The organism is Anaerococcus sp. Marseille-P3915, assembly GCF_900258475.1.
Taxonomy (GTDB): Bacteria; Bacillota; Clostridia; order Tissierellales; family Peptoniphilaceae; genus Anaerococcus; species Anaerococcus kampingae.
The window spans coordinates 1,421,287-1,536,629 of record NZ_LT984887.1; the positions used below are offsets into that span (position 1 = coordinate 1,421,287).

Here is a 115,343-nt window from a genome sequence, read left to right on the forward strand (position 1 = left end):
TCTCCTACAGTTACTTTTGCATCTGCTGGTAGATCTGGATTTGATTTCTTAACTGCATCTTCAACAGCTTTCTTTTCTTCGTCTGTTAACTTAGATGGGTCTTTTACTTCAGTCTTTTCTGGAGCGTTTAGTGAATCATCTTTTTCGATTGTATCTTCAGGTCCTAATTTAGCTGTCTTTGTAGTTTCGCCTTCTTTTACAGTTACTGTTACGTTACCCTTGTCATCAACTGTGATTTGGTCATCTGTTAAGCTTGGGTTAACAGCTTTTACAGCGTCTTTTACTGCTTTTTGTTCTTCAGGTGTAAGATTTTCTAAGTTTCTAACCTTAACTTTGCTTGGTTTGTTTAATGTTAATTTTGTAGCGTCATCTACTACTGTATCATTTTGAGATAGGGCTCCAGTTTTACCTCCGTCAGTAACTATTACAGAACCATCATCAGCAACATTGATTTTTGCAGTATCAGGTAGATCTGGATTTGCTTTTTTAACAGCTTCCTTAACTTTTTCTTTTTCTGCTTCTGTTAATTCATTAATGTTTTGTACTGGTGTTTTTTCTGGTGCCTTTAATGCGATTTTATTGTCGCTAGCTTCGTCTTTTTTAACCGTTTTAGCTGGTGCGATAGTTTTATCCCCAGCTGTTCCCATAGGTACTGTTACTGTACCATCATCTGCAACTTTGATTTCTTCGTCTTTGAAGTCTAAGTCTGGGTTAGCTGCTTTAACTGCGTCTCTTACTTTAGTTTTTTCGTAATCAGTAAGTTTATTAAGATCTGATACTGGTGTTATTTTTGGATCGTTTAATGTTTTACCAGCTCTGTCAAATGGTTTTACTGTATCTTTTCCTTCTAATGTTCCAGTCTTCTTACCATCTGCAGTTGTTACTGTTACATTACCCTTGCTATCAACTTCAATCTTATCATCATCAGCAAGATTATTCTTTGCTTTTACTGCTGCAGCTACCTTATCTCTTTCTTCTTTTGTTAAGTTAGTTACGTCTTTTACTTCAGTTTTTTCTGGAGCTTCAAGCTTAAGAATACTATCTTTTTGTACTACTGTCTGATCAGGTGTGAATGAACCTACCTTACCACCTTGTTCGATTGATACGCTACCATCGTCATTAACTGTGATTTCATCGTCTTTGAAGTTTCTACCTGGATTAGCTTCCTTAATAGCATCTTTAACAGCTTGTTTTTCTTCAGGTGTTAACTTGCTCTTATTTTCAACCTTAACTGGTTCTTTTGGTGGATTAAAATTGTTTTGAACTTTTTCTTGTTCAACAGTCTTATCAGCTGTTATTGTTCCAGTCTTACCATCTTTTGTAACTGTTACTGCACCATCATCATCAACTACAACATCTGCTGGTGTTAAGTTTAAGTCTGGGTTTGCTTTGATAACAGCAGCTTCAACTTTTTCTTGTTCTTTTTCTGTTAACGATGTTTTATCTTTTACTACTGTTTTTTCTGGATCATTTAACTTCAAAGGAGTTTTATCAGTTTGTTCCCAAACTGCATAATAAGTTTTTGGTGATGTGATTCCTGTAAAGTCTGTAACATTTGGTGTTGTTGCATCTTTTGTATCTGCCCAGCCCTTAAAAGTATATCCATCTCTTGTTGGGTCTGGTGTAGGTGCTGTTACTTTTTCATCTTCTACTTTAACATTAGTTGTATCCTTGCTGTCAGCAAATTTACCACCGTCTGCATCAAAGGTAACTGTTACTTGATCAGAATACATAGCATAAACAACCAATTGTTTTGTTATTGGTGTTTCATTAGTAAAGATTTGATCTTTACTTAATTTATTAAATTCATCAGCTGTAACGACTGCCTTATCTCCTAAGGCTTTCTTACCTTCTTCAGTAACCCAACCTAGGAAGTGCTTTCCATCTAGTGTTGGTGTCTTTGCGAATTTATCACCAGTACCTTCTTTAACATTTGCACCTTCAAAGCCGTTGGCTACATAACCTTCTTGGTCGTAGAAATTAACATTGTCTGGTGCTATTCTTACTTCTCTATCTTTACCATCAGCAAGTTTACCAGTATTTGCATCGAACAATACTCTTGCCCTAACTCTTGTTTCGTATAAGTCAGATGGTAGTGATGAGCCGTCTGAAGCAGTGGATAAGATCTTCATATCCTTTAATAAAGTAAGAGGTTTTTCAGTCTTATCATCTGAATGATAAGGAAGCATCTTTGTTAAATCTACCCTATATTCATAAGCCTCGTATTCTTTTTCATCTCCTTCAAATTGAGCATCAAAGATATTAGCTTTTGGAATAAGGATTTTCTTCCTCAAATCTTCACCCTTGAGGTTACCCTTATCATCATATTCATTTGCATCAGCTTCTACTTTGGCATAAACTTTGTTGTCTTTTCCATCGTAAAGTAATCTTACCTTACCACCGTCATACTTTGTATAACCAACGATTTTTGTTGTATCAGTGTTAAACTTAGCATTATCAGCTGGTAATACTCTTGGATCCTTATAGAAGTCATCTGTTCCATCGGCATAATCATTTGTAAATATCAATTGATATGGAGTGTAAAGTGACTTATTTATAGAAAGGATGGATGATTTATCAGAGTGGTCAGTCCATGTAAGTTCCTTAACAGTATCTTGAGCTTTTTCTAAAGGTCTATACTTGAACCAAGATGTTTGGTTTTCTAATTTATTACCATTTTCATCATAAGATTCTACATAAATATCTTCGCCTGGTTTTAATTTAGATGTATTGATAAAGAAGTTACCACCAGTTGATACTGTTGCACCATTTGGAACACCGGTCATAACTCTGTCTTTGTTATCATATGACCATGTAACCTTTGGTTCAAATTTCTTTTCAGCTTTAGTTCCGTCTGCAAGTGTGTATTTAAGGATATAGTAACCTTTTTTGCCTTCCTTATAAAGGTGCATATTTATATTTCTATTTTTTTGTAATGTTAGAGTTGCTCCACCTTTATTAAGTTCAGTACCGTTGTTAATTTCAAGGAAGTTTACAGGGGCATCATGGTCTTTTGCATATGGCATGAAAATTTTTATCTTATCTCCAGGCTTTATAGTAGCTCCTTCTCTAAGGTCAAACTTAAAGATACCATCTGCATATCTTTCAATTTTTTCAATACCCTTATCACTTGTTACATAATAAGTGTAGTAACCTTGCTCTTTTCTTATAACCGCATCTTCATTACCAACTTGAAGCATAATTTGCTTATCTGCTGGGTCCTTTGTGGTGTCGATTATAAAAGATTCACCTGCATGAGCTACATAACCATCTTTGTATTCTTTTTCAAAGATAGTCCAGCCGTCTGTATTTGGATTAGTCCAGCCGGAGATCATTGAGTAGTTAAGTTTTCTTGATTTATTACCACCACTTAATTCATCTCTACCTGCAAAAGTATCTTCAAATTTGCCCTTATCTACAACATAGTCGATAGCTGTAATGTAGATACCTTTTAGCATAGTGTATTGGTCGTGTTGTGGTATCTCAACCTTCTTAATTCCTTCTTTTTGGAAGTCGTGAGGAGCAATAACTAGGTAAGCAAGTTTACCATCAGCGGATTTATTAAAGTCTGTTAGTTTAATACCAAAATTGTGTGAAAATTTTGATTTGAGTCTTGTATCTTCAAGAACATTTACATAGGCTACATTGCCCTTGTCATCAGGCTTCAAGTAGTTAAGAAGGTTAGCATCAAAGGCTTGGGTAAAGGCGATTGGTTGTCCACCAGTTGTAGGTGAAGCAGCGTTTCCATCTCTTTGACCCGTGTATTGGGTTCTTATTATACCAAGATTTTTTTCATCCTTATATTGTTCTGGGTTGGCAATAAATTCGGACATAACGAATTCTTGATTTGTTGCGTTATTTCCATCTGATTGGTATCCACCCTTGATAAATAGTCTATTTACCTTATCTTCAAGAGAAACTGATGTTGTCTTGGTATAAGTTGAATAGTCCATGGATGTTCCCTTAGGTGCATAGGCATAGATTCTTTCACCCTTTTTATCAGCAAGTCTCATTTGAACGATGTAGTTCTTTTGACCTAAGTCTTTAATTGTAACACCTTCTTTTAAAACAAGGTTAATAGGGAGGTTCTTTCTTTGGTTTGTTAAGTCCCCTCTTAATACACCTAGGTCAACGATTCTTTCCTTACGGTCATTAAATGGTTCTAAATTTCCACTTTTAGCTTCATTACCTAAGGTATTTACACCAACTATATAAGATTTGTCGTAGTCGATGTATTGGTCAAGTTCTCCGAAGTTAAATATACCCCTGTACCATACAGTTGTTACTGCTGCACCCTTTTCCTTATAAACCATTCTTAGAACAGTTCTGCCGTTGGCATCAACAAAGTTACCATCATAATCAATGTCGTTCATTTCGACAGGTTCTGATGTAGTAACCCTTACAAGTCTTTGCTTGTCTCCAACCTTCCAACGAGATTTATCTTTGATTTGATTTTCCCAGTTTGCCTTACTGTAATAAGTCGCAGATGAGAGTGCGTCAGGCTTTTCTGTAGAATCAGAAGCCTTTAATTGGTTATTTACTTTTTTTCCGCTAACTTCAAGCTCAGATTCATTATTATCTGTTTTTTTATCTTCAGTAAGATCGGATTTACCTTCTGCTTGGCCTTCTTTTTTCTCAGCTTCACTGTCCTTAGCACCTGTTTTTGCTTCAGCTTTTGCAGCTTCAACTACTTCATCTACTGCTTTTATGCTTTTAGCTTCTTCTACATCTTTTTTGTATTCATCAAGTGATTTAGAAGGTTTTACATCTTCGCCAAATGCTTCGAAAGCTTTTTCGATATCTTTAATAGCTTTTGCTTTGTAGGCTGCTAATTCATCTTCAGCTTTTGCTTTTTCATCAGCAGTCTCTTCGCCAGCAGGTTTTCCAACAGGTTCACCATCAGGTTTCCCGTTAGAATTTTCTTCTTTTTTAGCTTCAGGTTTTCCTGCTACTGTTTCAGGTTGCGCTTCTTCTGTTGCAGCTGGTGATTTATTTAATTCACCAGCCTCTACAAGTTGAGGGCTTACTACTATAGAGAATCCTAGCATGCATGATACTAAACCGATGGTTAGTTTTCTTGTAGCATACCTAGGTTTTCTATTAGTACCTTTTAGCTTTTTGAAATCAATAAGCTTTTGTAATTCTGCTTTTCTTTCTTTCATGAAATCTCCTTTTGAAATCCTTTTCTTTTTAACAACTAATATCTGCTTATAAAATCTTTAAACTACAACAAGTTGTAACTTAATCTGATTATAAAAAATAAAAGTGTCAAAAAGCTACTTGTAATAATGCATAAATCATACATTATGCCTAAATACAATATACTATTTCTACCGTCTTATTCAAGCCATTTTATTTGAGGATTTTTTATATAAAAAACAATATATAAGAAAGATTGTATAGTTGTGAATACTAGATACAGACATATTTTTGACTATATGTTTTGCTTTACAAAATTTCAAGAATATTTCCTTTAAAATGGCATAATACTGCAGTTTGTGAAAATGTATATTATTCGTAATATATAAATAATTATACTCTTTATTATTATTATTATAGATATATTCAATATAAATTAATATTTAAACATTTAGTTGTTCTATTTATAATTGATTATAAAACTAAATAAAATTATTTTAAACAAGGATTTAATAAAATATTTGAGTTAATAAATGTGATTTAGTTTCAAAAAAAGAGTTGATTGATCTTAATCTCACTATTTTAACAAAATATAATATGATAACCGTATCGCTTATCCCCACACAAAAAGCCAGCACTCGGCTGGCTCATTATAGAGATAAAAGTAGATGGATTTATGTTTTTCCACCTACTTTAGTATATGCTGGCTGTCTTAGGCTTTAATATACTTAGTGGCCCTTCCACTTCCTATTTGTTTGATTAAGCCTTTTTCTCTTAACTCTTTTAAGGCTCTTTCGATGGTTCTCTTTGATATATCTGGACACAGTGTGACTATATCAGATTTGGATAGGGATTCTAGGGAATTTTCAAATACCTTCATCACTCTTTGTGCAGATGTCAAAGATTTCTCTCCTATTAACTTAAATCTCTGATCACACTCGTTATATGCTTTATAAATCACTGATAAGCTATATTTTATAAATGGTAATTCATCATTTTCTCCAGAGTGCCAATTTTCACTAGAAGCTTGTAATTGTTCATAATACGAATCCTTAGTATCTTCTATTATCATTTCTAATGAAATATATTTTCCTACAAAAAAACCATTTTTGTAAAGAAGTAGCAGGGTTAAAAGCCTAGACATTCTTCCATTCCCATCTGCAAAAGGGTGAATGCACAAAAAATCATGGATCACAACTGGAATTAGCAAGAGTGGTGGTATCTTTAATCTTACAGCCTCATCATATGCGCTAATCATCTTATCAATATAAGATTCGGTTTCAAAAGCTGATATAGGCTTAAATCTTATTCTTTTCTCTCCAAATTCATTTGTTTCAACTATAGAGTTATCCATTATCTTAAATTTGCCCTTATGACTGACTCCAGAATAAGCGTAGAGTCTATTGTGTAAGGTTAGAATATTATTTTTTGTAAATTCGATATTCTCATAGTTTTCATGAATGATATCTAGAACCTGTCTATAGCCATATATTTCTTCTTCATCCCTATTTCTTGGCCTACTTTTTTTATTCATCAATGATTCCAGCCTAGTATCATTTGTAGATATTCCCTCAATCGCATTTGATGATTTTGTTGACTGAATTTTAGCAACTTCTACCATTTTTTCGAGTACGTCCGGAAAGTTTATCACATAGAGTTCTTGCTTTCCCTTATACTCATATATTTTTGCAATCAAATCATACATATTTGCTGGTATGTTTAAATTAAGTAAGTTTGAATAATTAAATTTTCTCATAAATCCCACCTCTTTTCTCGCCATTATACTCCAATTGGCGTAGATAAATCAAGATTGGCGAGATTATTCTCGCCATTTTGGTTGTTTTGGCTATTATAAATTTATATTATAAAGCCTTCGAATATAGTGGCATATCGTGCTTGGTTTTTTCTTGGAATTTGAGTTTTCGTAATAGGTCTCTCGACTTACGCTCGAGACAAGGGGTAATGATGAAAGCTTATGTAAGCTTCCTACTACTTCCCTTACTTCGACCGTAGTGGACAAGCCTAAAGGAATTGTTCGATGTTATTATTTACTATGAACCAAGTGCAGCTTTATTTTTAAAGCCTTCGAATATAGTGACATGTCGTGCTTAGTTTTACTTAAACAAATCTGAGTGTGAGCCAGTTCTTACTAGAGATAATACTAAAACTTCTTCTATTTTTTCATATATCAACAAAAAATCTGGCTCTATATGACATTCTCGAGTTCCTTTGTAATTTCCGTTTAATGAATGATCTCTATATCTTTCATCAAGAGTTTCATCTTTTGCTATCTTCTCAATAATATCAAAGAGCTTTTCAATATCTTTTCCTTGTTTTTTAGCTTGTTTTAAATCTTTTTTGAATCTCTTCGTAAACTTTATCTTATACTTCAAGGGCTTTCCTCAAGTCATCTATACTATCATAAGACCTAACATTTTTATCTTCGGCTATTTTTCTTCCTTCTTCTATAGCCTTTATGGTTTCTTCGTTTAGCTGGTTAAGTTTGAGATCAAAAGGAATGCCACTTTCTCTAATACTTGCCCTTAAAAACATATTAATTGCAGTAGTCATATTTAAACCTAAACTGGAGTAGATTTTTTCTGCTGCTTCTTTTATTTCTTTATCTGTTCTTATATTCAAATTCGTTGTTGTCATTTTATCATCTCCTTTAGGATAATTATATGAGCTTATTTGTGCACTGTCAACACAATGTCAATACAATTTCCAGGAGTTATCAATTATTTTTTCAATGCATCCTCATTTTGCTTAAATTATTATGTATAAAAGCTAAAATGTAAAGCTCTCACCTATTGGAACTTGTTTATATTCCCACATAAAAAACCAGCTCATGGCTGGCCTAAATAACATTTCAAAAGCTAACTATTTACTTTTTCAGAAATTATAGCTACAAGGTCGATGACATTCTCATAGGTCAAATCTCCTATATACTTATTTTCACTTAGATATACTTCCCACAAGGATCTTAGGTATGAATCTTCTTTTATGTCCTCGATTATTTCCTCATAATCTTGCATTTCCTCCTGACTTCCTCTTTTGTAGGAAGTTCTTTCTATTGCTTCTTTTAAAATTTTATAATCTATCTCATCTTTTTTTAGTTTGTAAAGGGTGTATAGGTCATAAAAGTCTCTCATTCGTGTTGTTGTTATATTTCTTCTGATTATAGTTTCGTATTTTTCTGCGAGAATTGTTTCTAATGGATATGCCATTATTTTTATATCTTCTTTGCTAAAGATACAGGGATAGGTGTATTCTATTTCTCTTGGTGTTATTGCATCTCCTGTTGTTAGGTCAAGTTTCATTGGGTTTTTAGTTTTCCCAATATTTGCTATTAGTGAAATTCTAAAGTTTTCGTACTCGTCTTCTTCTCTAATATAAGAGATGTCTTTTATTTCAAATTTTATTCCATCGTCTACATTGATATTTATGATTTCTTCTACGATTTCTTTTATTTTTTCTTCTTTTAGGGGTATGCCTTTTATGGTTGTGTCCATGTCCATAGTTGTTCTATTTTCAATACCAATTAGAGATGATATTAGTAATCCTCCCTTTATTACAAAATTGTTTTTGTAATTTGATTTGGATAGCCTTTCTAAAAATCTTTCAAAGAAATATATTTGCAGAACTTCTTGAGACTTTAGATTTTTCTTCTCTGCCATACTTCTTATCTTGCCCTTTATACTCTCGATATTAATCACGATAATACCTCCATATATTTTCTAATTTCGTCTTCTATNTCTTTCAAAGAAATATATTTGCAGAACTTCTTGAGACTTTAGATTTTTCTTCTCTGCCATACTTCTTATCTTGCCCTTTATACTCTCGATATTAATCACGATAATACCTCCATATATTTTCTAATTTCATCTTCTATTTTAAATAGTCTACTGTATTTTATGAGTCGTCTTAGGTTTTTATTTTGTGATTTAAAGTATCTTTTTAAGGCTTCTGTGAAAATCTGCTTATCTATCTTTTCTCTGTCGATCATGATGTCGCAAATTGTTCGATCTATATCATAAACTAGGATAAGGTTACCCTGTGGTGATTTTATTTCTGTCTTACCTAGCTCGTATAAATCTTTTTTTACATAGTGAACTTGTAGGTCTTCATATCTTTTCTTGATATGGCTGGCATTGTAGCCTTGGGGTACAGATATATGAAATACATTTGGAGTCCTATCGGATAGGTCGTGGAGGTAGAGGGCTGTTTGATGGGAAAATATAATTCGATTACTATTAGATGATATTAAAATAAAATCATCTATAACTTTTCCTTTTAATTGATATAGTCCTGGTCTTAATCTTTCTAATTGTCCGATTTTTGTTAATTCTGATAAATTATGCCTAGTATATCCGAGTTCTTCTGCTTCTTTGTTGGTGATTACTAAATTATCTTGTATATATTCTCTAAGTGCGTTCATTCTTCCTCACCTCATTTTCGCTTTAATTATATCATATAAAAGCGAAAATGTAAATAATATCTCTGCAGATAGTGTAAATTCCCACATAAAAAGCCAGCTCACGGCTGGCTTTTTGCTTACTTTAGCTTTATTTCACCTTGTATGGATTTTTTTCTATTTTTTCCATTTCGGCTTTGGATATTTTTGTTACTGGGCCCTTGCTTGTTTTTAGGACGTTTGCTTGGATCATTTGGTCCATGGCGTTTTTGATTTCAGTGTCGGTGTAGCTTGGTTTTACTTGGTCTATTGAGATTGTTCTTTGGGCTGCTGCCTCATCTTTGAAATATAGTTTGAGTTTTGAATTGATTGTTTTTTCCATTTGTTATTCCTTTCTCCTTTTCTTATGCTAGGTTGCCTTCTTCGATTAGTTGGTCATCGGCTTTGTATATTGCGTATTTTAGTTCGTGGCCATTGTCATTTAGTAGGCCTAGGTAGGCTTTGGCGAAGGTCTTGATATTATCAGAGCTTGCCTCTTGGTTTACTTGTGAAAAGGTCTTTGTGTAGGCCTTTCTCTTGTCTCCGTCTACGTTTGCGATTTCGAATTTAATTTTTATTTTCATTTCTTCTCCTTTTTTGTTTTTTTATTGGCGCCTTGTATATATATAACAAAAACTGCCTTTTTGTCCCGATTTATTTTTTAAATCCTTACCCAAGTTGATTTTCCATCACCTATGCTGACATATCTCCTCTTGCCGGATAGGGCTATATAGGATATCCAGCTTAGGCCTTCGTTTTCTATGACCTGGTCATAGTGGATATGCTCACCTGGATAATAGACTGCTAGAACATCTGACCTGGTAGTGGGTAAGGCTCTGACATTGACTGCTGCCCTTACCAGGGCCCTGCCGAGTTTTTCGACCATCTTGTAGCCAGTATTTGTATTGCCTAGGGGCCTAAAGTATCTTTCCTTATAGGACCTCTTGCAGGCTAGAAATATTTTAAGGTCATCCCTAGTTGTGGATATGGATACTCCCCTATGCCTGTAGTTGGCATGAAGGATCTTATCCCTTGCTAAAAATATTCCCGTATGGCCGCCTGCTCCCAGGGATTTGCCTTCGATTCCTCTTATAAAGATATCCCCTCTTTGGACCTGGTCATAAGAATAAATTTCCTTTAGGTAGGTCCCATTCATCTTAAAGAGGGTCTCTGTAGATTCTATTAGGCTTGTCCTTGGGATAAAGCCTCCTGCTATGAGGCAATAGTGGACGAAGGATGAGCAGTCATAAAAGGCTGGGCCAAGTCTTGCAGGATAGGCCATGGAATAGCCCACCCTGCCGACCTTGGTCAAGCCAAAGTCAATCATCTTTTCAATATTTGCCATAAAGTTCCTTTCCCCAAAAGCTATGACTTTTGGATTTCTTCAATGATTTTGTCAAGCTTTCCATTGATTTGTACTATTAGGATGAGATTCATCACTATTGGAAAGCCTAGTTCAGATATGAGTTTAAATATATCCATATCAATTTCGGCTAACTTGGCAAGCTTTCTTTCCTCAGGATCAAGCTAGCGAAGTCTGGCTTGCGATAAAATTTATGGCAAGCCCAGAAAGTACGCCACTCCTTTCTTGTGTGATTTGCACGTGCTAATTATATATAGCAAAAAGTAAGATTTTGTCCCGTTTTTTTTAGAGGTTGGCATACAAAAAAGCTTATTTATGATATAATTAAAGAAGTCAAGGGGTGCTTATATGAATGAGAAAAATAAAATAGATAGGGTCCATGATGATGTTATTAATAGTATAAAAGTATTGATGGAAAGGTCCAGAAACGAAGTTGCAAGGCAAGTCAATAATATTTTGCTAGAGACTTACTGGGAGATTGGACGTATTATCGTAGAAGATGAGCAAGGACATGAGCAAAGAGCAGAGTATGGCAAAGAGCTTATAAACGACTTATCAAGACAACTAACAAAGGAATATGGCAGAGGGTTTTCAAGGTCTAATTTACAGAATATGAGAAACTTATATTTATCATATCCAATTTGCCAGACACTGTCTGGCAAATTGACCTGGTCCCATTATTGCGAACTCTTATCTATCAGCGATGAGAAAAAACGAAGCTTCTATGAGAAAGAAAGTATAAATGCAAATTGGTCAGTAAGGGAACTTAAAAGACAAATTAAAACATCACTTTTTGAAAGATTACTCTTATCAGCAGGAGAGGAAAACAAGGAAAAAGTCCTAGACCTAGCCTTAAAGGGCAATGAAATAAATAAGGCGGCTGACCTTGTAAAAGACCCTTATGTATTTGAATTTTTAGGCTTGCCAGAAGAAAAACCAATGATGGAAAGTGACTTAGAAAAAGCACTCATAGACCATATTGAAAAGTTTTTACTAGAACTTGGCAAGGGTTTTATGTATGTAGGCAGCCAACAAAGGGTAACCCTAGGCAACACCCACTATTATGTGGACATGGTATTTTATAATAAAATATTAAGGTCCTATGTCTTAATCGAACTAAAAACAAGCAAGCTAATGCCAGAAGCAGTAGGTCAAATAAATATGTACCTCAATTATTATAAGGCAGAAGTCAATGACGAGATGGACAATGAGCCTATAGGGATAATCTTATGTACTGATAAAGACGGAGTCCAAGCAGAATACGCCTTAGGAAATTTATCAAATAAAATATTCGCATCAAAATATACCTTGTATATACCAGACAGGGAAGAGCTTGAAGAGCAGGTAGAGAAAGTAATTGAACAATACAAACAGAAGTAGGTAAAAAACTACTTCTTTTTTATTGCAAAAAATCTCCCGTTATTTTAACTAATCAGCTTAAAGACTTTAAAAGTCCAATTCGATTTGTCTAAAAGCGATTAAGGCAAAAAAACCCCGTCTTAAAGGCTTTTAGGCAATTAAACATTTTCACTAATTTGTATTAAGATAGACATTGACAAGGTCAAAAGGCGCCTTTACCAGCCAGGCTGGTAGACTTTGATCTTAAATGAAAGAAGTGAAAAAATGATAAATTTAGAAAATGCACAAAGAATAATAGATGATTATATGCCATTAATACTTGCAACTATAAGACGATTCCCAGCCTTTGAAAGAGAAGAGGCAATCGATGAAGCAAGGATGCTGACAATCGAGGCAATACTAGATTACAAAATCGAAGCAGGAAGCTTCGGCAATTACCTAAAACACAAGCTCAACTACCACTTTTGGAACAAATGCAGAAATCCACTAGAAATCTCCCTAGAAACACCCACCGAAGCCGGCATAATTGGAGATCTGATAGAAAGCGACATCGACATAGGAGCTGAAATTGAAGAAGCAGAAAAATACCTCAAATTAAAAAACAGCCTAAAAAGGCTAAATAACAAAGACAGGGAAATAATAAGGCTAAGATATTTTGAAAAAATGGAATATGAAGAAATAGGCCAAATCCTAGGCCTAAGCCCAAAAACAGTGAGAAATAGAAATAGCATTATAATAAAGAAATTGAGAAAGGTGTGGGGTGTGAGGTAGAAACAGAGAGATATAAAAATGAACCTTCGAATATAGAGGCATGTCGTGCTTAGGCTGTCTTGAGATTGAAGCTTTTTGTAAGAAAGCTACCCTTTCCCTTGCTTCGACCAACGTGGAGAAGTCTATTAGTACTGATATGGCGTTATTATTTACTACGCACAGAGCACGGGTTTATTTTCAAGAGCCTTCGAATATAGTGACATATCGTGCTTAGGCTTTCCTGGAATTTGAGTTTGCGTAATAGGTCTCTCGGCTTCGCTCGAGACAAGGGGCACGCCTCCGGCGCTTATCTATGCTTGTCCCAAATTACGAAGTAATTTGATGGAAAGCTTGATGCCGTAGCTGAGGAGCACCACGTCTATGCCTAACCCCATTCCTGAAAGGAATGGATGGTAGGCTTGATGCGTAGAAGAGTGGTTCGCAGCGAAGCGAGAAAGATTGCTCAATAAAGATACCGTTTCCCTTGCTTCGACCAACGTGGAGAAGCCTAAAAGAATTGTTAGTTGTTGTCATTTACTATGCACGGAGCACAAATTAATTTTCAAAATCATTATGATTAAACGCCCTAAATCAGGGCATAAATATACTAGAATACAATTAAGGAGTTTTTATGGCTGGTTTTTTTTATATAATGGCTTGTGAATCTAATACTACTATATACAAAGGATCTACTGATGATATTATAAGAAGAGCTTACGAGCATAAGTATCATCTCATACCAGGCAGTTTTTCTGATACATATGATACTACAAAATTAGTTTATTATGAATACTATGAAGATATAACTGATGCTCGTGGGCGAGAAGCTCAGGTTGGTAAATGGAGCAGAGCTAAGAAAGATAAGCTAATAAGCAAGATGAACCCTGGTTGGGAAGATTTATATCGGGATTTAGTTTGAAATAATAATGGATGTTTTGTAACAGGTACATAATAGGCTTCGAATGTATAGGCATATCGCTCTTGATTTTGTGCTGTGATTTGAGTTTACGTAATAGGTCTCTCGACTTCGCTCGAGACAAGGGATGGGTTACTCGAGACAAAAGACAATGAAGGAAGCTTAAAAAGCTTCCCACTTCTTCCCTTGCTTCGAGCTAAGTGGCAAGCACGTACGAATATGGCTTTTTCAAAGCTTTCCCGTTAGCATGGGAGGAGGTGAAATCATGCGTATTTTACTTGACATCATTATTGCTGTCATAGCTAAAGACAAGCCCCTCCGGCTAATTGAGAAGTGGTGACTATTTGAGCAAGTGGCTAGATAGTAAAATTAATAAAGATGATAACTAGCACAAAAAGGACGAGCGTGCGGGCTCGTCCTTTTTTGGTAATTCCATGCTTCTTGATTAACTTCATGGTTACTCTTAATATACCTCAAATTAGGGGTCAATTCAATGTTTATAATTAGTTAATTTATGTTTAGCTTCTTATTTTCTCATAAAAAAACCTTCCAATTTAATGGAAGGTTTTTTGAAGTGAGTACCCGGGTATTTTATTTTTTAGATTCGGTCTAAGAGTGCACTCTTTATTGACCGCCTCTTAAGATTCTAATCGATAATTAGTCTCTTTTGCTTGCTGCATAAGCAACTGATGCTGCTGCAAGGATTCCAGCTACGCCAGCTACTCCAGCGATACCTGTTTTAGCGTTTGAGCCAGCTTTTTTAGATGGCATGTTAGCTTTTTTGTCTTCTTTTTTGTCTTCTTTTTTGTCTTCTTTTTTGTTTTCTTCTTTAACTTCTGGTTGAGCTTTTTCGTTTTCTTTGATTGTGTTTTCGATGTCTTCAGCGTTCTTGTTTAGTTCTTTTGTAAGAGCTTCAAGATCAGCGTCAGAAGCTTCATCAGCGTAAGCTGTAGCTATGAAAGCTGATTTAACACCAAGTGCTTTGTTAGCTTTTTCGATTGTAGCTTTAGCGTCTTTGATTTGTTTTTCAAGAACGTCTTTAACCTTAGCAACTGATTTTGGAGCTTGTTTTAGTAGGAATTCTGCAGATGAGATAGCTACTTCTGCTCTTGTTTTAGCTGCTTGAAGTTCTTTAACTAGAGCTGCTCTGTCTTTTGATTCTTCTTTTTTAGCTTCTTTAACAACTATTTTTGATCCTTCAATAGATACAACATCGCCTGCAAGTCTTGCAGCAGTTTGTAAATCTACCATAGTGCTATCAAATTTTTTGCTTAGGGCAACTTCATTATCAATTGCGTCACCATATGCAGCGTAAGCTAATTTTGTTTCTTCTTGTGCTTTTGTAAGGTCAACTAGAGCTTGAGCTTTTGGAGCTAACTTATTTTGATCAAGTTTTGGTGCATTTTCTTTTTCTTTTTTAAGTTGTTCACCAAGTTGAGTTTTTAATTTGTCAAGTTTATCCATTTCTGGTTTAAGAGCTGCTTTAGCTGCTTCAACATCAGAGTCTACTCTTGGATCAGCTTTCATAGCTTTTTCTAATTTTTCAACTAATGGATTTACTACTCCTTTTTGTGTTTCAATAGCAGCTTGTATTGATTTTGAATCACCAGCACCACCATCTTTTGAATCTGCTGGAAGGTTTTTCCATTTTGATTCAGCTTCTTTTTCAGCTTTTTTAGCTGCTTCATATCTAGCTTTTGCTTCAGCTAATTTCTTTCTAGCATCTTCTCTTTTTGTGTAGTATTCTTGAGCTTCTGATAATTTTTCGCTGTAATTTACTTCTACTAGTTTTGTACCATATTTTGATTCAGCTGCTACTGCTGGTGCTACTGCACCAAGACCTAGAGCTAGTGCAAGAGCACCTGCTGCTAATTTGTTTAATTTCATAATTTTGTTCTCCTTTAAATTTCGTTTAAACTTTTGTACAATTTTTTAGTACTCACTTTACAATTATTATCTTACAACACATTCTCCATATTGTCAACACATTTGATTATTTTATCAATATATCTAAAATTTTCCTAAATATAACGACAAATTATCTTCATAATTCAACCATGTTGAATGAGATTAGACTTCTCGACTCCGCTACGCTCCGCTCGAAGAAAGGGAGGGAAGGTGGGAGTTTCTACAATAGGAATTCCATATATTGGCTTTATTACTCACTTTTGCAAGCTTAATGCTTAATTATGGAATTTTGTAGGACCACACAATTGATGTTGAATTTCTACAATAGGATTTTGGGGAATTTCTACAATAGGAATTCCTTATATTTTGTTGTTTGATAATTTCTATTAATATACTAATTTTATTTGGAATTGCAAGATGGTTTCCTTAATTTACAATAATTTAAGATGATTTTTTTATTTAAAACATAATGAAATATTTTTATTTACTTTTGCTCTTCGTAACTAAATAATTTGGTATTTTTCTTTCTTATTTTTTCTTAGTGATACAATATCATTTGCTATTTTTCTTCGTAACTTAATCATTTAGTAATTAATTTCTATTTACTATTGAATCTTCGTAATAAGGGGGAGGTCCAAGGACCCTTTCGCATGGGTCCTCATCGCCCTCCCCCTTACACCCCCTCTACGTTACACCCCACAAGCGACTCTTGCAGAGGGCAAACTAAAGATTGCCTATGGCAATCTTCTTTATTAGACCTGACTGCTATTCATCCTGGTCCAAAATCTATTATTTCAAATCTCGTCAGCTAAAAATTTAGATTCACTTCACTTCGTTTCGTTCAACAAAATTTTCTTAACGCTTCCTTGATTTAAAATAATTTACGATTTTATTTATGTAAGTCTTAGTGATTTTTTTCCTAGTTCCTCTTATTGCAATGTTTGCGAGAGCAAACGAGCCTTAGTCCTAATTAGACGTTAATATTCTCTCAGAATACAGAACAACTCTCCCAAGGTCGGAAGATTTTGTAAATGTAGATGCCGTTAAGAAAATCTCCTGACGCACGAGTACAAATTAATATTATGTAAGTGCTGAGATGTAAAGTGAATGTAAAAGAAACATTTGGGCTAGATTGAGATTTTTAGGCATCGGAATGTCAAAATCAGTTAGGATAGGGATAGCTTTTACGAAGGGTTCTGTCTACATAGAGAGGATTGCCGTTAGGCAATCTTCACTTTCCGCACTCCGCCTTAGGAGCCGGGAGGGGGTGAAATGGGGAGGTTTAAGGAGGGGCATGAGGGGGCATCGGCCGCCCCCTTCGCCCCTCCTTTAGCCGAAGTCATCAGCTTGATGACAACAATTTATTATGTGATAAAATAACGAAGAAAAATAGTAAATAAAAATATAATATTAATTATAAAGTAATAAAAATTGGGATTCTTAAGGGGATAAATCCCCTTAAGCTATCTCGCTTTCGCTCGAGTGCTCCGCACGGGTCCTCTCCGAGCCGGACGGGCTTATTTATGATATGGTTCCCCACTTATTATCCTATGGGCCCTATATATCTGTTCCATTAATATCACCCTCATTAGTTGGTGTGGGTAGGTCATTTTGCCGAAGGAGATTCTGTTGTTGGATCTTTTTAGGATGTTTTCTCCTAGGCCGTTTGATCCTCCTATTACTAGGACTAGGTCTCTGCCGGCTCCTTGGATTTTTTCTTTTTGTATTAGTTTGGCGAAGGCTATGCTGTCTAGGGCTTTGCCTTGTATTTCTAGGGTGATGACGTAGGAGTCTTCTTTGATTTTGGCTAGAATTTTTTCGCCTTCTTTGTTTTTGATTTGGTTTATTTCCTTTTCTGATAGGTTTTCAGGGGCTTTTTCGTCCGGAACTTCTACTATTTCTACTTTGTTGTAGGCTTTCATTCTTTTGAGGTATTCGGCTAGGGCGTCCTGGTAGAATTTCTCTTTTATTTTGCCTACTGCTATGATTTTGATGAGCATTAGTTTTGGTTTTGGGTGTAGGTGTCGAATGAGTCTCTGATTTTGCTGAAGCCTTCTTCTGCTAGGACTTGTAGGACTATGTCTTTGATGTCGCTTGTCCTATGGACTCTTTGGTTGTCTAGGTGTTCATTGCCTGCTAGGAGCTTTTTTCCTATATCTTTTAGGATCATTGCTAGGTCTGATGTGTTTAGTTGCATGCCTGACTGGTCTGCGGCGTTTTTGATGGATCTTGCGATTTTGTCTGGGTCGTATTTTTCAAGATTGCCTGACCTTTTGACTACGTATTCGTCCTTACCATTTATCATGTCCATGATTTGATCTAGGGGTAGGTTTTTTGCAATTTGACCTAGGTCTAGGTCTATGATGTTGTTGTCTTTTAAAAAGTCGCCTAAGAGACTTAATATTTTTTCTGTCATGATTACCTTCCTTTATATATTTGTTCTTGCTTTATTTATACCCAATTTTCCTTTGTTTTATTTGACTGTTTCTTTGTTTAAATATGTCTTTAATAAAAATACTAGACCTAGGGGTAGGCTATAGGTTTTTGTTTGATTTACCATGTTTAGGCCTATATTGTTTTGGGAATATTTGAAGCCTAGTTCATTTTTATATCTTTTTGTGAATACTTGATAAGATTTGGCTTTGGTGTTTATATTTGATTTGACTTCTATTGGTATTACTTTCCCATCATCTTCAATTAAGAAGTCTAGTTCTGCTGAATTTTCAGATTTCCAGAAGTATGTTTTGTAGGATCTATTTATCAATTCATTATTTACATAATTTTCTGTTAATGAGCCTCTAAAGCCACCTGTTTCTTCGGATTTTTCTACTAATGATCTGAGTGTGAAGTTGGCCTTTCTTGATAGGAGTCCTACGTCTGCTAGATATATCTTATAGTAGGAAGAATCGCTGTAGACTGAGAGGGGGATTTGTGGATTTTCTATTTTGGGCACTAAGTATATTAAGCCTGCATCTATGAGCCAGCCTATGGATTTTTCTAGGTCTTTGGCTCTGGCTGATTTTTTAACTCTGGAAAATACGAATTTATTGTTTTCTTGGGCAAGTTGCTCAGGGATTGACCTCCATATGAGCTCTATATTTACTAGCTCGCTTTTTGGGCTATGTCTTGAGAAGTCATTTTCATAGCCTCTTAATATATTATCTTGGATTTGATTGACTTCTAGGAGATTCTCATTGTTTTTCCGTGATTTTACCGCTTCTGGCATGCCTCCTACTAGGAGATAATTAGTATATTGCCTATTTAATTCATCTAAGATGTAGGTTGGAAGTGGTGCTGATAGGTCATAGGATTTTAAGGAGTCTATTAGGCTTGTTTGATTATTGGCCCAGAGAAACTCCTTGAAGCTCATAGGGTACATTTCTAACATGTCTACCTTGCCTACTGGAAATGACGCTCCTTCTGCCCTAATTGATACGCCAAGCAAGGATCCAGCCCCTACTACTGCTAGGTCTGGCATGTCTTCATAAAAATATTTCAAAGCTGTTATAGCTTTGGGATTGAATTGTATTTCATCTATTACTAGGAGTGTTTCTTCTGGTATTATTTCAGGAATTACTAGCATATTCGCTATGTCTCTTATTATCCTCTTGGTGTCATAGTTAAAGGAAAATATTTCAGATATGTGAGGATCTCTTTCTAGGTTTATATAGACAAAATTTTTGAAGTATTCTTCTCCAAATTTCTTTAATATATATGTTTTGCCGCACTGCCTAAGACCTGTTAAAATAAGAGGTTTTCGAGTACTCTTTTCTTTCCAGTTTAGGAGTTTTTCTATTATTTCTCTTTTCATTTTGTCCTCCTAGTATAATAATATATTATTCCTATGGTTTTTGCAAGAATTTCGTTATTATTCCTATTGTTTTTGCAGATATTTTTGAATTATTCATATCCTTTTCGCGATAATTTATGAATTATTCATATCTTTTTTGCAAAAGTCGCTAAAAAAAGAGACCCGCAGGTCTCTTGATTTATAATTGGCTTGGGTCTAGGTTGAAGGTGTCCCATTCTGATAGGTCGCCTGCTTGGAAGCCTTTTTGGTACCATCTTACTCTTTGCTCGCTTGTGCCGTGGGTGTAGGATTCTGGGACTACGTAGCCCTGGCCTTTTTTCTGGATGGCGTCATCTCCTATGACCCAGGCTGTGGATATGGCCTCGTCTATGTCGCCGTCGTCTAGGTAGCCTTTGTCGTGTTGGTATCTGGCTACTACTCCTGCCAGGTAGTCTGCCTGGAGCTCTAGGCGTACTGTGAGGGCGTTTCTTTCTTTTTCTGGTAGCTTTTGCATGAGCTTTTGGTATTGGTCCATGATGCCTGTGACATTTTGGACATGGTGGCCGATTTCGTGGCTTATAACGTAGGATACTATAAAATCTCCATTTTTGGCTCCAAAATCATTGACCAGATTATTGAAGAAGGACAAGTCCATGTAGACTTTATTGTCTACTGAGCAATAAAAGGGGCCGGTGCCTGCTTGGGCAAAGCCACAACCGGTGTTGATGGCATCTTTGAATATATCCATCTTGGCTGGTGTGTAGTTGATTCCTTCCTTGCCGAGGATTTCGCTCCAGGCATCTTCTGTATCGGCTAAGACTACGGCTGAGTATTCGTAGAGGTCTTTTTCCGCCTGGGTCATGACGTATTCTTCTTGCTGGGTCTGTGGGGCTGTCTTTGTTGTAGACTCTAGGGCTGTGAATGGGTCGCCTGTGATTAAAAATATGACAAGGGCAAGGATTATTCCTCCCCCACCTAGGGCCATACCACCACGCCCACCGCCTCGGCCAGCATTATTTATATTTCCACTTTGTCGTCTACCTTTCCATTTCATAAATTTCTCCTTTTTGTGTATATAATATAGATACCCAAATTTGGGATGAATTATTGGAGGAGTTGATATGAATAGGTTGCGATTTGGATTTAATGAGCCTTTGGATATAGTGAATTGTCGTACTTGGGTTGTTTTCCTAGCCTTCGAATATAGTGGCATGTTGTGCTTGGTTTATCTTTAATTTATTAATTTAGTGCCTAGATGGCCCGGTGTAGATACAAATCTCATTACATACTCTACTGATGAGACCTCTCGTCGCTACGCTCTGTCGAGGTGGGGATATTGTGAGTCCGTAGTTTTTCGTTAGTTACTTATAATTATTTAAAGGAAATATTATAATAAGGAATCTTAATAAAGTCAGAAACCGACTCCCCTTCCATTTCGAGCCAGAGCGAGAAATCTCATGGTTCTCTTTATTGAGAGTTCTGTATTTACATCGGTGATTTGTTTCTGCTTAATTCAGTACTTACATGGCCCGATGTAGTTTAATCCCTATATAGAAAGAACCATGAGACCTCTCGTCGCTTACGCTATGTCGAGGTGGGAATGTTTTTTCCTACAGTATGTATAAATTCATAAATGATTTCTTATATAGATATAAATCACATATCCTCGAATAAAAAGTAAATGAAAGCACCCCTCCTTCCATTTCGAGTGTAACGAGAAATCTCATTATCAGGTTTATAAAAGGTTCTGTATTTACATCGGTGATTGGTTTATATAGCCTTCGAATATAGTAAATTGTCGCTCTTAGTCTGGCTTAGAATTTGAGTTTTCGTAATAGGTCTCTCGACCGCGCTCGAGACAAGGGGTAATGAAGGAAGCTTATAAAACTTCCCACTCCTACCTTGCTTCGACTTTCGTGGCAAGCCCGTCCGAATACCGCTTCTTCGAAGCTCTCCGTGCTACCGCACTATTATTCGGCATAAACATGCCAAATCAAGGCATGTTTATGTGGCTCGGAGAGGACAAGTCTATTAGAAATGCTTTAATGTTACTATTTATTATGAACCAAGTACAGGTTTATTTTCACAAGCCTTCGAATATAATGGTATGTCGTGATTGGTTTATCCTTAATTTATTAATTTAGTGCCTAGATGGACCGGTGTAGATACAAATCTCATTACATACTCTACTGATGAGACCTCTCGTCGCTTACGCTCTGTCGAGGTGGGAATGTTTTTTCCTACAGTATGTATAAATTCATAAATGATTTCTTATATAGATATAAATCACATATCCTCGAATAAAAAGTAAATGACAAGCACCCATCCCATTTCGAACTTTGTGAGAAATCTCATGATTCTTTATGTCGAGGGTTTTGTGGGTACATCGATGATCGGTTTGTATAGCCTTTGAATATAGAGGCATATCGTTCTTAGAATATTGCTTTTTTGGCTAATTCATCTGCTAAGTCGTTGTATTTGTCGTTTGAGTGGCCTTTTACTTTTACAAAGCCTATTTGTATTTTTTCTCTGGCTTCTCTTATGAATGCTTGGTAGGACTGGGTTAGGGTGTTGTTTGCTTTCCATTCTCCTTCTGCCCAGCTGGCTATGCCTTGGTAGTCGTGGTGGATTATGATTTTTTTGTAGGATTTTTCTAGGGCTTTTTCTATGGCTAGTTCTGCCGCTTTTACTTCTCCTGCTACGTTTCTGTGGATGTAGTAATTGTCTTGGTAGGCTTTGTTGAAAGTTTCTTCTTTATCGTCTTTGATTAGGACTACTCCTGCTCCGTAGGTTTTTTCTTTGAGGTTGAATGACCCGTCTACGTAGGCTATGACTGTGTCTTGGTCTATTTTTATTTCTTTTTTCTCATTTGACATAAAGGCTTGGGCCTCTTCTTTAGTCTTGAAGGACTTGTAGGAGGCGTTTGGGTAGCCTTTTACTTCTTTTAAACAAGAATCCCAGGATGTGTAGATCCCAGGATTTCTGCCTTTTTTTACTGCGTAATATTTCATATTGTGTCTTTGTTGACCCAGTAGGTTACTGTGCCTGGTCCAACTGTGAATACTCCGTTTCCGTTTTCATCTATGGTTATGTCTTCGTTTTTGCCTGATAGGTCGGTGTAGGTGGCGCCTGCTTCCTCTTCACCTACGAACATTTGCTTTTCTGCCATGTCTTTGATTGAGACTAGGACTGCTAGTGGCTTATGGCTTTCATCTCCTCTTCTTACCCATCCAATTACTGATGGATGGTCGAAGTAGTCGTCTTGTTCGCCGTAGTTGTAGTTTTTCCTTACTTGCATCATATTATCGAGCATGTCTTTTAATGGTTCTGTTTTATGCTCTCCTATTAGGCCGTAGTAGTCTCCTGCAAAGAGGCATGGGTAGCCGTCTTTTCTGAATAGGATTAGGGCGTAGGCTATTTCTTTGAACCACTCTTCTACCCATGAGTCTAGGGATTGGCCTGGTTGGCTGTCGTGGTTGTCGACGAAGGTTACTGCCTGGGCTGGGAAGTCTTTGACTATGGTGTTGTCGAAGATTTTTCTCATGTCGTAGTTGCCCATGGATTTGCTGGCTTCGTTCATATGGAAGTGAAGGGGTACGTCAAAGAGGTCGATCCTGTAGTCTGAATTGTCTAGGTAGGATTCGATGGCTCCTGTGTCATATTGCCAAAATTCTCCAAAGAGGTAGAACTTGTCTGCGCCCTTTTTTTGAATTACATATTTGGATAGGTCATAGATGAAGTCGCCTGATATGTGTTTGAGGGCGTCGTATCTGAAGCCATCGACCTTGGTTTCTTCTGTGAACCAGTCGACCCATTTAAATATTTCTTCTCTTACTTCTGGGTGGGTGTGGTCTATGTCGCAGTTCATGAGGTAGTCGAAGTTGCCTTTTTCTTTGGATACATCTTCGTCCCAATATTTGCCATCACCTAGGATTCTGTAGATGGCTGATGTTTCGGTTTTGGCATCGTAGTCGACTCCTGTGAAGTGGTAGTAGTGCCATACCATGTCTGAGTATTTGCCTTTTCTGCCTTTGAAGTCAAAGCCTGTCCAGGCTTCTATTTCCATTTCTCCTGAGACGTCTTCTTCTCTATTGTTTTGATCTACCATGACCGCCTTGAAGTTTTCCTTGAAGTCTGCATTGCCTTTGTGGTTTAGGACTACATCTGCGTAGGATTTGATTCCTGCCGCGTGGAGGTCTTCGATGGCCTTGATTAGTTCATCTTTTGTGCCGTATTTAGTTCTGATGGTGCCTTTTTGGTCAAATTCGCCCAAGTCCCAGAGGTCGTAGATGCCGTAGCCTACGTCCATGTCTCCACCTCCCTTGCACATTGGTGGAAGCCAAAGGGCGTCTATTCCTGCCTTTTTGAGGTCTTTGGCTGATTTGCTTAGGTTTTTATAAAAGGATCCATCTCCATTTGTATCCCATTCAAAGGATTGCATCATTATTTCGTTTGCCATTTTTACTCCTTGCAGATGTCTATTGACTTGCTTGCGCCTATCCTGTCTGCTCCTGCTTCGATTAGGGCTAGGGCTTCTTCTCTGGTGTGGATGCCGCCGCTTGCCTTTACTTTGATCTTGCCTTCTACTGCTTCTCTCATTAGCTTGATTTCAGCTACAGTCGCTCCTCCTGTTGAAAATCCTGTGGAGGTTTTGACGAAGTCTGCTCCTGCATTTAGGGCTAGCTTGCAAGCTTTGATTTTTTCATCTTCTGTTAGTAGACAGGTTTCTATGATTACCTTGAGAATATTTTCTCCTATAGCTTCTTTGATGGCTCTGATTTCATCTTCTACATAGAAATAATCTTCTGATTTTAGCCTGCCAATATTGATTACCATGTCTATCTCACTTGCCCCATCTCTGATGGCTTCTTTTGCCTCAAAGACTTTTGCATCTTTGGTCATGGCTCCTAGTGGAAAGCCTACTACTGCTGCAATTTTGATGTCTTTGTTATAATCTCTTATAAATTTGACATAGGATGAGTTGACGCAAACTGAGTAGAAGTCATTCTCTACTGCTTCGTCTACTAGTTTTTTAATTTGGTCAAAGGTCGCATCTGCCTTTAGGTTGGTGTGGTCTATATATTGGTTAATTTTCATCATTTCCTCCATATTCTATGAGGGCAAGGGTTAGGTCATCTGCCATTTGCTGCCAATTGAAGTCTCTTATATTTTGATAGAGGGCTTGTATGTCGCCCTTTTTGGAAAATTCTTCTCTGAGCCTTTCTAGGCCATATTCCTTGCCATTTTCATTTTTCGCTTCTATTGTTCCATCTGTGAAGAATAATATCTTGTCATTTTCTTCTAGTTTTAGGGTTTTTTCTTTGTATTTATCAGCCTCTATTATATTTGATATCATCCTGCCACTTACAAGGAGATAATCAGCTATTTTCTCGCTTTGCCTATAGATAAGGGGTGGACAATTGTGGCCAGCATTGGCAAAGACTAGGCTATTGTCCCTAAAATCAAAGATGCCAAGCCAGGCTGTGAAATATTGGCTGGAGTCTATCTCTAATTTGGTAAATTTCTTCCTGAGGTTGAGAAAGACTTGGCTAGGGCTATAGTCTGGGTGCTTGTCAAAGATGGCGGACATAGACACTTTTAAAAACATTGTCATTATCGATGCCTTGACCCCATGGCCCATGACATCTGCTATATAAAATGCTGACCTATTTTCGTCAATCTTGATTAAGTCGTATATATCGCCTGAGACCTTTTCAGAAGGATTGTAGATGCCTGATATTTTAAGCTTGCCATAGGTTTTATTTTTAGGGAGAATAGATGCTTGGATTCTTCTTACAAATCTCAAGTCATCTATCATGTCCTTGTTGGCATTGTAGAGGTCTATTTTAAGGATGGATTCACTTGTGATATCCCTGTAGACTTCGATTGTGCCAGCAAAGTCCCCATCATAGAAGATTGGGGATGTCTTTATGGAATAATACTTGCCATCGATTAACTTTTCTTCAATCATGGTTGTGGTTTTGACCACTTCGTTGCTATTGCTAAGTAATAGGTCGATATTATCATCTAGGTAGGTCTTTAAGGTCTCGCTCTTATCTAGAGCATCAATAAGGGCGTCATTAACAAAGGCTACCTCGCCCCTGTCATCTATTATCCTGACCCAATCATCCATTGCGTTTAGGATAAAAAAGTTGAAATTTTCTCTTAAGTAATGTGTTTTTTCTAAAGACCCTGTCATAATTTGCCCCTTTAACTTTCTTAGTATGACTATATCATTTTTAGCATAGTAATTCAATCTAGTTTTATAGGTGGAAATGTATTTAAAATATTATTTGGCCCACAAGAAAAAGCCAGCTAGGCTGACTTTTCTTTATAAAGGAGTTTAGGCTTTCGCTTGCTTATAAAGCTCTGCCCTTAGGGTTTGGATATATTTTTCTACCTTTTTGTTGATTTCTTTTTGTTTGGCTATTAATTTTATGAGTTTATCTCTTTTAAATGAGTCAGTAAGCCATCTATTGCATAGATACGGGCTTAGATTTATAGATTTGCTTCTAATTTTATGATTACTTTTTCAATTTTGGCGAGTATTACTTTTTGTCTGGAGATTAATTTGGTGAGCTTATCTTTTCTGGCTTTTGGCATGTAATTATGGGCCATGTAGTTTTCTGCGTAGGCTACTATTCTTTTGTTATTTTCAAAAGCTTGTCTTAGGGCTCTGACGGAGTTGGCGTATTTTGTATTTTTCCTTTTATTATAGGCTTCTAAGTCTGTTTCTAGCTCTTTTACACGAGCATCTACATAGTCTTGATCATAATTATCATTGTTTCTAATTTCTTTTAAGTGATTTATCTGACCGAATATGCTATTGGCTAAAAAATCGCTTGATTCTTCTGCTTTTCTTTTGAAGGTCTTAGCTTTTTCTAGGAGCCTATCTAGGTTTTCGTAGTTTACTGGGTCACTTGCTTTTATAAAGTTGACTGTGTATTCTATCGGGTAGGCTAAGCCTGCATCACTTATGCCACTTACGCTTATCCTATAGGATGCGTTAGTTTGTTTTTTAAGCTCGTGACCAAAGATTAGGGCACTACCATAGCCGTAGTTTTGTTTTGATATATAAAGGCCATTAGCTGGTGTGTAGGTCTTGACCTCTCCAGTTTTTAAATTTTCTACTTTCACACTTGTGTTTAGCTCATCTATGTCTAGTAGCTTTCCTATTTGGATTGAAAATGGTGAGCTTGGCTTTACTAGTTCAACTAGGGTATTTGTTGCAGGGTAGGCTATTACGTCTTTATTTCTAAATCTAGTATTAGCTTCATCTATGACAGTTGTTGCGTTGAATTTGCCTATGTGACCTATGCCCATTTGTACTGCATAAGGATTTAAAAGCCATCTTCTGTGGCCTACACTTTTATAATTATTTGGACTTCCATCATCCATATAAGCCATGATGGCACTATATGGGGAATCGTAACCTCTACCTAAGTTTGAGGTCTTGGCCCCTTCCTTGCCTGCTAAAATGATATCTTCATTTCCGCTATAGCCTGCTGGTGTTGGTGGGTAGTGGTTAATGGCTGAATTTAGGTTGGAAACTAGTGTTGCTGACTGGGCAAGGGTAGACATTTGCTTATTTTCAAATACCTCCGGAAGACCTACCATGAACCTATAGGTGTTTATAAAATGTAGGGTATCTTCTATAACCTCATCTGTCAAGCTTCCCAATTGGTTTGCTCTTGGATTTGGTATCTGGCTATAGATTTGCCTAGCATTTAAGTCATAGCTAGGTTGGGTTAGGTTTATGCCTGCAAATTTAACCTTTGAAGTAGATCTTGTCTCATAGTTTCTCCAATAGGCCTTTACTTCTTCTGCGCTTGGCATGTTGGTTGTGATGCCAAGACTTTGGCCAGTGGATAGGCTTGTACTTGTTGTGTCTATTTCATTTGCTGGGATTAGGTCTGGGCTTGTTTGCTTAGCTTCGTCACTTAGTGCTGGATCTAAGGTGCCTATTTCGCTTGCCTTACTTATAGCAAGTGGTGAGATTAGGCTTACTGCTAGGGCAAGTCCCAATATTATCTTAGTCTGCATTATTACTCCTTTGTAGAATTATGGTAACTTTAAGTTTAACTTAGAATTTAATTTTGGATTTTCGCTTCTAATTTTACTAGGATTACTTCTATTCTTTCTAGGATATTTTTTTGTTTTCCTACTAGCTTTGTAAGTTTTTCTTTTGTTTCCTTTGGCATGTAGTTATTCGCCATATAATTTTCTGCATAGGCTACTATTTTTTTATTGTTTTCTACTGCTTTTCTGAGGTTTATTACTGAATTTTTGTATTTTTCATCAGTTACGCCAAGGTCTTTTTTCATTCTTTGGTAGTAGTTATCAAATAGGTTCCTATATTCATCTATTGTATAATACTTTCCTACTACTCCTGAGCTTAGGACTAGGGAGTGAGTATAATAATGATTTTCTCCTTTTCTTACTCCATATCCTGCTGTTTTATCTTGATTTACGCTGTCTACCATGTTGGTGTAATGACCTACCGTACTTGGTGTGTAGCCTCCTACACTTCTAAATTTCTTGCTTAGGGCATCAATGTTTTCTTTTTTGGATAAGTAGGCGGACATTTCACTTTCTGTTTGGTAGCCTTGGCTCCTTAGATAATCATATACTTGCTTTTCCTCATCCCACCATTGTTCTATGGATCTTGCTGCTTGCTTTTGATTATTCCACGCTAGGTTTTCGCTGGTATTAAAGACTGTGGCATGGTCTGGTGTGCCTGCAGAGTAGTTGGCATTGCCTTGGCCTACTGCCATCATGAAGCTTGTGATTCCTAGGCTGTCTAGGTGAGCTCCATCGATTCCACGGTCATTTTGTCTTTTTGCTTCTACCATGGCAATATTTTCTATGGCTTGTTTCATATTATCCATGCTTGCTGCATCATCTGAACTATTTCTTTGTCTAGCGCTTAGATAGGTACCTTCTTTATCATCTGCTCTTGTTAGGGCGTAAACTGCTTCTTTATCATCGTTTTCTAGATAGAATCCTAGGACTCCATTTTTCCACTTGTCCTTGTTTGAGAGGGCTTCGTATTTGGATTTTTCTTCTTCAAATACTTGATTTAACTCTTCTTGGCTTATCTGTTTATGGTCGCTAAATATATAAGACCAGTTTACAGATGTCATTATATTTGTATTTGGGGCAGCAAAGCAAGTTTCACCCATAAATAGTCCTGTACTTGTCGCTAATGCTAAGCCTAGTAAGATTTTCTTTATTTTCATTTTTACTCCTTTAACAAAATATTCTATTATAATAATTATAACATATTTTTTATATTTTCAAAATTTCCAAAAGAAAAACCACCCTCTTTTGAGGATGGTCTTTATTTAAATTATAATCTAAATAAATTATCTGATGCCCACAGCCGCGAGTTTTGGGCATTTATTTATTAAACTAATTCAAGGATAGCAAGTTCAGCTCCGTCGCCTCTTCTTGGTCCTAGTTTTAGTACTCTTGTGTATCCACCATTTCTGTTTTCATATTCTGGTGCTATTTCTGAAAATAGTTTTTGAACTACTTCTGGCTTATATAGGTAGCTTGCTGCTTGTCTTCTTGTGTGAAGTGTATTTTTCTTACCTAGTGTGATCATTTTTTCAGCCATTTTTTGTGTTTCTTTAGCTCTTGTTACTGTAGTTTCGATTCTACCGTTTTCAAGTAATGATCCTACAAGGTTTCTTAGCATAGCATTTCTGTGGTCGGTTCTTCTACCTAGCTTTCTTTTTCCTGCCATGTTTTCCTCCTATTCATCTTTTAGAACAAATCCAAGTTCGTGGATTTTGTCTATTACTTCTGTTAGTGATTTTTTACCGAAGTTTTTGATTGTTTTTAGTTCTGATTCTGGAACTGCTATTATGTCTGCCACTGTATCAAAGCCTGCTCTTTTTAGGCAATTGAATGATCTTAGAGATAGGTCTAATTCTTCGATTGTCTTATCTAGGCCTTCGTCTAAGCTTTCTTCTTCTTGTTCATCTATGATTTCTTCTTCTTCTGGTGGGAACTGTTTGTCTGGAAGTTCGTTGAAGAAGGAGAAGTTTTCCATTAGGATGGATGAGCCTTCTGCTAGGGCTTCTTGTGGGCTTACTGTTCCATTTGTCCATACTTCTATGATTAGTTTATCATAGTCTGTTGATTCCCCTACTCTAGTATTTTCTACTGTGTAGTTTACTTTTTCTACTGGAGTGAAGGATGAATCGATAGCGATTGTTCCTATAGGATCTGCTTCGTCTTTATTATCTTCACTTATCCTATAGCCCTTTCCATTTGTGACATCCATCGCTATTAATAGCTTAGATTTGTCATTTACTGTTGCTATATAATGGTCAGGATTAGCTATTTCAACTAAGGCATCTTCTTTTATATCTTTGGCTGTGACTATTTTTGGTCCTTCTATGTCTAAAAATAGGGTCACATCTTCTTCTGAGTGCTTTTTGACTCTAAGGCCTTTGATATTTAATATTATTTCAGGAACGTCTTCAACTACTCCATCTATTACTGAAAATTCGTGGAGTACACCATCTATTAGTATTTTTGAGACGCTAGAACCAGGTAAGGATGATAGAAGCACCCTTCTCATGCTGTTTCCAATGGTTGTACCATATCCTCTTTCTAATGGATATAGGGCGAATTTGCCATAATGGTTTTCTTCGTTTATATCCAGTATTTCTATATCTGTGTTTAATTTTTCGATCATGGTAGCTCCTTAGTTCTAACTTAATTAATCCTACTTAGAGTAAAACTCTACTATCATACGTTCTTCAACTGGAATATCTATCTCTTCTCTTGTTGGGAATTTTTCTACTTTTACTTTTAGGTTTTCTATATCAGAATCTAACCATTCTACTACGCCAAATGATGCATTTACTTCTTTGATGTTTTTGAATAGTTCTTTGCTTCTTGATTTTTCTCTAACTTCGATTACATCGCCTTCTTCTACTAGGTATGATGGGATATCTACTTGTTTGCCATTTACTAATAAGTGGCCGTGTGTTACTATTTGTCTAGCTTCTCTTCTAGTTCTAGCAAGACCTGATCTGAAGGCTATGTTATCTAGTCTTCTTTCGCAAAGGATTATAAGTTGCTCACCTGTTTGTCCCTTCATTCTGCTTGCTTTGTCGTAGTAACCTCTAAATTGTTTTTCACTTACTCCGTAGATGAATTTAGCTTTTTGTTTTTCTCTTTGTTGCATACCATATTCAGATAGTTTGCTTCTTCTTTGTGGAAGAGCTCTGTTTGAACTACCTGTATATCCTAGGTAGGCTGGAGAAATGCCTAAAGCTCTCGCTCTTTTGTATACTGGATCTTTGCTTACTGCCATAATATCTCCTTATTAAACTCTTCTTCTCTTTGGTGGTCTACATCCGTTGTGTGGGATTGGTGTTACATCTTTGATCATTGTAACTTCTAGTCCTGCTGCTTGTAAGCTTCTGATTGCAGATTCTCTTCCTGAACCTGGGCCTTTTACATAAACTTCTACAGTCTTTAGACCATGTTCGATAGCTTTCTTTGCTGCTACATCTGCTGCTTCACCTGCTGCAAATGGAGTAGATTTTCTGCTGCCTCTAAAGCCTAATTGTCCTGCGCTTGCCCAAGAGAGTGCATTACCTTGCATATCAGTAAGTGTTACCATTGTATTATTGAATGTTGATGAAATGTGTGCTTGGCCACGTTCAACATTCTTTTTAACTCTTCTTCTACCTTTAGTAGATCTTTTTCCTTTTGGAGCCATTTATTAACCCTTTCTGCTTTTTCTTGTTCTTGCGTTGTTTTTAGTATTTTGACCTCTTACTGGAAGTCCCATTTTGTGTCTTAGTCCTCTGTATGAACCATTTTCTCTTAGGGCCTTGATGTTGAGATTTCTTTCTCTTCTTAGATCACCTTCGATTGTGTATTTGTTTAGTTCATCACGGATTTGACCAAGTTCTTCTTCTGTAAGGTCTTTCATCTTTGTATCAGGATTGATTCCTGTGTTTTTTAGTATTTCGTTTGCAGTTGAACGACCTATACCATATATATATGTTAGTCCGATTTCTGCTCTTTTTTCTCTAGGTAAATCTATACCAGCTATTCTTGGCATTGTACCCTCCTAACCTTGTCTTTGTTTGTGTTTTGGATTGTCGCAGATTACCATTACTTTACCATTTCTTTTGATAACCTTGCATTTATCACACATTTTTTTAACTGATGCTCTAACTTTCATTTTTGCTCCTAACTTAAGTTTATATCTTGCCTTGGTAAGAAAATTGGATAATGTCCTCTCGAGGCCAACGGCCTCTCGCTTAGTTTTTCGGGCTCACTTCGTTTGCCTCGAAAATGAAGGATTGAAAATCCTTCACCCTAGATGTTGGGACTATTTTCTTCTCCAAGTTATTCTGCCTTGGCTAAGATCGTAAGGAGATAATTCTACTGTTACCTTATCTCCTTCTAATATTCTAATGCTGTTCATACGAAGCTTTCCTGATATATGAGCTTGTATTTCATGTCCGTTATCTAGTCTTACTACAAATAATGCATTTGGTTTGGCTTCGATAACTTCCCCTGTTACTTCTATAGCATCTTTTTTTGACATTGATAGAACCTCCTTTTTATTATCTCTAAAATGTCTATTGAACGCTTTATTTCTTATCAACGACTTTGTTCTAGAAATCTATGAAAGATTCTATCACATCTATTTCTTCTAACATAAATTAAGTTTATTCCCCTAATTTACTATTAAACTCGTTAAAAACTTCTTCTGGAGTTTTAGCGCCATCTATTGTTATTAGCTTACCAGCTTCTTTGTAGTAGTCTATAAGTGGGCTGGTTTGCTCGTTGTAGATATTGATACGATTTTTGACTGTTTCATAGTTATCATCGTTTCTTTGGATTAATTTTCCACCACATCTATCACAGATACCTTCTTTTTCTGGCTTGTGATTTTTAATGTGGTAGGTTTCTCCGCAGTCTGGGCATACTCTTCTGCCTGTGATCCTATCTATTAGGATTTGACTATCTACGTTGAAGTATACTACCTTGCTTATTTCGGTGTTTCTTTCTTCCATTCCGCAATCTAAGGCCTTGGCCTGTTTCATGTTTCTTGGAAATCCATCAAATAAGACTATGGTATCTTCTTCTTTATCTAGTTTATCAAAGGTATCCCATACCAGGTCTATCGTTAGCTCATCTGGTACTAGGTCTCCTCTGTCCATAAAAGATTTTGCTTTCATTCCCAGTTCAGTTTTATTTGAGATATTATATCTGAATATATCACCTGTTGCTATCTGAACTGCATTTTTTTCTTTTAATATTTTACTTGATAGCGTACCCTTTCCAGCTCCTGGTGGGCCTAACAAAATTATATTCATGTCTTACCTGTTTAAAAATCCTTTATATTGCTTCATTGTCATCATAGCTTCGATTTGTTTAACAGTTTCTATTATTACTCCAACTACGATTATGACACTTGAACCACCGAATGATATGTCTAGTCCTAATACTCTACTTGCTACAGCTGGTACTATAGTTAATAGGGCTAGGGCTACTGATCCTACAAATGTTATTTTTGTTGATACATTGGCTAGGAAGTCACTGGTTGGTTTTCCAGGTCTGATGCCTGGGATGAATCCACCGTTTTGTTGAAGTTGCTTTGCATACTCAACAGTATTAAATTGAATTTGATTGTAGAAGTAAGCAAATATTAATATTAGCACACTTTGTACTAGTAAATATACTCCAAATCCAAATGTAGAATTATTGAAAAATGCTGTTAATCCACTTTGTCTTCCGTTTCCAAAGAATAGGGAAACTGTTGATGGGATTGCAAGAACTGCTGATGCAAAGATTATTGGCATTACGTTACCCATGTTTACCTTTACTGGTATGTGGGTTGATTGACCGCCATACATTTTACGTCCGACAACTCTTTTCGCATACTGGATTGGAATTTTTCTTTCACCTTCTGAGATCATTACAACTGCCATTACTATTAGTACTATGATTACGCACATGATGGCGATTGCGAGTACGCTTGTGGTGTTGTAGTGTAGACCTTCTTGCCATCTAGCTAAGGTTCTTGGGAAGGATGCGATGATTCCCATGAAGATTAGTAAGCTTGTACCATTGCCAAGTCCCTTTTCTGTCATGGTTTCGCCCATCCATGTTACAAACATTGTTCCACCGATTAATACTACGTTCATTACGATTTTTTGGAAGCCTGTCGCATTTGATAGGGCTGCTCCATAAAGACCGTTTGTTATAGCTATCGCTTGGAATATTGCGAGTGCTATGGTTACGTATCTGGTGTATTTTTGGATGGTTTTTCTTCCTTGCTCACCTTCTCTAGTTAGCTCTTCTAGCCTTGGTATTACAACTGTTAAAAGCTGCATTACTATTGATGCTGTGATGTATGGTTGTACACCTAGGGCAAATATTGATAGGGTTGATAGGCCACCACCTGTTAACATGTTTAGGTAGTCTACTAAGGTTCCCTCAACATTGCTGTAAGCATTGGCTAGGGCTTGTGAATCTATAAATGGTATTGGAATGTTATTTCCTAATCTATAGATTACAAGCATCATTAGAGTAAAGTAAAATTTTTGTCTAATTTCCTTTTCTCCAGCTGCCTTTCTTATTATATCTAGCATGAATCACTCTTTTCTATTAAGCTTTTTTAGATGGTTTTACCCATTTTTTAACTTCGATAGTTTCTACTGATCCACCTGCTGCTTTGATTTTTTCTTCAGCAGATTTAGTAAATTTATGAGCTTTTATTGTTAGTTTCTTTTCTAGATTTCCGTCTCCTAGGATTTTAACGCCGTCTTTTGCTTTGTTTTTTCTTAGGATTTTGTTTTCAAATAATAATTCTGGTGTTACTTCTGTTCCGTCTTCGAAGATGTTTAAGCTTTCAACGTTGATTGTTTCGTATATCTTTCTGTTGATGTTTTTGAATCCTCTTTTAGGAAGACGTCTGTATAGAGGCATTTGGCCACCTTCAAAGCCTGGTCTTGTACCGCCACCGCTTCTTGAGTTTTGACCGTCTTGTCCACGTCCAGATCTTTTACCAAGTCCTGAACCTGGGCCTCTACCTTTTCTTTTCTTATCTTTTAATCTTTCATTTGGGGCTAAATCATGTAATTTCATTTCCCACCTCAGTTTATTTCTTTGACACATACCATGTGGTCGATTTTGTGAATCATACCTTTGATTGCGTCGTTATTTTCTTTTACCACTGTTTGACCAATTTTTCTTAGGCCTAGGGCTTTTGCTGTTCTTATTTGATCATCTTTTTTACCGATAAAAGATCTTTTAAGTGTGATTTCAATTTTTGCCATTGTTTTCTCCTTAATAGTCAAATTCTTCTACCGATTTACCACGAAGTCTTGCGATTTCTTCGACTGTTTTCATGTTTGAGAATGCTTCTACACATGCGTTGATGATGTTTCTTGGGTTTGATGTACCTAGGTTTTTAGCCTTGATATCTTTGTAACCTGCAAGTTCGCATATAGCACGTACTGGACCACCTGCGATGATTCCGGTACCTTCTGCTGCTGGCATTAGTAGTACTCTTCCTGCTGCAGAGTGTCCCTCAATTCTGTGTGGTATTGTTGTACCTACTAATGGTACTTCGATCATGTGTTTTTTAGCATTTTCAGTTGCTTTTCTTATAGCTTCTGGTACTTCTGTAGCTTTTCCTGTTCCTACACCAACTACTCCATTTGAGTTTCCAACTACTACTAGTGCTGAAAATCTCATGTTACGTCCACCTTTTACGGTTTTAGCAACTCTGTTGATTGCAACTACTCTATCTTCGAGGTTTAGTTTTTCCACTTCACTTTTTAATAAATATTTCACTTTCAAAACCTCCTAAAACTTAAGACCAGCTTCTCTTGCTGCATCTGCGACTGCTTTAACTTTTCCGTGATATAAATATCCGTTTCTGTCAAATACTACTTCTTCTATGCCTGCTTCGAGTGCTCTTTTTGCTATTGCGCTTCCTACTTTTTTAGCAGCTTCGATGTTTGCTGATGAAGCATTGATTACTTCTTTTTGTAGGGTGTTGGCACTTGCAAGTGTTACTCCGTTTACATCGTCGATTAGTTGTGCATAGATGTTTGTATTTGATTTATATACTGAAAGTCTTGGTCTTTGAGGAGTGCCTGAAATTTTAGCTCTAACTCTTTTTTTACGAGTTATTAGTCTATCGTTTTTGTGTTTTCTTGCCATTATTTTCTCCTACTTACCTGTTTTACCGACTTTACGTCTTACATGCTCATCAGTATATCTGATTCCCTTGCCCTTGTATGGTTCTGGTTTTCTTTTTGCTCTGATGTTTGCAGCATGTTGACCTACTAATTGTTTGTTATATCCTTTTACAATTATGGTTCTATCGTTTGGTACTTCTACTTCGATTCCTTCAGGATCTTCCATTGTTACTTGGTGTGAGTAGCCTAGGTTCATTACTAGGTTTTTACCTTGTTTATTGGCTCTATATCCTGTACCTTCGATTTGAAGTGTTTTTGAATAACCTTCTGATACACCTACAACTATGTTGTTTAGTAGTGATCTATATAGACCGTGGTCGATGTTTTCTTCTTTTGTGTAGTTTTCTGGAATTTGTACTAGTATTTCATCGCCTTCTTGGACTAGACTTACTCTTTCAGATACTGTTAGAGCATCTTCGCCTTTAGGGCCTTTTACTTTTACATTTCTTCCGTTTATTTCTACTGTTACTCCAGAAGGTATGTGTATTGGTTGTTTACCTATTCTTGACATATATTACTCCTTACCATACGTAACAAATAACTTCGCCGCCTACGTTTTCGCTTCTTGCAGCGCGGTCTGTTAAAAGTCCTTTTGATGTCGAAATAATTGCTGTTCCTAGTCCGTCAAGTACTTTTGGAACTTCGTTTGCTTTTACGTAAACTCTTAGGCCTGGTTTAGAAATTCTTCTTAAGCCTGAGATTACTCTTTCGCCATTTTCTGTATATTTTAAATCTATTGTAAGAATACCTTGTTTGCCGTCTTCTTCTACGTTAAACCCTATTATAAAGCCTTCATCAAGAAGTATTTGGGCAATAGCTTTTTTCTCATTAGAAGATGGTAGTGAAACCTGTTTATGGTTTGCTTTATTACCATTTCTGATTCTTGTTAGCATATCCGCTATTGGATCTGTCATCATAATTATCTTTCCCCCTTAATTACCAGCTTGCTTTTCTTACTCCAGGAATTTGTCCATTATTTGCAAGTTCTCTAAAGCAAATACGGCAGATTCCATATTTTCTTAAGTAGCCGTGTGGTCTTCCACAAAGTTTACATCTTGTGTATTCTCTTGTTGAGAATTTTTGTTTTCTTTGTTGTTTAGCTCTTAGTGACTTCTTAGCCATTTTTGCTCCTTCTATTTCTTAAAAGGCATTCCCATTAATTCTAAGAATGCTTTTGCTTCTTCATCAGTCTTAGCTGTTGTTACGATTGAGATGTCCATTCCGTGTAGGAAGTCTACATCATCGTATTTGATTTCTGGGAAGATTAGTTGCTCTTTGATACCTAGTGAATAGTTTCCTCTTCCGTCAAATGAGTTTGGATTTATTCCTCTAAAGTCTCTTACCCTTGGTAGTGAAATTGAGATTAACTTGTCTAGGAAGTCATACATTTTTTCTCTTCTTAGGGTTACTTTTGTACCAATTGCTTGACCTTCTCTTAGTTTGAAGTTTGCTACTGATTTTTTAGCTTTTAATTCTATTGGTTGTTGACCAGTTATTAGGCTTAGCTCACGTTTTGCTGAGTTTAATAAGTTTTGGTTATCTTTTGCTTCTCCAAGTCCGCAGTTTATAACTATTTTTGTTAACTTTGGAACTTCCATTACGTTTTGGTAACCAAATTTTTCTATTAACTTACCAACAACTTCATTTTGATATTTTTCTTTAAGTCTGCTTGTCATAATTTCTCCTATCAACTAGTCGAATTTTTCGTCAGTTTTCTTTGATTTACGAACTTTTTTACCATCTTCGTAAACTATTTCTGTACGAACACCTTTTTTTAGTTCTTCTGAATATAGAAGTACATTTGATGCATCAATAGGACCATTTTTTTCAAGTCTTCCGCTTTCGCCACCCATTTGGGTTGGTTTTTGGTGTTTTACTTGTACGTTTACACCTTCAACTATTACTCTATTTTCTTTTGGGAAAGCTTGTAATACTTCTCCAACATGTCCTTTATATTCACCTGATATTATTTGGACTTTATCGCCTTTTTTTATATGCATTTTATCCCCCTATAATACTTCCGGTGCTAGTGAGATAATTCTCATAAAGCCTTCAGATCTTAGCTCTCTGGTTACTGGTCCAAAGATTCTTGTTCCTACTGGTGTTAGGTCATCTTTTATGATTACTGCAGCATTATCATCGAAGTTGATTGTTGAACCATCGACTCTTTTTAGTCCTCTTTTTGTTCTAACTATTACTGCTTTTACTACTTGACCTTTTTTTACCGCTCCGCCGGGTGTTGCACTTTTAACTGAACAAGTTACTACATCACCAATATTAGCATATCTTCTTCTGGTTCCTCCAAGAACTTTGATTACTAAAAGTTCTCTTGCGCCGGAGTTATCTGCAACTCTCATACGAGTTTCTTGTTGTATCATAATAATCTCCTTATCAATTAAACAATTTCTGCCGCTTGGCTAATGCGTACTAGTCTCCATCTTTTTGTTTTAGATAGGGCTCTTGTTTCCATTATTACTACTTTATCGCCAACTTTAGCTTCGTTATTTTCATCATGAGCTTTATATTTTTTGCTTCTGTTTATTCTCTTCTTGTATACTGGGTGTGGTATTTTTTCTTCTACAAGGACTGTTATTGTTTTGTCCATTGCATCTGAAACTACCACGCCTTGGCGTACGTTTCTTCTATTTCTTTCCATTTAAGATTAAGCCTCCTTGCCCTGTTGTAGCTTTCTTTCTGTTTGGATAGTCTTTACTCTAGCTATATCTTTCTTAACAGTTCCAATAGCTGCTGGGTTTTCTAATTGACCTGTGGCAAGCCTAAAACGAAGATTGAAAAGCTCATTTTGTAAATCAAATAGTTGTTTATCTAAATCTCTATCTGATAAATTTCTGATTTCTTTTACTTTCATCCTTATTCCTCCGTACCTGTTACTTCAAGTCTTTGGATGAATTTTGTCTTTACTGGAAGTTTTTGTGCAGCAAGTCTCATAGCTTCTCTTGCAACTTCTTCACTAACACCACTCATCTCAAATAGTACTTTTCCTGGTTTGATAACGGCTACCCAATACTCTGGTGCACCTTTACCAGAACCCATTCTTACCTCTGCAGGCTTTTTAGATACTGGTTTGTCTGGAAATACTTTGATCCAAATATTTCCGCCTCTTTTTATATATCTTGTCATCGCACGACGAGCAGCCTCGATTTGGTTTGCTGTCATCCAGCAAGCTTCTAGAGCTTGTAAACCATACTCACCATAAGCTAGTTGGTTACCTCTATTAGCGTTACCTTTCATTCTGCCTCTATGTTGTCTACGATATTTAACTCTTTTAGGCATTAACATAAAAATTTCTCCTAATCTTTAAGACTAATTTTGTCCCTTTGCGTTAGCTTTGTTTGGACGTCTATTATTTCTTTTTCTTCTTCTGTTGTTTTGTGGTGCAGCTAGTTTTGGTTCTCTTTCAGCTTTTTCTCCTGGAAGTACTTCGCCTTTATAGATCCAAACCTTGCAACCAATCTTACCATATTCTGTATCTGCTTCAGCAAATCCGTAGTCTATGTTTGCTCTTAAGGTTTGAAGTGGAATTGTACCTTCTGAGTATCCTTCACTTCTTGCCATATCAGCACCGCCAACTCTTCCTGAAACCATTGTCTTGATTCCTTTTGCGCCGGCTCTCATTGTTCTACCGATTGCTTGTTTCATTGCACGTCTAAATGCAACTCTGTTTTCTAGTTGGCTTGCTATATTTTCAGCAACTAATTGAGCAGATAGGTCTTGGTATTTGATTTCTTCAACATTGATGATGATTCTTTTACCAGGAGCTATTTTTTCTAATTTTGTTTTTAACTCTTCTACTCCAGCTCCACCTCTACCGATTACCATTCCTGGTTTTCCTGTAAAGATTGTAACCTTAAGATTGTTTACTGCTCTTTCGATTTCGATATCTGCGATTCCTGCATCGTATGCTGTCTTTTTGATAAATTCTCTTATTTTGTAGTCTTCTACTAGAAGGTCTGAGAAATCTTTTTTGTCAGCAAACCATTTTGAATCCCAATCTTTGATTACGCCTACTCTATATCCTTTAGGGTTTACTTTTTGTCCCATATTAATCCTACCTTTCCTCTATATCCGCTAACTCTACGCCGATATGACTTGATCTTTTTAATATAGGGTATGCAGCACCCTTAGCTTTAGGTCTGTATCTTTTCATAGTTGGTGCATCATTTGCGTATGCTTTTTCAACTATTAGATTTTCTCTGTCAAGTCCGTTGTTGTTTTCAGCGTTGGCAATTGCACTTTTTAGTACATCTTCAAGTAGTCTAGCACCTTTTTTGTTTGTAAATCTAAGGATATTTAGTGCTTCATCAACTTGTTTGCCTCTGATTTCTCTTGCTATATAGTTAACTTTAAGAGGAGATATCCTTTGATATTTAGCTATTGCTCTTACTTTCATTAGTTTCTCCTACCTCATTTTGCTTTTCATTTCAGTTGCCTTTTTAGCGTGGCCTCTGAATGTTCTTGTTGGTACAAATTCGCCTAGTTTATGACCTACCATATCTTCTGTGATATAGATTGGAACGTGTTTTCTTCCGTCATGTACTGCGATTGTATGTTCTACAAATTCAGGGAATATTGTAGAACGTCTTGACCATGTTCTTACAACTTTCTTTTCATTTTTTTCATTTAAAGCTTCGATTTTTTTCATTAAATGATCATCGACAAATGGTCCTTTTTTAAGTGATCTAGCCATTATATCCCCCCTATTTTTCGTTTCTTCTTCTTACGATGTATGCAGAAGATTGTTTTTTAGCATTTCTTGTTTTAACACCGATTGCTTTTTTGCCCCATGGTGTCATTGGTGCTGGTCTACCGATTGGTGTTCTACCTTCACCACCACCGTGTGGATGGTCAACTGGGTTCATTGCTGATCCTCTTACGTGAGGTCTTCTGCCTAGGTATCTGCTCTTACCAGCTTTACCTACTCTGATTAGCTCGTGTTCTGTATTTCCTACAGTTCCTACTGTTGCTTTACAGTTTAGGTGTACCATTCTTACTTCGCCTGAAGGTAATCTTAGTGTTGCAAAGTTTCCTTCTTTTGCCATAAGTTGAGCGCCAGTTCCTGCACTTCTTACAAGTGTTGCACCTGTACCTGCTCTAAGCTCTACAGCGTGTACTGTTGTACCTACTGGGATGTCTTTTAGCTCTAGTGCGTTACCTGGTTTGATATCAGCTTCAGATCCTGATTCGATTACATCGCCTACTTTTAGTCCTTTTGGAGCTAGGATATATCTTTTTTCACCATCAGCATATGCTACTAGTGCGATATATGCGCTTCTGTTTGGATCGTATTCGATGGTTTGTACTTTTGCTGGGATATTGTCCTTATCTCTTTTGAAGTCGATAATTCTATATCTTCTCTTTACTCCGCCACCACGGAATCTTAGTGTTGTTCTACCTGTATTGTTTCTTCCGCCCTTGCTCTTAAGGTCGGTTGTAAGTTTCTTGTATGGTTTTGATGTAGTAACTTCTTCAAAGGTACTTACTGACATATTTCTATGTCCGTTTGAAGTTGGTTTTAATTTTCTAATAGCCATTTAACCCCTCCTTATAGTCCGTCGAAGTATTCAATTGCTTGGCTATCTTCTGTTAGTTCTACGATAGCTTTTTTCCAGTCACTTCTTTTACCATAACCATATCTTGTTCTTACTTTTTTACCTGTATAGTTCATGGTTCTAACTGATTTTACTTTTACGCCTTCAAAGATTGCTTCTACTGCTTCTTTGATTTGTGGCTTATTTGCATTCTTGTCTACTTCAAATGTGTATTTGTTTTCATCAAGCATTTCCATGCTTTTTTCTGTAATAATTGGTCTTTTGATTATTTGGTAAGGTGCTTTCATTAGATAAATACCTCCTCAAGTTTAGCAATTGCATCTTTTGTAATTACTAACTTGTCGTGTCTTACTAAATCATAAACATTTACTAGTCTTGCCTCAGCTACGTCTACGCCAGCAAGGTTTCTAAATGATCTATATACTAGGTCATCTCTTTCTGCTGTTACTACGTATGCTTTCTTTTCAGCATTTAGGGCACTTAGTGCAGCCTTTGCTTCTTTTGTCTTAGAATTTTCTAGGGCAAGGCTATCAACTACTACTAGTTCATTGTTCTCAAGTTTAGATGTAAGTACTGAGTAAAGTGCTTTTCTTCTTAATTTCTTTGCTAATTTGTAGCTGTAGTCTCTTGGCTTTGGTGCAAATACTACACCACCGCCTGTGAAGTGTGGTGCTCTTATAGAACCTTGACGAGCACGTCCAGTTCCCTTTTGTCTGAATGGTTTTCTACCACCACCACGTACTTCAGCACGTGTCTTAGCTGATTGAGTACCTTGTCTTTTATTTGCAAGTTGGTTTTTAACTACTTCATATACAGCGTGTTCGCTTATTTCTGTAGCAAATAGAGTTTCGTTTAGCTCTAGAGAACCAACATTTTCTCCTTTTATATTTAAAATATCTACTTTAGGCATTTTCTCCTCCTTAGTCTAGGCTTTTTATAGCGCTTTTTACTTCTACAAGGCCGCCTTTAGGTCCTGGAACGCCACCTTTTACTAAGATGTAGCTATCTTCAGCGTTTACTTTTACAAGTTTAACATTTTGGATAGTAACACGGTCATGTCCCATTTTTCCTGAACCTTTTCTACCTTTGAATACTCTAGCTGGGTCAGAACCTGCTGCTCTAGCACCTGCTACTCTGTGAGATTTTGAACCGTGGCTTGCAGGTCCTCTTCCGTAGTTCCATCTTTTGATAGCACCTTGAGTTCCCTTACCTTTTGATATAGCAACTATATCAACTAGTTCACCTTCTTCAAAGATATCAACTGTGATTTTATCACCAGCTTTTAGTTCTGTAGCTTCGTCGCCTAGTCTAATTTCTTTAAGGTATCTTTTGTAAGATACGCCAGCTTTGTCATAGTGACCTCTGATAGGTTTTTTGACATTTTTTTCTTTTTTGTCAACTGTTCCTACTTGGATAGCATTGTAACCGTCATTTTCAATTGTCTTAACTTGGACAACGGCATTTTCCTCTGCTTTTAGAACAGTAACAGGAGTGATAACTCCGTCAGCATCGATTACTTGAGTCATGCCTACTTTTGTTGTAAATATACTCTTCATGAGTACCTCCTTAATTACAGCGGATTGATCAATCTAGTTAATTCTTATTAACCCCTATTCTCAATCATCCTAATTACAGTTATAGTTTAATTTCGATATCTACACCAGCTGGAAGATTTAACTTCTTTAGTGCGTCTAATGTCTTTGCATTAGGTCCTATGATGTCGATTAATCTCTTGTGTGTTCTTTGTTCAAACTGTTCTCTGGAATCTTTGTACTTGTGGACAGCTCTAAGAATTGTAATTCTTTCGATTTCTGTTGGTAATGGAATTGGTCCACTTACTTCTGCTCCGCTTCTTTTAACTGCTTCTACGATTTTCTCTGCTGAGCTGTCAATCACTTCGTGATCATAAGCTCTAAGTCTGATTCTTATCTTTTGTTGATTAGCCATTTTCCTCTCTCTTTCTTTCACGCCCACCCGGGCGTTTGATAATAATTTGGAAATCACTCGGGATTCTTCCCAAGCTTGCTCGATTAGAGTTCCCTTATGTCTTTGGCCTTAAAACATAAGCAACATCTAACTTCTAAGCACTTATATATAATACGACAATTAAGCGTATTTCGCAAGTTTTTTTCTAGATTTTACAATTCTTTTTGTTTATAAATAAAACTTTTAAAACGCTAGTAAAAAACCCTGCTAGTAAATATACCAGCTAGGTTTTACTTTTCAAGTCTATATACAAATATTTTTGATTTTTCATTTCCTTCTTTATATAATTGACTAATATGCTTATATTTTATATATGTCAATATTGCCAATATATTAATTCTATGTTAAGATTTAATTAACATACATAAGGAGGGAATTATGAAAAACAAATTATTGTTATTGCTTTTGAGTGCTTCAATTTTAACAGCTTGTCAGAATGACGATGTTAACAAAAAAGAAGAAGTTAATAGCGAAGAGAAGAGCGAAGATAAGTCTCAAGATACTTCCGAACAAAAAGAAAAAACATCCGATATTGCCTACAAAGAAGGCGAATATAAGGCTGTTGCCACAGGTGTTGACGGTGATGTTGAAGTCATTGTTAAACTTGGCAAGGATAAGATAGAATCAGTTGAAATTGGCGAGGAAAATGAAACAAGTGGTATTTGCGAAGCTGTCTACGATACCATTCCTCAAGCTATTGTCGATAACCAATCTCTAGCAATCGACAATGTTTCTGGTGCTACAATCACATCCGCAGCTGTAAAAACTGCCGCAGCTAAGGCTATTGAAGAAGGTTCATCAAAGGAAGTTGTTGATGCCCTTAAAAAAGTCGAAGTACCTGTCGATGTAAAAGATGAAGAACTTGACTACGACGTAGTTGTAGCGGGTGGCGGTTTTAGTGGTATTGTATCTGCTTACAGGGCTGCTAGCGATGGTGCAAAAGTAGCACTTATCGAAAAAAACGGTCTTCTAGGCGGTACATCAATCACAGCTAGTGGTAATATGCTTGCCGCTCCAACAGAAGCTGACAAGGAAACAATGAAAACAGGCTGGCTAAACAGGTCTTGGTCCCAAAATCTAAACCCAATCGACATGGAAATGCTCGATGCCCTTATCGATGTTTCTCCAAAACTAATGCAAGTTTATGATGAAATCGGAGTTGATTACAGAACTGAACCTAGTGAAAAAGATGGGTCCATCACTGTAAAAATCAACCCAAATGAGAAATCAAAGAAAAACGCAGAAGCAATCACCATTCCGTCTAAAAAAGCAAATGCTAAGGGTGCACCAAACCTAATCGCAACCTTTGTTAAAAAACTAAATGATTTGGGAGTTGATATTTACCTAAATACTCCAGCTACAGAATTAATAAATGATGACGGAGTTATAAAGGGAGTAATTTCTGATTCTAAGACTGGCAAGAAAACCTTCAACGCTGGCGCAGTAGTCCTTGCAACAGGCGACTATGCAAGAAATCCTGAAATGGACAAGGAATACAACAAGAGGGGTGCTGGTGAATATTCTGCATCTGCTATTGGAAACACCGGTGACGGCCACAAACTTGCCCTAGAAGCAGGAGCTGTTATGAATCCATTCCAAGAATCTATGTCAGGCGTATTTAATGCCAACCCACACGACTACCCAATGGTAGGCGATCCTACAAATGGTTATCCATTTGAAGCCATCCTTCTTAATATGGAAGGCAAGAGAGTATTCAAGGAAGACGGCGGATCCCACCCACAAAAATTTGAATTCGTAAGAGAAGACGGACCAAATACAGCTTGGGCAATCATGGATAGCGAAATCGCTCCAAACCTTCCTCACTTGGAAGAATACCTAGAAAAAACTGCCAACAATGACAAAATTATCAGAGTTTACAAGGCAGATACTATCGAAGAATTAGCTAAGCTAATGGAACTTGACCCAGAAGTAGTCAAGGGTGAAGTAGACAGATATAACGAACTAGCCAAGGCTGGCGAAGATACAGACTTCGGCAAAGACCCTAAATTCCTTAAAGAATTTAAGGCAGAAGGTCCTTACTACGCAGCTTTGATGTATGATGGAACCCGTGGTGTATACGGCGGAATTAAAACTTCTCCAAGGGCTGAAGTTGTTGACAAAGACGGGAATCCAATACCTGGCCTTTATGCATCAGGTGTAATCTCATCAGGCCAATTCTTTGGCGACTTCTACCCAGGTAGACAAGCCATAGGTGTAGCTGGCTATATGGGTTATATAGCAGGCGAAAACGCAAGTGCCTTTGCAGATGAAAGTGTGACAAATGATTTTGCAGGTAAAAGCGATAAAAAATAAATAAATCTCAATAAAAAATTACCCTCCGGCTTATAAAGCTCGGAGGGTTTTTAATGTTTTGAAAAATATTAAATTGCGCTAAAAAAATTCTATCTTCATATATATTTTTTCATCAAAATTACTTAGCCTTTCGAATCTTAAGCCAAAAGCTTGCCGCAAGAGGCACTAAAATAGAACTAACAATTACGACAGTTCCCAATTGGGCTGCTGCAAGGCTCTCATAAGCCTGCCATGATGGATCAAGTTCTGCTACAAGAGCAGGCACTATTACAGAATTACCCGCAGCTGTATATATTGCAATCGCTGCCCAGCCTGGTCTTTTGTTTATAAATATATCAAGAGGCAGACTAATCACAAAGGCTGCTCCAATTGTAAGAAGACTTAAGATAAAACCACCAGCCCCTCCCCTTAGGATTGTAGATAGATTTATCCCACAACCTATGGCAAAGCCCAAAAAGGGCATGATATATTTTTGGGTCCCTGCGAGGAATTCACAAAAGCCTTGGTCAATATTTCCCAAAAAGATTCCTAAAAGAATAGGCATAGCCAAGTCTAAAATTGATGTAGGGGTAATATCTGCTATTCCAAGCATTGAAAGGGTAAAATAGGTAAATATTGGCACAGAAATAATGGCAGTTATGGCTGCGCTTGCTATATCGTATTCATCACCATAATCACCGCTTATGCCTATAAAAATAGAATTATTTTGATTTGAAATTGCAGCAATAAAGGCAAGAGCCGATATACCGAAAATCCCATTTCTGCCAAAGGCTTTAAAAAATATATAGCCCAGGGCAATTGATGTAAGCCACTTAGATAAAAGTAATACTAGGCCCCTGTGAAGGGCTTTTTTAAGCCTTGCTAGGGTAAGTTGGCTGCCTACAGCAAGGAGGGTTATATCAATGATTGCATTTAGGCCATCAGGGCTTGCTATAGCCTTAGTCATCGGTCCAAGGTCAAATACACTTGGAGCTAGACTATTTATAAGAGCTCCCACAAATAAAGGGACAATTATAGTAGCCGCTGGAATTTTTTTGAAAAATTTACTTAACATATTTTATCCTTACTAATCTCTTAGTCCCCAAGATACTTTATATAGATCTGGCAAGGGTTCCATTCATCCCAAAGGGTCGGAAAGACCTCCAGCTCTTTATAGCCGATAGCCTTATAAAAATTATTGGTGATATCATATTCTTCATAGTGGCCTGACTGGACTGTTTTGACTTGTGAATATAAGTTGCCAAGGGATTTGGCAAGAATTTCATATTTTTCATTTAAAACCCTTCCTGCGCCTTGGCGGTGAAAGGCCTTCTTTATGCCCATGACAAAAATTTCTGAAGAGTCTTGGCTTGTCGCATTTAAGACAATAAAGCCAACTGGATTTCCTTCATAGAAGGCTGCCAAAAAGGGCTTATCTTGAGAATCTCTTATATAGGCTTCAGTACTTTCAGCAAGTCCAAACCATTCTGGCAAATCATTTAAAATATCTCTAACTATCTCTTCTTTTTCTTTCTTATCTTTTATTTCCTTAACATTAAATTCCATCTTGTCTCCTACTTATTTTTAAATCTCTTAGCCCAAAAATCTGTAATTATGGGTGTGAGAATAATTGTAACTACAACAGAAGCTGCGACTTGGGCTGTGGCAAGACCTACAAAGGCTTGCCAGGTCGGGTCAATTTCTGCAATCATGGCAGGAACAGCCACTGCATTGGCCCCAGTTGTAGCAAGGGCCCAGCCAGCATGGCCTGGTCTTTTGTTAATCTTCATATCAGCAAAGACTGTAAAAGAGCCCACTATAGCAATTACAATGAAGGCGAGGATTAGCCCTGAAAAGCCGGCTCTATAGACATTTCTAAGGTCAATTGCTGACCCCATGGAAAAACCTAAGAAGGGAATAATCATCTTTTGACTTGTAGAAAAAATCTCCCTAGACCCCTTTATGAAATGTCCAATAAATATCCCCAAAATCACAGGCATGGCAGAATCTAAGATTGACAAAAATGGAATATTAGCAAGACCTCCCATGCCAAGAACTAGCATAGCGAGCATAGGACCTGTTATAAGGGATCCAAAGCCTGCCAAGGCCTGGTCAATCCTATCCCCATAATTTATATTTAGGCTGATAAAGACGGAGTTATTGTGGTTTAAAACCCCGCAGGCAAGGGCCAAAAGTGATAGACCAAAAACCCCTTCCCTGCCAAAAAGCTTTGAAATACCAAAGACAAGGATAAGTCCCATAGAAATCCTTGCTAGGGAAATAACACCAGCCCTCTTTATAACTTCGCCAATATTTGAAAAATCTATCTGAGAACCAGCCGCCATAAGGTTAAGGGCCATGAGGACCTTGACAGACCCATTTGAAAATAGGGCCTGGCTAAATTCTCCAAATCCAATCCCATCAGGAAAAGACGTATGAATAAGGGCCGCAAGCAAGAGGGGCACCATCATATTTCCCGCAGGAATTTTTTTAATAAAATCCATAAAATCTCCTTTATAAGACTTTACCATTCTTAAAAGCCAAAGTAGAAATCCCCCGATTTTTTTATAAATCAGGGGATAAATCTCATTTGATCACATATTTTTTAAGTCTATCAAAGGCTTCCTTAACCTTGGCATGAGGCAAGGCTAGATTCATCCTTATAGAATATTTGCCGTGGAAAGGCCTGCCATCTTGCCAAGCTACTCCCACATCCCAGCCAGCTTTTAAGATATGACCGATATCCACTCCCTTATCCTTGCAATATTTTTCAAAGTCAACAAAGAGCATATAGGTGCCTTCTGGTTTAAAGACTTCTACTCCAGCAAAATTATCCCTTATAAAGTCACAAGCATAATTCACATTCTCACCTATAGTTTTATTAAGCTCGTCAGTCCATTCATGACCTGTCTTAGAATAGGCGCCAATTAGGGCGTGCATGGATAAGACATTCATGGAATTGTAGTGGGAAAGAGAGGCTTCCTTATTTATCCTATTTCTTATATATTCATTGTAGATAATATGGTAAGATCCTACAAGACCTGCAAGGTTAAAGGTCTTGCTTGGAGCGTAGAGAGCCACGGTATTTTCGTGGGCATAGGTACTTACTGACTGGGTTGGGATTTGCTTGTGACCAAAAAGAATTATATCTGACCATATTTCATCAGAAATAATCTTTACCTGGTGGCTTTCAAAAATATCGATAGCCTTTTTCAATTCTTCCCTTGTCCAAACCCTGCCTGTTGGGTTGTGAGGGTTGCAGATGATGGCTGTAGTAATTTTTTGGTCAATTATTTTTCTTTCCATATCCTCATAATCCATGACCCATTTTCCATCCTCATCCTTTATTAGGTCTGAATGGATGATGTGGTAGCCATTATTAGCCAGAGAATTTGTAAAGCCAATGTAGGTAGGAGAATGAACCAGAACCTTATCTCCTCTGGAGCAAAAGACATTTAGGGCTGATATAAGACCGCCCAAGACCCCATTTTCATAGCCGATGTCTTCTTTTTTGATATCATAAATTCCCTTTCTCTCCTTGTGCCAAGAGATGATTGCCTTATAATATTCATCTGTCGCCATAAAATAGCCAAAGGCTGGATGATTTACCCTATTTATGATGGCTTCTTGGATGGAAGGTGCTGTTGGGAAATTCATATCAGCAACCCACATAGGAATGACTTCAAAGCCTTCCTTTGGCCTATCAGGACTCATACCAGGCATAAGACCAAGCCCATCGACAGCTATAGCATCCATCCCATGCCTTTCAAGCATCTGGTCAAAGTTAAATTTCATAATCTCCTCCTCGTTTAATTCTTTTATATGTCTTATTTTCATTATACTCATTTTGCTTTAGGAAAATAAGGCATAAAAAATCAACCCCCTGAGGAGTTGATTTTTAAGCTTTAATATTCTTTTTTCTTCTTGCTTGCCTTTAGGCCTGCCATAGAAGCTGCTGCTAGGATTGCATAGATTGATAGGCCTGGTACACCTGTTTTTGGTGCTGATAATGGGTTATTTTTAGCTTTTTTTCCAGCTACTACATCACCCATAGCTACTCCACCTTTTGCCTTTTCATCCTTCTTGGCTTCTTTTTCTTCTTGGTCTGTATCTTTGCTAGCTTCTTTGTCGGCTTCTTTTTCTTTGGCTTCTTCTTTTTTAGATTCTTCAGCCTTGTTTTCTTTGTTTTCTTTGTTTTCTTTGTTTTCCTTCTTGTCTTTCTTCTCAACTGTAGCTGCATAAGAGTTAGAAGAGAAGAAATACCATGGATAGGTCATTCTTTCTTGGGCTAGGAAAGATTCGTAGAGAGCCTTGGCCTCTAGATAAGCCTTGTAAGCTAAGTCATAGGCTTCTTTGGCCTTATTGTAATCAGCTGCAACTAGTTTGAAATTATTTTCAGCAGCTTTCTGTGCCTCTCCTAGAGGTTTAATCTTATCATTAAGGGCCTTGTAAGTTGCAAGCATGGCCTTAAATAAAGGATTTTCCTCTAAAGTATTGTGGTTTTTAGCATCTAGCTTGGCTGCTTCTTTGTTAGCTTCTTCTGCCTTAGCTAGTTTTTCTTTAAGGTCTGCTAACTTTTTATTTAGTTTTTCCTTAGCTTCTTGAGCTTGCTTTAAGTCTTCTTGAGAATTTGCTAGGTTTTCTTCAGCTTGGTCAAGGGCTTTAAGGGCTGCCACATAGGCCTTATTCTTATCTGTCAATGCATCAAGGGCTTTTTGAGCATCATCTTTTGCCTTTTGACTTGCTGCTAGCTTAGCCTTGCTTGCCTTAAGATTTTCTTCTGTGCTTGCTAGGATATTATTCTTTGCTTCTAATTCTGCCTTAGTTTCTTCGATTTGTTTTTGTAAATCATCTAGCTTTGCCTTATCCTCTTTACTTTGGCTAGTTTTAGCTTCTAAGTCTTTATTCTTTTGACCTAGGCTTTGGTTAAGGTCAGATAGGGTAGATTTTTGCTTATTAAATTCAGCTTGGGCCTTATCTTTAGCTGCTTGTTTCTTATCTAAATCTGCCTTAGCTTCATCTAGTTCTTTATTTGCAGCATCTAGTTGAGTTTCAATACCTGCTATATCTTGTTTTAAAGCTTTAATTGCTTGGGCATTTTGATCATTTTTAATTAAATCAGCAATTTTCTTATTGGTTTTATCTAAGGATGATTTTTTCGAATTTAAGGTATCGATTAAAGTTGAATTTGCCTCGTCTAAATCCAGAATTTGTTTTTTATTAGCTTCTTGGGTCGCCTTATCTTTATTTATAGATTCATTTCTAGTATTGATGGCATTATTTAGCTTTGTTATAGACTCATCAAGCTTAGCTATTTCAGCTTCTTTAGCATCTACCTTCTCCTTGATACCTGCTAGTTGAGCTCTAAGATCAGCAAGTTTTTTCTTATCATCCTTGCTTATAGATTTATTACCTTCCATGACATCTTTTAGGTCTTGGTAGTATTCTAAAAATCTTCTTTTGTATTCTTCTACTGAGTACCTTTTACCTTTCGAAAAAGAATCTCCATTTAACACTAAAGATTCTACCCAAGGATATTCGCCACCGCTTCTACGAGCATAACCCATATCAACATTGTCATATTTTTCATATATACCATACCAAGCATCATCAACCATATTTAGATAGTGACCGATTTGTGGATCCTCAAATTTTAGGTCTTTTTTGTGGGTGCCGATATACTCATTCATTTGGTTTACATTAGTAAGACCCAGGCTTCTTAAATGGTCGAAAACTTTCTTTTCAGAATCCCACCATGCTTTTATAGCTTCATCTACGCTATAGTCATATTGCCAATTTAGGTTTTCAAATTGGCCATTCATGCTCGCATGCTCTATATGAAATGCAGAGAAGTTGGCATTAGCTTGAGCGCTAGCCATAGCATAATCTGTTACTCCCAATTCTTTTAATTCTCTACCACCTATACCTTTAGCTGTCTGTCTTTTATTATTAATGGCATCAAGGTCCATGATTGATTGGAGCATATTATCCAAGTGTCTAGAGTCATCTTTAGAAATGTAGTCTACTTGGTTTCGTCTTAAATATTCGTCTTTAATAGGTGAATTACTATTCCTGCTGCTAACCCCTTTAAAAACATCGTTCACTTTACCTACACCCATAGCATCAAAGAAGCCCACAGAGCCCTTATTCCATTGCTCTTGGGCTTTTGCTTTTTCTTCATGGCTTGGTGTTTTTTTAGTTGCCGCGACCGCTTCATCAAGAGCTTTTTGTACTTTTTCTTGGTCTTCTTTTAATTTTGCAAGCTCTGTTTGGGCTGTCTTTTTCTTTTCTGCTAGTTCATTCTTTTCTTGCTCTGCAGCCTTGTTTGCATTTTTGTTATTATTAATTTTTTCCTCGAGGGCTTGATTATTTTTCTTTAACTCTTCTATGATAGTTGTGTTGTCAGCTATTTTCTTATTTGTTTCTTCTATCTCTTTTTCAAGCCTAGTTTTTTCTTTTCGGGCTTCTTCTAGGGCCTTGTTATTGGCAGCACTTTCTGCTAAGCGTTTATTTAATCTGTCATTTAGATTTTTTAGGGTAGTTTCTAAATCCTCTTTAGCCTTTTGTTTTTTATTTTGATTAGATTTAGCAACTTCTAGGTCATTTTCCTTATTTGTTAGGTCTTGTGAAAGACTTTCTAGGTCGATTGCATTTATTTTTTCTTCTGTTTCTGCTATTTCCTTTTTTAAATTTTCTATATTGGCTAAGTTTTCTTGATTGGCTTTATTTAAATCATTATAAGACTTTTCTACTTGATTTTTCTTTGCTTGAGCTTTTTGGACTTCTTCCTTATCTTTTCCAAGCTTATCTTCTATCTCTTGTGTAGCTTTCTTATCTTCTTCTAATTTAGCCTTGGCTGCATCTAGGTTTTTTGTGGCTTCTGTAATTTGATTTCCTAGTTCAGGATTGGCCTTGTTTAGTTCTTCGACTTTTTTCTCTGCTTCTTCGACCTTGGTTTCATTATTTGCTAAATCGTTCTTAGCTTTTGTTTCTTTTTCTTCAGCTTCTTTTATCTCAGCCTCAGTTTTCCCTATATTTTCTTTGCTTTTATCGACTTGGGCTTGATTTTCCTTTTTTTCCTCAGCTACCTTGTCTGATATTTGTTTTTGAGTATCATCTATTTGTTTTTGATTATCATCCACTGCCTTTTGGGCTTGGTCTAGTTCTGATTTTGCCTTGTCATAAGGTTCTTTCTTTTCGTTTAGATTTTTCTCTTCCTTGGCAAGGTCTGCTTCTTTGGCATCTAAATTTGCTTTTGCTTTTTCTTTAGTATCAATTACTTCTTCTTTAGTCTTTCCGTTTGCTTGCTTATCGTTAGCTTGATTGCTTTCTTCTGCGTAGGCTGTATTTGGTAGTATTGCACCAATTGAAAGGGCCATTAATAAAACAATATTTTTAAAATTTTTATTCTTCATAATGTGCGCAGGCATCCTCCTTGTCTATTTTATATTATTATATCATATATTTATTTATTTTTAAGCATTTTATCTATATTGTCTATCTTTTTAATATAATGAAATAAAATAATTTATTTTTAACAATACTTTTTATATTCTTAAAATATACTTTTAACTATTGCTTATAAATAGCCCTTGGAGTATAATGTTTGCAGATAGTTAGTTATTTAATTAACAAAATATAGAATCGGAGGAATTTATGACTTATACAACTTTTTCAGTACCTAACAATATTGTACATGGAGAAAACGCTCTTACATATCTTGCTAGTCTAAAGGGCAAGAAGGCTTGCCTTGTTACTGGCGGCTCTTCTATGAAGAGATTTGGCTTTTTAGACGAGGCCAAAGAACAGCTTGAAAAGGCTGGTATGGAAGTTTTAATAATCGATGGAGTTGAACCAGATCCATCTGTTAAGACTTGTCTAGCTGGTGGAGCTAAGATGGCTGAATTTGAACCTGAGTGGATTATCGCTATTGGTGGCGGTTCTGCTATGGATGCTGCTAAGGCTATGTGGGTTTTCTATGAATATCCAGATTGGGATTTCGAAAGACTTGCTGCTTTTGATAACCCACCACTTAAGAACAAGGCTAAGATGATTTGTATACCTTCTACATCTGGTACAGCTAGTGAAATTACAGCCTTCTCTGTTATTACTGATACAGAAAAGGAAATCAAATACCCACTTGTTCACCCAGATTTCGTACCAGAAGTTGCCCTTCTTGATATGAGAATCCCTGCCACTATGCCTCCTAAGATTACAGCAGCTACAGGTATGGATGTTATGACCCATGCTGTTGAGGCTTTTGTTTCTACAGCAGCTGATGACTTTACAGATCCTTATGCTATTAGAGCTATAGAGCTTGTCTTTGGATATCTAAAGAGAGCCTATGACAATGGAGATGACATGGAAGCTCGTGAAAAAATGCATATTGCTTCTTGTATAGCTGGTATGGCCTTTACCAATGCTTCACTTGGTATAGTTCACTCTATGGCCCACAAAATCGGCGGCATCTTCCACCTAACCCACGGCGAAGCCAATGCTATTATGCTTCCTTACATCATCGATTACAATAGAAAATCAACAGATAAATATGATAAAATCGAAAAAATCCTTGGAGTTGATGATATAGCTGAAGAAATTAGAAAGTTAAATGCAGCTGTTGGTATAAGTGCTAATATTAAAGATGGTAAGAACACTGTTATTCCAGAAGATAAATTCGAAGAAGTTTTAGATACAATGAGCGAAAATGCCTTCAAGGATGCTTGTACACTTACAAACCCAAGACAAACAAGCCCAGAAGACATCAAAAAAATCTACCACGCCGCTTATTACGGAGAAAAGGTAGACTTCTAATAAAATATAAGTGGCTGTTGGAAAAGTCCTAATATAGAAAAAAGACGAGGAAACTAAAGATCCTCGTCTTTTTCTGATACAATGTATTTATAAAAAAAAATAGTAATACATCATCATTAACTAATCCTACACTGGTTGGCGATACAATTGAATTAAAATTAAATTTTAACACAGACGTATATCCAAGATGACATAAAACTAAGGCTTGTAAAAAATATAATTGAAAGGACAGGATAGATAAAACTATACCCTAAATTCCTCCATTAAATATCGCCTTTAAATCTATACCAGATCCTATGGCGAAGCCTAAGCCTCTTTATGGTAGGCTGGCTAACTACAACAGCTAGGGTTATATAAATTAAGCATTAAGACCTCCCTTGCTAGTCATCTGCCCAAGCTTAAGGAGACTTGGGGCAAGGGTATTTAATATAGAAGCCAAAATCATAGGCACAACTATGGTTGTTGCCGGCACTTTTTGTAAGTATAATTTTCAATCTTATCCCCCCCTAAAAGCAAATCAAAAAACGCCAAGGGAATTTCCCCCTAGCGTTTTTGTTGTTAAAGCTTCCTTGCTTATATTCTATTATTTATCCAGCTAATTATATCGCCAATTACTTCGTCTTTGGCGTATTCATTCATGATTTCGTGGTAAAGACCCTTATAGATTTTAATTTGGCAGTCTTTAGAAGAATTGTTTTCAAAAAAGTCAAAAGAATCTTTAAAGTTAACTAGGGCATCGTCCCTGCCGTGGAGGATTAAAACTGGGTAAGAAAAGCCTTTTTCATTTTCCTTAAACCAAGCTATTCCGTCTTTTACTGCATATAAAAGACCCAGTTGGTATTTTTTAAGGTTTAATGGATCAGCAACATAGGCTTCTACAACTTCTTTTACAGAGCAAACCCCGTCGCCAAGCTCGTTTGGAAGTTCTGTGTGTGGGTCAAGGCAAGGACCTACCATTTCAGTCATCTTATTATTATCATGAGTAAGACCTCCAGAAGTAATGACTCCAGCAAGGTTCTTATCTTTATACTTAGCCCCGTATAGGCTTACGGCAAAACCACCCATAGAATGGCCTAACAAAAATACTGGCTTATCAGGATTTTCTTCTATGGCCCTATCTACAACAACATTTACATCTTCTAACATATCATTGTAGTCTTTGTAAAAGCCTCTCTCGCCTTCAGATTGGCCGTGACCCCTATGGTCAAACCTATAGGTCGAAAAACCTGCATTGTGAAATTTCTCAGCCACATAATCGTACCTACCAGAATGTTCTGCCAGACCATGGACAATAACAACTGCAGCCTTGGCATTTTTTGCTTCTTCCTTGTTGTAAAATAAAGCTGTGCCATCAAAAGATTCAATAAAATTTGTCATGATCATTCCTCCAATTTTTTCTATATAGAATATTTGCTTTCCTAAACAAAAGCTTCTTATACATTAATACCCATAAAATCGATTTCCTTTTCAATTAATTTTGCTTCTAAAACAATATTTGTTTCTGCCTTTTCATCATTTAAAATCTTTAGAAGCTTATCTATAGCAAAATCAACCTGGTCGGAAATTCTCTGATCTATGGAAATTATGGCTTGGTTGGTAAAGTCTGTAACATGGATATTGTCAAAACCTATAATGCCAAGATCTTCAGGTATTTTTATTTCTTCATTTGCCATAAATTTATAGGCCTTTACGGCAAGCCTATCTAACTCAAATTGGATTGGGTCAAATTCTGGGTTTTTCCTTAGAAAACCAATTAATTTCAAGAGGTCTTACTCTGGGTCTTTTACTTTAAATTCAACAAAATTCGCTTCATCATAATACTTATAAAGAACCTCGACAAAACCTGATTTTTTGGCAATATAGGACCTAGACATATAAGCAGTATCCAAAGGACACATAGAGGGGTTTCTTGTAAGAATTATCCTTAAAAAGCTTGACAGTCTGGTCTATAGCCTCAATTTCATCTATATAGACGTTTACAATTTTCTTGTCAGTTGTTTTAACATCCTTTTAGGATAAGAAAAAGGGGCTGTTGCAGAATGAATAAATCGTCGCCAATTCATTAGAGGAACCTTGTGAAAAGTCTCACACGCCGACGGGCTAATTACCTCCATGAGCCGGCAGGCAAACCGAAGCCGACGGTCGGCCCAAAAATTTTCCACATGAGTCTCAAGGAGCCGACGGGCTTTTCTCGCTTCGCTCGAGTGCTCCGCACGGGTCCTCCATGAGCCGGACAGGCTATCTTCTAATAATGGGACGATAGTTATTCATAGTTTTGCAACAGCCCCTTAATTCTTTGTTATTTATAATATTTAGCCAAATAAATGTCCCAAGAAGTAAGGCAATTGATTGCGCCAAGATGGCCAATCGTGAGGCACATCATAGCCCCACTCATCAAACCAGGCAGGGATTTGCTTAGCTTCAAAGGCTTGCTTTAAGGTATAGAATGATGGCAGGCCATCATCTTCCCAAGCTCCGTGGCCTGTGCAAACAATAATATCTCCAGCCCTGTACTTATCCAAAAACCAAGGGTCGTTTTGATTCCATAAATAATCTGCCGGACTATTTTCATAAACTACCATATCTGACCCATAGTCGCCCCCAAAGAACCTAACATCATAAACTCCAGATAGGGCCAGAGTCTTAGCAAATACATCAGGATGCCTTAGGTAGAAATTGACAGCGTGAAAGGCTCCCATCGAACAACCTGTTGTCATCATTGGGTCAAACCAAACGGTCTTATGCTTTATAAAGGGAATAGCCTCTTCAATTATATATTTATCGTACTGGTTATGGGCAAGGGCCCTATCGTGCATAGATTTATTAGCTAGCCAAGATTCTCCATCAATAGAAGATAGGGTAAAAAATTGAACCCTACCTGCTTCTATAAAGTCTTTGGCAGCATCAATCATGCCAAAGTCGGCAAATTCGTTGTGACTTCCCCCAGATGATGGGAAAACTAGGACAGGCATTCCCGAATAGCCATACCTATTCATATACATTTCCCTGCCCAAAATCCCCGAATAATGGCTTAAAAATTCAACGTGCATTAGTCCTCCTTGTGCTTGTGGACAAAATCAATGATTTGGTCAATATCACTTACATCATCAGTCGTGATTATATATTTAAAATCACCCTGGATTGAAGCAAAGGCCTTTTCAGCGCGACTTGCTTCCTTGACCCTATCGCCAAATTTTGCCCTGATATCATCTTCGTAATGGCAATAAGTATAAATATCTCTTTGGCTTAGACCAAGGGCATTGTGAGGAGCCTTTGGTATTTTAGAAATCTTCTCACCCTTAACCATTCTGGCATAGATATCATAAAGATCAATTGCAAAGGCGTGATTATAGACATCTATAGCATAGCCACCTGTAACCCTATTATTGTATTCTATAGCTATATAAGACCCATCAGCCCTTTTGAAAAACTCAATATGGAAAAATCTCCCCTTCATGCCAAATGCCTTGACAGCAGCCCTGCCATATTCGACGATTTTTGGATCGAGGTCACTTTTTACAATAAAAGCTAGATCAAGCTGGTCACGGACAAGCTCAAGGGTAGGAATGGTGTGATAAAGACCAGTTTCAAAAATTATCTCCCCATCCATATCAACAATCCCATCATAGGTACAAAGAAGACCATCTTCGACATAAGGCTCTATGAAATATTCTATAGACCTATCCCGCTTGGCTAAAAAATCATTAGCATCGGCCTCATTTTCAATCTTAAAAGTCCCACCAGCCCCAACACCATTATCAGGCTTAGCCACAAAAGGATAGGAAATTTCTTCAACAACTTTTTTAAAATCAGCATCATTTCTAATCACATAACCATCAAGGACAGGAACACCAGCCTCCTTGAAATACTTTTTCATTCTAGACTTATACTTAAATTTAAGAAGGTCATCCGGCTTAAGGCCTGGTATATTAAATTGTTCACGAAGCTTAGCATCAAGCATCAACCAATATTCATTGTGGCTTTCAAGCCCACCAATAGGCCCATGCTTATAAAACAAAAAGGCCACAGCCCTCTTAACTTCATCAAGATTTTCTAGAGAATCAACCCTAAAATATTCTCCAAGAGAGCCCTTAAGCTCATCAGATAAGTTCTCATAAGGCTCATCTCCTATACCCAAAACATTGACTCCATTAGCCCTTAGGCGGTGGGAGAAATTTTGAAAATTTGGTGGAAAATGAGGAGAGATTATTATAAAATTCATTTTTCTTATTCCTTTCTTTTTTATCCAATATAAGTTATCTTAGGGGGCTTCCCCCTAATAACCCCCTAGTTAAGGTTTTTTTATCCAAGATAATAATATTATTATATGCTTTTTTTTAGTGATACAATATTATGTAGTATTTTTCTTTGTAACTTTATTGCTTAATAAATTATTTTTATTTGCTATTTTTCTTCGTAACTATATCTTATAGTAAATGATTGTCATCAAGCTGATGACTTCGCCAAAGGGGGAGGGCCAAGGACCCTTTCGCATGGGTCCTCATCGGACGGAAACCCGTTTGCTACGCAAACTCCTCCGTGCTACCGCACTATGTTTCCGGCATAAACGCCCCAAATCAAGGGGCGTTTATGTCCCCCTTAAACCCCTCCCCGTTACACCCCGCAAGCGACTCCTTAGCGGAGGGCAAAATATGTAGATTTTTTTCAAAAATCTTCTTTAGTATAGCAGTTTGCTTCGTATGTAGGTGGCCTTGTTCTTACTGATTTAAAATCAAAAATCCCCTAAAAATCACAATCTAGTCCAAATAGGAATTTTATAGTTACTTGTCATCTTAGTAGTTACAATATTTTTATTTAAGTATGGTTGTCAGTGTGATTTTCTTAACGGTGACTTTTTATTTTAAATCTCCCCATAGATTAGTATTTTAGACCCTATTATCGCAATGTTTGCCAAAGGCAAACGAGCCTTAGCCCTACTTTGACGTCGATATTCTCTCAGAATACAGAATAATTCTCCCATGGTCGTGAGATTTTGTAAATGGAGATGCCGTTAAGAAAATCTCCTGACGCACGAGTACAAATTATAATTCTGTAACTACTGAGATGTAGAGTATATACAAAACATAAATTTGGACTAGATTGAGATTTTTAGGCATCGGAATGTCAAAATCAGTAGGAATAAAGATGGCTAGTACAAAGAGTTTTGCCTACTTATAGAGGATTGCCGTTAGGCAATCTTCACTGTTCGCACTCCGCCTAAGGAGCAGAGGGGGTGAGGGAAAAGGGGGTTTAAGGGGGAAATGTAGGACTCCCCAAAAGTTGTAGCTAGAAAAGAGGCTGCAATGAAAAAATATAGTTTAGAATTAAAGAAAAAAGTAATAAAAGAATACGAAGAAGGCGAAATAAGTTTAAATAAATTAGCAAGAAAATATAAAATAAAAAGTCCCAAAAGCATAAGAGAATGGGTAAGAAAAAGCAAAATATTTGGTGAAACTAGTCTAGAAAATCCTAAAATCAACGAATATCCTTTAGAAATAAAGCAAAGTGTGATAAAATGTGCCTTAACAGGAGATTTAAATTTTAGGGAAATATCTGATAAATTTGGAATAAGAGATCCGAAAACAGTAAGTTCTTGGGTAAAAAACTTTCAAAAAGAAAAAAACTTCCCTAAAATCAATCTAACAATAGATTTAAAGGAAGAATACTTAGACATGAAGAAGAAAAATAAAAAGAAAGACTACACCGAAAAAGAAATCCAAGAAATCCTAGAAGAAAACCTCCACCTAAGAATAGAAAATGACTATTTAAAAGAACTCAGGAGGTTGGTATTAGAAGAAGACTTGACAGATGCGATAAACAATACAAACAAACCAGAGCAATCTGCAAAGTAATAACCAGCCTCCGTGAGAACTATCAATTAAAAGACATACTAAAAGTAGTAAAAATAAGCCAATCAACCTACATGTACTGGCAAAGAAAAGAAAAAGAAGAAAATCCAGACGCTGAAATACTAGAAAAAATACTAGAAATAAGAAAAAAACATGAAGATTGGGGATGTAAAAGAATCCATGGATATCTAAGCAGAAGCATAAAAATAAACATAAAAAAAGTTCATAGAATAATAAAAGAAAATAACCTACAAGTAAGAACATATCACAAGAAAAATGGAAAATACAACTCATATAGAGGAGAAGTAGGAAAAGTAGCAGACAATATAATAGATAGAAATTTCAAATCAGAAAAACCACACAAAAAAATAACAACAGACACAACAGAATTCAAATACTATGAAAAAGACAAATCAAACAACTATCAAATAAAAAAACTTTACTTAAACCCATACTTAGATATGTACAACTCAGAAATAATAAGTTATTCAATAAGTAAAAGCCCAAACTATGCAGCAGTAGAAAAAGCCCTAGATAAAGCATTAGAAATAACAAAAGATCAAACAGAAGTAATCTACCATTCAGACCAAGGCTGGCTGTATCAGATACCAAGATATGTAGAAAAGTTAAAATATAAAGACATAATCCAATCAATGTCAAGAAAAGGCAACTGCCTAGACAACTCCATAATGGAAAACTTCTTCTCAATAATAAAGCAAGAAATGTACAACAAAAAAACATTTCATAGCTACAAAGAATTAGAAAGAGCAATAATTAAATACATGGACTATTACAACAATGAACGAATAAAAGAGAAATTAGGCTTTATGAGTCCAGTAGAATATAGAGAAAATAGGTCGAAAGAAAAAATCAGTATATTATCTTGATAAATCGCCCTTTTCTATAGAAAAGGGCCACCATCAATCTATAATATATTTGTATTGTAAGAAATTGAGCTACAACTTTTTGGGGGTACCATAAAAGCTGGAGGGGGCCTCTGCCGCCCCCTTAGCGTTCCACCTTATTACGAAGATTCAATAATAAATAATCATAATTTAATAAAAGATAAAATAACGAAGAATTAAACTAAATAATAATATTATCTTGGATAATAAAACCCCCAATAATAACATATTATTTTATTGTAAAACAATCATCCAATTTTATTGTAAAACAAATTCCAAACATTCTAATAAATATTTTGCCCAATCCTCTTCCGAATGGGTATCTCCGCTTATTATTTTTAATTTTATATTTTCAATTGGAATCCCTGCCTTTATTAGGAGATCATAATATTTTATCGATGAGTCTATATAGGCTTGGCTTATTTTTCTTTCTGCACTCTCTTCTGTGCCTACTTTGATGTAGATTTTTTGGTTGGCTTTTAGTCTTGCATCTTTAAAGTAACTTTCAAATTCATCCTTAAAAGCGAAGCTTGCTAGGGAGAATATGCCTAAGCTTCCGATTTTGCCTTGGTATTTTTCACCTATAAAGGCTGATATATTGGCTCCGGCTGATGAGCCTATCATTGATGTAAATTTCTTACTTTTTTTAGTCCTATATTTCTGGTCTATGAAGGGCTTTAAGGTATTTAAAATGAAATCTGCATAAGCATCCCCTTCTGGCCTTTCTATTCTTAAGTCTGCTAGGCTTTGATCAAGGGGCCAAGGGCTATATTCTGCCATCCTTGCTGGGCTATTGTCTATGGCTACTCCTATAAATTCTTTAAGATTTTTATTCTCCCTGATTGTTTCTATTAGGCCCCAGGATTTGCCTGAGTAGGATTCATTGTCAAAGAAAATATTTTGCCCATCGTGAAAGTAGACTACCGGATATTTTCTAGATTTATTTTGATAGTAGGATTTAGGTAAGATGACCCTTATCCTTCTTATTTCTTTTTTATAATCCATTTCTAGGTAATATTCTTCAAGAATATTTTCCCTTTTTATATTAGACATGGCTTTTCCTTTCTTTTTATTTCTATAATTATATAATTTTATAAATATATATCAATAAAAAGGTCCTCTTGGTTATTTATATATAAAAAATCCAGCCTATTTTAATCCAAGCTGGATTTTTCTTAATCATGTATAGTTTTATATATCGATATGATTTCGAGTGAATATAAGGCCCTTAATCGTGGTGATGATGGTGTGTATAGGCCCACTTGTCATGTTCTGTAAATATTATTCCTTGGGTCTTGTTGTATAAGATTATTCCATAAGCCTCAAAAGCTTCATCATGATCATGATCATTGTCTTCTTCATCATGATCTTGGTGATTATGATCATGGTCCTCATGACCTTCATCCTCATGAAGCTCTTCCATAATTTCCTTATACTGGTTATTTTCTAAAAGATAAGCATCAAGTGGGGCTCCCTTTAGGTAGAGAATGTATTCATCATCTACTCCCAAGCCATTTGCAAAATCTACCCAAGATTGGTATTTGATTTCCTCATCTGGCCCCTTTTGATTATTTATTGAAAAATCGGTTAACTTTAGCTTATAGATTCCCTTTTCTATTGTATCGACTATTTTAAATTTACCAGAAAAAATAGACTTATGAATCTCAGACCTATTATAGGTCTCCTGACTTTCTGTCTTTAGTCCAAAATCTTGACCATCCAAATCAGAATTAGATAAAAAATCTCCATCGAAGTCGCCCTTGTCATAAAAATTGAGCGAGCTATAGGCGTGAGGATTTGAAAATGAATCTTTTAGATTTTTGCCATCAAGAAAGCTAAAGACTTGTTCATTTAAGGATTTAGCTTGGCTTATTTGTTTTTTAGAATTTTCTTTTTCATAGCCTTTGCCTGCACATCCTACTAATATCAGGCAAAGCCCTAATAAAAATATTTTTTTCATATCATTCCTTCATTATCAGTTATTAAAATATTTTACTCTTTTTTAAGCTTCCTTTAAATTTAAAAAGGCCCGTTTAAGGGCCTTGCTTAAATAAATTTAAATGTTTCTGATAGGTCTTTGCGGTTGGTGTGATTAGCAAGTGGTTTGCCATCACCATTGGCATAGCCTAAATCTATTAGGCAGACTATTTGCTCATTTTCTGGTAAATCTAGGGCCTTTGCAAGCTCATCTGGATCAAAGAAATTAATCCAACAAGAATCAACCCCTTCATAAGCAGCAGCAAGGACCATGTGGGTTGCCACAATTGTCGCATCTTCCACACCAGAATCATACTTATCGCCAGGATATGTATATATATTATCCTTATCGAAGGCAACAACAAGCACTGTAGGTGCCCCATAACGGCATGGTGTATGCTCATCTATTGGATTGTCAACACCTATTTGTACAATCTAAAATCGAACGTACTAATTTAAGATTAACTAATAATATCTATTTAATCTTAAATGTCTATATTTAACTGGTGGCAAGTAACCTAAGGATCCATGGATCCTTAGGTTGTTGTACCAGTAAACATACTCTGATAGTTCTAATTTTAGTTGATTTAAACTTCTAAATTCTTTCTGATAAACAAATTCTGTTTTCATTACCTTATTAAATGCTTCAGCTACAGCATTATCATAAGGACTTCCTTTTTTGCTTAAGGATCTTTCTATTCCAAATACAACTAGGATTTTATCTATGCTCTTATTATCAAATTCTCGTCCTCTATCTGTATGGAATATTTTTATTTTATTTAATGGATATCTTATTGAGTAAATTGCTTCTTTTACTAATTCAGCACTTTTATTTTTACCTGCTGCATAGCCTATTATTTCCCTGTTGTGTAAATCTATTATTGCACATATATAGTTCCAGCTATTTCCTACTCTTACATAGGTTAAGTCACTTACACATGCTTCTAAAGATTCTCTATTATCAAAGTGTCTGTCTACTTTATTTTTTATTTGTTTATTGTTACATGTAGTTTTTTCTACCTTGTATTGTTTTACTGTATAGCTTGAGATTAAGGCGTGTTTTTTCATTACTTTACATATTTTTCTTCTTGATGCTATTATGCCTTGATTTTCTAGTTCTACTTTGATTTTTCTAGATCCATACGCGTTTTTACTTTTTCTGAATATTTCTTTGATTTTCTCTTCTAAAAGCTCTTCTGTTTTTAGGTTGTTTTTAGATTCTTCTTTGTTTATATGATAGTATATTAAGCTTCTTGTTATTCCTAAAAACTTACACATTGCACTAATACTGTATTTATCTCTATTTGAGATTATGAGCTTTACTTTTTGCCTAGTAGTAGTGCAGCTTGCTTTAAAATATCATTTTCCATTTCAAGCTGTTTTAGTTTTTTTCTTAGTCTGATTAGTTCCTTTTCTTCTTCTGTTCTATTATCATCTATGTCGAAGGAGTTTGAGTTGTTGTACCTATTTACCCATCCTCTTATTGTTGATGGTGCTATGTCGTATTCTTCACCTAGTTTTTTATATGTGTAGTTTCCTTGGTTAAAGATTTCTACTATTTGCCTTTTGAAGTCGTCTTCGTAGTGTCTAGCCAATTTAAAATCCTCCTATGATTTCTTATTATTTATTGTATCATATATTCGATTTTAATTTGTACTATTTATTGTATCCATACCATATAATAGCAAGAGTCTTTTTAGATTCTGCCACATATATTCTTTGAGGTTGGTTATTTTTAGCAGTAGGTGCAAGGCGACCAGCCTCAAGTACTCTCTCCAAATCATCCCTATCTAAGGCAAGACTAGCAAAATTCTTGCATGAATAACGCTCTTTAACTAAATCAATAAATTCCATAAAAACTCCCTTCTATCTATATTTACCCAAAAATTGCAAAAATAAAATAAAGCTGCTTAGTTAAGGTGAAAAGTAAGCAGTTCTTTTGAAATGCTTGGTGGGGCTTTATAGACTTGTCCTTGCGAATCGAAGATGAGCAATGGAAAGTCTTATGCCGTAGCCAGGGACTCGAACCGCCTCACACGCCGACGGGCTATCCACCTGGTAAACACCCCTTGATTTGGGGTGTTTGCCCCGACATCTAGCGCGATAGCTCGGATAAGCTTGCGAAGCAAGCGGGATGTCGTCAGGTTATGAGCCCTCCATAAGCTGGGCAGGCTTGTTACCGGTAGGTCCGCTCCCAAATTTCACAAAAAAATAAGCACTTCTTTAGAAATGCTTGGTGGGACTTTATAGACTTATCCAGGTGAATCCAAATGATGAGCCATGGAAAGTCTTATGCAGTAGCCAGGGACTCGAACCGTCTCACACGCCGACGGGCTATCCACCTATTCAAAGCCCCTTGATTGGGGCTTTGAAGGCTGAAATATAGGGCGGTAGCCCGAAAGAGTCTGCGAAGCAGACGGATTTCAGCTCGGTTTGAGCTGGAGGCTCATAACCGGTTCTGCGCACAAAAAAAGCACTCCATCTCAGAAGTACTTGGTGGGGCTTCAGGGACTCGAACCCTGGACCTACCGGTTATGAGCCGGGCGCTCTAACCGACTGAGCTAAAGCCCCATATAACTGGTATCCTATGAAATTTATGGTGGACCTGAGTAGACTCGAACTACCGACCTCACGCTTATCAGGCGTGCGCTCTAACCACCTGAGCTACAGGTCCACAAATATAAAGATTTCTCGCTTCGCTCGACCATTCTGCCTCTGCACCAGACCTACAATCCACTTCTTTCAGAAATGGTGTTAGGACTTCGCATGGAGGGTCCTCTATGAGCCGGACGGGCTATCCTCATCGAACCGGACGGGCTTGCTTTTGGCAGGGGAGACAGGATTTGAACCCGCGACATCCGGTTTTGGAGACCGACGTTCTGCCAGCTGAACTACTCCCCTAAATCCTTTCATTAAAAGCTAAAACTTCTAAAAAATAAAGCCTTGGGCTTTTATAAGCCCCATGACTTAGGATTTAGTCATATTAGCTTATTTGGTGCCCAGAGGCGGAATCGAACCACCGACACGGGGATTTTCAGTCCCCTGCTCTACCGACTGAGCTATCTGGGCATATTTGGCGGAGAAGGAGGGATTTGAACCCTCGCATCCCTTTTGAAAGGATCTACTCCCTTAGCAGGGGAGCCTCTTTAGCCACTTGAGTACTTCTCCTGGCGGAGAGGAAGGGATTCGAACCCTTGTGAGCCGAAAGACTCTAACGGTTTTCAAGACCGCCCCGTTATGACCGCTTCGGTACCTCTCCTTATTTTATAATAAAAGTATTCAAATGGCTTGCCTCTAATATCCTTTAGGGATATAAAATTAAATCGTTGATAAAAATCAACGAGTTGGCCTTAAGCCTACTTCTCTCCTGCTCACTTATGTAAAGTGAGCTAGGTGGAAGTTATTGGTGACCCATCGGAGATTCGAACTCCGGACACCCTGATTAAAAGTCAGGTGCTCTACCGGCTGAGCTAATGGATCATATGGCTGGGATAGCAGGACTCGAACCTACGCATACCAGAGTCAAAGTCTGGTGCCTTACCGACTTGGCTATATCCCAACAGTCACGTACTAATATAGTATAACACATCTTTGACGTTTTTGCAAGTTTTTTTTATAATTTCTTACATATGTAAGATTTGGCGCGCCTTCCAGGATTCGAACCTGGGACACACGGATTAGAAGTCCGTTGCTCTATCCAGCTGAGCTAAAGGCGCATAATCATCCTGCATGGCATTAGTAGTTGCCGCTATTAGATTTATTTATCTTTTAGTGGAGCGGGTGAAGGGAATCGAACCCTCGCAACCAGCTTGGAAGGCTGGGGCTCTACCACTGAGCTACACCCGCAAGGTTGGTGGGGATGAGCGGATTCGAACCACTGAAAGCTAAGCTAACGGATTTACAGTCCGTCCCATTTGGCCAACTCTGGAACATCCCCACAATTATTATATTTTTATATGAAACTTACTGGAGCTGATGATAGGACTTGAACCTACAACCTATTGATTACAAATCAATTGCTCTGCCAATTGAGCTACATCAGCACATTGGATCACTATTGCAATCCAAATGGCGACCTGGATGGGATTCGAACCCACGACCTCCGCCGTGACAGGGCGGCATTCTAACCAGCTGAACTACCAGGCCTCATCAACATTTTATTATAGGATAACAAAATGTAATGAGTAATATTTTATTACTTCTGGTGGAAGTAACAGGGCTCGAACCTGTGACCCCCTGCTTGTAAGGCAGATGCTCTCCCAACTGAGCTATACTTCCAAAAACAGAACATTTTGTAAGTCCTCGGACTTCGTCCTGCGGTATTTCGCGCCTGTAGGGCGCGCCTCCTCCAAGAGCCGGAGTGGCTTGCTTTTGGTGACCCCACCGGGATTCGAACCCGGGATACCACCGTGAAAGGGTGGTGTCTTAACCGCTTGACCATGGGGCCTTAATTTAAACATTAATTCAAGTATTTAATTCTATTTTGTTCACACTATACGAGCGGTAACCAGACCTACCAGCCAATTGTTTCACAATTGGGGTTAGGGGCTTCGAACCGCTTGACCATGGGGCCTCATTCATCTTTTTTATGTATTGGTTGCGGGAGCAGGATTTGAACCTACGACCTCCGGGTTATGAGCCCGACGAGCTACCAGACTGCTCTATCCCGCGATAATTCGCATTAGATATGGTAATCTAATTGCTTGCAACTGTACATTTATTTAACTTTTAGCTTCTCTAAGCTATTGGTGCCGAGAATCGGAATCGAACCGATACGGTGTTTAACCACCGCAGGATTTTAAGTCCTGTGCGTCTGCCAGTTCCGCCACCCCGGCACATATTAAGTTAAAAGCGGCTTCGGCTTCAAACTAATAAAAGTTTGTTGGCGCTCAGGGTGGGACTCGAACCCACAACCTACCGGTTAACAGCCGGGTGCTCCACCATTGAGCTACCTAAGCATGACATGATAATATAATAGCATGTTTTTTTGATTTTGTCAATACTTATTATGAAATTTACAGTTAGTACAAACTAGCCAAATAGGCTAGTTGTATTAAACTGTTTGGCGACTTCCTACTCTACCACCCAGTTGCCCAGGCAGTACCATCGGCGTTATGAGGCTTAACTTCTGTGTTCGGTATGGGAACAGGTGTATCTCTCATGCAATCATCACCATATTTTTTGAACCTTTTAAATAGCATCCACTTTTTTGTGGACCCCACCTTAGTGGGAAACAATATTTCCAGTCAAGATATAAAGTATTAGTATCCATTAGCTTAATACATTACTGCACTTACACCTTGGACCTATCAAACGTATTTTCTTTACGTACTCTGAGAAATCTTATCTTGAGGTCTGTTTCGTACTTAGATGCTTTCAGTACTTATCGATTCCATACGTAGCTACCCAGCTATGCTCCTGGCGGAACAACTGGTAGACCATTGGTATGTCCATCCCGGTCCTCTCGTACTAGGGACAGATCCTCTCAAATTTCTTACGCCCACGCTGGATAGGGACCGAACTGTCTCACGACGTTCTGAACCCAGCTCGCGTGCCTCTTTAATGGGCGAACAGCCCAACCCTTGGGACCTACTTCAGCCCCAGGATGAGACGAGCCGACATCGAGGTGCCAAACCTCCCCGTCGATGTGGACTCTTGGGGGAGATAAGCCTGTTATCCCCGGGGTAGCTTTTATCCGTTGAGCGATGGCCCTTCCATGCGGTACCACCGGATCACTAAGTCCGTATTTCTACTCTGCGCAACTTGTAGGTTTTGCAGTTAAGCTCGCTTATGCCTTTGTACTCTTCGAATGGTTTCCGTCCATTCTGAGCGAACCTTTGAACGCCTCCGTTACTTTTTAGGAGGCGACCGCCCCAGTCAAACTGCCCAACTGACAATGTCCGATACCCTGATTCAAGGGTTATCGTTAGAACTTTAATATTAGAAGGTTGGTATCCCAAGGGTGACTCCTCACACACTGGCGTGCATGTATCACAGTCTCCCAACTATCCTGTACATCTAATCTCAAAGTCCAATATCAGCCTACAGTAAAGCTCCACGGGGTCTTTCCGTCCTAGCGTGGGTAAGTCGCATCTTCACGACTACTACAATTTCACCGGATCCTTTGTTGAGACAGTGCCCAAATCGTTACACCTTTCGTGCGGGTCGGAACTTACCCGACAAGGAATTTCGCTACCTTAGGACCGTTATAGTTACGGCCGCCGTTTACTGGGGCTTAAGTTCGAGCCTTCGCTTGCGCTAAGCCTTCGCCTTAACCTTCCAGCACCGGGCAGGTGTCAGCTCCTATACTTCATCTTACGATTTTGCAGAAACTTGTGTTTTTGGTAAACAGTCGCTTGGGCCTGGTTTCTGTGGCCATATCGCTATGGCTCCCCTTCTCCCGAAGTTACGGGGACATTTTGCCGAGTTCCTTAACAAAGGTTCTTCCGCGCGTCTTGGTATTCTCTACCTCCCTACCTGTGTCGGTTTCGGGTACGGGCGCTTTGGTCTGGATAGTGACTTTTCTTGGCAATTTGAAATCGGCTACTTCTCTACTCATGTTTTCGATACCCATCACAGCCTGATTTTAACAATGTGCGGATTTGCCTACACATTAATCTCACTGCTTGGACTGACTTCCATCTGTCAGCTTAGCTTATCCTCTTGCGTCATCACTTCTCTCTTAACGACTTTAAGCGGTACAGGAATCTAAACCTGTTGTCCATCGCCTACGCCTTTCGGCCTTGGCTTAGGTCCCGACTTACCCTGAGGGGACGAGCCTTGCTCAGGAATCCTTAGGGTTTCGACGGGAGAGATTCTCACTCTCCTTCTCGCTACTCATGCCAGCATTCTCACTTGTATTAAGTCCACCTTTGCTTTCGCTTCTGCTTCTTCCCTAATACAACGCTCCTCTACCACTGATAGAGGTATTAAGTATGCTTGTAAGATAGATTTTACTTGACGTTTAATATTTACAGTTACCAGTTAATTTATTGTAGTTTGACTTACGCTTAGGTTTTTAGACCTACCGTTTATTCTTTTTAGGATTTTGGGTGATTTTTGAATCTTTTCTGATTTTTCTTAGTGAGCGTATGTTAGTTTTGATTTTCTACTCTTTTGTTAACTCTGTTATCTTTAATATTTCCATTCAAGTTTAATTATATACCTTACTTGTATACTTAATTCCTCTATCAATCCGAAGCTTCGGTACTGGATTTGAGCCCCGTTCATTTTCGGCGCAACCCCACTTGACCAGTGAGCTATTACGCATTCTTTAAATGCATGGCTGCTTCTAAGCCAACGTCCTGGTTGTCTTAGTAGGATCACATCCTTTTCCACTTAATCCAGATTTTGGGACCTTAGCTGTCGGTCTGGGCTGTTTCCCTTTCGACTTAGAAGCTTATCCCTCTAAGTCTGACTCCTTGACTTGATTTTTTGGCATTCGGAGTTTGATAGGTTTTGGTACGGTAAACCGCCCTAGACCATTCAGTGCTCTACCTCCTTAAATCTTTCGTCAAAGGCTAGCCCTAAAGCTATTTCGAGGAGAACCAGCTATATCCGAGTTCGTTTGGCTTTTCACCCCTAACCACAACTCATCCGATACGTTTTAAACCGTACCCGGTTCGAGCCTCCAGTGAATTTTACTTCACCTTCACTCTGGTCATGGATAGATCACCCGGTTTCGGGTCTATTCTATTCTACTTTTCGCCCTATTCAGACTCGCTTTCGCTTCGACTTCTGATCTTAAATCATTAATCTTGCAGCTTAGAATAACTCGCTGGCCCATTCTACAAAAGGTACGACATCACACTTTGCCCAGTATGTCGGGCTTAATTGCTCTGTCTGCTTGTAGGCACTAGGTTTCAGGTTCTATTTCACTCCCCTTTCGGGGTTCTTTTCACCTTTCCCTCACGGTACTTGTTCACTATCGGTCACATGTTAGTATTTAGCCTTAGGGGATGGGCCCCCTATCTTCACAACGGATTCCTCGTGTCCGGTGCTACTTTCCCTCTGTCCATATTTAACTGTCGCGTACAAGACTGTCACTTTCTTTGGTTCATCTTCCCAAATGATTCTGCTAATTAAATATGATCCTTAATGAGTTGGGCTCTTTTCTTTTCGCTCGCCGCTACTAGGAAAATCGAGTTTTCTTTCTTTTCCTCCTGTTACTTAGATGTTTCAGTTCACAGGGTCTTGCTTCATTAAGCTATGTATTCACTTAATGATGACTGTGTCTTCCACAGCCGGGTTTCCCCATTCGGAGACCTAGGGGTCAATGCTTTTTGTGAGCTTACCCTAGTTTTCGTTCACTTACGTCCTTCGTCGCCTTCATGTGCCAAGGCATCCACCTTGCGCCCTTTCTTTCTTGACTGGAAATATTGTTTGCTATTTAGTTTTTATGGTTCTTTTTTGCAAATTCGCTTGCGAATTTGCATGGTGGAGATAAAGAGATTCGAACTCTTGACCCCCTGCGTGCAAGGCAGGTGCTCTCCCAGCTGAGCTATATCCCCATATTTTTATTTGGCTTTGAACCAAATTGTATATCAATGGTTTTTGTTTTTGTTTCCGTGTGAGGAGAGAGCGTACCCTCTCCTCATCCTTAGAAAGGAGGTGATCCAGCCGCACCTTCCGATACGGCTACCTTGTTACGACTTCACCCCAGTTACTGACCCTACCTTCGACTGCTGCGTCCAAAAGGTTCGCTCACAGGCTTCGGGTATTGCCAACTTCCATGGTGTGACGGGCGGTGTGTACAAGACCCGGGAACGCATTCACCGCGGCATTCTGATCCACGATTACTAGCAACTCCAACTTCATGCACTCGAGTTGCAGAGTGCAATCCGAACTGGGACAGGCTTTTTGAGATTTGCTTGACATCGCTGTCTTGCTGCTCTGTGTACCTGCCATTGTAGCACGTGTGTAGCCCAAGTCATAAAGGGCATGATGATTTGACGTCATCCCCACCTTCCTCCGGTTTGTCACCGGCAGTATCGTTAGAGTCCCCAACTTAATGATGGTAACTAACAATAGGGGTTGCGCTCGTTATGGGACTTAACCCAACATCTCACGACACGAGCTGACGACAACCATGCACCACCTGTATTACAGTCTTCCGAAGAAGTAAGGAACTATCTCTAGCTCCCGCCGTAATATGTCAAGACTTGGTAAGGTTCTTCGCGTTGCGTCGAATTAAACCACATGCTCCGCTGCTTGTGCGGGTCCCCGTCAATTCCTTTGAGTTTCACACTTGCGTGCGTACTCCCCAGGCGGAGTGTTTAATGCGTTAGCTGCGGCACCCAGATTTACTCCAGACACCTAACACTCATCGTTTACGGCGTGGACTACCAGGGTATCTAATCCTGTTTGCTACCCACGCTTTCGTACCTCAGCGTCAGGTTATGGCCAGAAAGTCGCCTTCGCCACCGGTATTCCTCCTAATATCTGCGCATTTCACCGCTACACTAGGAATTCCACTTTCCCTTCCATACCTCAAGATGAGCAGTTTTAAAAGCTTACTATAGTTGAGCTATAGGATTTCACTTCTAACTTGCTTACCCGCCTACGTACCCTTTACGCCCAATGATTCCGGACAACGCTCGGACCTTACGTATTACCGCGGCTGCTGGCACGTAATTAGCCGGTCCTTATTCGTATAGTACTGTCATTTTCTTCCTATACAAAAGATTTTTACAACCCGAAGGCCTTCTAAATCACGCGGCGTCGCTGCATCAGGGTTTCCCCCATTGTGCAAAATTCCCCACTGCTGCCTCCCGTAGGAGTCTGGGCCGTGTCTCAGTCCCAATGTGGCCGTACACTCTCTCAAGCCGGCTACTGATCGTTGCCTTGGTGAGCCATTATCTCACCAACTAGCTGATCAGACGCAAGTCCATCTTAGAGCGATAAATCTTTGACCAGGCTACCATGCGATAGCTTGGTATCATTGGGTATTATTCTCCGTTTCCAGAGGCTATCCCCATCTCTAAGGCAGGTTACTCACGCGTTACTCACCCGTCCGCCACTAATCCACTTAATTTCACTCCGAAGAAATCAGTTAAGTTTCATCGTTCGACTTGCATGTGTTATGCACGCCGCCAGCGTTAATCCTGAGCCAGGATCAAACTCTCATAAAAAATTTGTATGAAAGTCTTAGATCAAGACTCTATTCATTTACACTTGACTTAATCAAATGCGTGATTTATATTCTTGTATATCAAGAATCATTACTGTAAAGAAATTTAACTAGGTTATAGTTGTTATTCTTTAAAGTTTTTGTTTTGCTATTTTAAATAGCAACAAAAACCATTGATATTTAATTTGTATGAAATGCCTTAGCATTTCTGGTTCATGTCTCAGCATTTATCGTGCTGACTATTATATAGTACCACAGGTTTTTTATCTTGTCAAGACTTTTTTTCATTTTTTTATGATTTTTTTATCTTGGCGACTAGTTCCTGTCGCACCGACATTTAATACTATAACATCTATTTTTGTCCTTGTCAAATTTTTTTTGTATTTTTTTATCTTATTTTTTTTGCTTCTTTATATATATTATTTTTTATCCTCTATCTTTTTTCTATAATGAAAAACCCTCCTTATGGAGGGCTTACTTTATTGATCTTCTTCTGGTTCATAGTTTACTATTGATACCATTTTTCCATTTTTATCTTTTATTTTTCTGATTCTTTTATCAAATTCCAATCTTTTCATCCATATTATTTTATCACAACCTGTACATCTTAGCTTGATGTCTGCTCCTACTCTTTCGATTTGCCAGAGGTTTTCTCCACATGGATGGCCCTTTTTTAGGGTTATTACGTCATCTACTTTATATTTTTTCATTTGTTTCGTACCCCACTAAGCTTGCTTTTATCCCTCTTTTTTCCATCTCTAACTTTATTAGCTCTCTTGCTTTTCTTGCTATAGCCCATTGGCTTCCTGCTTTGACTTCCGCTAGCATTCTTACTTTATAAGAGAATTCATCAAAACTGTTTATTTCAAAAAAGCTAAAGTCCTCTATAAAGTCTTTTTTATATTCGCTATTTTTTAGTTCTTTTGATACTTTTTCTATTATTTCTTTTGCTTCTTTTAGGTCCGTGTCATAGGATAGTCTGAAGCTTACATCTGATTTAGCCGGCCCTCTGTTAAAGTTTTGAACTTTTTCTATTTGGGAGTTTGGGATTATGTGGATTGACCCGTTGAAGTCTCTTATTTTTGTTGTTCTTAGGTTTAGCTCTTCTACTTCTCCTTCTGCACTTGCTGTCTGTATCCATTCTCCTACTCTTATCTTATCATCTATTATTATAAAGGCTCCTTTTATAAAGTCGCTGATTATAGATTGTGATGCGAAGGCTATGGCTAGACCTCCAACTCCTGCTGTAGCTATGAGTGCTGAGGTATTTATTCCTAGACCATCTAATATTCCTATAAGTACTACAAAAACAACTATTGTTTTTATTATTGAATAGAGGAGGTTGCCTGCAGTTTCTATTTTCGACTTGTTGGCAATTTTCCCTGACCTTTCACTTTCTATTAGTTTGTCTATTAGCTTTCTTGCTATTTTCAGAAAAACTAGCCCTATTAATATCATTATCAGTGTTGATGTTAATTTTAGGACCAACTGATTTTTGACTAATTCTGATATGATGGGTGTTTTTTCTAGAGTATCTGCTATTTGCTCATTTGCTGTTTCTGTCAATTTCTTCTCCTAGAATTTTTTCTATTTCTCTGGCTAGATTTTGATGAAAGTCGCTTGCTAGGTGGATTCCATCTAAGTAATGTCCATCAATTTGGCTCGCTCTTATATAGTAATCTGCCCCATGAACTTTTTCTTCTAAGGCCTTTAATTTCCTATTGACTCCTTCATAGAAGCTGAAGATTTTTTCTTCTTCTATATAAGGAGGGCTTATTAGCATCGTTTTTCTTGCCTGAGATATATTTAGTATACTTTTTAGATTCTCTTCTACAAACTCGAGGCTTTTACCATTCATAAAGTCATTGGTCCCACCAAATATTATTAGTAGATCTTCTTTTTCTTTTAATTTTTGATATCTCTTGTATCTATTTAACATCTCTTCTGTTGTCGACCCATTTACTCCAAGGTTTTTAATTTCAAAACCCGCCTTTTGTAAAAAGCGGGTGTATGATTTTTCTTCTACTAAGTAGCCTAGGGTAAAAGAATCTCCTAATGCTGTTATTTTCATTATTTGACCTTTTTTAAGACTAGGGCTGTTCTTGATGGTATATAGATTTTTATGCCATCATAGTCAGTGCCCGGAAGTTTTTCTGTTGTGTATGTGTAATCGTGACTTATTCTGCCAAAACCACCAAATCTAAATTCGTCTGAGTCCATTAGAACTTTAAATTCTCCTATATCATGGATTGGTAGGTGGAAGGATTCGTAGGAATCTGTTGGGTGGAAATTAAATAGGTAGACTAGGTCTCCATTTCTGAAGGCTATAATTTTTCTATCGTTATCCAGCCATAGCCTATATGTTGTTTTGCCTAATTGATGGTATTCTTTAACAAATTCTATCATGGCCCTATCAAATTCATTTAGATATTGGTATTTTAGATAATCTGCATCGGCTAGAGACCACATACGACGTGCATAATGGTAGGAGTAGCCATTTCCTTCTCTTGGAAAGTCTATCCATTCTGGATGACCAAATTCATTGCCCATGAAGTTTAGGTAACCATCTGTTCCCATTGATATGGTTATCCATCTTATCATCTTGTGGAGGGCTATGGCCCTGTCTATGATTAGATTATGGCTGTCTTTGGACATGGAATCGTACATTTCCTTATCTGCTAGCCTAAAGATGGTGGTTTTTGAACCTACTAGGGCTTGGTCGTGACTTTCTACATAGCCTATTCTTTTTTCATTTGGTCTGTGGGTTGTTAGTTCGTACCACATGTTGGATAGGTTCCAATCGTAGTCATTTTTCTCTAGGGCTTTTTCCCAGAAATCTGGCATTCCCATCGCTAGCCTATAATCAAATCCTATACCGCCCTGGCTTACTGGCAAACACATACCTGGCATACCTGACATATCTTCTGCTATGGTTATGGCCTTTGGCTTGATTTCTCTGATTAATTCATTGGCCATTTGCAAATAATTTAAGGCATCTATGTCTGTATTCATTGAGAAATATTTGCCATAATTATCAAAAGCTTCTCCCCTGCCGTGATCTCTATAGATCATGGAGGTGACTCCGTCAAATCTAAAACCATCGAAGTGATATTCTTCTAGCCAATATTTAACATTTGATAGAAGGAAGTGATTTACTCCTGCCTTGTGATAATCAAAAAGCTTGGAATCCCAGTCTGGATGGTTACCTTCTCCGCCTGCATGGAAAAATTGATAGTCGGTGCCGTCAAATTCATTGATACCTTCAGCTGTGTTTTTGACTGAGTGTGAATGAACTAGGTCCATTATTACATTAAGACCCATTTGGTGGGCTGTGTTTATTAGGCTCTTTAGGTCGTTATTTTCCCCATACCAGGAAGATGGCGCAAAGAAATTTGATACTTGATAGCCAAATGATCCATAATATGGGTGTTCGGCTATAGCCATAAGTTGAACTGTGTCATAGCCCGCCTTTTGTATTCTTGGCAAGATATATTTTTCAAATTCTTTGTAGGATGATACCTTGCCTTCTTCACCTGCCATTCCTATGTGGGCTTCATAAATTAGTGGATTGTCCTTTTTTATTTCAAAATCTTGGTCTGTCCACTCAAATTCTTTCCTTGGATTTTCTAGAACCATAGCATAGTCAAAGTCTTCATTTCTTTCGACCCTTCTTGCATAAAGTGGTATTCTTTCTGATAATCTACCATTTGCATCTACTAGGACTTTTATCCTTGATTTGTGTGGGATTGTCCTGATTCCTTCGACAAAGATTTCCCAATCTTCGTCATTTATTTTATGGAGAGGATGGGAGTGCTTATCCCATCCATTAAAATCTCCTATTAGATAAAGACCGTCAGCATTTGGAGCCCATTCTCTATATATCCAGCCTCCTTTTACCTTGTGGAAACCGTAATAATTGTGGGCATTGGCAAAATCTTTAAGTGATTTGCCATCTGCTAAAAACCTATTTTTTTGCTCTTGTAATCGATCCATCCTTAGATTAATATCATTTTCATAATCACTCAAATAAGGGTCAATATCGAGTATTTCCCATCTTGCCATAGTATTTCCTCTTAGTCTTTCTTGTAATTTTCTATTACTTTTTGGGTTATTTCTTTTGGAACCTCTTCATATCTTACAAAGTCCATTGAGAAGCTTCCTCTTGCTGATGTTTGGCTTCTTAGGTCTATTGCGTAGGTTAGAACTTCTGAAAGTGGTGCTTCTGCTTTGATTATTTGGCTACCATCTTCTTGTGGTTCCATGCCTAAGATTCTACCACGTCTCTTATTCATATCTCCCATTACATCACCCATGTTAGCGTCTGGAACATTGATTTCAAGAGCCATTACAGGTTCTAATAGGATTGGGTCTGCTTCTTCTATACCTTTTTTGAAGGCTATTCTTGCTGCAGTTTTGAAGGCTTGTTCGTTAGAATCTACTGGGTGGTAAGAGCCATCATAAAGGGTTGCCTTTACGCCTGTTACCTTAAAGCCTGCTAATGGGCCTTCTAGTAGAGATTCCTCTAGACCTTTTTCTACAGCTGGGAAGTAGTTTTTAGGAACTGCTCCACCGAATACTTCTTCATCAAAGACGAAGTCTTCTTCTGTTGGTTCAAACCTGATAAATACATCACCATATTGGCCTGCACCACCGGATTGTTTTTTGTGTTTACCTTGAACATCTGATTTGCCCTTAATTGTTTCTCTATAAGGGATTCTATATTCTACTATTTCTGTATTTACAGAGTAATTATCTTTTAGCTTATCCATTATTACTTCAAGCTGAACATTGCCAAGACCTGATAGGACTTGTTGACTTGTTTCTCTATTCATCTCGTTGTTAAAGCTTGGATCTTCTTCAGCTAGTTTTTGAAGAGCTTCAGAAATCTTATCCTCATCAGCACGGCTTACAGCCTTTATCGCGTAAAATAGGACTGGTTTTGGATATTTAACTTGTTTATAAAGGATTTTGTTTTCTTTAGAGCAAAGTGTATCGCCAGTAGAAGTTGCTTCTAGTTTAGCAAAGGCTCCTATATCACCAGCTACGACCTTATCTGTTTTAATTTGTTCATTTCCTCTTAGGTAGAAGAGTGAAGCTATCTTTTCATCTCTATCTTTGCTTGCATTATAAAGCTTGTCATCTTTTGAAATTGAACCTGATAGAACCTTAAAGATTGAAATCTTTCCTAAGAATGGGTCTGCAAGGGTCTTAAATACTACTGCAGAAAATGGCGCATCTTCTTTTGCTTCAAAAGCCTCATAGCCATCTGCTACCCTAAAACCTATATTAGCCGCTTCATCATCGATTGCTGGCATGTATTTGATTATGCAGTCAAGTAGGCTTGTTAGACCTATCATTTTTTCTGTAGAACCTGCTATAAGTGGAACTACCTTACCATTTAGGATTGCCTTTGATAGACCTTCTCTAATTTCTGCTTCTGAGAATTCTTCGCCTTCAAAGAATTTTTCCATTAGAGCGTCATCACTTTCAGCTACAGCTTCTATGACTTGGTTGAAAACTTCTTCAACTTCTGCCATTCTTATTTCTGGAATTTCTGCTTCAGCCTTTTCATCATTGTGATAGGTGTAAGCTTTTTTGTCCATGACATCTATGATGCCTTCGTATTCATCACCTTCGCCAAGCATTAGGGTTAGAGGAATGATGTTTTTACCAAATTCTATGTGAAGATCACTTACGACCTTGTTAAAATTAGCGTTTTCCTTATCAAGTTTGTTTACAAAAATAATGGAAGGTAAATTAATTTTTTGAGTATATTTCCAATATTTTTCTGTACCAACTTCTATGCCCTTTTCACCATCTATTACAAAGAGAGCTGATTCTGCTGCCCTTAGAGCCTGCAATACTTCACCCTCAAAGTCAAAAAATCCTGGAGAATCTATGAAATTTAATTTATAATCGTTGTATTCTATCGGAATAATTGATGTTTGTAGGGAAATATTTCTCTTTTTCTCTTGTTTTTCGTAGTCTGAAACTGTATTTCCAGATTCTACTTTTCCCTTTTTATCGATAACACCAGTTTTAAATAAAAGGGATTCAGTAAGTGAAGTTTTACCAGCTCCCGAATGCCCTACCAAGGCGAGATTCCTGATCTTAGATGTATTATAGTTTTTCATATATTGCTCCTTCTTGGACTTGTTGTTAATTTTATGTCCATTTTTATTTTTATACTATAATTATATAATAACTTCTAATAAATTTCTACCCCTTTGAGAAAATGTTTTCACTTTCTTGATAAAAAAGCACCCCATCCTTATAGCTACAAAAGGGCTTTTAGAATTTATTTTAAAATATATTCTTCAGCGGGTTTTGCTGCATTTCTAGCAAATAATATTATTTCTGTCACAGCCTTGCCTCCTAACTAGTTGGCTCTGTGGATAGCTCCTGTGCCCTCGCTTGCTGGATATTGACCTTGGCAAGCGTAAAAATAAGAAGGCCATCAGTGCCAAAAAATATATTTTGTAAAATAAAATCTATATGGGTAAACAATTTGTACTCACTAGTTCTTAAAGTACATATGAGCTTATAACCTTTGAGATGCTAACTATATCAACGCTAGTTTTAAAGTCAAACGAAAGAGACTTGCCATCATTAAATGCAAGGAAAAGCTCACTATCAATGTCCAAAACACCTGCAGTTTCAACACCAAAATATTGAATCTTTGAATAAGGATAAGAAATATAAGCTCTTTTTTTGCCGGTAATTCCTTGAACATTGACGACAAGAATCCTCTTATTAGAAAAAACAACCTGATCTCTAATTGTCTCAAAGGCCGATATGATTTCCTCTCCATCAACAAAAAAATCTAAAAGCTCACTTCTTACCTTAGATGAGTCAATCTCTTTTAAGTTAAAAGTGTTAGAGTCTCCCCAAAGACCTGTGCTAATTGTTGCCATAATATCTCCTTAAATATATCTTTTAGATATATATACCCGTTTTTATCTTGCTTACTTGTATTGTATATAAATACTTATTATCTATTGCATAGAAAAAGTAGATGAGTTTGTGCTTTTCATCTACTTTGTCCTCAGTCTAAGCCCGATTAGGACCTATCTTTTAAATATTTTCTTTACATAATCCATAAGAGTGAGAGATTTTCTTAATTTATCATCCGGAAGATACTTATTTATAGCCCTTAAGACTTTTTTGTTGTCTTTGGTGTTGAAGATAAAATCGCCGTTTGCCTTGGTGTGAATGGCAAATCTGGATATTTTCTTATCAAGTATTACGGATGCTGTTATGAGTTTTATTTCCTTATAGGGAATCTGTATAAAATCTCTTACATCTCTTTCGTTATAATATTCTATAGCCTTATTACCTATAAGGAGGTCCCCCCTGCTGAGGAGACCTCCCAATAGATTAGCCTTTATCTTAAGATCGACTTTTGAATTTTGGCTTTGAATCATCTTACATTATTCTAAAGAATTTAGCTATTACACCGATTACAAATAGGGCTAAGATTATTGTAATTGGAGAAACATTTTTCTTTAGTAATTTACAAATACCTAGGGTTAGTAGAAGTGGTACTAGACCAGGTATTAGTGAGTCCAAGTTTTGTTGTAAAGTCGTGACTTTTACTGGATCTAGGGCTGTTGGTCCTATTGCTGAAAATTGTTTAAGGGCCGCTTGGATTCCTTCAGCTCCTGCTGGTAGGGCTGCCCAGTCAATGTATGAACCTGGTTGTTGTTGAACAGCTGATACATCTAGGGCAAATTTGATTGATACCCATCTTTGTACTAGGGCACCTACTATAAACATACCTAAAATTGATGCCATGGTTGTAATCCTACCAAGGACACCGCCTGAAAGGTCTTTTGTTATTTCATTACCAGCCTTATAGCCTAGCTCTTGGGTTTGCCATTCAAATATCATTCTTAGGGCATTCCAAAGAATAAAGAATAAAAGTGGACCTAAAGGAGAACCTGTTAGGGCAAGAGATGCACCAAGGGCACCTATGATTGGTCTAAAGGTAAACCAGAATACTGGATCTCCTACACCTGCAAGAGGTCCCATCATACCTACCTTAACACCGTTTATTGCCGCATCTTCGATTGGTGTACCATTAGCTCTTTCTTCTTCCATAGCTAGGGTTACACCCATTACTGGGCTTGATACGTATGGGTGGGTATTATAAAATTCTAGGTGACGCTTAAGGGCATCAGCTTGGTCTTTTTTATCTTTGTAAAGTTCTTTGATGGCAGGAATTATAGAGAAAGCCCAACCACCATTTTGCATTCTTTCATAGTTCCAAGATCCTTGTAGGAATTGGTGTCTCCACCAAACCTTAACACGAGCAGATCTTGAAAGACTTATTTTTTTCTCATTATTTATTGTTTTATCAGTCATAGCTTCTCCTTAATAATCATTGATTATATCGCCAAGTGGGTCACCGCTTCCGGCATTACCACTTCCACTATTAGATGTAGCTAGTTGTTTTAGGGTCATGTATACTACTGCTAGTACGCAACCTATAACACCTAGAGCAATTAGGGTTAGGTTTGGAATTGCAGCAAGTACAAAACCTAGGGCAAAGAATGGCCAAGTTTCTTTTGTACTCATCATATTGATAACCATAGCATAACCTACAGCTGCTACCATGCCGCCGCCTACTGCCATACCACCTGTTAGCCATTCTGGCATCCTATTAAGAGCTTCTGTTACAGCTGCTGGTGGGATAAAGCATAGTGCTAGAGCTGGGACAAGGATACGAAGACCTTGCATAGCTACTGCTATCCATGAAAGGGTTTCAATTTTGCCAAAGTCAGCATTTTCTGCTGCAGCATCCATACCGTGAACTAATGGAATAGCTAGAGTTCTGGCAAGCATTGTAAGGAATAAACCTGCTACTGATAGAGGAATAGCAAGGGTTATAGAAGTGTTAATAGCTGTAGTTGGATCAGCTGTTCCACCTTCTAGGGCTAAAACCATGATAATAGCTGAAGCAACTGATGCTAAAGCCGCATCTGGAGCAACCGCAGCACCGATATTTGCCCAACCTAGGGCAATCATTTGAAGTGAACCGCCAAGTATAATACCTTCTCTAAGATGGCCTGTTACAAGACCTATAAGGGTACAAGCAACAAGTGGTTGGTGGAATTGGAATTGGTCCAAAATACCTTCACAACCAGCTAGGAAAGCTACTAGGCCGATTAAAATAATATTAAAAATACTCATAATTTCTCCTACATATTTAATTCGCTTTTAGCTTTTTTGATAATAGATTCGTAATTTTCTGGGCTGTCAGCTGGTACTTTTCTTACATCGTACTTAACACCCATTGACTTAATCTTCTCAAGAGTTTCAACATCGTCCTTGTCCATGGCAAGTACATTTGTAACAACAACTTTGCCCTTAGAGTGAGCCATAGATCCGATATTTACAGTATCAAGCTTACCACCCATTTCCAAGAATTCTAAAACCTCTTGAGGTTTTTCAAATAGAAGCAAGGCACGAGTAGCCCCAAATCTTGGGTCATCTTGAATCTCTTTCATCTTCTTGATAGGGACAACGTGAGCGTGAACTCCTGGAGGAGCAGCCTCCATAATCATTTGCTTACGAAGAGCATCGTGAGCAACATTGTCAGATACAACAATAATCCTGTCAGGCCTTATAGCCTTAGTCCAGTTACTTGCAACTTGACCATGTAAAAGCCTAGTATCAATTCTTGCAACAGGTATATCGATTTCACCTGTACCAAGAACAGTACCCTCAGGAATAGTTCCACCTACCATCTTCTTTTCAACTTCGCTATCTGTCTTAGCTTCAGCCTCAGCTGCCTTTTCAACAGGATTTAGGCTGTCAGGCTTAGCCTTGATGCCCTCCTTAGCAGATGTAATGATTGTAGTTGCAATCTTATGAGCAGATTCTTCAGTAAATCTCTCGCTAAGAGCCTCTATAACCATTGGAAGGTTAAGACCTGCGACAATAGCCCACTTATCTTCGTGTCCATCAAGAACAGCAGAAGATTGGTTAAATGGGGTACCTCCCCAAAGGTCGCATAGGAACAAAACTTCATCGCAATCGAGTTTTTCGATAGCAGCTTCTAGATTTGCCCTAAAGTCATCTGGCCCCATAGAAGGTTTAAGAACAACCGCTTCAAACTTATCTTGATTTCCAAAAATCATTTGAGCAGATTCCTTAATACCCTCAGCAAAGGCCCCGTGGCTTGCTAGGATAATTCCTACCATAATAACTCCTTTCTTGTATAAAATACAAATATTTTGATTTATTAAACAGTTATAAAAACTGATTTAATCCTAAATCACCGATTCCAAAACTTAAAACCTCTAGAACCTTTTAAAATACACATAATATCTTAAATCTGTCCAATAAACCTTATGTTAATTATAACATAATTCATTTAAATTAAACAAATTTTTAACAACTAATTCTCATCAGATGGGAAAAATATGCCCGCCTCAATCCTAGCTTGATTTATAGCTTCGACAGTTGCCAAAGTTAAATCAGCAAGGTCATTTGCCTTTTTGTAATTCCTGTCTTTTATAATTTTATCAAAGTCAATCCATTCATAGTAAAGTCTAGACTTAGTCCCATCAAGTTCTAAAAGCTCATCATCCTGACCCTTAATAGAAATAACAGCTGTGTCAAAAGAATTTAAGGCATCCTTAATAGTAATAGTTCCATGTTCTCCTTGGATAGTATTTAAAAATTCTGCAGAAGAATCCTTAGCCCCTATACAAACAGCCTTAAAATCTCCATAATCCATAACCATGACTCCAGAAGTATCGATAGAATTTTCAATATTTGGAAAATATTTCACATCCTCTGGCACGCCAAAAAGATTAATCACATAATCAATATTATAAACATTGAGATCCATAAGGGCTCCACCAGCATGACCAAGGCTAAAGGCTGGGGCAATCTCCCCCTTCTTAAAGGCATCATACCTAGATGAATATTGGGAATAATTAAAAGAAACAATCTTAAGCTTACCCAAATCCTTTATCCTCTCCTTAACAGCAAGAGCATTTGGATTAAAACGGTTACTCATAGCTTCAAGGACGATTAGATTTTTCTTTTCAGCCTTCCTAAAAATCTTAAGGGCCTGGTTGATATCAGCAGTAAAAGGCTTCTCACAAATAATATCCTTACCATAATCAAGGGCCTTATCCATAACCTCATAGTGGAGATTATTAGGAAGAGCTACATAAACAACCTCAACCTCATCATCAGCTAGAAGCTTCTCATAATCAGTGTAATATTTATGAATTTCATATCTTCGGCATAAATCTTTGAGTTTATCCTCACTACGGCTAGTAGCCGCAATAGCAAGAAGATCAATACCATCTATATCATTTAAAAAAGTGAGCTGTTCCTTGACAATTTTCCCAGCCCCAATAATTCCTAATTTCATAAAAATCCTTTCATTAAGTATTGTTATATTAATACCCAAAAAAGCTAGACTTTTATACAATATAAAATTATTTTAGGGGCTTGCCCCTAAAACCCCTACTTTATTATCCAAGACAATATTATTATGAGGTTTAATTCTTCGTTATTTTATCTTTTATTAAATGATTATTATTTACTATTGAATCTCCGTCTCAAGGGGAGGCCCAAGGACCCTTTCGCATGGGTCCTCATTGCCCTCCCCCTTAAACCCCTCCCCGTTACACCCCCAGGCGGCCCCTAAAGCGGGGAGCATGAACAGAAGCTTGCCTTCGGCAAGCCTCTCTTGGCAGGCATAATCCTTTGTTTTAGCCATCCTAATTCTTACTAGTTTTGACATTCCGATGCCTAAAAATCTCAATCTAGTCCAAATTTATGTTTTGTATATACCCTACATCTTAGTAGTTACAGAAATTTAATATTCACTCGTGCGTCAGGAGATTTTTTTAACGACATCTCCATTTACAAAATCTCCCGACCTTTGGGGATATAGTTCTGTATTCTGAGAGAATATTAACGTCAAAGTAGATTTAAGACTCGTCTGCCTTTGACAAACTTTGCGATTAGTTGTTTAGAGAATAGAACTTTAAGATATACTTAATTAAAATCGTTAATTATTTCAAATCAAGTCGGCGTCCAAAAATTTTGTTGAACGAAACGAAGTGGAGTGAATCTAAATTTTTAGCTGACGAGATTTGAAATAATAGATTTTGTACCAGGATGAATAGCAGTCAGGTCTAATAAAGAAGATTGCCAGAGGCAATCTTCATTTTGCCCTCTGCAAGAGTCGCTTGCGGGGTGTAACGAAGTGGGGGTGTAAGGGGGAGGGCAATGAGGACCCATGCGAAAGGGTCCTTGGCCCTCCCCCTTTGGCGAAGTCATCAGCTTAATGACAATAATTTATTATGATAAAAAATTACAAAGAATTAAAGTAAATATTAATATTATCTTGGATAATAAACCAACCATCTTGGATAATAAAACAGGGATTTTTAGGAGAAGCCCCTAGAATACTTTATCTTGGATAAAAATGGTATAATTATCTTAAAAGCAAAAAGTAAAGGATATATAATGAATAAAAATTACGAATTAATTAAAAGTGAAGGCTTTGATAAGTTAGGGATCACTGCCTTTTACTACAAACATATAAAAACTGGGGCGAGGATTGTCTTTGCCAAGTCGACCGATGCTAATAAGACTTTTGGGATTGGTTTTAAGACTCCTCCTACAAATTCTAAGGGCATGGCCCACATTATGGAACATTCTGTTCTTAATGGGTCTAAGAAATATAGGACTAAGGATCCCTTTATGGATATGGCTTCTTCGAGCCTACAGACCTTCCTAAATGCTATGACCTATCCTGATAAGACTGTTTTCCCTGTTTCTAGTGAAAACGACAAGGACTTTAGAAACCTAGTTGATGTCTATACAGATGCGGTTTTTGCACCCCTTGTCCTTGAAAAAAAGGAAATCCTTGACCAAGAGGGTTGGCATTTTGATCTTGATGACAATGATAAGGTCGTCGGCGTATCTGGCGTAGTTTATAATGAAATGAAAGGGGCTCTTTCTGATCCAGAAAGCCTTATCTCAAATGAAATAAATTCTTACCTCTATAAAAATAGTCCTTATGAATACGAATCAGGTGGAAATCCTGCTGATATCAAGGATTTGACCTTTGATGACTTTGTGGACTTTTACAAAACTCACTACCACCCATCAAATGCCTATATCTATTATTATGGAAATATAGATGACATCGATGCCTATCTTACAAGGCTTGATGAGGAATATCTAAGCCACTATGATTATAAGGATATAGACCTTGCCATAGAAGTTGTGGAAAATCATTATGAAGCTCCAATCGAGGGGACTTATCCATCTGCAAGGGAAAATGAAAACGAAGACTACCTATCCTATGCCATGCTCACCCACTCAAGCCTGGATATAAAGGAAACACTCACAGCAGCTGTTCTTGTCAATGCACTTTTTAATATGGATTCATCAAAGATTAGGCTAGAAGTCCAAGAAAAATTATCACCAGAATATTTCTATGCAAGAAATACCTACGGCAACCGCGCTGGCCTTATCATCCAAGCCCAAAAGGCTGATGGCTATAAGCTAGATGATTTTGTAGACATAATTGAAGATGGCCTTAAAGAAGCAAGCCAGGGCCTAAATAAGGAAGCCCTAAAATCTGCCTTTTCTCTCTTTGAATTTGGTCAATTGGAAAACCTAAATTCTGTAAATGCAGGCCTTACTTATTACCTATCCATGTCCTTTGACGCAGATCCTTTCGAAGTATTCAAAATCGTTGACTATCTAAAGGAATTAAGGGAATTAATAGATACAGATTATTATGAAAATTTCATCAAAGATTTCTATATAAATAATCCTACAAGGCTAATTCACCTTTCAAAGCCAAGCATGGACTACAACAAAAAGAAAGACGCCGAATTTAAAGATTTTCTTGCTAGGGTCAATAGAGAGATGTCTGATGAAAAATTAGAAGAGATAAAGGCATCTCTTAAGAATCTTGAGACCTACCAAAATAGGGAAAATACCGAGAAAGAAAAGGCCACAATCCCAGTCCTTGACCTAAGAGATGTGCCAACAGCAACTGTAAAAGTAAAAAGACTCGTTGAAGAAGAAAAATTCCAATATGTTTTCAACGACCTAAATACAGCAGGCCTAATCTATACAGAGCTTTATTTTGATATCAACCACCTAAGCCTGGAGGACTTAAAATACGCCCAAATCTTTGCAGAGCTTGCTGCATCAATAGATACCAAAAATATATCATATACAGAAATTGACGATATAATCTGGCAAAAACTTGGTTCTATCAATTTTTCAATAACAAATTTTAGACAAGGACCAGAAAAGATTGACAGGAATTTCAAAATCGGTTTTAAAACCCTAAGGGCCTATGCAAAAGATGCCATGAACCTCGTAAATGACTTTGCCTTTAATTCTATTTTTGACAATAAGGCGAGAATCCTTGAGCTTTTAAGGATTAGAAAGTCGATATTTGAATCAAGAATGTATGATTCAGGCCACATGATAGCTATAAATAGAAACAATTCACACCTAGATAAGGCTGCCTTCATCCAGGAAAATATAACAGGTCTAGCCTATTATGACTTTATAAAAGATGTCATCAAGCTTTGCGAAAATGATTTTGAAAGTCTCAGAGAAAAACTAGAGAAAATTAGCAAGAAAATCTTTACAAAGAGCCTTTCAATTAATATTGCGGCAACTAAAGAAGATTACCTAATAATGAAGAATGCAATCAATGATAATCTAGTAAATCTTAAGGATAAGCCAGAAGATGTAGAAATTGACTTTTCGCCAAAGCCTGTAAAAGAAGCCATCGCATCAGATGCCAATGTAAATTACGTATCAAAATCAGCAAAGCTTGATGCTAAAAGCTTTAAAGGCTCTTACATGCTAGCAAGCTCTATAATTTCAAATCCTTACCTATATTCCCTAATCAGAGCCAAGGGCGGTGCCTACGGGGCAGGAATGACCATAACAAGGGCCCTAAACCTTGCAACTTACTCCTACAGGGACCCTAATATAGAAAAAACCCTAGAAGCCTATGACCAGATTCCAGAAATCGCTGCAAGTCTTGAAATGAGTCAGAGAGATTTTGACAACCAAAAAATCTCATCCATGGGCTCTATCCTAAGACCTAGGTCACCAAAACAAATGGCAGATAGCGATTATTCCTACTTTAGGATCAAAAACGCAAAAAAAGAAGATGATATCCTTGCTGAAATCAAGGCTACAAAAATCGAAGACATAAAAGCTATGGCAGATGATTTCAAAAAGGCCATGGACCTTAATAATATAACAGTTTTTGGCTCTAGGGAAGATATATTTGCCATCGAAGACAAGTTCGATAAAGTTATAGACCTAAAAGATTGATATATTGAATTTTTCAAAAAATAATCTTAAATATATTAAATTCTATTTAAATTATATTGAGCTAGCGTATAATGATTATAGAAAATGAAAGTGAGAGAAAAATGGCAAAGAAAAATAATAACTTTAGATTTGACCTAGACGATTTAGATTTCGACCTAGATAATATAGACTTTGCCTCAATCGGGCAAAAAATTAAAAATTCAGTAACATCAGCCATAAATGGCTTTAGCAGAGGATTTTCTACAAATCTACCAGCCATAAGAGACCCAAATGTGTGCGAGCAAAAAAATCCAATTGGTCCAGGAAGGGTTAATGGCCTTAAATTCTTTGCAGTCATTATTGGCATTACCTGCATTAGTATAGGTCTAGATGAATTACTTTATATGGGCTTAGCGAATTTTATATTTAAATCATTACTAATTGCTGTAGGGATAGGAGTACCTATCTACATGTGGCAAATAGCCAATAACAACAAGCGCCTAGCCATAAACTATTCTAGATTTAAAAGGGAGCTTGGGACAAACACTATTATTTCAATAAAAGACTTGGCAAGTGCGGTAAGCCAGAGTGAAAAACAGACAATCAATGATTTGCTATATTTTATGAAGCAAAACTACTTCAAACAAGCAAGAATTGTTGAAAATGATTCAATTTTCATCCTTGATATACCAACCTTCAAGCTCTACAAGGAAAAGATAGCAGGCCTTCCTTACTATAAGAGGGAAGAAATTACAGATGATGTGTCAGTTGAAGATATAAACAAGGACCAGGCAGAAAATATAATCACAAACTCAGACCAAATCCTTGAAAAGATGAACAAAGCCGGATCAAATATAAGGTCAGAATCCTTTAAGGCCAAGCTTTCTGTTCTTTTCACAAATATAGCTGACATCTTAAACATAGTCAAAAAATATCCACAAAAGGCAAGTAGCCTTACAAAATTTAACGACTATTACATGCCAACCTCCCTCAAACTAATCGAATCATTCGAAGAATTTGAGCTGATGAATACAGATGATATAAAGATTAGAAAGGCCATGGCAGAGATTGAAAATTCAATCAAAACCATTGCTGAAGCCTTTGACAACATCAAGGTAGACCTTCTAAGCGACAGGGCTATGGATGTAAAAACAGACATAGACACCATAGAGCTAATCCTAAATCAAGAAGGCCTACTAGAAAATGATTGGAGTGAAAAATGAGTGACATCAAATTAAGCCTAGATGGCGCAGAAGAAAACGACCCAAAGCTAGAAGCAATCACAAATGATAGCCCAGACTTGATTGAAAATAAAATCACATTTTCAGAAGCAGAAGAGAAGATGATAGATGAGTTTTCCAAAAAAATTGACCTAGAAAATACAAATATCATCTTGCAATACGGCTCAGGAGCCCAAAAGAAAATCTCAAACTTTTCCGAAAAAACCCTAGACACAGTAAGAAACAAGGACTTAGGAGAAATCGGAGGCCTGCTTGATAAGGTAGTTGTTGATATCAGACACATGGAAGATGATGAACCATCTGGCCCACTTGGCTTTTTCAAAAAAGCCACCAACAAGCTAGAAGACCTCAAAGTCCGCTACCAATCAGCCGAAAAAAATATAAATGACGTAGCAAAGGTCCTAGAAAATCATCAGATAACCCTTATGAAGGATATATCAATGCTAGATCAGATGTATGATTTAAATGAAGACTACTACAAGGAAATCTCCATGTACATTGAGGCAGGAAATAGAAAGCTAGCCGACCTTTACAAAAATGACATCCCAGCCCTAGAGCTCAAGGCTCAGGCAAGTAACCTCCCACTAGATGCCCAAAAGGTAAACGACCTAAAGGCCCAGGCTAACCGATTTGAGAAAAAGCTCCACGACCTTGATCTAACAAGGATGGTATCAATCCAGATGGCTCCACAAATAAGGATGGTCCAATCATCAAACTCTATAATGGCAGAAAAAATCCAAACAACCATAGTAAACACCATCCCACTCTGGAAAAACCAAATGGTCCTAGCCCTAGGCATGAACCACACCGACCAAGCCATAAGAACCCAACAAAGGGTAACCGACCTAACCAATGAACTCTTGAGGAAAAACGCGGACACCCTAAAACAAAACACCATAAAAACCGCCAAAGCAACAGAACGTGGAATAATAGACCTAGAAACCATAAAACATACAAACGAAGCTTTAATAACAACCATAGAAGAAGTAAGAAACATCCAAATAGAAGGCAAGAAAAACCGAGAACAAGCCAAGGCCGAAATAGCAAACCTAGAAGCCGAACTAAAAAGAAACTTGACACAAAGAAACTAAGGTATAATTTATAAAAGTAAGCTTATCGGTTAAAGAAAATCTATTGAAATAACTATCCTCATTACTCAAGAAGCTTGCCGAAGGCAAGCAACCTTATTCGCCCTCCGCTAAGGAGCCGGATGTGGGGTGTAACGGGGAGGGGGTTTAAGGGGGAGCCCAATGAGGGACCATCCGGAAGGTCCCTTGGGGCTCCCCCTTGAACGAAGAGAATCGATAAATAGATACTGTTCATCATGATATAAACAATTAAGATGAAAATAATTTATTTTGAATAAGGGGGACTAATAATGCACGAATTTAAACCAGGCGAAAAAATCGAATTCAAATTTGATTGCCAAATGTTAATAGCAAGAACAGACAAAGACCTAGACGAAGATGAAATCTTTGACTATATATCAGACAACCTAGAGGGTGATTCCCTACTTGCAGTTGGGGATGAAGACTTAATAAAAATCCACTTCCACTCCAATAAACCATGGGAAGTCCTAGAATACGCAGCAAGCCTAGGCGATATACACGATATCGTGGTAGAAAATATGCAAAGACAAGCAGACGGCTTGCAAGGATAAAAATAAACCCAGTTATTAAGCAAAACTTAATAACTGGGTTTTCTTTATATTTCAACATTTATTCAATGTATTTTCCATTATCCATAATAAAAGGTGGAGCCGCTTCTGGATCTATGAAGTCCTTAAACTTATCCTGCAAATACTTATAACAAGCATCCTTTGTAGGGAATTTTATGGCTTGATAAGGTTCCTCAAAGGAGATTTTTTCTACAAAAAGATATCCCCCATCTATTTCAGTCAAAACTCCAATATGGCCGATAAAAAGCTTATCTCCGTCTAATTTGTCATGGATCATGACAGATACTAGGTCAAATTTTTCTGGATAGGTCCAGTTCTGATAATATTTTTCGGCAATCTTGCCCTGGACAGATGGGTCTTTGGATGATTCTGTCGGAATGCTTGTAAAAAACTCCTTAAATTTCGAAGTTTCATCATCGTTAAAGATTTTTCCTTTTTTTATCATATCGAGGTCTGTAAAAAGCATGGAATCATCGATTTCTGTTTTATTTTTATTAGTAAGCTCATCTCCACTAAGCAAGAAAGCATTTATCCTACAATTAGTATCTACTAAATCTTTTCCATCCCTCTTCTCGATAATTTTGCCAGTATCATAGGTCTTATTTATATCCTTGATAAAACCATCAACAAGCAAGTCACTACCAACAGCCTCATTATAGTCCTTAACAAGCTTCATAAAGCTATCTACCCTATCAGGTTTAATTTTGCCCTTAAGAGTATTTTCTACAAATTTTTGGCTGTCTTCATCAGCCATATTGCTAAGACTTAGCTCTACTATCTGATTTTGAATTTCTTTTCCTTCTTCGAGACCTTTATCCTTTTGGCTACATGCTCCTAAAATTATAGTCATGGCAAGGATTGCTAATATTTTTTTCATTTTTTCTCCTATTTTATAAATATCTTATATTATACCAGAAATAATTTCCAGTTTTTATTTTTATTTGCAAGAAACTTTTTACATATTAAAGCAATATGATATAATTATCTTAACAAGAAGAAAGGATGCGAACATGAAAAAAATTCTATTAAGTCTTTTGACCCTGACCCTAATGCTTAGTGCTTGTAATAACAAGGGTAGTGTTAAGAAGGAAAATAGCAAAAGCGATATTGAAGCAAATTATGAAACAGATAGCAGTGTAGATTCCGCTGAGTCTAATGATGAAGATGGCCTAAGTCTTGGCGAACAAAAAAGAATTATCCTAGATAGAGTAGAAGTAAAAGACCAAAAGGCTAAAAAATTTAAGGCAAAACAAACAGATGATATCTTTAAAGAACTTGCTGGCAAAGAATTTTCAAACTATCCTGCTAGTGGGTCTGAAAGAATTTATTTCCGAGAAAATGGTAATGTAGACGGAGCAGCCCTTTATGGCAATGGTAATATGTTCTCATCTACCCTATATAAGGCCAAATTTGACCTAGTCAAAAAAATTGATGACCTAACTTATGAAATAAAACTAACTAGCCTAGACTATCAAAATCCAGTAGATAAGGAAGAAAAAATCAACAAGAATGGTTATGAATATATCCACAACTTCGTAAGGTCTCCATATTTTGATAAAAAAGTAGGTCAGACTTTTAAAATCTATTTGCCTAAAACAAAGGTCAGTTCCTTAAAAGATAGGGACATAATGTCCATCGAAGGTACAGATAACCACATAGCAAATGGCCAAATCAATGTTTTTGCCCTAGCGGGTAAGGATAAAAACTCTAACAATGAAGACTTTGTAATAATGTCAGAATTAGTAGATAAGAAGATGAAAAGCGCCAAAAAAGATGACAAAAATTACCTTGCTTACTTTGAAGCAGGATGGAAAAGATTTATAGATGAGGTAGCTAAAGAGAAGGATAAAAATACTGATGATAAAACAAATCCTGGTGATGAAAATTTTGATATCCTAGCTAAAATGATTCTAGATTCCTATGAAATGGATACAGAATCTGGCAAGGACATTATAAACCTAGATAAGGCTCAAAAATTCTTAAAAGAAAATGCTGGAATCTTTGCCGATATGAAATATGCTGAGAAATATAAAGATAGGTTCAAGGATATAGGCATAAGCGGCCTAGATTTAAAAGCTGACAAAGACCAACCAATCATAAAAATAAGAGGATCCTATGTCGATGAAGCTGAAATAGAGCCAGAAAACGGCAAATTTGGCCTATGGGATAACTACCTAAGGGCAAGGCTAAATTCAGGCGAAGATATAATAATAAAGCTCAAACTCCTAGGAAATAGGCTTAACTATACTTATGATGCATCTGATGGATCTAAGGTAGTAAATGTTTGGGCCCTACCACTAGGCGTCTATAAAACAACAGATGATAATGGCAAAGAAATAAGAGTATTTGAATTTGTCAGTGGTAAAGGCGTTCAAGATCAAGCTTATAAACTATTTGGAGATGACTACAATAAATAAGATAACAAAAGCCGGCAAAATAGCCGGCTTACTTTTTTAGGGCTTAGGCTCCTTAAGTAGGGCCTCAGCCTTTTTATATTCTGGAAAAAAGCTTTCCACCAAAGCATAAAAGCTCTTGCTGTGGTTAGGTTCAAGCAAATGACAAAGCTCATGGACAAGGACATAAGTTAGGCAGATGGGCTCATACTTAGCAAGATTTGTATTAAGCCAAACTCGCTTCTTAGAAGTATTACAAGACCCCCAACGAGTCTTCATCTTTCTGAGTCTATATTCATCAGCTTTTAAGCCTGTCAATTGTTCAACTTCCTTAATAGCATCATCTTTCTTAGTTTTTAAAGATTTTCTATAAAAATCATCAAGGAGCTCATCTTTTAAAGCCCCACTTAAGTCCCCCTTATAAAAAAATATCATCTTTGAATCACAAAGCTTAAAAGTATTTTTATTATCTTTAATAAATTCAAGCTTATAGGCCCTGCCCCAAAGATAAATAAGCCCCTCATCCCTGGTATCCCTAGCCTTAGCAAACTTAGCTTGATTTTTAATAATCCAATCTTTCCTAGCAGATACAAAAGCCTCAAGGTCCTTATTACTGACGTGGGAAGGAGCGGAAAGAACAAGATCTCCAAAAGGCGGAGTAACCTTTAAAATTATATTTTTTTGATTTTTTCTCTTTCTTAGAGAAAGAGAGAAAGAAGCTATTGTCCTTTGGGTTTTCATAAAAAATTCCTTTTTTCCTATCCTAGATAGGAGTATTTTTTTCTTTATTATCCAAGATAATAAAGTGGGATTTTTAGGGGGAAGCCCCCTAAAATACTTTATCTTGGATAAAAAGGATTAAAGAATCTTCCCTCATTCACAAAAAACAAAGCAATTCCAAGTCCTACTATCAAAACCACTCCTATTATTACAAATATGTCTGATTTTTTAAAGGGCTTTGCCCTGTACCAGGTTCTTTCTTTGTTCTTGCCAAAACGTCTTAATTCCATGGCTTGGGAGATTGTTTCTATTCTCTCTAGACTGTCAAAAATTAGGGGCAATACTATATTTGAACTTGCCTTTACTCTTTTTACAAAGCTTGTCTTCCTACTCATCTCTATGCCTCTGGCCTGGCTTGCGCTTCTTATGTCGTAGTAGGAAGCCTGGATATCTGGTATATATCTTAAGGCTAGGGCTACTGCGTAGGAGATTTTGTAGGATAGGCCTATCCTATTTAAGCTTGAAGAAAATTCGCTTGGATCTGTTGTTAGAATAAAGATTATGGCAAGGGGGATGGTTGAGAAGTATTTTAAGCCTACATTTAATTCGTAAAATAATTGCTCGGCTGTTAGACTATACCTACCAAAGCCCTCCCAAAGAACTGTCCTAGTACCATAAAGTTTGACCCCGTATTCTGGCTCGAAGATATAGATAGCTAGAAGATTTATTATTGAAAAAACCGCCACTATTTTTACCAAAAATGATATCTCTTCCCATTTGATTTTTGCTACTTTCATGGTTATTAGGGATAGGACCATGACAAAGATTAGAAATCTCGTGTCAAAAGATGTCATAACGATAATTGATAAGAGGATGAAGGCTATTAACTTGCTTGCCCCTGATAGGTCGTGGACTAGAGTGTCTTTTTTGATATAGCCTAGGGTATTATTCATCTTTCCCTCCTCTTTCATACGCAATAAAACTTTCTATGAAGTCTTTTGGATCTATTCCTTCTAATTTTTGGCCCAGTTTATAAAGAGATGTCTCCGCAAGGTGTGCCCTAGCTATTAGGTCTTTCTCAGAAAATAAATCTGCTGGATTAGTGTCAGCTAAGATTTTTTTACCTTCTATAACTATGACCCTATCTGTATATTCCTGGATTAGGTGCATGTCATGGCTTATCATAAGTATACTTAGTCCGTACTTATCCCTTAAATCTTTGATAAAATCCATCATCTGCCTGTAGTGGCCTAGGTCTTGGCCTGCTGTTGGTTCATCTAAGATTATGACTTCTGGGTCTAGGACTAGGATCGAAGCTATAGTCACCCTTCTTTTTTGACCATAGGAAAGGGCTGATATTGGCCAATTTCTAAATGGATAGAGGCCACAAATCTTTAGGGTCTCTTCTACTTTTTCCCTTATTAGGTCTTCGTCAATATTTCTTATCCTTAGACCAAAGGCGACTTCATCATAAATCATGGTTTTAGATATCATGGCATTAGGGTTTTGAAGGACAAAGCCAATCTTTTCTGCAATTTCTTTTATGGAAAGGCTGCTTGTATCCTCGCCTTTGATGTAGATTTTGCCTTTATTTGGCCTTAGAAAGCCTGCCATTAGCTTGGCTAAAGTTGATTTACCTGCTCCATTTGGCCCTACAATTGAGGTAAGCTCTCCCTCTTTTATCTCTAAATTTATATTTTCTAGAATTAAGTCCTTGTCATAGGCAAAGGATAAATCTTCAATTTTTATTAACTCTTCCTTAGAATTTTCCTTGACCTCTTCTTTGATATTTGTTGACCAAGTCCTTAGCTTATCCAGGTCACAATCCTTTATATTTACCTGGTCAATGTCTCCTAGCTTGTCATAGGCTTTTATGTCGCATCCCGCATAGGTTAGGGCATCTAGGTAGAGAGGCTTTCTGATTGTGATTTTATCTAGGATATCTGATTTTAAAAGATCAGTAGGAGATAGGTCTGCTAATATTTTGCCCCCATCTACCGCTATTATCCTGTCTGGATCAAGGAGGAGAGCCTCTTCTAGCCTGTGTTCTATGACTATGACTGTAACTTTGAGTCTTTCTGCCAAGTCCCTTACAAGCTTCATTGTTGCCCTGCCGCTTTTTGGGTCTAGGTTTGCCAAAGGCTCATCTAAAAGCAAGATTGGTACTTGACTTATCAAAACCCCACCTATTGATACAGTCTGCTTTTGTCCACCCGATAAATCGCTTGGTTTTCTGTCTAAGAGCTTTGTAATCTTTAGCTCATCAGCCCATTTTTCTACAAGTTCTTTCATCTTTTCCTGGTCCACCTTATCATTTTCAAGACAAAAGGCCATATCTTCTGCTACAGTAAGGCCTACAAATTGGCCGTCAGTATCTTGGAGGACTGTTCCTGTCGATAAGGAGAGGTCAAAGATTGATGAATCCTTGATGTTTTTTCCATCAACAAAGACCTCCCCCTCTATATCTCCGGGGAAGGTATTTGGTATTTGGCCATTTAGGCTCTTAGCAAGGGTCGACTTGCCAGAGCCTGATGGGCCTACTATTACAATTTTTTCACCCTTTTTGATTTCTAAATTGATATCTATAAGGGAGGGCTCAGCCTGTGCTCTGTATTTAAAAGAGTAATTATTAAATTTTACTAAGGACTGGCTCTTATCTGTCATATTAGTCTCTACTTAATGAATTGTCTGCTGTTTGGGTCTTAGCATAAGCTGCAATTAAGATTGTTCCCAAAATTCCTACTGCAAGGCTGTTAAGGCCTGCTGATACAAAACCTTGGGCAAACACCTTATTGGCTGGCTCTGAATAAATTAGGATGTCTAAAACTGGCGCAACTAGGCCCCAAGAGATGACATTGGTTATGATTTGTCCGATGTTAAATTTGATTATATCTTTTTTCTCAAATTTACCCTTGCTTAGATCAAGATTTTTTCCAACTAGGCCAAATCCTGCTCCTGTTACCCCGCTTGTGATAACCCATGACCACCATAGGCCGTAAGTTAATAGGTCCTTGATAGCATGGCCTATAAGTCCAATTAGGCATCCAACAACCGGTCCAAAAAGCACGCTCATTAGAGCTAGGAATGGGTAGGTTGTTTCTACTGATGTATTTGGAATGAAACCTACTGGTATTGATAAAAATCTACCTAGAATAAAAAACACTGCAGCACCAATGCCTATAGCAACTATGCTTGTAATTGAATTATTTTTTTTCATTATATCTCCTTTTTGATAAATATGGTCCAATCTGCACCTGTCCCTATCTGGTAGGTGTCAGAAAATGATGCTTGGTTGATGGCTATACCTAAATTTATTAGGGAATTGATATAGGCTATAGTCTCCCCAAGTCCAACGTCTGCGAAAGAATGGCCAAAGGTCATTTGATTTTCATATTTTTTGATATTTTTATAGAAAATTGTAACCTTAATAGCATCACCCTGCTTGATATCCGCCTTCTTTAATAAGTCTAGCGGAATATTTGTCCATAAAGATCCAAATCTAATATCTAGGATGTCGATAGTTCCCTCTATTACTCCATCTTTAAATACAGCCTCCTTGATAGGTGAATATACCAATTCATCAAGGCTAATTTCTTTTAGAAAATGATAATAACCCTCATCACTTGCAAGCTTTGCCCCATTGTAGGCATAGACATCCCTGCCATGGAAGGTGTGGGAATTTTCTGAGAATGGGAGCCTATCCTTAACCTCATCGATAATCCTTGCAGATTCTAGGCCAATAAATTTAGCTACATGGGAAATAGTTCCATTATCAGGAGTGACAATGTAGTGGCCGGCCTTGGTTTTTACAACAATAGAGTGCCTATCGCTGCCTACTCCTGGATCCACTACTGATACAAAAACTGTTCCCTTTGGCCAATATTCTATGGTTTGCAAAATCCTATAGGAAGCCTCAAAAATATTGTAAGGTTTGATATCGTGGGTTAGATCATCTATTATTAGATCAGAATTTACCATTCTAGCAACCCCGTGCATGGCAGATACTGCCCCATCTCCTAAACCAAAGTCTGATTGAAAAACTAAAGCGTTCATTTTAATAAGTCCTTTCATAAATAAAATGCCTAGGCGGAAAATTTTCAAATTTTTAATCAAAAAACACCCACCTGCGATGGATGTTCATTTTCTACCTATCCATCATTCAAGCTTTAGCACCTTAGCCTTTGCTAGGTTGCTGAAGGGTCATCAAGCTTGTCTCTCGCCTTCTCTTTATGGTAAGAACATTATACCCCTAAAAAAACCTTTGTCTTTAAAAAAATCAAAAAGCACCCTCATAATGAAAGAGTGCTTTTTGATAAACAGAATGTTGTAGGATAATAATATAATAAGAATTTATCTTGCTTTTAATATTGGCGAAACCCTCTTATAGATTAGGTCTGTAACTAAGGCTGCAACTGCACCCTTGACTAGGTTAAATGGCACAATTGAAAGTAGCATTAGGCTTACATAGGATTTAACAAGTGGGTTGCCTGGTACTTGGCCAGCAAAGGCTTCAAGTGGGAATCCCATTGCCTTAGCATAGGCTGGGAATACTACAAAGGCATTTGAAAGTGTAGCTATAGCTGTCATTGCGATAACTCCACAAGCAAGTGCAAAGATAGCAGTTTTCTTAGTCTTCCTGTTTTTATAAATTGTAGATGCTACAAATACGAATGTTGAACCAACTATAAAGTTTGATAGTTCGCCAACTCCAACAGTTTGTGTCTTAGTTAGATTAAGAATATTTTTAACTAATTGAATAGCAACTCCTGCCCAAGGTCCCATAGCAAAGCCTCCTATAAGGGCTGGCACATCTGCCAAATCCACTCTCATAAATGGTGGGGCTATTGGAATTGGTACTTGGAAAAACATGAGTATAAAAGCCAAAGCGGCTAAGATACCAATTTTAGTAACGTTGCTTAGTGAAATAGATCTTGTTTTGTTCATATAATACCTCCCTTTGGGCATAAAAAATGCCCTAAAATCAGGGCTCGAAAAAAATTATAATAATCTTCTTCCATCCAGACTATACTGTCGGTTTTGGAATTGCACCAAATCGGTCCAAAGGGACTCGCAGACTATAACTGCCGGTTAAGGAATTTCACCTTTCCCTGAAGAAGCAATGGTTTTCATTGCTATATAATATCTATTAATTTATCTACTTATATTGTAAACTATCGTCTATAATATGTCAAATTTTTATTCAGGGGAACAAGAATCAAGTGTCCACCTATATCCTTGCCTACTAACTGTCTCAATTGGAGCAAGATCTGCCTTTTTAAACTCATTTCTAATCTTTCTGATATGTTCTCTAACAGACCTAGGTGTGGTGTCAAGGTTTTTGTCAGTTTTCATGATCTCCACTATATCTTCCTTGCTAAGGGTCTTGCCCATATTAGAGATTAAGATTGCACAAATAGCAAGCTCAGACTTGGTTAAATCCAAAATCTTATTGCCAACCCTAAAGATACCATTATCTTCTTCCATGGTGCAAAAACCAAGCTTAATAATATTGGCCTGACTTATCTCTTCTACCTTCTTAAAAATATTTTGGATAAATTCATCCCTAGTTACAGAATGGATAACAAAATCCTTATCATCAAGTTCTTGCTCGTAAGGATTTTTCTTATATCTTTCAGTTAGGTAGATTACAGGAATTTTGGTCTTTTGTTTGATATATTGGATAAATTGTAGACACTTATTATGAGTCATATCAACAAGGATAAGATCATAAACGCTACAATCTTTAAACAAAAGCTCATCCATAGATTCGATTTTCTCCACAAGAACATCATTCTTATTAAAGTGAGAATTTATTAAATTTGATACACCATTCTCATATTCAACAGAAGCAATTCTCATTTTTTCCTTCTTTCCTAATAAAGATTTAATAAAATCATTTTCGTAAAACCTACAAATACTTTTATGTTTCTTTAAAATTAATAATTTTTTATAAGTTAACATTTAAAATATAAAGCAATACATGTAAATCTTACTATCTATGTAGAATATCTTTAAACAACTTTAACTTAGCCAAGTTTATTTTATAAATCTTTATAATATATTTTAATTAATCCTGTTAACACTTTACGCTCATAAGGGATATTTACAAGATATTTTTATTATCACAATTAAAAGTGTAATAAATATGTTTAATATTAAAATATCAATAAAAAAGAGTCCTTAAGGACTCTTTCAAAGATTTATAGATAATATTTTTTAACTACATTTAGTTCATCATCTAGTTCATAAACTAGTGGTTGACCTGTTGGGATTTCTAAATCCATTATGTCATCATCTGAGATTTTTTCTAGGTGTTTAGCTAGGGCTCTTAAGCTGTTGCCGTGAGCTGCTACTAGGACTGTGTCGCCTTCAAGTAGTTGTGGAGCAATTTTGTCGAAGTAATAAGGTAGTACTCTTTCAAGTGTTACCTTTAGGTTTTCTGCACCTGGAATTACATCTTTTGGAAGGTGAGCAAACATTGGAAGTGCTGCTTGTCTTTCTTTTTCTTCTGCTGAGAGTTCTGGTGGAAGTGTATCATATGATCTTCTCCAGATGTGAACTTGTTCATCACCGTATTTTTCAGCTGTTTCTGCTTTGTTTAGACCTTGTAGGGCACCGTAGTGTCTTTCGTTTAGTCTCCAAGATTTTTCAACTGGTACAAATAATTGGTCAGAATATTCAAGAGCAAAGTTACAAGTTTTGATAGCTCTTTTTAGGATTGATGTGTGAGCATAATCAAATTTGATGCCTGCTTCTTTAATCTTTCTTCCAGCTTCCTTAGCTTCTTCTACACCCTTATCAGATAGGTTTACATCTACCCAACCTGTAAATTTGTTAGCTAGGTTCCATTCACTTTGGCCATGTCTTACTAATACTAATTTTTTTGTCATTATCTTCTCCTTAGTTTTTCAAAAGCTTCATTTTCTGCTTGCTTGCTTTTGATAGCTTCGTTCCTATTCTCATCTAACTGGTCTATCCAATTTAGGGCCTTGGCAGTTCCCTCAATTACACATTCTTGAGGATTATCAGCTATCCTTGCCTCAATCCTAAATTTCTCTTCGATCCTATCCTTTAGACCCAAGGTATAGGCGCCTCCCCCTGTAAGGATAATTTGCCTATCAAATATATCACTTGCAAGTTCTGGCGGAGTTACTTCCATAACTCTTTTTACCCCTTCTACAATCAAATCAATCTGACGTTTTATAGAATCCTTGACCTCACTAACAGGTATATAAACCTTAGATGGGAGGCCATTAGCTATTTCCCTACCCTTAACCTCGATTGAATCATCGACTGTAAGCTTACCTGCTTCTTTTTTGATAGCTTCTGCACTTTGATCGCCAATAAGTAGCCCATAGCGAGTCCTAATATAATCCTTTATAGCCTTATCAAATGTTAGACCTGCTACATCAACAGACTTACTAGATATGATTTGGCCCATGGATATAACCGCTATATCACAAGTGCCTCCTCCTACATCGACAACCATAGATCCCTTAGGATCTGTTATATCTACACCTGCGCCAAGGGCTGCAGCTAGGGGTTCTTCAATAAGATAAGTCCTGTGAGCTCCAGCATTTTCAGCCGCCTGGAGGACTGCTCTTTTTTCAACTTGGGTAGACCTTGCTGGTACACAAATAAGTAAATCAGGTTTGAAAAGGGATTTTTTGACAGATTTATTCAAAAAATGTTCAAGCATCCTCTCGGTAGCTCTAAAATCTGCAATAACCCCATCTTTCATCGGAAGGATACAGGAAACATTCCCAGCAGCCCTACCAATCAATTTCTTAGCATCTTCACCAACCGCAAGTATCTCATCTGTAAGGACATCTATAGCTATGACAGATGGTTCATTTAAAACTATTCCTTTGTTATAAACATAGACTAGCACACTAGCCGTTCCTAGGTCAATAGCAACCGACCTTCTAAATCTTGCCATAATATTTTTCTCTTTCTCCCATCCGAGATGGGGTATCATTTTAATCTTTTCGTTTATTAAAATTATATCATAATAGGGTAATTTTTTCACCCAAGAATAGATTTTTCTTTTATCCTAGATAAAATTATTATATAGTTTTGATCTTCGTAACTTTATCTCATAATAAATTATTATTATTTACTATTGAATCTTCGTTCCAAGGGGAGGCCCAAGGGACCTTCCGCATGGTCCCTCATCGGACGGAAACCCGTTTGCTACGCAAACTCCTTCGTGCTACCGCACTATGTTTCCGGCATAAACGCCCCAAATCAAGGGGCGTTTATGTCCCCCTTAAACCCCTCTCCGTTACACCCCCAGGCGGCCCCTAAAGCGGGGAGCATGATTAGAAGCTTGCCTTCGGCAAGCAACTCTAAGTAGACAGAACACTTCGTAAAAGTTATTCTAATCATAACTGATTTTGACATTCCGATGCCTAAAAATCTCAATCTAGCCATAATAATCTTCTATATAAACTCTACATCTCAGTAGGTACAGAATTCTTATTTGTACTCGTGCGTCAGGAGATTTTCTTAACGGCATCTCCATTTACAAAATCTCCCGACCTTGGGAGAATTATTCTGTATTCTGAGAGTATATTGATATCATAGTAGGTCTAAGCTCGTTTGCTCTCGCAAACATTGCGATAAACAGGTCTAGGGAAGATAGTCTTAAGACTTATATAAATAAAATCGTAAATTATTTTAAATCGAGGAAGCGTTGAAAAATTTTGTTGAGCGTAGCGAATCTAAATTTTTAGCTGACGAGATTTAAAATAATAGATTTTGAACCAGGATGAATAGCAGTCAGGTCTAACAAAGAAGATTGCCAGAGGCAATCTTCTTTTTGCCCTCTGCAAGAGTCGCTTGTGGGGTGTAACGAAGAGGGGGTGTAAGGGGGAGGGCGATGAGGACCCATGCGAAAGGGTCCTTGGCCCTCCCCCTTTGGCGAAGTCATCAGCTTGATGACAACCATTTTATACGTGATAAAATTCCGAAGAATTAAAGTAAATAATAATATTATCTTGGATAATAAAGAAAAAGGTTATTAGGGAAACTCCCTAATAATTCCTAAGGTCTTGGACCTTATCAAGCCTCTCCCATGTGAATTCTTCTTCATCTCTTCCAAAGTGTCCGTAAGCTGCTGTTTTTTTGTAGATTGGGCGTCTTAGGTCTAGGTTTGCTATTATGGCTGCTGGTCTGAAGTCGAAGTTTTCTTCTAGGATTTCTAGGAGTTTTTCGTCATCGTATTTGCCTGTTCCAAAGCTATCTACATAGATTGATAGGGGTTTTGCTACTCCTATGGCATAAGATACTCCTATTTCTAGCTTATCTGCTAGGCCTGCTGCTACCATGTTTTTGGCTGCATATCTAGCCATATAAGCTGCTGACCTGTCTACCTTTGTTGGGTCTTTGCCTGAAAATGCTCCGCCACCTGCTTTTGAATAGCCGCCGTAGGAATCTACTATTATTTTTCTTCCTGTAAGTCCGCTATCTCCCTTTGGGCCGCCTATTACGAATTTGCCTGTTGGGTTGATGTAGATTTTGGTCTTTTCATCTATTAATTTTTCATCTACTACTGCTTTTATAACATGATTTATTATGTCTTCTCTTATTTTTTCTAAGGATACTTCTTCCTTATGTTGGCTTGAGATGACTATGGAGTCGATTCTTACTAGCTTATCATCATCATATTCTACTGTTACCTGGGTCTTGCCATCTGGCCTTAAATAGTCTAGGATGCCTTCTTTTCTAACTTGGGCTAGTCTTTTAGCTAGGGCTTGGGCCATAGCTACTGATACTGGAAGGTATAAGTCTGTTTCATTATCTGCGTAGCCAAAGACCATTCCTTGGTCTCCTGCTCCTATTTGGTCAAATGGGTCAGAGCCTTCTTTATATTCGCTTGCCTTATCTACACCTTGGGCTATGTCTGCTGATTGCTCGATTAGGCTGGTGAGTACTGCCACATTTTCATAGTCAAAGCCTGTATCTCCATCTGTATAGCCAATTTCTTTTATGGTCTCTCTTACTATAGATTCTATTGGAGCATAGGCTTCTGTTGAGATTTCTCCTACTACTAGGACAAGGCCTGTGGTTGTGACTGTTTCACAAGCTACTCTTGAGTTTTTATCTTGTCTTAGGCATTCATCTAGGATTGCATCTGATATTTGATCGCAGACCTTATCTGGATGGCCTTCTGTTACTGATTCGCTGGTTATTAATTTTCTCATTCTTTCTCCTTTAGGTAAACTATTGCTCTTGATTCTATGCCTAGGCCCTTTCCTGTAAAGCCTAATTTCTCGCTAGTTGAGGCCTTTACTGATACACTTGCTAGGTCAGTTTTTAGGTGGCGAGCCAATAATTTTACTATTTCTTCTCTTTTTGGTGATATTTTTGGCATTTCACAGATTATTACTGAGTCGATGTTGCCTATTTCATAGCCCATATCTTCCATTTTTTGGACAACCCTATCTAAAAGGTCAATGGAATATATATCCTTGTAGGCTGGGTCTGTGTCTGGGAAGAGGTTGCCTATATCAGGGAGGGCCAGGGCGCCAAGGATGGCATCCATTATGGCATGGGTTAGGACATCTGCATCTGAATGGCCTAAGAGGCCCTTTTCATAATCAAATTTGACTCCACCTAGGATTAGGTCCCTTCCTTCTACTAATTTGTGGACGTCATAGCCTATTCCTACTCTCATTTTGCTTCCTTTCTTAAAAATCCTTCGCCAAAGATTATATCTTCTTGGGTTGTAATTTTTATATTTTGATATTCGCCTTCTACGATTTTCACCGGTGTTTTCTTGTCAAAAAATTCGAAAAGTTGGCTGTCATCGGTGACTTTTGCTTCACTTGTCATATATTTTTCGTAGAGGGTCTTGATTTTTTCTACCTCAAAGGCTTGGGGTGTTTGGATATTATACACAAAGTCTCTATTAGGAGTGAAGTCTACCTCTCCCCTCTCATTGGCTACCTTTATGGTATCCTTGGCTTTGGTCGCAGCTATGGCGGCCTTATAATTATCCATTTCTTTTAATGTTCTTCTAAAGAGTTCTAAGCTTGCAAAAGGTCTTACCCCATCGTGGGTTAAGACCAGTTGACTTTTTTTATTTAAGGCTTTTAGGCCCTTGTATGTTGACTCTTCACGGCTTTTGCCGCCCTTTACTATCTTTATTCGCCTGTCACTTATTTTTTCTACTAGGCTAGCTGCCATTTTTCTGTCTTCTTCTCTTATGACTAGGATTATCTCATCAAATTCAAATAATGAGCTAACTTTTTCTAGGGTTATTTCTAGGATTTTCTTGCCTGCTATCTCTATATATGGCTTGTTTGTGGCTAGACCCATCCTAAGTCCTGATCCTGCTGCTGTTATGATGGCTGATAGGTATTTTCCTTTATACATCCTCACTCCTTACAAATATCATCCTGCCTGCAGATGTTTGAAGGACGGATGTTACTTTGGCATTTATGACCTGATCTATGAGGCCTGCTCCATCTTCTACTACTACCATGGTTCCATCTTCTAGGTAGCCTACGCCTTGGTTTTTACCCTTGCCTTCTTTGATTACCTCTATTCGCATTAGCTCACCTGGTATTACTACTGGTTTTAGGGCATTTGCTAGGTCGTTTATATTTAGGATTGGTATACCTTGTACATTGGCTACCTTGCTTAGGTTGTAGTCATTTGTAAATACCTTGGCTCCCAAATCTAGGGCTAGTTTTAAGAGTTTGGCATCTACTTCTTTTATGTCTTCGTAGTCCTTATCTAGGACTTTTAGGTTAATCTTATCTGTTTCTTGGATTTTCTTGATTATATCAAGGCCCCTGCGACCTCTTTCTCTTTTTAAGTCATCTGGGCTATCTGCTATGTGCTGGAGCTCTTCTAGGACAAATTCTGTCACTATTAGCTCACCTTCTAAGAAGTCTGTATTTATTATATCAAGGATTCTTCCATCTATTATTACAGATGTATCGAGAACCTTTGGACTTGCTGTCATATTTGCCCTGTCAAAGGCTATTTTTTCTTTTTTGTCTTTTTTATCTTCTTTTGACCTTGTCATGAAGGCTATTAGGTCATCTGCATTTCTTATAGCAAGTCTCCATCCAAGATAACCAAAACCGATATATAATAAAATAGATAATAGCACAAAAATAGAATTTCCTACTACAGGTAGGGATAGTTTGGTTAATGGGGTTGATGCTAGTGCTGCTACTAAGAAGCCTAGAATTATACCAAGTACGCCTATAACAAGGTTTGCTGCTGGCAATTTACTAATCTTCTTTTCTAAAATTGAAAAACTTATTGTTGCTTTGTTGGCAATCGGGTCTGCAATTAAATAAAAAATAAATGCAAATAAAGCTGATGCTAGAATATTAGCCCCTATAAATAATTTGCCGCTATTAGGGATAAACCCAAAAGCGGCGTTAACTACTTTTAAGACTACTATTCCAAGAACAGCCCCGATTAGCATGAAAACTAATCTGATTATTCTCTTCATAATATCTCCTTATAAACCGATAGACTCATCTATCATCTTTTCTGCCTCTTCTTTGTCTAGAGAACCCACCATGACTAACTCACTAGCAAGGATTCTCCTTGCCCTATTAAGAAGCTTTTTCTCAGTTGTTGAAAGTCCCTTATCATTATCCAAAATTGCAAGATTTCTAACCATCTTAGCGATTTCAAAGACATCTCCAGTCTTTAGAATATCTTGATTGTCCCTATATCTTTTAGTCCAATTAGTATTCATCTCTGTTGGCTTGTCATCTAGGATTTGTAAAACTTCTTTTCCTTCTTCCTTGGAAATAATACTTCTGATGTTCATTTCACCTATTTTCTCAGCTGGAATTGATATATCCATATCTCCAATAGGCATCTTTAGAATAAAATATTCCTTCTCCTCGCCCATAAAAGTCATCTTTTCAATGGAATCAATCACGCCAGCCCCGTGCAATGGGTAAACTATCTTATCGCCTACTTTAAACATATAACCTCCTAGGTTCTCTAGTAGTATTATACCATAAATTTAAAAATACGCTTATAGTAAGCTATCAGTATATTCCAAAAAATATTTTTATCAATCCTTAAGGCCTGTTTTTATGTTAATTCTTTTATGAATAACCTCAATGTTGGCATCTGTAGTTTTGCCACCAAAGTCGCCATCAAGCGACCAGGAGACTTCTTCATCAGTCTTTACTCTAAGGCTAGATGCCTGGCGCCTAATAACAAAGTCATTTGACTCATTATTAGTAAGAGCCTGGATAATCTTATTTAGGTCAATAAGGCTCTCAGGTCTTTTAACCAGGGTAATTTCAAAAAGCCCATCAGAAAGGCCAACCTCTCCATCAAAAATATCAGTAAAGCCACCCACAGAAATAGAATTAGAGGCCATAAAATGGATGAAATCACCCTTAATAAGCTCATGATCAATTTCAATTTCTGCCTGGTAGGATTTCATAGATTGGATAGGAAGTAAATTCTTAAGTCCTTCAACAATATAGGCAGAGCGGCCCAAAATATTTTTCATATCCTGATCAGTAGAAAAACTTATATCAGAGAGAGCTCCAAAGGCTGCCACATAGACAAAATACTTATCATCAATCTTTCCAACATCAATCCTCTTAACCTTACCCCTGACAGCAGTTCTAGTCGCCTTATCTATTTCTGGAGAAATATTAACAGACCTTGAAAAATCATTTGTAGAACCTGTAGGTATATAGGAAAAAGTCGGATCAATGTCAGCTCTTAGGGCAGCAGAAACAGCCTCATCCAAAGTCCCATCACCACCTGATACAAGGATGTTATCAAAGTCCTTTCCATATTTTTCAACAATCTCACGACAATCTCCAGACTTTTGGGTAGCATAAACAGTAGGAAAAATCCCCTTGCTAGATAGGTATTCAATAATAGAAGAAAGGCTATTCTGAATAGCCCTCTGACCAGAGTTTGGATTATAAACAAATAACATTTTTTTCATAAAATCACCTTTTCTTAGGGCAAATTGCCTAAATCACCAATAATATATATTTGATTTTACTACAAAATATTGAAATTTTTAGGGGCTTCCCCTAAAAATCCCTGTTTTTATCCAAGATAATAATATTTTCTTTATTCTTTAATGAATGGTAATTATTTAGTGTTTTTCTTCGTAATTTAATCTTATAATAAATTATTTCTATTTACTATTGAATCTCCGTCTAAAGGAGGGGCGAAGGGGGCGACCGATGCCCCCTCATGCCCCTCCTTAAACCTCCCCATTTCACCCCCTCCCGGCTCCTTAAGCGGAGTGCGAAACAGGAAGATTTTTTTCAAAAATCTTCTTTATTATGGTGGATTACTTCGTATTCATCTAACCTTATTCTTACTGATTTAAAATCAAAAGTCCCCTAAAAATCACAATCTAGTCCAACTGTCATCTTTATAGTTAAATATCGTCTTAGTATTGACAAATATATTATTTGAGTATAGCTGTCAGTGTGATTTTCTTGACGGGTACTTTTTATTTTAAATCTCCCAATAGATTAGTATAGAAGTCTCGCTTCGCAATGTTTGCAAAAGCAAACGAGCCTAATAACTAATATGACGTTAATATCCTCTCAGAATACAGAATAATTCTCCAAAGGTCAGGAGATTTTGTAAATGGAGATGTCGTTAAGAAAATCTCCTGACGCACGAGTACAAATAAAGATTCTATAACTACTAAGATGTAGAGTAGATACAATACAAAAATTTGGGCTAGATTGAGATTTTTAGGCATCGGAATGTCAAAATCAGTAAGGATAGGGATAGCTAATACAAAGGGTTCTGTATACAAAGAGTGGCTTGCCACAGGCAAGCTTCTAATCATGCTCCCCGCTTTAGGGGCCGCTTGTGGGGTGTAACGGGGAGGGGTTTAAGGGGAGGCCGATGAGACTAACTATCGGAAGTCAAGTAAAAATTAATAAATTAAAATACATAATAATTTGAATAAAATCCTAAATTATTCAACGCTAATAGACTTCCGTTAGGTTGAATAACGAAATTTGGGCATGACAAATAAGCTATCACTTTTGACAGCTTAAAAATTGTATAATATTTTTTAAATCATTAATTTTTTTGACTTATAAATTTTTGATTAGTCTTTAGAAGATGAAATATTACTCTGGTCAATTTCCTAGCCACATGGGTTAAGGCTACATAATGATGTTTGCCTTCGCTTTTCTTTTTCTCGTAATAGAGTCTAAACGTTTCATCATTTTGGCATATGAGAAAGGCTGCTAGGAATAGAGCATCCCTTAAATATGAACTTCCTCTTTTACTCATACTACTGTAGGATGAATTCATTGTTCCTGATTGGTTAATTGATGGATCAAGTCCTGCATAGGCTAAGAGTTTGCTTGGGCTCTCAAACTTATCTATGTTTCCTATCTCAGCTATTAGACTAGGTCCTATCTCAATACCTACGCCAGGCATAGTCATTATTGGATTATCCATTTCATTCAAAAGTAGTTTGATTTGCTCATTAACTTCATCAATTTGTTCTATTAGAAATTCTAAGGCTTTGATATCTTGAACTAATCTAAAAGATACAGCGGGTGAATTAATACCTATAGACTTCCTTGCAGCCTCCCTAATTTCTATGGCTCTCTCCTTAGAATGATTGCCATTAGAAGCCTTTTTAATTAGGTTAGTTATTCTAGTGAGGTTAGCCTTAGCTATCTTATCTGCTGATGGATATTCTTTTAATACTTCTAAGGTGTATTTACAGAATACATCCTTACAGACTTTAGCTAATTCAGGAAATATTAAATCTATGTATCCAACAATAGCATTTTTAAGCTTAATCCTGTCATTTTTTAAAGAAGATTTGTATCTAGTTAGTGACTTAAGTTCGTAATTATGATACAATTCATTATGAGTAGGATTAGAGTCAGTAGCTCTTAGAAGCTTTGCAATGAAGAAAGCATCAACCTTATCGGTTTTTGTATTTCTAAAACTATCAGCCTTTCTGTAAAGACTAGTTTGATAAGGGTTAAAGAAATGAATGTTAAAATTCAAATCTAGTAGAAATCTTGAAAGATTAAGATGATAGTGACCGGTGGACTCTAATCCTATTCTAATTTTATCCTTACCAAAATCAGAAAGTTTTCTAAGCAAATACTCAAAACCATCTTTAGAATTCTTAATTTCAAAATGACACCCCTTATCAAAGTTATTCTCATCAGCAAGATAGCAGTTATGCTTAAACTTAGAAACATCAATACCCAAATAGATCATAGAAAACTCCTTAAAAATTATTGTTGTGCGTCCACATAAGTTATGCCTCGTATCCTTGTACACTAAATCGTCTAGCGATATCTAACTAATTAACAAAAAAACATAGTTATGTGGTTGTAGTCTCGTCGCAATAGTCAAAGCTATAGGGACCTCATACACATTCCACAACACTATGTTTAATGTATAGTATTCCATTGTTTTTTCCATAGAATGACTATGGTTATATGATACAAGGGACCATGCGGAAGGTCCCTTGGGNCTCGTCGCAATAGTCAAAGCTATAGGGACCTCATACACATTCCACAACACTATGTTTAATGTATAGTATTCCATTGTTTTTTCCATAGAATGACTATGGTTATATGATACAAGGGACCATGCGGAAGGTCCCTTGGGCCTCCCCTTATTACGAAGATTCAATAGAATATAGATATCATTAATTACAATATGACAGTACAAAGAGTTAAAGTCTATAATAATATTATCTTGGATAATAAACAAACTATCTTGGATAGTAAAAAAAAAGGTCCTAGGGAGCCTGGCTCCCTAGTCTACCTCTTTTGGATGTTCCAAGTCTTCATTTTTGAAAAAGTCTGTCCCATCATTTGCATTGTCTTGGTTTGTTGCAAATACTGATAGGTATTCCTTGCCGCCTATCTTATAAGCAACTTCTACCCTTAGATATTCTATGAAATATTTCTCGTATTGTATGGAATATCTCTTAGTTTTGTAAATATAGGTCTTATCATCAGCGCTTATTTGATCTAGCTTTATTTCTCTTTTCTTATCTGGGTCCCTGTAATCTGAAGCGTAGGCTGTAATTTTTACGCTTAAGTCTTCTGGGTCTACTTTTTTGTCATCTTTGTAGAAGGTTAAAGTGAAGCCACCGCCTTGGTTTAGGTGGATTGATGGTATATCTCCCTCAATTCTACCGGCAATTTTATCGTTTATCACTTCAAGTTTTTTCTTGCTTAAATTTCTATAATCTTCTGCCCTTAGGGTTTTGGTGATTGGGTCTCTTTCGTCATGTTCTATTTTTGCTTCCATTCTGACCCCATCGACCTCGTTATTTCTCATAAAATTAGGTGTTTGGTGAAAGATATATAGGTTAAGACCTATTAGGCCTAGGATTAGGCAGGCTAGGCCTATTAATATTTTCTTTACCATAAGTCCCTCCTCTTATTGGACTGATAGTTTGTTTTTGTGGAAATAATTTATCATTGCAAAGTAAAGACCATTAAAGGCTAGTAGGACTCCTAAGACTGCTAGGAAGGATCCTAAGGTGAAGTCAAAGGTGCTTATGCCGACTTGGGCGCTATTTTGAGCAACTTCTACCATTTTTATTATCTGAGTATCTGCTAAAAGGCCAAAGACTTTTAGATATAGGTAGGCTTGACCTATAAATAGGACTGCTAAAATCATACCATTTGCCATTTTTCCTAGTTTATTAAAAGGACTTGATACTGCTAGGGTATTGGTTGCCATTATCATTTGTGCTAAAACCAGACCAGCTCCTAAGGCTATTATTAGGGTTTTGATGATTGCTATCCACATTTCTCCTTTTATTGTTCCAAGTAGCCTAAAGACTTCTCTTATAATTTCTCCAAAGCTTAGGGCTTCTCCTGGATTTACTGCTACAAAGGCAAAGAGGTTAATTATGGAAATTATCACTATGATCAATCCCATGATTACAAGGTTCATTAGCCTGGCTAGGTTTATTTTCTCTGATGAATAAGGAAGGCAGGTGTAAAATGAAGCCCCGTCCTTATAAAATCTCCTGTTATCGTTATTGGCCAAAAATACAAGGGCTACAAGGGGACCAAAGGACATGGCCACTGCCCCTATGCCGACTATGGCAAATAAGGGCTCAAAGCCTGTTGCTGAATAAAGGATCATGCCTGTAATCCCCAAGATTAGGGGCATTAACATGCAAGAGAGTACTGTTTTTATATCTTCTTTGAATAAAAGTCCGATTAATTTTCTCATTATAAGACCTCCGTAAAGTAATCTTCTACGCTCATGTGGTTTTCTTCTCTTATTTCATCAACGCCCTTATCAAGGATGATTTTCCCTTCAGAGATGGCTATGACTTGGTCAAGGATTCTCTCAATTTCGCTTATTAAGTGGGTTGAAATTATTAAGATTCCCTGGTAGTCAAAATTTTCTATTATAGTCTTTAGCATGATGCGTCTTGCCTTTGGGTCAATGCCTGTCATTGGCTCATCCAAAAGGTAAATCTTTGTCCTCCTTGAAAGAGTAGCTGCAATTTGTACCTTATCTCTCATTCCCTTGGAGCATTCCTTAACCCTTAGGTCCTTGTCAATGCCAAAGGATGCCAAAAGCTTAAAATACCTTGATAGGTCAAAGTCTTCATAAAATCTTTTGTAAAGGTCGCCAATCTCCCTTACCCTCATTGATGGATAAAAAGGAAGGTGGTCTGGTTGGTAAGAAACTAGGCTATTGGTCTCTCCGCCTGGCCTTTGACCTGCAATTTTTACTTCTCCCTTATAATTTTTCTCAAGACCTGCTAGGATTCTCATAAGGGTAGACTTGCCGGTGCCATTTTCTCCTACAAGACCCACAATCTTGCCATCATCTAGCTTTAGGTTCATATTGTCCAAAACCTTCCTGCCTCCATAGGAAAGGCTTAAATCTTTAATCTCTATCATAATTCCTCCCAATACTTATCAAGCTCTCTTAGAGCCTCTTTCTTTTTTATATTTAGGCTTTCCATGCCGATTATAAAGTCATCTGCTATCTTGTTAAAGGCTCTGTCTGAGAGCCTTGCTATTTTCTTCTCATCTTCTGTTACAAACCTGCCAGCTGTCCTCTGGCTTTCACAAAGGCCTTCTCTTTCAAGCTCAGCCAGGGCTCTTTGGATGGTGTTGGGATTGACCTTATAAGCATTAGCAAGATTTCTTACCGAGTCAATCTTTGCCCCAGGCTGCCAAGTTCCTGTTGAGATCTTAATCTTGAAATCCTCCACCAATTGGATGTAAATTGGTCTACTTTCATCAAAATCCATCTACTCACCTCTATTCTGATTTTGTACTATTGTATTATTATCTTAATACAATCTTACCACCTAAATTTACGACTGCAAGTCTTTTTAGAAATTTTTTATCTATGGTATAATGATTAACAAAGAATTTTATTAGGGAGAATATCATGAAGTTAATTATAGAAAATCTGTCCAAAGCCTTTGGCAAAAAGGAAGTCCTAGCGAGTGCATCTTTCACCTTTGAAAAGGGTATAATTTACGCTCTTTTGGGAAGAAATGGATCAGGTAAAACCACTCTTTTTAGGCTAATTACTGATGGGCTTGATAAGGATAGTGGAGAGGTCTTTTTGGAAGAAAATGGAATTAAGCGAAAACTAGAATTTAAGGATATATTTTTCATGGTGGCTGAGCCAGAGCTTCCTAAATTTCTAACCGGCTATGAATTTATCAAATTTTTTATAGAAGCTAATAAGGAAAATATCAAATCAAGCAAATCAATCGAAGAATACTTTGCCCTAGTAGATTTTGACATAGAAGATTCCCATAGACTCATCCAGGGCTATTCTACAGGTATGAAAAATAAGATTCAGATGCTGATGTTTTTGATCCTAAGGCCAAGGGTAATTCTCATGGATGAGCCTCTTACAAGCCTAGATGTGGTGGTTCAGCTTGAGATGAAAAAAATTATAAGGGAAATCCACGCTGATCATATAATTATTTTCTCAACCCACATCCTCCAGCTGGCCAAGGATATATGTGATGAGATCGTCCTCTTATCTGACAAGAAACTCCAAAAAGTTGAGGAAAATCTCATCAAAAATCCTGATTTTGAAGATAAGATTATCACCCTGCTTTCTGGAGAAGGAGAGAATATCAAAATCAAGGAAGAAGTGGAGGCCATAAATGGATAGGGTGGCAAGAGTTTTTATCATCAAGCAGAGGGTTGAACTATCAGAAATGGTCAACGGCATTATCTGGGCCTTAAGAAAAATCCCCTTGATAGGGAAGTTTTTAGGAGATAAGTATAAATTTTCATCAATAAAATACTTTATCCATAGCTTCTACCCTATCTTTGCTATTATAAAGGAACTTTTCAAGTCAGCCCTTGCCTGTGGCATTGTTTTTCTTTTTGTAAATAGCATCTTAAGCATCTCCTATAACATCTTTCAGGCTAATGTCAGCTATGCAGCTAATAAGGCTGATTTTTTGCAAACTGCTTATAGTTATTTGCTGCCCCTATACCTTTATTGGCTCTTTGCCCTATTTAGAAATATCGTGGAAGATTCCATGAGTG

The 115,343-nt window shown here is 37.2% G+C and carries 112 protein-coding genes, 19 tRNA genes, 3 rRNA genes, 1 pseudogene and 2 riboswitches (1 of these 137 running past the window's edge); of the genes and pseudogenes, 14 read left to right on the top strand and 121 right to left on the bottom strand.

Translation table 11 applies throughout. The features are described from left to right. From C8269_RS06925 to C8269_RS10815, 11 genes and pseudogenes are all read right to left on the bottom strand, one after another. Window positions 1-5,162 (bottom strand): InlB B-repeat-containing protein (locus C8269_RS06925; protein WP_106460980.1); only part of this gene is annotated, 5,162 nt, incomplete at its 3' end. A gap of 689 nt (window positions 5,163-5,851) precedes the next feature. Continuing rightward, window positions 5,852-6,895, bottom strand: coding sequence for a Fic family protein (locus tag C8269_RS06930; protein ID WP_106460981.1), 1,044 nt, complete (start codon window positions 6,893-6,895; stop codon window positions 5,852-5,854). Between the two features lie 358 nt (window positions 6,896-7,253). Then, entirely contained in the window at window positions 7,254-7,532 is a 279-nt protein-coding gene (locus tag C8269_RS06935) for a type II toxin-antitoxin system YafQ family toxin (protein ID WP_106460982.1), read from the bottom strand. Further along, on the bottom strand, window positions 7,522-7,794 hold the full coding sequence (locus C8269_RS06940; RefSeq protein ID WP_106460983.1) for a type II toxin-antitoxin system RelB/DinJ family antitoxin: 273 nt from the start codon (window positions 7,792-7,794) through the stop codon (window positions 7,522-7,524). Before C8269_RS06940 ends, C8269_RS06935 begins: the two co-directional genes overlap by 11 nt. Before the next feature lie 221 nt (window positions 7,795-8,015). Then, window positions 8,016-8,855 carry a nucleotidyl transferase AbiEii/AbiGii toxin family protein gene (locus tag C8269_RS06945; RefSeq protein ID WP_106460984.1) on the bottom strand — a complete coding sequence of 280 codons (840 nt, stop codon included), beginning with the start codon at window positions 8,853-8,855 and terminating at the stop codon, window positions 8,016-8,018. A gap of 27 nt (window positions 8,856-8,882) precedes the next feature. Continuing rightward, window positions 8,883-8,993, bottom strand: a pseudogene (locus tag C8269_RS11125) (nucleotidyl transferase AbiEii/AbiGii toxin family protein); the annotation flags it as partial. Beyond that, window positions 8,990-9,577 carry a type IV toxin-antitoxin system AbiEi family antitoxin domain-containing protein gene (locus tag C8269_RS06955; RefSeq protein ID WP_106460985.1) on the bottom strand — a complete coding sequence of 196 codons (588 nt, stop codon included), beginning with the start codon at window positions 9,575-9,577 and terminating at the stop codon, window positions 8,990-8,992. The pseudogene C8269_RS11125 and the gene C8269_RS06955, both read right to left, overlap by 4 nt. A gap of 127 nt (window positions 9,578-9,704) precedes the next feature. Beyond that, window positions 9,705-9,935 carry a DUF2922 domain-containing protein gene (locus C8269_RS06960; RefSeq protein ID WP_106460986.1) on the bottom strand — a complete coding sequence of 77 codons (231 nt, stop codon included), beginning with the start codon at window positions 9,933-9,935 and terminating at the stop codon, window positions 9,705-9,707. A 22-nt stretch (window positions 9,936-9,957) separates the two neighbouring features. Further along, a complete protein-coding gene (locus C8269_RS06965) occupies window positions 9,958-10,176 on the bottom strand; it encodes a DUF1659 domain-containing protein (RefSeq protein ID WP_106460987.1) in 219 nt (72 codons plus the stop codon). Between the two features lie 77 nt (window positions 10,177-10,253). After that, complete coding sequence (locus tag C8269_RS06970) at window positions 10,254-10,937, bottom strand: peptidoglycan amidohydrolase family protein (protein WP_106460988.1); 684 nt, start codon at window positions 10,935-10,937, stop codon at window positions 10,254-10,256. Between the two features lie 20 nt (window positions 10,938-10,957). Continuing rightward, complete coding sequence (locus C8269_RS10815; RefSeq protein WP_158698389.1) at window positions 10,958-11,074, bottom strand: YvrJ family protein; 117 nt, start codon at window positions 11,072-11,074, stop codon at window positions 10,958-10,960. A 229-nt stretch (window positions 11,075-11,303) separates the two neighbouring features. On the opposite strand from C8269_RS10815, the gene C8269_RS06975 reads away from it, so the two are divergent. The 3 genes from C8269_RS06975 to C8269_RS06985 all read left to right on the top strand — a co-directional run bounded on the left by C8269_RS06975 (window position 11,304) and on the right by C8269_RS06985 (window position 13,983). Continuing rightward, window positions 11,304-12,335 (top strand): PDDEXK nuclease domain-containing protein, encoded by a 1,032-nt coding sequence (locus tag C8269_RS06975; RefSeq protein WP_106460989.1) that lies wholly within the window; start codon window positions 11,304-11,306, stop codon window positions 12,333-12,335. 243 nt (window positions 12,336-12,578) lie between these two features. Beyond that, a complete protein-coding gene (locus tag C8269_RS06980) occupies window positions 12,579-13,085 on the top strand; it encodes an RNA polymerase sigma factor (protein WP_106460990.1) in 507 nt (168 codons plus the stop codon). A gap of 610 nt (window positions 13,086-13,695) precedes the next feature. After that, window positions 13,696-13,983, top strand: coding sequence for a GIY-YIG nuclease family protein (locus C8269_RS06985; protein ID WP_106460991.1), 288 nt, complete (start codon window positions 13,696-13,698; stop codon window positions 13,981-13,983). Between the two features lie 654 nt (window positions 13,984-14,637). Here the strand turns inward: C8269_RS06985 and C8269_RS06990 are convergent. From C8269_RS06990 to rpsJ, 41 genes are all read right to left on the bottom strand, one after another. Continuing rightward, entirely contained in the window at window positions 14,638-15,867 is a 1,230-nt protein-coding gene (locus tag C8269_RS06990) for a hypothetical protein (RefSeq protein ID WP_106460992.1), read from the bottom strand. Between the two features lie 1,538 nt (window positions 15,868-17,405). Beyond that, window positions 17,406-17,888, bottom strand: coding sequence for a 23S rRNA (pseudouridine(1915)-N(3))-methyltransferase RlmH (rlmH, locus tag C8269_RS06995; RefSeq protein ID WP_106460993.1), 483 nt, complete (start codon window positions 17,886-17,888; stop codon window positions 17,406-17,408). Beyond that, window positions 17,888-18,304 carry an ATP cone domain-containing protein gene (locus C8269_RS07000; protein ID WP_106460994.1) on the bottom strand — a complete coding sequence of 139 codons (417 nt, stop codon included), beginning with the start codon at window positions 18,302-18,304 and terminating at the stop codon, window positions 17,888-17,890. Before C8269_RS07000 ends, rlmH begins: the two co-directional genes overlap by 1 nt. A 57-nt stretch (window positions 18,305-18,361) precedes the next feature. After that, window positions 18,362-19,699, bottom strand: coding sequence for an ATP-binding protein (locus C8269_RS07005; protein ID WP_106460995.1), 1,338 nt, complete (start codon window positions 19,697-19,699; stop codon window positions 18,362-18,364). Window positions 19,700-19,877: 178 nt separating this feature from the next. Beyond that, window positions 19,878-20,732: a KPN_02809 family neutral zinc metallopeptidase gene (gene ypfJ, locus C8269_RS07010; protein ID WP_106460996.1), complete on the bottom strand. Its 855-nt coding sequence runs from the start codon at window positions 20,730-20,732 to the stop codon at window positions 19,878-19,880. A gap of 1,378 nt (window positions 20,733-22,110) precedes the next feature. Further along, on the bottom strand, window positions 22,111-22,689 hold the full coding sequence (locus C8269_RS07020; protein WP_106460998.1) for a ribonuclease H1 domain-containing protein: 579 nt from the start codon (window positions 22,687-22,689) through the stop codon (window positions 22,111-22,113). Then, window positions 22,686-24,137: an alpha-amylase gene (locus C8269_RS07025; protein ID WP_106460999.1), complete on the bottom strand. Its 1,452-nt coding sequence runs from the start codon at window positions 24,135-24,137 to the stop codon at window positions 22,686-22,688. The genes C8269_RS07020 and C8269_RS07025 overlap by 4 nt, the downstream gene beginning before the upstream one ends. A gap of 2 nt (window positions 24,138-24,139) precedes the next feature. Next, on the bottom strand, window positions 24,140-24,775 hold the full coding sequence (gene deoC, locus C8269_RS07030) for a deoxyribose-phosphate aldolase (RefSeq protein ID WP_106461000.1): 636 nt from the start codon (window positions 24,773-24,775) through the stop codon (window positions 24,140-24,142). Further along, window positions 24,765-25,877: a PP2C family protein-serine/threonine phosphatase gene (locus C8269_RS07035; RefSeq protein WP_106461001.1), complete on the bottom strand. Its 1,113-nt coding sequence runs from the start codon at window positions 25,875-25,877 to the stop codon at window positions 24,765-24,767. The genes deoC and C8269_RS07035 overlap by 11 nt, the downstream gene beginning before the upstream one ends. 299 nt (window positions 25,878-26,176) lie before the next feature. After that, a complete protein-coding gene (locus tag C8269_RS07040; RefSeq protein ID WP_106461002.1) occupies window positions 26,177-27,721 on the bottom strand; it encodes a CAP domain-containing protein in 1,545 nt (514 codons plus the stop codon). A gap of 47 nt (window positions 27,722-27,768) precedes the next feature. Beyond that, on the bottom strand, window positions 27,769-28,917 hold the full coding sequence (locus C8269_RS07045; RefSeq protein ID WP_106461003.1) for a hypothetical protein: 1,149 nt from the start codon (window positions 28,915-28,917) through the stop codon (window positions 27,769-27,771). A 167-nt stretch (window positions 28,918-29,084) separates the two neighbouring features. Further along, a complete protein-coding gene (gene rplQ / locus C8269_RS07050; protein WP_106461004.1) occupies window positions 29,085-29,426 on the bottom strand; it encodes a 50S ribosomal protein L17 in 342 nt (113 codons plus the stop codon). 9 nt (window positions 29,427-29,435) lie between these two features. Further along, complete coding sequence (locus C8269_RS07055) at window positions 29,436-30,386, bottom strand: DNA-directed RNA polymerase subunit alpha (RefSeq protein WP_106461005.1); 951 nt, start codon at window positions 30,384-30,386, stop codon at window positions 29,436-29,438. 30 nt (window positions 30,387-30,416) lie between these two features. Continuing rightward, entirely contained in the window at window positions 30,417-31,010 is a 594-nt protein-coding gene (gene rpsD, locus C8269_RS07060) for a 30S ribosomal protein S4 (protein WP_106461006.1), read from the bottom strand. A 12-nt stretch (window positions 31,011-31,022) separates the two neighbouring features. Then, complete coding sequence (gene rpsK / locus C8269_RS07065) at window positions 31,023-31,421, bottom strand: 30S ribosomal protein S11 (RefSeq protein WP_106461007.1); 399 nt, start codon at window positions 31,419-31,421, stop codon at window positions 31,023-31,025. A 3-nt stretch (window positions 31,422-31,424) separates the two neighbouring features. Beyond that, window positions 31,425-31,769 (bottom strand): 30S ribosomal protein S13, encoded by a 345-nt coding sequence (gene rpsM, locus C8269_RS07070; protein WP_106461008.1) that lies wholly within the window; start codon window positions 31,767-31,769, stop codon window positions 31,425-31,427. 9 nt (window positions 31,770-31,778) lie between these two features. Next, window positions 31,779-31,892, bottom strand: coding sequence for a 50S ribosomal protein L36 (gene rpmJ, locus C8269_RS07075; RefSeq protein ID WP_019191178.1), 114 nt, complete (start codon window positions 31,890-31,892; stop codon window positions 31,779-31,781). A 150-nt stretch (window positions 31,893-32,042) separates the two neighbouring features. Beyond that, window positions 32,043-32,261 carry a translation initiation factor IF-1 gene (gene infA, locus C8269_RS07080; RefSeq protein WP_106461009.1) on the bottom strand — a complete coding sequence of 73 codons (219 nt, stop codon included), beginning with the start codon at window positions 32,259-32,261 and terminating at the stop codon, window positions 32,043-32,045. Between the two features lie 124 nt (window positions 32,262-32,385). Continuing rightward, window positions 32,386-33,036, bottom strand: a complete 651-nt coding sequence (locus C8269_RS07085; RefSeq protein ID WP_106461010.1) for an adenylate kinase — start codon at window positions 33,034-33,036, stop codon at window positions 32,386-32,388. A 3-nt stretch (window positions 33,037-33,039) separates the two neighbouring features. Beyond that, complete coding sequence (secY, locus tag C8269_RS07090; RefSeq protein ID WP_106461011.1) at window positions 33,040-34,314, bottom strand: preprotein translocase subunit SecY; 1,275 nt, start codon at window positions 34,312-34,314, stop codon at window positions 33,040-33,042. A 16-nt stretch (window positions 34,315-34,330) separates the two neighbouring features. Beyond that, window positions 34,331-34,810 carry a 50S ribosomal protein L15 gene (gene rplO / locus C8269_RS07095; protein ID WP_106461012.1) on the bottom strand — a complete coding sequence of 160 codons (480 nt, stop codon included), beginning with the start codon at window positions 34,808-34,810 and terminating at the stop codon, window positions 34,331-34,333. Between the two features lie 8 nt (window positions 34,811-34,818). Continuing rightward, window positions 34,819-35,001: a 50S ribosomal protein L30 gene (gene rpmD / locus C8269_RS07100; RefSeq protein WP_234025846.1), complete on the bottom strand. Its 183-nt coding sequence runs from the start codon at window positions 34,999-35,001 to the stop codon at window positions 34,819-34,821. Window positions 35,002-35,011: 10 nt separating this feature from the next. Further along, complete coding sequence (rpsE, locus tag C8269_RS07105; protein WP_106461014.1) at window positions 35,012-35,521, bottom strand: 30S ribosomal protein S5; 510 nt, start codon at window positions 35,519-35,521, stop codon at window positions 35,012-35,014. Between the two features lie 12 nt (window positions 35,522-35,533). Beyond that, complete coding sequence (rplR, locus tag C8269_RS07110) at window positions 35,534-35,893, bottom strand: 50S ribosomal protein L18 (RefSeq protein WP_106461015.1); 360 nt, start codon at window positions 35,891-35,893, stop codon at window positions 35,534-35,536. Between the two features lie 9 nt (window positions 35,894-35,902). Further along, window positions 35,903-36,442, bottom strand: a complete 540-nt coding sequence (gene rplF, locus C8269_RS07115; protein ID WP_106461016.1) for a 50S ribosomal protein L6 — start codon at window positions 36,440-36,442, stop codon at window positions 35,903-35,905. A 10-nt stretch (window positions 36,443-36,452) separates the two neighbouring features. Next, complete coding sequence (gene rpsH / locus C8269_RS07120) at window positions 36,453-36,848, bottom strand: 30S ribosomal protein S8 (protein WP_106461017.1); 396 nt, start codon at window positions 36,846-36,848, stop codon at window positions 36,453-36,455. 19 nt (window positions 36,849-36,867) lie between these two features. Further along, a complete protein-coding gene (locus C8269_RS07125) occupies window positions 36,868-37,053 on the bottom strand; it encodes a type Z 30S ribosomal protein S14 (protein ID WP_004836723.1) in 186 nt (61 codons plus the stop codon). Between the two features lie 11 nt (window positions 37,054-37,064). Continuing rightward, on the bottom strand, window positions 37,065-37,607 hold the full coding sequence (gene rplE, locus C8269_RS07130) for a 50S ribosomal protein L5 (protein ID WP_106461018.1): 543 nt from the start codon (window positions 37,605-37,607) through the stop codon (window positions 37,065-37,067). A gap of 15 nt (window positions 37,608-37,622) precedes the next feature. Continuing rightward, entirely contained in the window at window positions 37,623-37,931 is a 309-nt protein-coding gene (rplX, locus tag C8269_RS07135; RefSeq protein ID WP_106461019.1) for a 50S ribosomal protein L24, read from the bottom strand. Between the two features lie 9 nt (window positions 37,932-37,940). Continuing rightward, entirely contained in the window at window positions 37,941-38,309 is a 369-nt protein-coding gene (gene rplN, locus C8269_RS07140; protein ID WP_106461020.1) for a 50S ribosomal protein L14, read from the bottom strand. Window positions 38,310-38,326: 17 nt separating this feature from the next. Continuing rightward, window positions 38,327-38,587, bottom strand: coding sequence for a 30S ribosomal protein S17 (rpsQ, locus tag C8269_RS07145; RefSeq protein WP_106461021.1), 261 nt, complete (start codon window positions 38,585-38,587; stop codon window positions 38,327-38,329). A 6-nt stretch (window positions 38,588-38,593) separates the two neighbouring features. Continuing rightward, window positions 38,594-38,800, bottom strand: a complete 207-nt coding sequence (gene rpmC, locus C8269_RS07150) for a 50S ribosomal protein L29 (RefSeq protein ID WP_106461022.1) — start codon at window positions 38,798-38,800, stop codon at window positions 38,594-38,596. 2 nt (window positions 38,801-38,802) lie between these two features. Next, window positions 38,803-39,231, bottom strand: coding sequence for a 50S ribosomal protein L16 (gene rplP / locus C8269_RS07155; protein ID WP_106461023.1), 429 nt, complete (start codon window positions 39,229-39,231; stop codon window positions 38,803-38,805). A gap of 24 nt (window positions 39,232-39,255) precedes the next feature. Next, window positions 39,256-39,993, bottom strand: coding sequence for a 30S ribosomal protein S3 (gene rpsC, locus C8269_RS07160; protein ID WP_106461024.1), 738 nt, complete (start codon window positions 39,991-39,993; stop codon window positions 39,256-39,258). A 7-nt stretch (window positions 39,994-40,000) separates the two neighbouring features. Next, window positions 40,001-40,342 carry a 50S ribosomal protein L22 gene (gene rplV / locus C8269_RS07165; protein ID WP_106461025.1) on the bottom strand — a complete coding sequence of 114 codons (342 nt, stop codon included), beginning with the start codon at window positions 40,340-40,342 and terminating at the stop codon, window positions 40,001-40,003. 9 nt (window positions 40,343-40,351) lie between these two features. Continuing rightward, window positions 40,352-40,639 (bottom strand): 30S ribosomal protein S19, encoded by a 288-nt coding sequence (gene rpsS / locus C8269_RS07170; protein ID WP_106461026.1) that lies wholly within the window; start codon window positions 40,637-40,639, stop codon window positions 40,352-40,354. Between the two features lie 10 nt (window positions 40,640-40,649). Further along, on the bottom strand, window positions 40,650-41,483 hold the full coding sequence (gene rplB, locus C8269_RS07175; protein WP_106461027.1) for a 50S ribosomal protein L2: 834 nt from the start codon (window positions 41,481-41,483) through the stop codon (window positions 40,650-40,652). A gap of 11 nt (window positions 41,484-41,494) precedes the next feature. Beyond that, window positions 41,495-41,788 (bottom strand): 50S ribosomal protein L23, encoded by a 294-nt coding sequence (rplW, locus tag C8269_RS07180; protein ID WP_106461028.1) that lies wholly within the window; start codon window positions 41,786-41,788, stop codon window positions 41,495-41,497. Next, window positions 41,788-42,411 (bottom strand): 50S ribosomal protein L4, encoded by a 624-nt coding sequence (gene rplD / locus C8269_RS07185; RefSeq protein ID WP_106461029.1) that lies wholly within the window; start codon window positions 42,409-42,411, stop codon window positions 41,788-41,790. The genes rplW and rplD overlap by 1 nt, the downstream gene beginning before the upstream one ends. A 10-nt stretch (window positions 42,412-42,421) precedes the next feature. Beyond that, entirely contained in the window at window positions 42,422-43,057 is a 636-nt protein-coding gene (gene rplC, locus C8269_RS07190; protein WP_106461030.1) for a 50S ribosomal protein L3, read from the bottom strand. A gap of 79 nt (window positions 43,058-43,136) precedes the next feature. Continuing rightward, on the bottom strand, window positions 43,137-43,448 hold the full coding sequence (gene rpsJ, locus C8269_RS07195; RefSeq protein WP_004826901.1) for a 30S ribosomal protein S10: 312 nt from the start codon (window positions 43,446-43,448) through the stop codon (window positions 43,137-43,139). Window positions 43,449-43,865: 417 nt separating this feature from the next. Between rpsJ and C8269_RS07200 the strand changes: the two genes are divergently transcribed. Then, a complete protein-coding gene (locus C8269_RS07200; protein WP_106461031.1) occupies window positions 43,866-45,800 on the top strand; it encodes an FAD-dependent oxidoreductase in 1,935 nt (644 codons plus the stop codon). 118 nt (window positions 45,801-45,918) lie between these two features. On the opposite strand, the gene C8269_RS07205 is transcribed toward C8269_RS07200, so the two are convergent. The 5 genes from C8269_RS07205 to C8269_RS07225 all read right to left on the bottom strand — a co-directional run bounded on the left by C8269_RS07205 (window position 45,919) and on the right by C8269_RS07225 (window position 53,194). Further along, on the bottom strand, window positions 45,919-46,854 hold the full coding sequence (locus C8269_RS07205; protein ID WP_106461032.1) for a 2-keto-3-deoxygluconate permease: 936 nt from the start codon (window positions 46,852-46,854) through the stop codon (window positions 45,919-45,921). 20 nt (window positions 46,855-46,874) lie between these two features. Then, window positions 46,875-47,345 carry a GNAT family N-acetyltransferase gene (locus C8269_RS07210; RefSeq protein WP_106461033.1) on the bottom strand — a complete coding sequence of 157 codons (471 nt, stop codon included), beginning with the start codon at window positions 47,343-47,345 and terminating at the stop codon, window positions 46,875-46,877. An 8-nt stretch (window positions 47,346-47,353) separates the two neighbouring features. Next, window positions 47,354-48,283 (bottom strand): 2-keto-3-deoxygluconate permease, encoded by a 930-nt coding sequence (locus C8269_RS07215; protein WP_106461034.1) that lies wholly within the window; start codon window positions 48,281-48,283, stop codon window positions 47,354-47,356. An 82-nt stretch (window positions 48,284-48,365) separates the two neighbouring features. After that, window positions 48,366-49,574, bottom strand: coding sequence for a MalY/PatB family protein (locus C8269_RS07220; protein WP_106461035.1), 1,209 nt, complete (start codon window positions 49,572-49,574; stop codon window positions 48,366-48,368). Window positions 49,575-49,684: 110 nt separating this feature from the next. Next, window positions 49,685-53,194 carry a hypothetical protein gene (locus C8269_RS07225; RefSeq protein WP_106461036.1) on the bottom strand — a complete coding sequence of 1,170 codons (3,510 nt, stop codon included), beginning with the start codon at window positions 53,192-53,194 and terminating at the stop codon, window positions 49,685-49,687. Between the two features lie 241 nt (window positions 53,195-53,435). Between C8269_RS07225 and C8269_RS07230 the strand changes: the two genes are divergently transcribed. Continuing rightward, a complete protein-coding gene (locus tag C8269_RS07230) occupies window positions 53,436-54,590 on the top strand; it encodes an iron-containing alcohol dehydrogenase (RefSeq protein WP_106461037.1) in 1,155 nt (384 codons plus the stop codon). Between the two features lie 358 nt (window positions 54,591-54,948). Here C8269_RS07230 and C8269_RS11010 read toward each other — a convergent pair whose 3' ends face one another. The 5 genes from C8269_RS11010 to C8269_RS07255 all read right to left on the bottom strand — a co-directional run bounded on the left by C8269_RS11010 (window position 54,949) and on the right by C8269_RS07255 (window position 58,812). Beyond that, the gene (locus C8269_RS11010) at window positions 54,949-55,035 is read right to left on the bottom strand and encodes a hypothetical protein (RefSeq protein ID WP_234025863.1); all 87 of its coding nucleotides are present in this window, start codon (window positions 55,033-55,035) and stop codon (window positions 54,949-54,951) included. A gap of 128 nt (window positions 55,036-55,163) precedes the next feature. Next, entirely contained in the window at window positions 55,164-55,967 is an 804-nt protein-coding gene (locus C8269_RS07240; protein WP_106461038.1) for an alpha/beta hydrolase, read from the bottom strand. 56 nt (window positions 55,968-56,023) lie between these two features. Continuing rightward, complete coding sequence (locus tag C8269_RS07245) at window positions 56,024-56,353, bottom strand: substrate-binding domain-containing protein (protein WP_234025847.1); 330 nt, start codon at window positions 56,351-56,353, stop codon at window positions 56,024-56,026. 549 nt (window positions 56,354-56,902) lie between these two features. After that, the gene (locus C8269_RS07250) at window positions 56,903-57,640 is read right to left on the bottom strand and encodes an esterase family protein (protein WP_106461039.1); all 738 of its coding nucleotides are present in this window, start codon (window positions 57,638-57,640) and stop codon (window positions 56,903-56,905) included. Further along, window positions 57,640-58,812, bottom strand: coding sequence for an ATP-grasp domain-containing protein (locus C8269_RS07255; protein ID WP_106461040.1), 1,173 nt, complete (start codon window positions 58,810-58,812; stop codon window positions 57,640-57,642). Before C8269_RS07255 ends, C8269_RS07250 begins: the two co-directional genes overlap by 1 nt. Before the next feature lie 1,081 nt (window positions 58,813-59,893). On the opposite strand from C8269_RS07255, the gene C8269_RS07260 reads away from it, so the two are divergent. Both C8269_RS07260 and C8269_RS07265 read left to right on the top strand, forming a co-directional pair. Continuing rightward, window positions 59,894-60,442 carry a helix-turn-helix domain-containing protein gene (locus C8269_RS07260; protein ID WP_106461041.1) on the top strand — a complete coding sequence of 183 codons (549 nt, stop codon included), beginning with the start codon at window positions 59,894-59,896 and terminating at the stop codon, window positions 60,440-60,442. Next, window positions 60,442-61,326 (top strand): IS3 family transposase, encoded by an 885-nt coding sequence (locus tag C8269_RS07265; RefSeq protein WP_234025864.1) that lies wholly within the window; start codon window positions 60,442-60,444, stop codon window positions 61,324-61,326. Before C8269_RS07260 ends, C8269_RS07265 begins: the two co-directional genes overlap by 1 nt. A 276-nt stretch (window positions 61,327-61,602) precedes the next feature. On the opposite strand, the gene C8269_RS07270 is transcribed toward C8269_RS07265, so the two are convergent. The 38 genes from C8269_RS07270 to C8269_RS07455 all read right to left on the bottom strand — a co-directional run bounded on the left by C8269_RS07270 (window position 61,603) and on the right by C8269_RS07455 (window position 84,842). Further along, the gene (locus C8269_RS07270) at window positions 61,603-62,397 is read right to left on the bottom strand and encodes an alpha/beta hydrolase (protein ID WP_106461043.1); all 795 of its coding nucleotides are present in this window, start codon (window positions 62,395-62,397) and stop codon (window positions 61,603-61,605) included. A 175-nt stretch (window positions 62,398-62,572) separates the two neighbouring features. Further along, window positions 62,573-63,304: a hypothetical protein gene (locus C8269_RS07275; RefSeq protein WP_106461044.1), complete on the bottom strand. Its 732-nt coding sequence runs from the start codon at window positions 63,302-63,304 to the stop codon at window positions 62,573-62,575. 86 nt (window positions 63,305-63,390) lie between these two features. Continuing rightward, on the bottom strand, window positions 63,391-63,756 hold the full coding sequence (locus C8269_RS07280; protein WP_106461045.1) for a nitroreductase family protein: 366 nt from the start codon (window positions 63,754-63,756) through the stop codon (window positions 63,391-63,393). Between the two features lie 30 nt (window positions 63,757-63,786). Further along, window positions 63,787-64,916 (bottom strand): IS3 family transposase gene (locus C8269_RS07285; RefSeq protein WP_199792170.1). Its coding sequence is split into 2 segments (ribosomal slippage): window positions 63,787-64,649 and window positions 64,649-64,916, totalling 1,131 coding nucleotides; the frame shifts between segments, so codons are not numbered across the junction. Window positions 64,917-64,977: 61 nt separating this feature from the next. Then, entirely contained in the window at window positions 64,978-65,175 is a 198-nt protein-coding gene (locus C8269_RS07290) for a nitroreductase family protein (protein ID WP_106461046.1), read from the bottom strand. 640 nt (window positions 65,176-65,815) lie between these two features. Beyond that, window positions 65,816-65,892 (bottom strand) — tRNA-Ile (locus C8269_RS07295). Between the two features lie 26 nt (window positions 65,893-65,918). Next, window positions 65,919-65,995, bottom strand: a tRNA-Ile gene (locus C8269_RS07300). Between the two features lie 151 nt (window positions 65,996-66,146). Next, window positions 66,147-66,222 (bottom strand) — tRNA-Trp (locus C8269_RS07305). A gap of 92 nt (window positions 66,223-66,314) precedes the next feature. After that, window positions 66,315-66,390 (bottom strand) — tRNA-Phe (locus C8269_RS07310). 5 nt (window positions 66,391-66,395) lie between these two features. Then, window positions 66,396-66,489 (bottom strand) — tRNA-Ser (locus C8269_RS07315). Beyond that, window positions 66,490-66,580: transfer RNA gene (locus C8269_RS07320), tRNA-Ser, on the bottom strand. Window positions 66,581-66,725: 145 nt separating this feature from the next. Then, window positions 66,726-66,801 (bottom strand) — tRNA-Lys (locus C8269_RS07325). A gap of 3 nt (window positions 66,802-66,804) precedes the next feature. Further along, window positions 66,805-66,880: transfer RNA gene (locus C8269_RS07330), tRNA-Gln, on the bottom strand. Between the two features lie 80 nt (window positions 66,881-66,960). Next, window positions 66,961-67,037: transfer RNA gene (locus C8269_RS07335), tRNA-Arg, on the bottom strand. A 56-nt stretch (window positions 67,038-67,093) separates the two neighbouring features. Then, a tRNA-Gly gene (locus tag C8269_RS07340) sits at window positions 67,094-67,167 on the bottom strand. Window positions 67,168-67,172: 5 nt separating this feature from the next. After that, window positions 67,173-67,258: transfer RNA gene (locus C8269_RS07345), tRNA-Tyr, on the bottom strand. Between the two features lie 30 nt (window positions 67,259-67,288). Beyond that, window positions 67,289-67,364 (bottom strand) — tRNA-Thr (locus tag C8269_RS07350). A 26-nt stretch (window positions 67,365-67,390) separates the two neighbouring features. Beyond that, window positions 67,391-67,467, bottom strand: a tRNA-Asp gene (locus C8269_RS07355). Between the two features lie 56 nt (window positions 67,468-67,523). Beyond that, window positions 67,524-67,599: transfer RNA gene (locus C8269_RS07360), tRNA-Val, on the bottom strand. A gap of 94 nt (window positions 67,600-67,693) precedes the next feature. Beyond that, a tRNA-Glu gene (locus C8269_RS07365) sits at window positions 67,694-67,768 on the bottom strand. 147 nt (window positions 67,769-67,915) lie between these two features. Further along, window positions 67,916-67,992, bottom strand: a tRNA-Met gene (locus C8269_RS07370). 75 nt (window positions 67,993-68,067) lie between these two features. After that, window positions 68,068-68,156: transfer RNA gene (locus C8269_RS07375), tRNA-Leu, on the bottom strand. Window positions 68,157-68,204: 48 nt separating this feature from the next. Then, window positions 68,205-68,279: transfer RNA gene (locus C8269_RS07380), tRNA-Asn, on the bottom strand. A 102-nt stretch (window positions 68,280-68,381) separates the two neighbouring features. Beyond that, window positions 68,382-68,498 (bottom strand): 5S ribosomal RNA (gene rrf, locus C8269_RS07385). 65 nt (window positions 68,499-68,563) lie between these two features. Then, a 23S ribosomal RNA gene (locus C8269_RS07390) occupies window positions 68,564-71,692 on the bottom strand. A gap of 63 nt (window positions 71,693-71,755) precedes the next feature. Next, a tRNA-Ala gene (locus tag C8269_RS07395) sits at window positions 71,756-71,831 on the bottom strand. A gap of 93 nt (window positions 71,832-71,924) precedes the next feature. After that, window positions 71,925-73,451 (bottom strand): 16S ribosomal RNA (locus C8269_RS07400). The 16S, 23S and 5S rRNA genes sit together here with 19 tRNA genes alongside, the layout of an rRNA operon. Window positions 73,452-73,929: 478 nt before the next feature. Then, entirely contained in the window at window positions 73,930-74,160 is a 231-nt protein-coding gene (locus C8269_RS07405) for a DUF951 domain-containing protein (protein WP_106461047.1), read from the bottom strand. After that, entirely contained in the window at window positions 74,147-75,016 is an 870-nt protein-coding gene (locus C8269_RS07410; RefSeq protein WP_234025849.1) for a mechanosensitive ion channel family protein, read from the bottom strand. Before C8269_RS07410 ends, C8269_RS07405 begins: the two co-directional genes overlap by 14 nt. Beyond that, complete coding sequence (locus C8269_RS07415; RefSeq protein WP_106461048.1) at window positions 74,997-75,521, bottom strand: GDSL-type esterase/lipase family protein; 525 nt, start codon at window positions 75,519-75,521, stop codon at window positions 74,997-74,999. Before C8269_RS07415 ends, C8269_RS07410 begins: the two co-directional genes overlap by 20 nt. Beyond that, the gene (locus C8269_RS07420) at window positions 75,521-77,512 is read right to left on the bottom strand and encodes an alpha-amylase family glycosyl hydrolase (RefSeq protein ID WP_106461049.1); all 1,992 of its coding nucleotides are present in this window, start codon (window positions 77,510-77,512) and stop codon (window positions 75,521-75,523) included. The genes C8269_RS07415 and C8269_RS07420 overlap by 1 nt, the downstream gene beginning before the upstream one ends. An 11-nt stretch (window positions 77,513-77,523) precedes the next feature. Continuing rightward, a complete protein-coding gene (gene fusA, locus C8269_RS07425) occupies window positions 77,524-79,584 on the bottom strand; it encodes an elongation factor G (RefSeq protein ID WP_106461050.1) in 2,061 nt (686 codons plus the stop codon). Between the two features lie 390 nt (window positions 79,585-79,974). Then, the gene (locus C8269_RS07430) at window positions 79,975-80,364 is read right to left on the bottom strand and encodes a PH domain-containing protein (RefSeq protein WP_106461051.1); all 390 of its coding nucleotides are present in this window, start codon (window positions 80,362-80,364) and stop codon (window positions 79,975-79,977) included. Window positions 80,365-80,517: 153 nt separating this feature from the next. After that, the gene (locus C8269_RS07435; protein ID WP_106461052.1) at window positions 80,518-80,874 is read right to left on the bottom strand and encodes a DUF956 family protein; all 357 of its coding nucleotides are present in this window, start codon (window positions 80,872-80,874) and stop codon (window positions 80,518-80,520) included. Between the two features lies 1 nt (window position 80,875). After that, window positions 80,876-81,814 carry a PTS system mannose/fructose/sorbose family transporter subunit IID gene (locus C8269_RS07440; protein WP_106461053.1) on the bottom strand — a complete coding sequence of 313 codons (939 nt, stop codon included), beginning with the start codon at window positions 81,812-81,814 and terminating at the stop codon, window positions 80,876-80,878. A 9-nt stretch (window positions 81,815-81,823) separates the two neighbouring features. Continuing rightward, a complete protein-coding gene (locus C8269_RS07445) occupies window positions 81,824-82,642 on the bottom strand; it encodes a PTS mannose/fructose/sorbose transporter subunit IIC (protein WP_106461054.1) in 819 nt (272 codons plus the stop codon). Between the two features lie 8 nt (window positions 82,643-82,650). Then, a complete protein-coding gene (locus C8269_RS07450) occupies window positions 82,651-83,655 on the bottom strand; it encodes a PTS sugar transporter subunit IIB (protein ID WP_106461055.1) in 1,005 nt (334 codons plus the stop codon). Between the two features lie 197 nt (window positions 83,656-83,852). Continuing rightward, window positions 83,853-84,842: a Gfo/Idh/MocA family protein gene (locus C8269_RS07455; protein WP_106461056.1), complete on the bottom strand. Its 990-nt coding sequence runs from the start codon at window positions 84,840-84,842 to the stop codon at window positions 83,853-83,855. A gap of 1,106 nt (window positions 84,843-85,948) precedes the next feature. Between C8269_RS07455 and C8269_RS07460 the strand changes: the two genes are divergently transcribed. The 4 genes from C8269_RS07460 to C8269_RS07475 all read left to right on the top strand — a co-directional run bounded on the left by C8269_RS07460 (window position 85,949) and on the right by C8269_RS07475 (window position 91,684). Beyond that, complete coding sequence (locus C8269_RS07460; protein WP_106461154.1) at window positions 85,949-88,804, top strand: insulinase family protein; 2,856 nt, start codon at window positions 85,949-85,951, stop codon at window positions 88,802-88,804. Between the two features lie 101 nt (window positions 88,805-88,905). Then, a complete protein-coding gene (locus tag C8269_RS07465; RefSeq protein WP_106461155.1) occupies window positions 88,906-90,006 on the top strand; it encodes a 5-bromo-4-chloroindolyl phosphate hydrolysis family protein in 1,101 nt (366 codons plus the stop codon). Continuing rightward, entirely contained in the window at window positions 90,003-91,115 is a 1,113-nt protein-coding gene (locus C8269_RS07470; protein WP_106461057.1) for a toxic anion resistance protein, read from the top strand. Before C8269_RS07465 ends, C8269_RS07470 begins: the two co-directional genes overlap by 4 nt. A 287-nt stretch (window positions 91,116-91,402) precedes the next feature. After that, complete coding sequence (locus C8269_RS07475) at window positions 91,403-91,684, top strand: kinase to dihydroxyacetone kinase (protein WP_106461058.1); 282 nt, start codon at window positions 91,403-91,405, stop codon at window positions 91,682-91,684. 58 nt (window positions 91,685-91,742) lie between these two features. Here the strand turns inward: C8269_RS07475 and C8269_RS07480 are convergent, their stop codons facing one another. After that, the gene (locus C8269_RS07480; protein ID WP_106461059.1) at window positions 91,743-92,579 is read right to left on the bottom strand and encodes a DUF4300 family protein; all 837 of its coding nucleotides are present in this window, start codon (window positions 92,577-92,579) and stop codon (window positions 91,743-91,745) included. Window positions 92,580-92,712: 133 nt separating this feature from the next. On the opposite strand from C8269_RS07480, the gene C8269_RS07485 reads away from it, so the two are divergent. Next, window positions 92,713-94,119 (top strand): hypothetical protein, encoded by a 1,407-nt coding sequence (locus tag C8269_RS07485; RefSeq protein ID WP_106461060.1) that lies wholly within the window; start codon window positions 92,713-92,715, stop codon window positions 94,117-94,119. Between the two features lie 36 nt (window positions 94,120-94,155). On the opposite strand, the gene C8269_RS07490 is transcribed toward C8269_RS07485, so the two are convergent. The 20 genes from C8269_RS07490 to C8269_RS07595 all read right to left on the bottom strand — a co-directional run bounded on the left by C8269_RS07490 (window position 94,156) and on the right by C8269_RS07595 (window position 114,073). Then, window positions 94,156-94,836, bottom strand: coding sequence for a M48 family metallopeptidase (locus tag C8269_RS07490; RefSeq protein ID WP_106461061.1), 681 nt, complete (start codon window positions 94,834-94,836; stop codon window positions 94,156-94,158). Window positions 94,837-94,934: 98 nt separating this feature from the next. Beyond that, entirely contained in the window at window positions 94,935-95,768 is an 834-nt protein-coding gene (locus C8269_RS07495; RefSeq protein ID WP_106461062.1) for an energy-coupling factor transporter transmembrane component T family protein, read from the bottom strand. Further along, window positions 95,761-97,479 (bottom strand): ABC transporter ATP-binding protein, encoded by a 1,719-nt coding sequence (locus C8269_RS07500; protein ID WP_106461063.1) that lies wholly within the window; start codon window positions 97,477-97,479, stop codon window positions 95,761-95,763. Before C8269_RS07500 ends, C8269_RS07495 begins: the two co-directional genes overlap by 8 nt. A gap of 1 nt (window position 97,480) precedes the next feature. After that, the gene (locus tag C8269_RS07505; RefSeq protein ID WP_106461064.1) at window positions 97,481-98,032 is read right to left on the bottom strand and encodes an ECF-type riboflavin transporter substrate-binding protein; all 552 of its coding nucleotides are present in this window, start codon (window positions 98,030-98,032) and stop codon (window positions 97,481-97,483) included. Next, on the bottom strand, window positions 98,032-98,868 hold the full coding sequence (locus tag C8269_RS07510; protein WP_106461156.1) for an SAM hydrolase/SAM-dependent halogenase family protein: 837 nt from the start codon (window positions 98,866-98,868) through the stop codon (window positions 98,032-98,034). The genes C8269_RS07505 and C8269_RS07510 overlap by 1 nt, the downstream gene beginning before the upstream one ends. 96 nt (window positions 98,869-98,964) lie before the next feature. Further along, a riboswitch (SAM riboswitch) is annotated at window positions 98,965-99,051 on the bottom strand. A gap of 114 nt (window positions 99,052-99,165) precedes the next feature. Continuing rightward, the gene (locus C8269_RS07515; RefSeq protein ID WP_106461065.1) at window positions 99,166-99,759 is read right to left on the bottom strand and encodes an ECF transporter S component; all 594 of its coding nucleotides are present in this window, start codon (window positions 99,757-99,759) and stop codon (window positions 99,166-99,168) included. 58 nt (window positions 99,760-99,817) lie between these two features. Beyond that, window positions 99,818-99,935: riboswitch (FMN riboswitch) on the bottom strand. A 76-nt stretch (window positions 99,936-100,011) separates the two neighbouring features. Further along, window positions 100,012-100,674, bottom strand: a complete 663-nt coding sequence (locus C8269_RS07520; protein WP_106461066.1) for a winged helix-turn-helix domain-containing protein — start codon at window positions 100,672-100,674, stop codon at window positions 100,012-100,014. Between the two features lie 341 nt (window positions 100,675-101,015). Next, window positions 101,016-101,705 carry a 2,3-diphosphoglycerate-dependent phosphoglycerate mutase gene (gene gpmA, locus C8269_RS07525; RefSeq protein WP_106461067.1) on the bottom strand — a complete coding sequence of 230 codons (690 nt, stop codon included), beginning with the start codon at window positions 101,703-101,705 and terminating at the stop codon, window positions 101,016-101,018. Continuing rightward, window positions 101,705-102,754 (bottom strand): rod shape-determining protein, encoded by a 1,050-nt coding sequence (locus C8269_RS07530; RefSeq protein WP_106461068.1) that lies wholly within the window; start codon window positions 102,752-102,754, stop codon window positions 101,705-101,707. The genes gpmA and C8269_RS07530 overlap by 1 nt, the downstream gene beginning before the upstream one ends. 1,096 nt (window positions 102,755-103,850) lie before the next feature. After that, entirely contained in the window at window positions 103,851-105,020 is a 1,170-nt protein-coding gene (gene metK / locus C8269_RS07540) for a methionine adenosyltransferase (RefSeq protein ID WP_106461070.1), read from the bottom strand. Then, window positions 105,017-105,493, bottom strand: coding sequence for a 2-C-methyl-D-erythritol 2,4-cyclodiphosphate synthase (gene ispF, locus C8269_RS07545; protein ID WP_106461071.1), 477 nt, complete (start codon window positions 105,491-105,493; stop codon window positions 105,017-105,019). The genes metK and ispF overlap by 4 nt, the downstream gene beginning before the upstream one ends. Continuing rightward, entirely contained in the window at window positions 105,490-106,194 is a 705-nt protein-coding gene (gene ispD, locus C8269_RS07550; RefSeq protein ID WP_106461072.1) for a 2-C-methyl-D-erythritol 4-phosphate cytidylyltransferase, read from the bottom strand. The genes ispF and ispD overlap by 4 nt, the downstream gene beginning before the upstream one ends. Beyond that, complete coding sequence (locus tag C8269_RS07555) at window positions 106,187-107,290, bottom strand: PIN/TRAM domain-containing protein (protein ID WP_106461073.1); 1,104 nt, start codon at window positions 107,288-107,290, stop codon at window positions 106,187-106,189. The genes ispD and C8269_RS07555 overlap by 8 nt, the downstream gene beginning before the upstream one ends. Before the next feature lie 9 nt (window positions 107,291-107,299). Then, window positions 107,300-107,779 (bottom strand): CarD family transcriptional regulator, encoded by a 480-nt coding sequence (locus C8269_RS07560; protein ID WP_106461074.1) that lies wholly within the window; start codon window positions 107,777-107,779, stop codon window positions 107,300-107,302. A gap of 90 nt (window positions 107,780-107,869) precedes the next feature. After that, entirely contained in the window at window positions 107,870-108,769 is a 900-nt protein-coding gene (locus C8269_RS07565) for a diacylglycerol/lipid kinase family protein (RefSeq protein ID WP_106461075.1), read from the bottom strand. A 1,109-nt stretch (window positions 108,770-109,878) separates the two neighbouring features. After that, window positions 109,879-111,048 (bottom strand): IS110 family transposase, encoded by a 1,170-nt coding sequence (locus C8269_RS07570; RefSeq protein ID WP_106461076.1) that lies wholly within the window; start codon window positions 111,046-111,048, stop codon window positions 109,879-109,881. 546 nt (window positions 111,049-111,594) lie between these two features. Further along, window positions 111,595-112,215 (bottom strand): hypothetical protein, encoded by a 621-nt coding sequence (locus C8269_RS07580; protein WP_106461078.1) that lies wholly within the window; start codon window positions 112,213-112,215, stop codon window positions 111,595-111,597. Between the two features lie 12 nt (window positions 112,216-112,227). Further along, window positions 112,228-113,034 carry a hypothetical protein gene (locus tag C8269_RS07585; RefSeq protein WP_106461079.1) on the bottom strand — a complete coding sequence of 269 codons (807 nt, stop codon included), beginning with the start codon at window positions 113,032-113,034 and terminating at the stop codon, window positions 112,228-112,230. Next, window positions 113,034-113,717 carry an ABC transporter ATP-binding protein gene (locus C8269_RS07590; RefSeq protein WP_106461080.1) on the bottom strand — a complete coding sequence of 228 codons (684 nt, stop codon included), beginning with the start codon at window positions 113,715-113,717 and terminating at the stop codon, window positions 113,034-113,036. Before C8269_RS07590 ends, C8269_RS07585 begins: the two co-directional genes overlap by 1 nt. Further along, the gene (locus C8269_RS07595; protein WP_106461081.1) at window positions 113,714-114,073 is read right to left on the bottom strand and encodes a GntR family transcriptional regulator; all 360 of its coding nucleotides are present in this window, start codon (window positions 114,071-114,073) and stop codon (window positions 113,714-113,716) included. Before C8269_RS07595 ends, C8269_RS07590 begins: the two co-directional genes overlap by 4 nt. Window positions 114,074-114,216: 143 nt before the next feature. On the opposite strand from C8269_RS07595, the gene C8269_RS07600 reads away from it, so the two are divergent. Together C8269_RS07600 and C8269_RS07605 are read left to right on the top strand one after the other, a co-directional pair. After that, a complete protein-coding gene (locus tag C8269_RS07600; protein WP_106461082.1) occupies window positions 114,217-114,960 on the top strand; it encodes an ABC transporter ATP-binding protein in 744 nt (247 codons plus the stop codon). Then, window positions 114,953-115,343 carry the start of a hypothetical protein gene (locus tag C8269_RS07605; protein WP_106461083.1) on the top strand. The gene runs 1,232 nt beyond the window's last position, so 391 of the gene's 1,623 nt are visible here — the first part of the coding sequence; it begins with the start codon at window positions 114,953-114,955; the stop codon falls past the right edge of the window. Before C8269_RS07600 ends, C8269_RS07605 begins: the two co-directional genes overlap by 8 nt.

Bases quoted from the DNA above. Each gene is read 5' to 3' on its own strand.
- C8269_RS07045 (WP_106461003.1), bottom strand. From the start codon at position 28,917: ATGAAAATAAAGAAAATCTTACTAGGCTTAGCATTAGCGACAAGTACA.
- C8269_RS07420 (WP_106461049.1), bottom strand. From the start codon at position 77,512: ATGGCAAGATGGGAAATACTCGATATTGACCCTTATTTGAGTGATTAT.
- C8269_RS07220 (WP_106461035.1), bottom strand. From the start codon at position 49,574: ATGAAATTTAACTTTGACCAGATGCTTGAAAGGCATGGGATGGATGCT.
- rpsH (WP_106461017.1), bottom strand. From the start codon at position 36,848: ATGATGACAGATCCAATAGCGGATATGCTAACAAGAATCAGAAATGGT.
- C8269_RS07600 (WP_106461082.1), top strand. From the start codon at position 114,217: ATGAAGTTAATTATAGAAAATCTGTCCAAAGCCTTTGGCAAAAAGGAA.
- C8269_RS07470 (WP_106461057.1), top strand. From the start codon at position 90,003: ATGAGTGACATCAAATTAAGCCTAGATGGCGCAGAAGAAAACGACCCA.
- rpsS (WP_106461026.1), bottom strand. From the start codon at position 40,639: ATGGCTAGATCACTTAAAAAAGGACCATTTGTCGATGATCATTTAATG.
- C8269_RS06990 (WP_106460992.1), bottom strand. From the start codon at position 15,867: ATGAAATTAAACAAATTAGCAGCAGGTGCTCTTGCACTAGCTCTAGGT.
- C8269_RS07455 (WP_106461056.1), bottom strand. From the start codon at position 84,842: ATGAAATTAGGAATTATTGGGGCTGGGAAAATTGTCAAGGAACAGCTC.
- C8269_RS06930 (WP_106460981.1), bottom strand. From the start codon at position 6,895: ATGAGAAAATTTAATTATTCAAACTTACTTAATTTAAACATACCAGCA.
- C8269_RS07020 (WP_106460998.1), bottom strand. From the start codon at position 22,689: ATGAAATATTACGCAGTAAAAAAAGGCAGAAATCCTGGGATCTACACA.
- C8269_RS06980 (WP_106460990.1), top strand. From the start codon at position 12,579: ATGATAAATTTAGAAAATGCACAAAGAATAATAGATGATTATATGCCA.
- rpsM (WP_106461008.1), bottom strand. From the start codon at position 31,769: ATGCCAAGAATAGCTGGTATAGATTTACCTAGAGAAAAAAGAGCAGAA.
- C8269_RS07255 (WP_106461040.1), bottom strand. From the start codon at position 58,812: ATGAATTTTATAATAATCTCTCCTCATTTTCCACCAAATTTTCAAAAT.
- rplB (WP_106461027.1), bottom strand. From the start codon at position 41,483: ATGGCTATTAGAAAATTAAAACCAACTTCAAACGGACATAGAAATATG.
- ispD (WP_106461072.1), bottom strand. From the start codon at position 106,194: ATGTATAAAGGAAAATACCTATCAGCCATCATAACAGCAGCAGGATCA.
- C8269_RS06940 (WP_106460983.1), bottom strand. From the start codon at position 7,794: ATGACAACAACGAATTTGAATATAAGAACAGATAAAGAAATAAAAGAA.
- C8269_RS07450 (WP_106461055.1), bottom strand. From the start codon at position 83,655: ATGGTAGGAATTATCCTAGCAAGCCACGGGGCCTTTGCTGAGGGTATT.
- C8269_RS07590 (WP_106461080.1), bottom strand. From the start codon at position 113,717: ATGATAGAGATTAAAGATTTAAGCCTTTCCTATGGAGGCAGGAAGGTT.
- C8269_RS07460 (WP_106461154.1), top strand. From the start codon at position 85,949: ATGAATAAAAATTACGAATTAATTAAAAGTGAAGGCTTTGATAAGTTA.
- rpsK (WP_106461007.1), bottom strand. From the start codon at position 31,421: ATGGCTCCAAAAGGAAAAAGATCTACTAAAGGTAGAAGAAGAGTTAAA.
- rplC (WP_106461030.1), bottom strand. From the start codon at position 43,057: ATGAAGAGTATATTTACAACAAAAGTAGGCATGACTCAAGTAATCGAT.
- C8269_RS07570 (WP_106461076.1), bottom strand. From the start codon at position 111,048: ATGATCTATTTGGGTATTGATGTTTCTAAGTTTAAGCATAACTGCTAT.
- rpsQ (WP_106461021.1), bottom strand. From the start codon at position 38,587: ATGGAAAGAAATAGAAGAAACGTACGCCAAGGCGTGGTAGTTTCAGAT.
- C8269_RS07560 (WP_106461074.1), bottom strand. From the start codon at position 107,779: ATGTTTAAAGTAGGCGATAAGATAGTTTACCCATTGCACGGGGCTGGC.
- C8269_RS07500 (WP_106461063.1), bottom strand. From the start codon at position 97,479: ATGACAGATAAGAGCCAGTCCTTAGTAAAATTTAATAATTACTCTTTT.
- C8269_RS07260 (WP_106461041.1), top strand. From the start codon at position 59,894: ATGAAAAAATATAGTTTAGAATTAAAGAAAAAAGTAATAAAAGAATAC.
- C8269_RS07210 (WP_106461033.1), bottom strand. From the start codon at position 47,345: ATGGAATTTAATGTTAAGGAAATAAAAGATAAGAAAGAAAAAGAAGAG.
- C8269_RS07515 (WP_106461065.1), bottom strand. From the start codon at position 99,759: ATGAACAAAACAAGATCTATTTCACTAAGCAACGTTACTAAAATTGGT.
- C8269_RS07125 (WP_004836723.1), bottom strand. From the start codon at position 37,053: ATGGCTAAGAAGTCACTAAGAGCTAAACAACAAAGAAAACAAAAATTC.
- C8269_RS07215 (WP_106461034.1), bottom strand. From the start codon at position 48,283: ATGGATTTTATTAAAAAAATTCCTGCGGGAAATATGATGGTGCCCCTC.
- C8269_RS07595 (WP_106461081.1), bottom strand. From the start codon at position 114,073: ATGGATTTTGATGAAAGTAGACCAATTTACATCCAATTGGTGGAGGAT.
- C8269_RS07055 (WP_106461005.1), bottom strand. From the start codon at position 30,386: ATGATCGAAAAATTAAACACAGATATAGAAATACTGGATATAAACGAA.
- C8269_RS07440 (WP_106461053.1), bottom strand. From the start codon at position 81,814: ATGACTGATAAAACAATAAATAATGAGAAAAAAATAAGTCTTTCAAGA.
- ypfJ (WP_106460996.1), bottom strand. From the start codon at position 20,732: ATGAAATGGAAAGGTAGACGACAAAGTGGAAATATAAATAATGCTGGC.
- C8269_RS07085 (WP_106461010.1), bottom strand. From the start codon at position 33,036: ATGAATATAATTTTGTTAGGCCCACCAGGAGCTGGAAAGGGTACGCTA.
- C8269_RS07580 (WP_106461078.1), bottom strand. From the start codon at position 112,215: ATGGTAAAGAAAATATTAATAGGCCTAGCCTGCCTAATCCTAGGCCTA.
- C8269_RS07250 (WP_106461039.1), bottom strand. From the start codon at position 57,640: ATGCACGTTGAATTTTTAAGCCATTATTCGGGGATTTTGGGCAGGGAA.
- C8269_RS06985 (WP_106460991.1), top strand. From the start codon at position 13,696: ATGGCTGGTTTTTTTTATATAATGGCTTGTGAATCTAATACTACTATA.
- deoC (WP_106461000.1), bottom strand. From the start codon at position 24,775: ATGAAAATTAACCAATATATAGACCACACCAACCTAAAGGCAGATGCG.
- C8269_RS07405 (WP_106461047.1), bottom strand. From the start codon at position 74,160: ATGAAAAAATATAAAGTAGATGACGTAATAACCCTAAAAAAGGGCCAT.
- C8269_RS07270 (WP_106461043.1), bottom strand. From the start codon at position 62,397: ATGTCTAATATAAAAAGGGAAAATATTCTTGAAGAATATTACCTAGAA.
- infA (WP_106461009.1), bottom strand. From the start codon at position 32,261: ATGTCAAAAAAAGATGCTATAGAAGTAACAGGGGAAGTTATCGAAGCC.
- C8269_RS07200 (WP_106461031.1), top strand. From the start codon at position 43,866: ATGAAAAACAAATTATTGTTATTGCTTTTGAGTGCTTCAATTTTAACA.
- C8269_RS06965 (WP_106460987.1), bottom strand. From the start codon at position 10,176: ATGAAAATAAAAATTAAATTCGAAATCGCAAACGTAGACGGAGACAAG.
- rplQ (WP_106461004.1), bottom strand. From the start codon at position 29,426: ATGGCAGGAAAAAGAAAGCTAGGTAGAAGAACCGACCACAGAAATGCT.
- C8269_RS07435 (WP_106461052.1), bottom strand. From the start codon at position 80,874: ATGATTCAAAGCCAAAATTCAAAAGTCGATCTTAAGATAAAGGCTAAT.
- rplN (WP_106461020.1), bottom strand. From the start codon at position 38,309: ATGATACAACAAGAAACTCGTATGAGAGTTGCAGATAACTCCGGCGCA.
- C8269_RS07555 (WP_106461073.1), bottom strand. From the start codon at position 107,290: ATGAAGAGAATAATCAGATTAGTTTTCATGCTAATCGGGGCTGTTCTT.
- C8269_RS07510 (WP_106461156.1), bottom strand. From the start codon at position 98,868: ATGAACGCTTTAGTTTTTCAATCAGACTTTGGTTTAGGAGATGGGGCA.
- gpmA (WP_106461067.1), bottom strand. From the start codon at position 101,705: ATGACAAAAAAATTAGTATTAGTAAGACATGGCCAAAGTGAATGGAAC.
- C8269_RS07005 (WP_106460995.1), bottom strand. From the start codon at position 19,699: ATGAAAAGAGAAATAATAGAAAAACTCCTAAACTGGAAAGAAAAGAGT.
- rpsJ (WP_004826901.1), bottom strand. From the start codon at position 43,448: ATGGCTAATCAACAAAAGATAAGAATCAGACTTAGAGCTTATGATCAC.
- C8269_RS07495 (WP_106461062.1), bottom strand. From the start codon at position 95,768: ATGAATAATACCCTAGGCTATATCAAAAAAGACACTCTAGTCCACGAC.
- C8269_RS06975 (WP_106460989.1), top strand. From the start codon at position 11,304: ATGAATGAGAAAAATAAAATAGATAGGGTCCATGATGATGTTATTAAT.
- C8269_RS07230 (WP_106461037.1), top strand. From the start codon at position 53,436: ATGACTTATACAACTTTTTCAGTACCTAACAATATTGTACATGGAGAA.
- metK (WP_106461070.1), bottom strand. From the start codon at position 105,020: ATGAGAAAATTAATAACCAGCGAATCAGTAACAGAAGGCCATCCAGAT.
- C8269_RS07290 (WP_106461046.1), bottom strand. From the start codon at position 65,175: ATGGAATTTATTGATTTAGTTAAAGAGCGTTATTCATGCAAGAATTTT.
- rplX (WP_106461019.1), bottom strand. From the start codon at position 37,931: ATGCATATAAAAAAAGGCGATAAAGTCCAAATAATATCAGGTGAATAT.
- C8269_RS07485 (WP_106461060.1), top strand. From the start codon at position 92,713: ATGAAAAAAATTCTATTAAGTCTTTTGACCCTGACCCTAATGCTTAGT.
- C8269_RS10815 (WP_158698389.1), bottom strand. From the start codon at position 11,074: ATGGATATATTTAAACTCATATCTGAACTAGGCTTTCCAATAGTGATG.
- secY (WP_106461011.1), bottom strand. From the start codon at position 34,314: ATGCTAGATATAATAAGAAAGGCAGCTGGAGAAAAGGAAATTAGACAA.
- fusA (WP_106461050.1), bottom strand. From the start codon at position 79,584: ATGAAAAACTATAATACATCTAAGATCAGGAATCTCGCCTTGGTAGGG.
- rplE (WP_106461018.1), bottom strand. From the start codon at position 37,607: ATGACAAGCAGACTTAAAGAAAAATATCAAAATGAAGTTGTTGGTAAG.
- C8269_RS11010 (WP_234025863.1), bottom strand. From the start codon at position 55,035: ATGATTTTGGCTTCTATATTAAATACCCTTGCCCCAAGTCTCCTTAAG.
- C8269_RS07465 (WP_106461155.1), top strand. From the start codon at position 88,906: ATGGCAAAGAAAAATAATAACTTTAGATTTGACCTAGACGATTTAGAT.
- rpsD (WP_106461006.1), bottom strand. From the start codon at position 31,010: ATGGCAGTAAGCAAAGATCCAGTATACAAAAGAGCGAGAGCTTTAGGC.
- C8269_RS07000 (WP_106460994.1), bottom strand. From the start codon at position 18,304: ATGACAGAAAAAATATTAAGTCTCTTAGGCGACTTTTTAAAAGACAAC.
- C8269_RS07490 (WP_106461061.1), bottom strand. From the start codon at position 94,836: ATGAAAACCCAAAGGACAATAGCTTCTTTCTCTCTTTCTCTAAGAAAG.
- C8269_RS07565 (WP_106461075.1), bottom strand. From the start codon at position 108,769: ATGAAAAAAATGTTATTTGTTTATAATCCAAACTCTGGTCAGAGGGCT.
- rplD (WP_106461029.1), bottom strand. From the start codon at position 42,411: ATGCCTAAAGTAGATATTTTAAATATAAAAGGAGAAAATGTTGGTTCT.
- C8269_RS07035 (WP_106461001.1), bottom strand. From the start codon at position 25,877: ATGACAGGGTCTTTAGAAAAAACACATTACTTAAGAGAAAATTTCAAC.
- C8269_RS07240 (WP_106461038.1), bottom strand. From the start codon at position 55,967: ATGACAAATTTTATTGAATCTTTTGATGGCACAGCTTTATTTTACAAC.
- C8269_RS07585 (WP_106461079.1), bottom strand. From the start codon at position 113,034: ATGAGAAAATTAATCGGACTTTTATTCAAAGAAGATATAAAAACAGTA.
- C8269_RS07415 (WP_106461048.1), bottom strand. From the start codon at position 75,521: ATGAAAATAACAGCATTAGGAGATTCTTTTACCCTAGGCTACTTAGTA.
- C8269_RS07205 (WP_106461032.1), bottom strand. From the start codon at position 46,854: ATGTTAAGTAAATTTTTCAAAAAAATTCCAGCGGCTACTATAATTGTC.
- C8269_RS07475 (WP_106461058.1), top strand. From the start codon at position 91,403: ATGCACGAATTTAAACCAGGCGAAAAAATCGAATTCAAATTTGATTGC.
- rpmC (WP_106461022.1), bottom strand. From the start codon at position 38,800: ATGAAAGTAAAAGAAATCAGAAATTTATCAGATAGAGATTTAGATAAA.
- rlmH (WP_106460993.1), bottom strand. From the start codon at position 17,888: ATGCTCATCAAAATCATAGCAGTAGGCAAAATAAAAGAGAAATTCTAC.
- rpmD (WP_234025846.1), bottom strand. From the start codon at position 35,001: ATGGCAAAAATTGAAATCACACTTAAAAGATCTTTTATCGGTAAAAAA.
- rplW (WP_106461028.1), bottom strand. From the start codon at position 41,788: ATGAAAGCACCTTACCAAATAATCAAAAGACCAATTATTACAGAAAAA.
- rplO (WP_106461012.1), bottom strand. From the start codon at position 34,810: ATGAAATTACATGATTTAGCCCCAAATGAAAGATTAAAAGATAAGAAA.
- C8269_RS07445 (WP_106461054.1), bottom strand. From the start codon at position 82,642: ATGAGTATTTTTAATATTATTTTAATCGGCCTAGTAGCTTTCCTAGCT.
- rplV (WP_106461025.1), bottom strand. From the start codon at position 40,342: ATGAAAGTAAGAGCAATAGCTAAATATCAAAGGATATCTCCTCTTAAA.
- C8269_RS07040 (WP_106461002.1), bottom strand. From the start codon at position 27,721: ATGCAGACTAAGATAATATTGGGACTTGCCCTAGCAGTAAGCCTAATC.
- rpmJ (WP_019191178.1), bottom strand. From the start codon at position 31,892: ATGAAAGTTAGAGCATCAGTTAAAAAAATGTGTGATAAATGCAAGGTT.
- C8269_RS06970 (WP_106460988.1), bottom strand. From the start codon at position 10,937: ATGGCAAATATTGAAAAGATGATTGACTTTGGCTTGACCAAGGTCGGC.
- rplP (WP_106461023.1), bottom strand. From the start codon at position 39,231: ATGTTAATGCCTAAAAGAGTTAAATATCGTAGACAACATAGAGGCAGA.
- C8269_RS07275 (WP_106461044.1), bottom strand. From the start codon at position 63,304: ATGAAAAAAATATTTTTATTAGGGCTTTGCCTGATATTAGTAGGATGT.
- C8269_RS07505 (WP_106461064.1), bottom strand. From the start codon at position 98,032: ATGAAAAAAAATAATTCAATTACAAGCATAGTTGCTATAGGCATTGGT.
- C8269_RS06955 (WP_106460985.1), bottom strand. From the start codon at position 9,577: ATGAACGCACTTAGAGAATATATACAAGATAATTTAGTAATCACCAAC.
- C8269_RS07520 (WP_106461066.1), bottom strand. From the start codon at position 100,674: ATGAGAATTGCTTCTGTTGAATATGAGAATGGTGTATCAAATTTAATA.
- rplF (WP_106461016.1), bottom strand. From the start codon at position 36,442: ATGTCAAGAATAGGTAAACAACCAATACACATACCTTCTGGAGTAACA.
- ispF (WP_106461071.1), bottom strand. From the start codon at position 105,493: ATGAGAGTAGGAATAGGCTATGACGTCCACAAATTAGTAGAAGGAAGG.
- C8269_RS07430 (WP_106461051.1), bottom strand. From the start codon at position 80,364: ATGGCAACAATTAGCACAGGTCTTTGGGGAGACTCTAACACTTTTAAC.
- rplR (WP_106461015.1), bottom strand. From the start codon at position 35,893: ATGGCAAGAAAACACAAAAACGATAGACTAATAACTCGTAAAAAAAGA.
- C8269_RS07530 (WP_106461068.1), bottom strand. From the start codon at position 102,754: ATGGCAAGATTTAGAAGGTCGGTTGCTATTGACCTAGGAACGGCTAGT.
- rpsC (WP_106461024.1), bottom strand. From the start codon at position 39,993: ATGGGACAAAAAGTAAACCCTAAAGGATATAGAGTAGGCGTAATCAAA.
- C8269_RS07025 (WP_106460999.1), bottom strand. From the start codon at position 24,137: ATGGCAAACGAAATAATGATGCAATCCTTTGAATGGGATACAAATGGA.
- C8269_RS07225 (WP_106461036.1), bottom strand. From the start codon at position 53,194: ATGAAGAATAAAAATTTTAAAAATATTGTTTTATTAATGGCCCTTTCA.
- C8269_RS06960 (WP_106460986.1), bottom strand. From the start codon at position 9,935: ATGGAAAAAACAATCAATTCAAAACTCAAACTATATTTCAAAGATGAG.
- C8269_RS07480 (WP_106461059.1), bottom strand. From the start codon at position 92,579: ATGAAAAAAATATTAGCAATCCTTGCCATGACTATAATTTTAGGAGCA.